At 66.6% G+C, this 84,872-nt stretch carries 52 protein-coding genes and 1 riboswitch (1 of these 53 only partly in view); of the genes, 24 read left to right on the top strand and 28 right to left on the bottom strand.

The genetic code is table 11. The features are described 5' to 3' along the window. On the top strand, window positions 1-525 hold a 525-nt coding region (locus ACFULV_RS17685), incomplete at its 5' end, for a tetratricopeptide repeat protein (protein ID WP_378657859.1). Between the two features lie 306 nt (window positions 526-831). Here the strand turns inward: ACFULV_RS17685 and ACFULV_RS17680 are convergent. The 8 genes from ACFULV_RS17680 to ACFULV_RS17645 form a co-directional block, all read right to left on the bottom strand. After that, window positions 832-1,020 (bottom strand): hypothetical protein, encoded by a 189-nt coding sequence (locus tag ACFULV_RS17680; RefSeq protein WP_378657856.1) that lies wholly within the window; start codon window positions 1,018-1,020, stop codon window positions 832-834. 39 nt (window positions 1,021-1,059) lie between these two features. Next, a complete protein-coding gene (locus ACFULV_RS17675) occupies window positions 1,060-2,454 on the bottom strand; it encodes a lipase family protein (RefSeq protein ID WP_378657854.1) in 1,395 nt (464 codons plus the stop codon). Between the two features lie 130 nt (window positions 2,455-2,584). Then, window positions 2,585-2,806 (bottom strand): hypothetical protein, encoded by a 222-nt coding sequence (locus ACFULV_RS17670; RefSeq protein ID WP_378657852.1) that lies wholly within the window; start codon window positions 2,804-2,806, stop codon window positions 2,585-2,587. Then, a complete protein-coding gene (locus ACFULV_RS17665; RefSeq protein ID WP_378657849.1) occupies window positions 2,803-3,708 on the bottom strand; it encodes an SDR family oxidoreductase in 906 nt (301 codons plus the stop codon). The genes ACFULV_RS17670 and ACFULV_RS17665 overlap by 4 nt, the downstream gene beginning before the upstream one ends. 25 nt (window positions 3,709-3,733) lie before the next feature. After that, window positions 3,734-5,227, bottom strand: coding sequence for a flavin-containing monooxygenase (locus ACFULV_RS17660; protein ID WP_378657848.1), 1,494 nt, complete (start codon window positions 5,225-5,227; stop codon window positions 3,734-3,736). Between the two features lie 38 nt (window positions 5,228-5,265). After that, a complete protein-coding gene (locus ACFULV_RS17655) occupies window positions 5,266-6,918 on the bottom strand; it encodes an AMP-binding protein (RefSeq protein ID WP_378657845.1) in 1,653 nt (550 codons plus the stop codon). Next, window positions 6,908-7,906, bottom strand: coding sequence for an SDR family NAD(P)-dependent oxidoreductase (locus tag ACFULV_RS17650; RefSeq protein ID WP_378657842.1), 999 nt, complete (start codon window positions 7,904-7,906; stop codon window positions 6,908-6,910). The genes ACFULV_RS17655 and ACFULV_RS17650 overlap by 11 nt, the downstream gene beginning before the upstream one ends. A 6-nt stretch (window positions 7,907-7,912) precedes the next feature. Beyond that, window positions 7,913-8,584 (bottom strand): TetR/AcrR family transcriptional regulator, encoded by a 672-nt coding sequence (locus ACFULV_RS17645; protein WP_378657840.1) that lies wholly within the window; start codon window positions 8,582-8,584, stop codon window positions 7,913-7,915. 391 nt (window positions 8,585-8,975) lie between these two features. On the opposite strand from ACFULV_RS17645, the gene ACFULV_RS17640 reads away from it, so the two are divergent. After that, window positions 8,976-10,172, top strand: coding sequence for an alcohol dehydrogenase catalytic domain-containing protein (locus tag ACFULV_RS17640; RefSeq protein WP_378657837.1), 1,197 nt, complete (start codon window positions 8,976-8,978; stop codon window positions 10,170-10,172). Window positions 10,173-10,270: 98 nt separating this feature from the next. On the opposite strand, the gene ACFULV_RS17635 is transcribed toward ACFULV_RS17640, so the two are convergent. Next, entirely contained in the window at window positions 10,271-10,480 is a 210-nt protein-coding gene (locus ACFULV_RS17635) for a hypothetical protein (protein WP_378657835.1), read from the bottom strand. A gap of 150 nt (window positions 10,481-10,630) precedes the next feature. Between ACFULV_RS17635 and ACFULV_RS17630 the strand changes: the two genes are divergently transcribed. Beyond that, a complete protein-coding gene (locus ACFULV_RS17630; protein WP_378657833.1) occupies window positions 10,631-11,245 on the top strand; it encodes a hypothetical protein in 615 nt (204 codons plus the stop codon). Window positions 11,246-11,452: 207 nt separating this feature from the next. Here ACFULV_RS17630 and ACFULV_RS17625 read toward each other — a convergent pair whose 3' ends face one another. After that, window positions 11,453-11,599: a hypothetical protein gene (locus ACFULV_RS17625; protein WP_378657830.1), complete on the bottom strand. Its 147-nt coding sequence runs from the start codon at window positions 11,597-11,599 to the stop codon at window positions 11,453-11,455. 8 nt (window positions 11,600-11,607) lie between these two features. Then, window positions 11,608-11,820: an STAS domain-containing protein gene (locus ACFULV_RS17620; RefSeq protein WP_378657827.1), complete on the bottom strand. Its 213-nt coding sequence runs from the start codon at window positions 11,818-11,820 to the stop codon at window positions 11,608-11,610. Between the two features lie 42 nt (window positions 11,821-11,862). On the opposite strand from ACFULV_RS17620, the gene ACFULV_RS17615 reads away from it, so the two are divergent. The 5 genes from ACFULV_RS17615 (at window position 11,863) to ACFULV_RS17595 (ending at window position 15,992) form a co-directional block, all read left to right on the top strand. Continuing rightward, a complete protein-coding gene (locus ACFULV_RS17615; RefSeq protein ID WP_378657824.1) occupies window positions 11,863-12,405 on the top strand; it encodes a hypothetical protein in 543 nt (180 codons plus the stop codon). A gap of 628 nt (window positions 12,406-13,033) precedes the next feature. After that, entirely contained in the window at window positions 13,034-13,267 is a 234-nt protein-coding gene (locus ACFULV_RS17610; RefSeq protein WP_378657822.1) for a hypothetical protein, read from the top strand. Between the two features lie 73 nt (window positions 13,268-13,340). Then, complete coding sequence (locus tag ACFULV_RS17605; RefSeq protein ID WP_378657821.1) at window positions 13,341-14,327, top strand: hypothetical protein; 987 nt, start codon at window positions 13,341-13,343, stop codon at window positions 14,325-14,327. Window positions 14,328-14,374: 47 nt separating this feature from the next. Further along, window positions 14,375-14,983 (top strand): hypothetical protein, encoded by a 609-nt coding sequence (locus ACFULV_RS17600; RefSeq protein ID WP_378657818.1) that lies wholly within the window; start codon window positions 14,375-14,377, stop codon window positions 14,981-14,983. Window positions 14,984-15,020: 37 nt separating this feature from the next. Next, window positions 15,021-15,992: a hypothetical protein gene (locus ACFULV_RS17595; protein WP_378657817.1), complete on the top strand. Its 972-nt coding sequence runs from the start codon at window positions 15,021-15,023 to the stop codon at window positions 15,990-15,992. Between the two features lie 114 nt (window positions 15,993-16,106). On the opposite strand, the gene ACFULV_RS17590 is transcribed toward ACFULV_RS17595, so the two are convergent. Then, window positions 16,107-17,672 (bottom strand): DUF6777 domain-containing protein, encoded by a 1,566-nt coding sequence (locus tag ACFULV_RS17590; RefSeq protein ID WP_378657814.1) that lies wholly within the window; start codon window positions 17,670-17,672, stop codon window positions 16,107-16,109. A 378-nt stretch (window positions 17,673-18,050) separates the two neighbouring features. Here ACFULV_RS17590 and ACFULV_RS17585 point away from each other — a divergent pair, with 378 nt between their 5' ends. Continuing rightward, complete coding sequence (locus ACFULV_RS17585; RefSeq protein WP_378657812.1) at window positions 18,051-21,593, top strand: NACHT domain-containing protein; 3,543 nt, start codon at window positions 18,051-18,053, stop codon at window positions 21,591-21,593. Between the two features lie 13 nt (window positions 21,594-21,606). Here ACFULV_RS17585 and ACFULV_RS17580 read toward each other — a convergent pair whose 3' ends face one another. Beyond that, window positions 21,607-22,641: a trypsin-like peptidase domain-containing protein gene (locus ACFULV_RS17580; protein ID WP_378657810.1), complete on the bottom strand. Its 1,035-nt coding sequence runs from the start codon at window positions 22,639-22,641 to the stop codon at window positions 21,607-21,609. Between the two features lie 326 nt (window positions 22,642-22,967). Between ACFULV_RS17580 and ACFULV_RS17575 the strand changes: the two genes are divergently transcribed. The 3 genes from ACFULV_RS17575 (at window position 22,968) to ACFULV_RS17565 (ending at window position 28,424) form a co-directional block, all read left to right on the top strand. Then, window positions 22,968-23,450 (top strand): hypothetical protein, encoded by a 483-nt coding sequence (locus tag ACFULV_RS17575; protein WP_378657808.1) that lies wholly within the window; start codon window positions 22,968-22,970, stop codon window positions 23,448-23,450. Window positions 23,451-23,787: 337 nt separating this feature from the next. Further along, on the top strand, window positions 23,788-25,842 hold the full coding sequence (locus tag ACFULV_RS17570) for a DNA/RNA non-specific endonuclease (RefSeq protein ID WP_378657806.1): 2,055 nt from the start codon (window positions 23,788-23,790) through the stop codon (window positions 25,840-25,842). A gap of 206 nt (window positions 25,843-26,048) precedes the next feature. After that, complete coding sequence (locus ACFULV_RS17565; protein ID WP_378657803.1) at window positions 26,049-28,424, top strand: AAA family ATPase; 2,376 nt, start codon at window positions 26,049-26,051, stop codon at window positions 28,422-28,424. 903 nt (window positions 28,425-29,327) lie between these two features. Here ACFULV_RS17565 and ACFULV_RS17560 read toward each other — a convergent pair. Then, a protein-coding gene (locus ACFULV_RS17560; RefSeq protein WP_378657801.1) for an IS5 family transposase occupies window positions 29,328-30,246 on the bottom strand; the annotation gives its coding sequence in 2 pieces (ribosomal slippage) (window positions 29,328-29,861 and window positions 29,863-30,246; 918 coding nt in all). 319 nt (window positions 30,247-30,565) lie between these two features. Between ACFULV_RS17560 and ACFULV_RS17555 the strand changes: the two genes are divergently transcribed. Next, on the top strand, window positions 30,566-31,978 hold the full coding sequence (locus ACFULV_RS17555) for a hypothetical protein (protein WP_378657798.1): 1,413 nt from the start codon (window positions 30,566-30,568) through the stop codon (window positions 31,976-31,978). Window positions 31,979-32,259: 281 nt separating this feature from the next. Here ACFULV_RS17555 and ACFULV_RS17550 read toward each other — a convergent pair whose 3' ends face one another. Beyond that, window positions 32,260-32,700 (bottom strand): hypothetical protein, encoded by a 441-nt coding sequence (locus ACFULV_RS17550; RefSeq protein ID WP_378657797.1) that lies wholly within the window; start codon window positions 32,698-32,700, stop codon window positions 32,260-32,262. An 899-nt stretch (window positions 32,701-33,599) separates the two neighbouring features. Between ACFULV_RS17550 and ACFULV_RS17545 the strand changes: the two genes are divergently transcribed. Beyond that, window positions 33,600-33,710 (top strand): YegP family protein, encoded by a 111-nt coding sequence (locus ACFULV_RS17545; RefSeq protein ID WP_378657911.1) that lies wholly within the window; start codon window positions 33,600-33,602, stop codon window positions 33,708-33,710. Between the two features lie 686 nt (window positions 33,711-34,396). Here ACFULV_RS17545 and ACFULV_RS17540 read toward each other — a convergent pair. Continuing rightward, window positions 34,397-36,574 (bottom strand): malate synthase G, encoded by a 2,178-nt coding sequence (locus ACFULV_RS17540; RefSeq protein WP_378657794.1) that lies wholly within the window; start codon window positions 36,572-36,574, stop codon window positions 34,397-34,399. A gap of 234 nt (window positions 36,575-36,808) precedes the next feature. On the opposite strand from ACFULV_RS17540, the gene ACFULV_RS17535 reads away from it, so the two are divergent. Genes ACFULV_RS17535 through ACFULV_RS17515 form a run of 5 tightly spaced genes read left to right on the top strand, consistent with a single transcriptional unit; the run spans window position 36,809 to window position 44,014 of the window. Further along, complete coding sequence (locus tag ACFULV_RS17535) at window positions 36,809-37,450, top strand: TetR/AcrR family transcriptional regulator (protein WP_378657792.1); 642 nt, start codon at window positions 36,809-36,811, stop codon at window positions 37,448-37,450. A 2-nt stretch (window positions 37,451-37,452) separates the two neighbouring features. After that, complete coding sequence (locus ACFULV_RS17530) at window positions 37,453-38,742, top strand: acyl-CoA dehydrogenase family protein (protein WP_378657790.1); 1,290 nt, start codon at window positions 37,453-37,455, stop codon at window positions 38,740-38,742. A gap of 42 nt (window positions 38,743-38,784) precedes the next feature. Next, on the top strand, window positions 38,785-40,938 hold the full coding sequence (gene betT, locus ACFULV_RS17525; protein WP_378657787.1) for a choline BCCT transporter BetT: 2,154 nt from the start codon (window positions 38,785-38,787) through the stop codon (window positions 40,936-40,938). 11 nt (window positions 40,939-40,949) lie between these two features. Beyond that, a complete protein-coding gene (locus ACFULV_RS17520; RefSeq protein ID WP_378657785.1) occupies window positions 40,950-42,464 on the top strand; it encodes an aldehyde dehydrogenase family protein in 1,515 nt (504 codons plus the stop codon). Next, the gene (locus ACFULV_RS17515; RefSeq protein ID WP_378657782.1) at window positions 42,461-44,014 is read left to right on the top strand and encodes a GMC family oxidoreductase; all 1,554 of its coding nucleotides are present in this window, start codon (window positions 42,461-42,463) and stop codon (window positions 44,012-44,014) included. Before ACFULV_RS17520 ends, ACFULV_RS17515 begins: the two co-directional genes overlap by 4 nt. A gap of 57 nt (window positions 44,015-44,071) precedes the next feature. On the opposite strand, the gene ACFULV_RS17510 is transcribed toward ACFULV_RS17515, so the two are convergent. Further along, window positions 44,072-44,524 carry a winged helix-turn-helix transcriptional regulator gene (locus ACFULV_RS17510; RefSeq protein WP_378657780.1) on the bottom strand — a complete coding sequence of 151 codons (453 nt, stop codon included), beginning with the start codon at window positions 44,522-44,524 and terminating at the stop codon, window positions 44,072-44,074. An 85-nt stretch (window positions 44,525-44,609) separates the two neighbouring features. Here ACFULV_RS17510 and ACFULV_RS17505 point away from each other — a divergent pair, with 85 nt between their 5' ends. The 4 genes from ACFULV_RS17505 (at window position 44,610) to ACFULV_RS17490 (ending at window position 48,747) form a co-directional block, all read left to right on the top strand. Beyond that, the gene (locus ACFULV_RS17505; protein WP_378657778.1) at window positions 44,610-45,836 is read left to right on the top strand and encodes an MFS transporter; all 1,227 of its coding nucleotides are present in this window, start codon (window positions 44,610-44,612) and stop codon (window positions 45,834-45,836) included. A 273-nt stretch (window positions 45,837-46,109) separates the two neighbouring features. Beyond that, window positions 46,110-46,652, top strand: a complete 543-nt coding sequence (locus ACFULV_RS17500) for an HNH endonuclease (protein WP_378657775.1) — start codon at window positions 46,110-46,112, stop codon at window positions 46,650-46,652. Next, window positions 46,649-46,903 carry a WhiB family transcriptional regulator gene (locus tag ACFULV_RS17495; protein ID WP_378631224.1) on the top strand — a complete coding sequence of 85 codons (255 nt, stop codon included), beginning with the start codon at window positions 46,649-46,651 and terminating at the stop codon, window positions 46,901-46,903. The genes ACFULV_RS17500 and ACFULV_RS17495 overlap by 4 nt, the downstream gene beginning before the upstream one ends. Window positions 46,904-47,079: 176 nt before the next feature. After that, window positions 47,080-48,747 carry a VWA domain-containing protein gene (locus ACFULV_RS17490; protein WP_378657773.1) on the top strand — a complete coding sequence of 556 codons (1,668 nt, stop codon included), beginning with the start codon at window positions 47,080-47,082 and terminating at the stop codon, window positions 48,745-48,747. Between the two features lie 19 nt (window positions 48,748-48,766). On the opposite strand, the gene ACFULV_RS17485 is transcribed toward ACFULV_RS17490, so the two are convergent. Both ACFULV_RS17485 and ACFULV_RS17480 read right to left on the bottom strand, forming a co-directional pair. Then, complete coding sequence (locus ACFULV_RS17485) at window positions 48,767-49,612, bottom strand: virginiamycin B lyase (protein ID WP_378657770.1); 846 nt, start codon at window positions 49,610-49,612, stop codon at window positions 48,767-48,769. Further along, entirely contained in the window at window positions 49,605-51,092 is a 1,488-nt protein-coding gene (locus tag ACFULV_RS17480; protein ID WP_378657767.1) for an ABC-F family ATP-binding cassette domain-containing protein, read from the bottom strand. The genes ACFULV_RS17485 and ACFULV_RS17480 overlap by 8 nt, the downstream gene beginning before the upstream one ends. A gap of 60 nt (window positions 51,093-51,152) precedes the next feature. On the opposite strand from ACFULV_RS17480, the gene ACFULV_RS17475 reads away from it, so the two are divergent. After that, the gene (locus ACFULV_RS17475) at window positions 51,153-51,743 is read left to right on the top strand and encodes a TetR/AcrR family transcriptional regulator (RefSeq protein ID WP_378657764.1); all 591 of its coding nucleotides are present in this window, start codon (window positions 51,153-51,155) and stop codon (window positions 51,741-51,743) included. Window positions 51,744-51,774: 31 nt separating this feature from the next. Here the strand turns inward: ACFULV_RS17475 and ACFULV_RS17470 are convergent, their stop codons facing one another. From ACFULV_RS17470 to ACFULV_RS17430, 9 genes are all read right to left on the bottom strand, one after another. Further along, window positions 51,775-52,548, bottom strand: a complete 774-nt coding sequence (locus tag ACFULV_RS17470) for an FkbM family methyltransferase (RefSeq protein ID WP_378657762.1) — start codon at window positions 52,546-52,548, stop codon at window positions 51,775-51,777. Beyond that, on the bottom strand, window positions 52,548-76,922 hold the full coding sequence (locus ACFULV_RS17465; RefSeq protein ID WP_378657759.1) for a non-ribosomal peptide synthase/polyketide synthase: 24,375 nt from the start codon (window positions 76,920-76,922) through the stop codon (window positions 52,548-52,550). Before ACFULV_RS17465 ends, ACFULV_RS17470 begins: the two co-directional genes overlap by 1 nt. 870 nt (window positions 76,923-77,792) lie before the next feature. Further along, window positions 77,793-80,603, bottom strand: a complete 2,811-nt coding sequence (gene gcvP / locus ACFULV_RS17460) for an aminomethyl-transferring glycine dehydrogenase (protein WP_378657756.1) — start codon at window positions 80,601-80,603, stop codon at window positions 77,793-77,795. Window positions 80,604-80,767: 164 nt separating this feature from the next. Further along, window positions 80,768-80,867, bottom strand: a riboswitch (glycine riboswitch). Between the two features lie 75 nt (window positions 80,868-80,942). Then, the gene (locus ACFULV_RS17455) at window positions 80,943-81,500 is read right to left on the bottom strand and encodes a MerR family transcriptional regulator (RefSeq protein WP_131816826.1); all 558 of its coding nucleotides are present in this window, start codon (window positions 81,498-81,500) and stop codon (window positions 80,943-80,945) included. Between the two features lie 158 nt (window positions 81,501-81,658). Next, complete coding sequence (locus tag ACFULV_RS17450; protein WP_067446263.1) at window positions 81,659-82,132, bottom strand: bifunctional nuclease family protein; 474 nt, start codon at window positions 82,130-82,132, stop codon at window positions 81,659-81,661. A 159-nt stretch (window positions 82,133-82,291) separates the two neighbouring features. Next, window positions 82,292-83,080, bottom strand: a complete 789-nt coding sequence (locus tag ACFULV_RS17445; RefSeq protein WP_378657754.1) for a MerR family transcriptional regulator — start codon at window positions 83,078-83,080, stop codon at window positions 82,292-82,294. Between the two features lie 70 nt (window positions 83,081-83,150). Further along, complete coding sequence (locus ACFULV_RS17440) at window positions 83,151-83,636, bottom strand: FHA domain-containing protein (protein ID WP_101462719.1); 486 nt, start codon at window positions 83,634-83,636, stop codon at window positions 83,151-83,153. A gap of 177 nt (window positions 83,637-83,813) precedes the next feature. Continuing rightward, window positions 83,814-84,227, bottom strand: coding sequence for a glycine cleavage system protein GcvH (gcvH, locus tag ACFULV_RS17435; protein WP_378657752.1), 414 nt, complete (start codon window positions 84,225-84,227; stop codon window positions 83,814-83,816). Between the two features lie 27 nt (window positions 84,228-84,254). Further along, window positions 84,255-84,872, bottom strand: partial view of a CDP-alcohol phosphatidyltransferase family protein gene (locus tag ACFULV_RS17430; RefSeq protein WP_378631208.1) — the 3' portion only. It continues 18 nt past the right edge of the window; 618 of the gene's 636 nt are visible here — the last part of the coding sequence; the start codon falls outside the window, past its right edge — the gene reads right to left on this strand; its stop codon occupies window positions 84,255-84,257.

Genomic DNA, 84,872 nt, shown 5'->3' with positions numbered 1-84,872 from the left:
GCCTCGAACCTCGGCGCTGTGCTCGCGCAGCGGGGTGACTGGGCTGCAGCCGAACCCTTACTCCGCAAGGCCGCCGACGCCGGGAACGCCACCGCCGTGTCGACGCTCGGTGCTCTGCTCGCACAGCGGGGCGACTGGGCAGCCGCCGAACCATGGCTGCGCAAAGCCGCCGACGCCGGAGACGTCACCGCAGCGTCGAACCTCGGTGCTGTACTGGCACAGCGGGGCGACTGGAAAGAGGGCGAACCATGGCTGCGCAAAGCCGCTGACGCCGGAGACGCGACCGCGGTGTCGACGCTCGGTGCTCTGCTCGCACAGCGGGGCGACTGGGCAGCCGCCGAACCATGGCTCCGCAAAGCCGCCAACGCAGGCGACGCTATCGCGGCCTCGAACCTCGGCGCTGTGCTCGCGCAGCGGGGTGACTGGGCTGCAGCCGAACCCTTACTCCGCAAGGCCGCCGACGCCGGGAACGCCACCGCTGTGCACAACCTTGACGCCTTGCTCGCCTATCGAAAGATGGAGTAACGCGGTCTCAGGCCAGTGGATCTCGGCTCAGTTTGTTCGGGAATCGAGCTTGGGCTCAAGGCATCACTGCATCACCGCGTGGATGATCATGTCGGCGTGCTGGTTGTTTTGCGTGTCGTGCCGGGGGCGCAACCCTCTACCTGCATTTCAGCAGGTAGAGGGATATTTTTGGCGTCGCAGGTTCGATTCCTTGGGGAGCGGTACCGTCGTACAAGCCCAGCTTTGCCGCGACCGCGCAGGATGCGCTACTTCCGGGCACGAACCGTCGGCAGACAAGAACCCCGGGAAATCGGGTCGACACAGGCGTCAGCACGAATCGATATCCCCACGGTCCTGCGTCCAACTCCACAGCGCGGCCACCGCCTTGGCCTGCGCGGCAGCAATACGTTTACCTTCCGCACCACGAACGTACCGAACATGGTCCGTCCAGGTCGTGCGGGTGTAGTTCATCGACTCGGCGACCGTGAAGATCCCCTGCCCGAGCATGTTCGACACGCAAGTCCGGCGCCTGCTCAGGTTGCGCTGTCGCGGTGATCACGGAAGAGCGGAGCAGTTGCTGGGCGCGGGTGCCCCGGCGAGGCGTTGGGTGAGCCAGTCATGGGCCGCGACGGTGGCGGGCAAGAATTCGAGCAGGTGCCCGATCGCGGTGCTCGGGAACAGTGGCGGCAGCCAGGCTGTCGGTTCGAACTGCACGCTCGCGCCTTGGCCGCACCAGTCGATGGCGAGTTGCCGGACCTGTGGATAGGTCAGGACATCGTCGTTGGTGCCGCCTGCGAGCAACACCGGTGCGACCGGTTTGCGGTTACCGATGCGCTGGTCGTCGACGATCGCGCTCAATTCCGGTGAACTGTTGATGATCTCGGCGGGGGTGCGGCCCCCAGCGGTGTAGAAGGTCACCGGTCGCAGCATGGTGCGGAGCACGGCCTCCGCGATGCAGGTGTTGGCCAACTCGGCCATCATCTGCTTACCCGCGGGGTTGGTTGCGGCATCGACGATCGGCGCGACCTCGGGATTGTTCGCGACGATCCCGTTGAGGACATAGCCCAACAGCCCGCCCGCGAAGCCACCGATCACACCGGGCACGATCCCGTTGACGGCCGGGGCGGTGAGCACCACCGAGCGAAGATCCGCGGGCGGGGCGCCGGTGTAGGTGCCACGCAGGTCCATCTCGGGGGCATATTCGCCTTGCAGCTCGGCGGCAGCGGCGGCAGCGCCGCCGCCCTGGGAGTAACCGAATATCGCACCGGGCCGGGTGATTCCGGTCAGGGCTTGCGCGGCGCGGATCGAATCGAGCACAGCGTGGGCTTCAGCGGCCCGGTTGACGTAGTCGTGGACGGCGGGGGTGCCGAGTCCGTGGTAGTCGGTCATCACCACTGCCATGCCGCGTGCGAGCAGCGAGTAGGCGGTGATGATCTCGTAGCTGACCCACACATCCACGGGGAAGGTGTAGTGGATCAGTTCGCCGAAGCCCTTCGACGGCGCGCATTGATCACCTTGGCCTTGGGTGCCTGGTGCGACCGCGATGAGTGGGCGCTCCCTGGGACCGTTCCAGGCCACCGTCGGCTCGAGGTACATACCCGTCACCGCGGCCGGGGCGCCATGGGTGTCCGCGCTCATGTACATGATGCGGGTGGCGTTGGCGGGAACTTGCCCGTCCTGCCCGGGCAGCGCGAGCGCGAGGGGAAACCGTTCGCTCCGCAGAATCGTGCCGGGCGCTTCCGCCGGCAGCGGTGAGGGCGGCAGGTAGAAATCGTTGGCCTGCGCCGAGCCCGACGCCGACCCGGAATCCGGTGCGGCGGCGACGGGCACAGCGCCGATGACTGTCGCGGTGAGCGCGAGGACCGAGGCACTGAGCACGGCCAGCGCCCGTGTTGTCCGGACGCGATCGCGGTGTGTTCGCCGCGACAGCGTGTTGGTGTCGGTGAGCATCTATTTCCCCTTTTTGAATCTAATTCAATTTGAATCCGATTCAGACTGCTATGCGCGAAAGCAGAGTGTCAACCATCACAATTGAATGCGGCGCACATGGCTCGGTTGGTTACACGAGAGATCACACTGCTCACGCGATGACGGTCTCCGAAGCGGCCGCGACGGTGTCGTGTGCGGTGACGGGCGGTAGCCATACTGGCACCGACCACGCCGCCGACAAGGCTGTTGCCGGCGACACCGCAGGAGCGTCGGACGCACCGAAACTGGCGAGCGGAGTGACCAGTTCGGGTGGCGAAGATTCACGCGCCCCGATCGTGCCGCCGCACCCGATGACGAGGGCGCGGGTGGTCATCGTGAGCCCGCCCTGCGGGTCCGCTTGGGCGCGACAGCGGTCGCGGTCGCGGTGTGTTCGGCGGCGTGGCGTTCGATGCGGTCGAGGTAGGCGCGACGACCGTCGGGATCGATGCCGGTCAACGCGCGACGATCGTCGATGAGCCGGCGCCCGGCGTTCTCGATGAAACTGGGCACGAGCGCTTGCAAAACGGACCAACCCGGTGCCACCCAGCCCGGGACCGACACCGTTTCGGGCCTACGTCGCACGCTGGCGACCACGGCACGGGCGACGTCTTCGGGGTCCACGGTCGGCATGCCTTTGCCCAGCCCGGCGCCCGAGGACAACTCGGTGCGCACGGCCGAGGGCAGCACCGCGGTCACCGTGACGCCGGTGCCCTCGTACTCCCGGCGCGCGGCCAGCGACAACCCGAGCGCGGCGAACTTGGACCCGTTGTAGGTGACCATGCCCGGGATCGGGATCATCCCGGCCATCGAGGCGACGTTGACGATATGGCCGCGCCCGGCCTCGACCATGCCGGGCAGCACCGCGCGCATACCGTTGATTACCCCGCGCACGTTGACGTCGAGGATCAAGTCGGTGGTGGCCTCGGTCTCCTCGGTAAAACTACCGAGCGGCATGACCCCGGCATTGTTGACCAGGACGTCGAGTCGTCTTTCGGTGGAGAGGACCTCGGTGAGGAATTCACGCCAGGACTCGACGCTGGTGACGTCCAAGCGCGCGCTGTGGCAGTGCGGGATCTCCGCGGCGGTGCCCGCGGCGACGTCGGTGTCGATGTCACCGATCCACACCCGGGCGCCCTTGGCGCTGAACGCTTGCGCGGTGGCGGCACCGATACCGCGGCCACCGCCGGTGATCACGACGACAGCGCCGTTGAGGTCGATTCGGGAATCGCGAGACATCGTTGTCCTTGTCCTGGTTCGATTTTCAGACAGTGGTCGGCTCGACCGCAGCGCCGCTGTGTGCCGTCGCGTTGATGAGGAAGTCGCGGTCGTCGGGTTCGGTGAGCATGGTGGTCATCGTCTTGCGGTCGAAGGGCCACAGGTCGATGGTGTTCTGGTCGGTGAAGTACCAGGAGTTGCAGCCGGTGTTCCACACCGTCGGACCCATCGCCTGCGCCACGGCGTCGTTGAACCGGGACGTCGCGGCCTCGGTGACCTCGACGGTGTCGAGCTCGCCGGTGGCGAACCGGTGCAACCACCGGGTGATGTAGCGGGCGGTCAGTTCGGCCGAGTACTGCAGCGAGATCGAGCCGGTCGGTGAGTTCGGGCCGAGCACAGTGAACAGATTCGGGAAACCGGGGATCGCCGTCATCCGGTAGGCGCGTGGGCCTTTCGCCCAGGCCTCGTCGATGTGGAGGCCGTCGCGGCCGCGCAGGTTCATCGGGCGCATGTAGTTGTGCGGGTGGAAACCCGTCGCGAAGACGATGAGGTCGATGTCGTGCTCGCGCCCGTCGGCGGTGCGGATACCTGTCGGGGTGATGTCGGTGATCTCGTCGGTGACCAGCTCGGCGTTGTCGGCCTGGATGGCCTGGTAGTACGTGCCGGAGATGACCTGCCTTTTGCACAACGGCTGGTAGTCCGGCGTCAGTGCCTGCCGCAGGTTCTTGTCGCGGACCTGAGCACGCAGCGACAGCCGCGCGAACCGTTGCAGGGTCCTGCGCCGCCATGTCGGGCGCAACGCGACGTCGGCGAGAATGCCCGACGCCCACAGCGACACCGAGTACACCCGATCGTGCAGCGCCGACGACGACGCCAGAACCTTTGCCACCAGCGAGGACTGGGCCAATCCCATCGGAGCCCACAGCACCCATTGCGGAGTACGGGTGAACTGGGTCAACTTCGCCGCGTCGGGTTGCAGCGCCGAAACAACCTGCACGCCGGTCGAACCGGACCCGATCACCGCGATCCGCTTGCCCGCGGTGACGAGCGAGTCGTCCCAGCGGGCGGTGTGCACCACAGACCCCTCGAAACTGTCGAGCCCGGGCAGGTCGGGGGTGAACGGGTGATGCAGGACCCCGGTCGCGGCGATGACGAAATCGGCCGTCAACTCGGTACCGTCGGCGACGGTGACATTCCAGCTGCGGCCGTCGAAGACCGCGTCGGTGACTTCGCTGTCGAGACGCAGGTGTTCGCGCAACCCGAAGCGGTCAACGACTTCGGCGTGGTAACGCTGGATCTCGGAGCCGGTGGCCCATACCCGGGTCCAGTCGGGTTTGGGCGCGAAGCCGAACTGGTAGAGCTGCGACGGCACATCACAGGTCAACCCCGGGTAGCGGTTCCAGAACCACACCCCACCGACATCGGCCCCCTTCTCCAGGATCACGAAATCGTCGAAACCAGCCTTCTTGAACGTGACCGCCGCGGAGATCCCGGCGACACCAGCGCCGATGATGATGATCTTCGGCGCACGAATTGGCATCGTTGCCATCAGTTTTGGCCTTTCGACAGGGCAACGGTTCAGGAACCGGCTGCAGCGTGGAGTTTGGCGCGCAGGACCTTGCCGCTGGCATTGCGCGGGATCTCGTCGAGGACGATGAACCGCTTGGGCACCTTGTAGCGTTCGAGACCTTCGCGCACATGCTGTTTGAGAAGGTCCTGCCCCGGCATGGCCGCATCCGGTGCGAGCACGACGAACGCGTTGAGGACCTGGCCGAATTCGGCATCGGGCACGCCGATCACGACCGCGTCGGTGATGTCGGGGTGGGCGGCGAGGCGGTCTTCGACCTCGCCAGGGAAGACGTTCTCCCCACCGGAGACGATCATGTCGTCGGCGCGGCCGTCGATGAACAACCGGTGCTCGGCATCGAAATGCCCCATGTCGCCGGTGGAGACATGCCCGTCGATGACCTCTTTGGCCCATACCTTCCCCGACTGGTCGGGGGTGTACCCGGTGTATTCCAGACCGCTGCGCACGAAGATCTCACCGATCTCCCCCGGCGCGGCCTCGGTGCGATCGGCGCGCAGGATCCGCACCGACACCCCCAGCGCTGCCCGCCCGATCGTGTCCGGCGCCGCGACGAGATCGGCGGGAGTGGCGATCGTGACCAGACCGGCCTCGGTCGAGCCGTAACCGTTGACCAGGATCGGACCGAAGGCGTCGATCAGCTTCGAGATCGTGGTCGGCGAGATCGGTGCCGCTCCGGTCACCATGACACGCAATGCTGAACGGGCCGAACGGTTCTCGGTCAGCTCGGGTACCGCCAGCAGCCGTTGCAGCATCACCGGAACCGCCATCACCACGCTGACTTGGTGGCGGGCGATGTCGTCGAGCGCGATCGCGGCGTCGAACCGGCGTCGGCAGATCGCCGTCGCGCCCAAGGCCAGCGGGCCAAGCAGCGACAGCAATCCGAAACCGTGGAACATCGGTGGAGCCACCAAGATCCGATCGGTGGAGCGCAGTTTCAGGATCGACATCGCGGTCAAGGTGAGCAGCACGATCGCGGTCGGCTCGACCGCGCGCGGCACGCCCTTGGCCAACCCTGTCGTGCCCGAGGTCAGCAGCGTGATCTTCACTGCGTGTCGCACCCGCGGCGGCCGCGGGTGGCTTCGCGCGGCCAAGTCGTCCAGCGTCGGTAGTCCGGCGAGGTCGGCGTCCGGTTCGCGCCAGGCCAGCACCCGCAGGCCCGCGAAATTCGCATCCTCCACGGTGACGTCGTATTCGTCGTCGTAGATCAGCACGTCCGGGTTGTGCCTGGCCAGGATCGCGTGCAGCTGGGCGGCGGGCAGTTCGGTGTTGATGAAGATCAACTCCGCGCCCAGCTGCGCACCCGCGGTCATCGCCTCGGCGAACCCACGATGGTTACGGCAGATGATGCCGACCGACCTCGGCGGTGTCGCGCACGCGGCATACAGTGCCGCGGCAATCGCTTCGGCGCGCTGCTGGAGCTGCCGGTAAGTCAACTGTCCGGAATCGTCGATGATCGCGGTCTTGTCCGGGTGACGAATCGCGGTGGCCGCCAACAACATCGCCGGGGTCGGGCCATATTGGTAGAAGCTGCGCGCCAACGCTGCCGCCTTGCGGGGGCCGACCGGAGCCAGCATCCCAGAAGCGAGCACCGCGGGTATCGCCGAACCCCACTGGCGCACACTGTGGGTGAAGTCAGCGGACATCGGTACGCACCTGACCGTTATGGGTGGGATCCACCACCGCCGGTGTCGGAGCGGGGGTCGCGGGGGCGGACCGCTTCAGTCGCGACAGGGAGGCCTCGGTGTCACCGAGATTTCGGAAGATCCGCTCGACGAGCAATTCCAGCGGCCACCGGAACACCGTCACCAGGATCGCCGACGGGAATCCGTAGAGCGGCGTCATCGTGCGCGGCTTCTTCACCACCGCCTTGGCCAGCACCTTCGCCGCGTCGTCGGGAGTCTGACCCGGCAACACCCGCATCCAGCGGCTCGGAGCGCTCATCCGGGTATGCAGCAATCCGCCGTAGAACGTGGTCAGCGTGACGCCGTCGGCGCGCGCTTCCATCCCGACCGCACGCATCCACCAGTCGAACGCCAGCTTCGACGACAGATAGAAGCCCCACTTCGGCGCGTTGGGGAACATGATCCCGACGGTGGAGACGTTGACGATGTGGCCACTGCCACGCGCCCGCATCCCGGGCAACAGGGCGAGGGTGAGCCGCATAGGACCGAGGTAGTTCGCACCGGTGGTGGCAGTGACGTCCTTGGGTCGGTCGTAGGACAGGTGGATCGAGCGGCGCAACGACTTGCCCGCGTTGTGGATCAGCACGTCGACCTCGCCCAGGTCGTAACGCACCGACGCCGCGAACTCGGCGATCGACTGCTCATCGGTCAGATCCAGCCGGTACGGATGCGCCTCGCCACCGGCGGCATTGATCTCCTCGGCCAGCTCGAGCAACCGATCCATCGACCGCGCGGCGAGCACCACCCGGGCACCCGCGGCGGCGAACCGCCGCGCGGTCGCCTCCCCGACACCGAACGAGGAACCGGTGACCACGACCACTTTGCCCTCGACCTCACGACGCAACGCGGCCTGGCTGCGCAACCCCCGCGGGCCGATGGCCCAGGCGACTGCACGCGCGAACGGTGTCTCGACGATCCGCGAGGGACCGGTGGGCAGAACTTCAGACATCAGTAATCACTCCGTCGTCTTCGACATGGTGGACAAGGAACCGAGGAAGGCCACGGCTTGCGGATCCGACAGCGCGGCGTCGATCGCCCGCTGGGTCAGCTCGATATCCGGGTCGGTGCGCAGTGCGGCGAGCATCGTGCCGAACAGGTTGCCGACGACCAGGTCTTTGACCTGCTCGCGGCTGACCTCCCGGGTGTGCATCCAGTGCAGAACCAGGCCCTCGATGAACGACGCGAAGCCGTTGATCGCGGCACGCAACACCGGTGAGGAGTCCGAGCCGGTCACCTCGACGACCAGCGCGTCGATCAGCCGAATTCGGTGCCGGTCGCGGATCTGACGCACTTCGGCGTCCGGCACATCGGCGAACAGCGCCTCGAATGCCCTCGGTTGACGCTCGGCTTCATCCAGCAGCAGATCGATGCCACGGGCCAACCGCTCCAGCGCAGGTCCACGCATCGCAAGCAAACTGCCCCAGAACTCGTCCGCCGCCTGTTCCAGAACGGCCAGGTAGAAGCCCCGCTTCCCACCGAAGTGGTAACTGATCGACCCTGCGGCCACTCCCAGCGAACGCGCCAGGTCGACGATGGACACCTCTTCGTAGCGGTCACTGCTGAACGCGGCCTTGCCCGCCGCCAACAGGGCCGCACGCGAAGCCTCGCCGCGCCGATTGCCGACCATCACACCTCCCAAGTTCTTGAATCAGATTCAGTAACTAGAGAGTAGACGGCATGAGCGAAGGGGGTCAAGAACTTTCTGAACTGCATTCAAATACCGAGGGCCCGCCATGGGCTCAACGGAGATGGGAACGCAGTAGGATCAGCACCGACGAACCAGGATCGCTAGATCGTGTAAGAATCCACGATGACCAGGCGAATCGATGCCCTAGCCAGCTGAATGCTTGGCTCACTCAGCTACACGATTCAGTGGCGGACCCAAACATCTCCGGCCATCGCTTCTGGGACTTCTCCGCTCCTGCGCGCACCCGGATTGGTCCTGCGCAGACCGGGTAGGCGCCACCCATGGAACCGTGCCGACATCGAGCGTTCGCAGACGACCAGGAGAGGCAGTGATGAAGGCAGTCACTTGGCAAGGCAAACGTAAAGTCACCGTGGACACGGTGCCCGATCCCGAGATCGAAGCCCCCACCGACGCCATCATCAAGGTCACCTCTACCGCGATTTGCGGCTCGGATCTGCATCTGTACGAGGTACTCGGCGCCTACATGAGCGAAGGCGACATACTCGGTCACGAACCGATCGGCATCGTCGAAGAAGTCGGGTCGGCGATCACCGACCTCGCTGTTGGCGATCGCATCGTAGTTCCGTTTCAGATCAGTTGTGGTCACTGCTATATGTGCGACCACGGTCTGATGACCCAGTGCGAGACGACGCAGGTGCGAGAACAAGGCAGCGGTGCGGCATTGTTCGGCTACTCCAAGCTCTACGGTCAGATCCCGGGCGGTCAGGCGGAATACCTGCGAGTACCGCACGCGGACTTCACTCATATCGCAGTGCCCTCGGGGCCGGACGACACCCGATTCCTCTACCTGTCCGACGTGCTGCCTACCGCGTGGCAGGCCGTCGAGTACGCCGAGGTGCCCGAGGGCGGCTCGCTCACCGTGCTGGGCCTGGGCCCGATCGGCGATATGGCCTGTCGGATCGCGGCGCAGCGTGGCCTGCAGATCTTCGGGGTCGACCGAGTGCCCGAACGGCTCGCTCGCGCAGCGCGATTCGGAGTCGAGACCATCGACTTGGATGCCGCGGGCGGTAAGGTCGCCGACATCATCCGTGAAGCCACCCGTGGGCGCGGCACCGACGCGGTGATCGATGCGGTCGGTATGGAAGCCCATGGTTCCCCGGTGGCGGCAACCGCACAATGGTCGGCCTCGCTCTTACCGGACGCGGTGGCGGAAAAGCTGATGAACACCGCGGGTGTGGACCGCTTGGCGGCTCTGCAGCTGGCTATCGACATCGTCCGACGGGGCGGCACAATATCTCTGGTCGGTGTCTATGGCGGCATGCTCGACCCACTACCGATGCGAGTCCTGTTCGACAAGCAGATCCAGCTCCGAATGGGGCAGGCCAATGTCAAGCGATGGGCCGAGGACATCATGCCGCTACTGGGCGATGACGACCCGCTCGGGGTGGAAACCTTTGCCACACACCGGCTCCCGCTCGCGTCCGCACCCGATGCGTACGAGATGTTTCAGCACAAGACCGACGGGGCCGTCAAAATAGTTCTCGACCCCACCGTTCAGCCGGACTGAGCGGAGGAAATGGCGTCGGGAGCTGCTCGCCGGATTTTCGGCGGTCAGTTCACCGTCTAAGCAACTCCTTCAGCGACTGGCCTTCCCCTACTCGGCTATCAAGGCCGGACCGGCGCGACTCGTGGTGCGCCTTGGGGATCCCAGAAGGTGGTGGCCAGCAGCTGATGCGATTCCGCCGCGTCCCATTCGTTGAGCGCTCGCAGTGTTTTCGCGACTTGGCTGTTCACGGTGGCTTTGTCCCCGCCCCACCATGCGCACCAGCCGGGGAGTTCACCGACGCGGTCGCTCTCGATCCATGGTTCGGTCACCAAGAGTGCTTCGTGGGCGTGTACGGTCGCCGGTCTCGGCGTGGCAGCGGGCCAGAGGTGACGACTGCCGGTGGCCTGCACAGTCTGTCTTCATGAGTAGAAGGTTCCCGGATGCAGCCGCTCCTGGCACTCTGATGCGACAATGGCCTGATGGTGTGGCCGGATTTTGGGAATTTTTCTGACTCAGACATGCTGGTGTGGCATATACCGATGCAATCCGGTGCTGTGCCGGTACTTGACGCTGAGGGTGTGAGCCCGCCCGGAGCTTGGGTGGAGGCGTTGCATGCCGTTTCGCGGGACATTCGATGCCTGCAGTACGGGAGTCGATTCGACAGCGGTGATTTTGTTTGGGAACTCTCGATCGACGTTAGCTACACCGTTGGGCTGGGGTGGCTGCGCCCCGGTGGGAGCGATTACTGGGTCAAGCGTGAAGGCATATCGATGGATGCATCATTTGCGGTGGCAGCCGTATGGGCGGCTGGTGCGGCTCAGGGTCAACTCGTCATCGGCCGAGAAGTTGTGCAATGGCCCAGTAAGGGCTGGAATCTACTGACCGCACAATTGGTCGATGAGTTGCCTGTGTGGATTGACGCATCTGACGGCTCGGTTATCAGCAATATTGGGATGTTGTGCGAAGCAGGAACCAATTGGTATCTATCCACCCAAGCTAATTGCAGGTTATCTAAGACGGGGGAAACCCGGGAAACTTGTCAACCATACTATAGTGCCGAATACACGCTCAACACCGTCGCCTCGCGACTGTGACGACGATTAAACCAGCCGCAATTCCGACGAACGTGACTGACTGCCGGAATAGCGACGTACAGTGGCACGACTGCTATCCACTGCAGACAAATCCGTGAATACGGCTCCAGTCCCGTTTGCTTCTGCGCTTCGACTATTGATTTCTCTTGTCGTGTCAACCATCGAAAGACCTCGCGAATCTCGCACCAACTTGCCTGTTGCGCCGCACTACCATCTCCGGCAGCCGCCGGGGCGAGGCCGGACTGCGCTCGAGGCCATGGCCTCGACGAGTTCGAGGTAGACCGGTAAGCACTCGGTCAGGCCGGTGACCTCGACGACGCGGCTGGCCACCGCGTACGGTCTCGCGTCGACCACGCTGATCCCTATACCGACCCGCTGGCCCTGCCGGTGAGTTCAGCCAAGGCGAAGATCGCGCCCAACGACACGAGCTCGACCTTGGTCATGTCAACGATCACTTGTCGGCTGCCCTCGATCGCGGTTATGGCGATCGCCGATTCCAGCACCCGCTGCCAGCGGGCGAGCGTGGAGGCGTCGACGACCCCGCGCACATGCAACATGGTGGTCTGAACCGGCATGTCGAAATCTAGCGATCCATCACACGGTCTACTCTCGCCGACATGCGCCGCGATTCCTCGAATCCAACTCCCGAGGCCCAGCCGCTGCCCACTCCGGGCTATTTCGATCCAGGCGGAGTCGTTGCCGCGCTCAGTCGTACTCGCCAGCACCTGGCTACAGTCGCCGAAACTGCCTCGCCAGTCGTGACTCTGGTGTATTGCCGCGACGCGGTCATCGCGATCGCGGCCGCGGCCCAAGCCATCACCGACCACGCCCTGCACGTCCCGCCTGCCTACCCAGCCCTGGCCGCACGCTGCCAGACACTGTCCGCTGATCTCGGCGAGGCGATAGCTGAGGCTGTGCCGACTCACCACCCTGCCGTGATACCCGATCCACTCGCCCTCGCACCGGACCCGACCCTGCCACTACTGGGCCCCAATATCCCGGGTATCGAAGCCCAGCTCCGCCCGCTGGCACGCGACCTACATCGCGTCGCCCGCACCGTTACTGCCAGGCCGACCGCGCCGGCCTCGATCAGCGCTGCGGGCGAATCTGCTGTCGCCCTGGCCGGCCTGATCACCGCGATTACCCCCGGACCCAGCTAGCGCTATCGTCTCGGCGCGACCCGATGGGGCGAGGATTACGTGTGAGCCAAGTCGACACCAGCTTCACCAGTCACTATTGCTCGATCACCTCGACCAAGCTGTTTCCCATGGTGGAGATACGTTCGACGGCGATTTTGCGCGAGCGCAGGAGAGCCAGCCCTGTGACGCAGCGGCTGTCACCGCCGGGTTCTCCTACGTGCTGAGCACGCGCGCGAGTGTTCTGCCGCGACAAGTGTCGATGTCGGATGCATCGTGTCAGCCCGGTCGGTCATCGGTGGGTTCACACCCAGACCGCCTGTGATGGGCTCCCGACGGCGACCCTGGCACTCGCCGGCGTGCCCGCATGATTGAGAACGTCGGCCAGCCCATCCTGAACTGCTTGCAGCACAACGAATCTCAGAGGAACGGCAGAGCGTCGAACAGATCGAGAAGTATGACGTGGGCCACATTCCCTGCGTGAGTTGTTAACTCGTCCAATCGCGGGAACCCGTGCAGCACAGGACAAATGGTGGCGCTACGGCCACACATGTTGAGGGGCGGTACCTTTGGGGTCTTCACAACAACATCCGAACCGGGTCGAGCGCACACAGCGGCGTTCGGTACGAACTGTGTTCGCAGTGGCCGCAGCTTGTGCACTCACAGCAGTGCCGGTCCTTTCCGCAGCCCAGCCAAGCACACCGAACGACTCACCGGCACCGTCGCCGTCTTCTTCCACGACGACGCCACCATCGACCACAGCGCCACAGCCGAGTCCCTCGGCACCCGCACCGCCCAGCCCGACAAAAACCTCGACCGCGCCGCCACCGTCCCCACCATCCTCGACAAGTGCGAGCCCCGCGCCAACGGCACGGGACGGCTGTGAACCGGGCGAGAAGTCACAGCCCGATTCATGGCGGCCAACCGAGGATCCGAAAGCGACCGTCGAACCGGGCAAGATGCGTTCGGACTGCGAGCAGATCCCTGGCGGCTTCACCAAGGAAGAAGCCGATCGAGCAGAGACGATGGAGGCGGCTCTGGTTCCACGCCCTGGCGCGCGATCGGCCCGCGCGGCGGCCGGATGTCAGGTGTATTGGCCGGCACCTTACGAAGTGTGCGGTGCCATCAAGGACAAATACAACGAGCTCGGTGGTCCGAACAGCTTCCTTCTGTGGCCGACCAGCAACGAGCTCACCAACCCTGATGGCGTCGGAAGGCGGAACACCTTCACCAATGGCCCGATCTACTGGTCGCCGTGGGGTGGTGCGCATCCGGTGGTCAATCACTTCTTCGCGGCATGGCAGCGAAACGGGTGGGAGGGAGGGGCTCTCGGGTATCCCACGTCTGATGAGTACGTCAATCCCGATGGAGTCGGCCGACGCCAGGAGTTCCAGCACGCTGGGATCTACTGGCGGTTGAACGAGGCCTACGCGATCGGCGGCGCGCTTCGAGGTCGATGGAACGACACCGGTGCCGAGGCGGGCCCGTTGGGGTACCCGACCAGCGACGAACTGGCGGTCAACCGAGACAGCGGGCGCTACAACAACTTCGAGAACGGGACCATCACCTGGTCAGGACCGATGGGGACACGAATTCTATTCGGCGCGATCCGTGATCGGTGGGCCGAGGTCGGTAGAGAAGACGGCGCTCTGGGCCTGCCACTCACCGACGAACAGGTCGCGGGTGACGGCATCGGTCACTACGTCTTCTTCGAGAATGGAAGCGCTATCTACTACCTCCCGATCGTGGGAGCTTGGAGGATCTCGCCGTTCGTCCTCAATGTCTGGATCGAACTCGGTGGGGAACGTAGCGTGTTGGGATATCCGATCGAGAATCCTCGCACTACCGACCTGGATCCCGGCGTGGTGATGGCTCAAGTATTCCAAAATGGCGGCATCGCCTATACCGATCAGGATATCGCGTACATCGCTGACTACGGAAACTAGTTCAGATCACCATCCCATGCAGGTCACTATGTCACGAGGGAGATGCTGTGAGGATCTTCTCGGCCCCACTGCTTGCCATTGCCATCATTGCTGCCACTTACCTGATCCCGGCTACTGCGCCCGCATATGCGCAAACCACGACCGACTGCTCCAAACGAGAACCCGCGTTTCCAAACCAGAACAGCGCGGAGGTCATGCGCAATGTACCGACGCGGGCCGGGTGGACCGTGCCGGTTCGACGCGGCTTCTATTGCGTACCGGATTCAGCGAAGGGAAATATCGTGGCTGAAGCACGATATGGCTGGGGATTCGGATACGACAAAGTACGTCATCGACACAGCATCTCTTCCCTCAACGCGATTCACTTCGTCTTGACAGCAGAGCGAACATTCACCAATGCCGCCGGTGACACCAACTTTCGTGTCTGGGCGCGCGAGCGCAGATGCCAGGGCGGCAAGAACTGCGTAACCCTGCGAGAGCAGGAAGTACTCGGATCCGCCAGCAAAAAATCGGTCGACCCTTACGATCCCGGCCGCATGCCAGGTGGCGATCCCCTAGGTCTTCTGACCGTCTACTGCGTGTACGGTGACGGGACAAAATTACGATGCGACGATTGGGTCAACAACGCCCTGAAGAACGGCACAAATCCCCGATGAGATCCGTCCTCGCCGTAGCCAACCGAGGAGGTGGACAGTGACGGTGACCCCACAGTCAGTGGCACGCGAGATATGGCGCGACCATCCCGAAATCCTTGCCTCGCAGCGGCGGCGACTCGATCAGGTGACCACACGAGGCATCGCGGATGCCGAACGCGATTGTCCGCGCGGCCTATTCGACACGGTGACACGCGGGTCTGCGATCACCACTAGCGGTGTGGACATCGAAGTTGTCGTCCGTATATTCGACGCCGCGGACCTGGGATCGTTCCCTACCGACGATCCGGTGACTGCGGTCGAAGTAGCGGTGCGCGGGCACGCCACTTCGAAATCAGGAACTCCGCAACCGCGGGTCGAACTGCCTGATGTCGAGGTGCAAGGCTGGGCTTATGCGGTCCTCGGACGCGACTGGTACGAGCCAGGGTATTTCCTGCGCTATCAGAGCGGCGGGGACCGTGCGGCGCGTGTCATGGTGCTCCTCGACCCGGCCGGCTGCCCGATCTGTGCCCCCGCTGATTTCTACTTCGCTGGCACTACGATCGAGAAGGTCGAGCAGATCACGTTTCGCCCCCTAGCGACCACTGACGATCGTGGTCAGCATCCCGATTCCATCGCCGACAACGAGCGACCGGATTCTCTCAAGTGGCAGGTCGGCCTCACAGGAACTGGCGACTCCGACGTACAGGCCGCAGCGCAAGCACTGTTAGAAGCGTTGCGCCCGAAAGGGGCGGTCGCCGCGAACTTCGCGCTCGCCTCTGTGCGGGTCGACGGTCATTCGGCAGTAGTCGGTTTCACATGGCGAGACACCGGTCGTTATGCGGAAGAGCAGATCGAGCTTCCGCGCGACAACGATTTTACGGCGCGTACAGAATTCTATCAGCGAGCCATTCCCCGTGTCGCACAGTCGCATTCCGCACATGAATGGGCAAATCAAGTTCTGACGGCCTACCAGGAAGCGTTCGCAACAGGCTTTCTCGGCTACCAGTATCTCCACCCGGACACCCCATGATCGGGGCACGATCCTGGCACTTCGTACACCAGACATCGACCAAAGCCAACGCCTCGAGTGGTTGACAACCCGAGCTGTTGCCCATGCAGATTGACCGCATCCGTACCCCAGCGACTATCCAGGAAAAAGACTGACCTCGTACTGTCCCAGCGACGGGTAAATGGGTGCGGTAATCACGCCGTCGAATCGGAACATCGAGCGGCCCTGCCAACTGATGGCTGTGAGCGTGCCACTGTAGGTCGAATCCGCACCGAGAGGATCTCCATTCCCCGTCACGGCGTTTCGGCAGCTCATGGTGGCAGCTCCGCCGAGCTTCCCGATCAGCACACAGTCAAGTGCCGCGCGCACAGCGCCTGCGACTTCCTCGTTCCGGAATGCGAACCCCTCCGCCGTGTGACTGACAGCGCCAGCGATGTCGCTGCCCAACGATCGCATTGTCCACGGTCCGGACAGGTCCAGCGGCCGGGTGTCTGCCGAGGTCGTGGCTGTCGGCGTCAATGGCGTAGTCAGCGGGGTCGTGGTCACCACAGGTGAGGTACTCGGTTCGACCGACCCTGCGGTGCGCTCGGTGTCGCGATCACCGATCGAACCGACGGGACGGTCGAAGGCGACACCGGTACCGAGATCAATCAACACCAGCACGGTCAACGGGGTGCCAGTCGGCCGCAGGGCGGCAATTGCCTTCTCGTCGAACCCGTTCCACTTCACACCGAGATACTGCGGCGTCCCGGAAACGTTCTGCATCGCGATCAACGGGGACCCGCCGGCGAGCCGGATTCTAGGCACCCCGAGGCCATCGACGAGGACAGCGGTACCGGACTGCAGGACGGCTTGGCGTGGGACGGCCGTGTGTCCGTCGAGCCCGTGATCGGTAACCCTGATATCGAATCGGAGAACGACCGGAGTCAGCGTGCGCAGATAGGCGCCGAGTCCGGCCACGGTGAGTGCAGCGCTGCGGGTGACTGCCGGGTCCTTGTTGAGCACTTCCACCAGTGCCGCAGCGGTTTCCGGGTGCCCTTCGAGGTGCGCCGCGAGATCATCACGACGCGAGATCGTCACATCACGCTCACCGGCGTACGCCCCCGGCTCGGCGCCGTCGAAAGGCACCGCGCCCGCACCAGAATTGTGCACTGGCAGTGCCGCGCTCGACGGACGTGGAACTGGCTGCGTTGGCTGTGGGCCAGCCGGCATGAACGGCAGTGCGCCGAGGAAGTCATAGCCCTCGAGCACGATCTCGCCGCCCGACTGCTGGTTAGGCGCAAGAATCACCACACCGATCGCCACCAATGCCACCACCGCCAGCACCGCAGTCACCAGGCCAAGGATTCGGGCTGTGTTCTTCTGCGGCCCGACTGCGGGAACCGGCAGCGGCGATCGGGTGCCCGCCTCGACCGGGGTCTGGGCCAGTCGGACGAAGATCTCGTGACCGGCGCTGTTGGGATCGGCAGCGATACCGCTCACCAACGCGCGCAACCTGCCCTGATTGGCGGCGGCGTGGAGTACGCGCGGCCACACGTCGGTCATCGCATCATTGAGTGCGATGTCCTGGAGTCGGATGCCTGCGCGGGAAATCGGTCGTTGCGCTTGTGTCGCAAGCGGATACAGATGCCCTAGCGCGTCGAGTAACGTCTGCGCTTCGGGATCGGCGGGGTCGAACGGGCATCGGTCGAGCAACGACATTCGCGCAAACCTCGTGTTCGTGGAGCCCAGGCTCGGCAAGCATAACCGCCGCCGACGTAATCGAACCAGAATCCGGTGCCCCCTGCAGGTAGTCGCGCCGATCCTCGAAAGAACCTGCCGCTTGGTCACTTTGATCGACCCAGTGCTCGTCGACTTCTGCAAGCCACGAGCCACCGGGGATGCTCGACGTTTGTGCGCGAGCACTTGCGGGAGCACCGATAATCCGAATCGCCGAAGGCGCAGGGATACCCCCGGCGAAGATCCATTGCTCCCAGCCGTTCATCGACGGGATCGAGCGTGCGCGGAACTCAGCGCTCGCGGTAGGTTGGTCTGTGTTGTCCGAGTCGTAGAGGTGCCGAACTCGTGGGGAGTGCGGGGATGTCGCTGCTGGACCGCTTCCCGTTCGATGAGCACGACCCGGGCACGAGAGATCTTCTCGGTGCCCTGTGCGCGGCCTTTCCCAAATCACCGCCGGACCGATTGCTGCAGGCCGCCGGCCTGGCGTTGCACGAGATAGACCTCACGGGTGCAATGGTCGATGTGTGGCCGCGGATCTGTCGAAACGCAGCAGCCACCCAGCGACTGCGGACACTGATCGAGACGATCGCCGCGGACCCCGGCACCGCAGGCTTCACGGTCCTGCAGGATCTCGCCTGGACACCACCGCAGTCACTCGGTGGTACAGGTGTGCCTTGGAGCTCGCAGTTGGTTCGTGCAGCCAAGCGTGAGCGCCTCGAACTCGATCCTGAGGTTCTGCCCAATATGCAACGCGCGCAGCAGCTGACGCGCTCGCTGCACCGCGATGTCACCGAGGTCGACACTCTCGTTCTGATCGGAGAGGGAGGTCTCGGCAAGAGCGTGCTGCTCGGCCAGATCTTCGACGCAGTCATCGGGCGGCCCACGAGGCAAGCGATCCTGGTTCCTTGCAACAGGGTGTCTTCCACCGCGGCGTTGGATACCGTGGCCGACATCGATCGGGCCTTCGGAGCCGCGGCGCTCGACCATCCGGAGGCACCACCGCTGACCGACCTGCTGAGAAACATCGCCTCTGCCGGTGACGTGCACGTCCTCGTCGACACGGTGGACTTGGTGGTGCGCGAACGCAACGCCGACGCCATCGCCGGGCTGCTTAGCAGGATCGCCGGATTCGGGCAGCTGGTGTGGACATGCCGCGACCACGAGTGGACGAACTATCTGCGTACCGCTCGCGGGATCGCCGAATCGCAGTATGTGATGCCGTTGCTCACCGGCGAGGAAATCAGTGCATGGGCTCGAGCCTTCGTCGGCGCGCACGCCGATATCACCGACGACGCCGGCACACATTTCATCGCAAGCCTGGCCGAACCGGGTGCCGCACAAGTCCTGGCCACCCCGCTTCGGCTGGCCATGGCCTGCGATGTGTATGCCGAATCCGGTGCAATCCCTGACGATCTCACCGTCACCGCCCTCTATGACGACTACTGGACCAAGCGGATCGCCGCCGATCGCCACGGCCGAGGCGCACGTAGCGCCAACGCACGACGCCAAGTCGCGGCCGCGAACGCGTTGGCCGAAGAAATGTGGCTCGAGAGCGAACACCGTTTCGCCACCTCGGTGTCTGGGCGGCTCAATACCGACGAGGGTGCCTTTGATCTGCTGCTCAGCGACGGTGCGGTGGTCACCGCCGCTGACCGATTCAGCTTCTTCCATCAGACCTTCGGCGAGTACGCTGTAGCCCGCCACCTGCGCCGGATCGGGACCGCCGCTGATTTCGCACGGCTGCGCACCGGCCTCGACGGCTCACTGGTTCCCGCGTATTGGCCGATCGCGCGGCACTTGCCCATGCTGGCCATGGACGACAACCGCTTTGACGATGTTTGTGCCGCGATCCCCTTGTCCGAAGTCGAAGGAGTCAAAGCCCAACTGGCGGGTGCGTTCGCACGCCGATCGCCGCAGCAGGTTTTGCGCATCGACGCGGGTGTGCCCGCCGATGCCGGCGCTGTCATCGACGCCAATGCCAGCGTGCTGGCCAACGCACCTGCGCCGTGCCACTGCGCCGCTCTCGAAGTGCTGGTCGCCCGGATCGAACACGCACAGGAGCCGCAACTTCCCGGGCTCGCGACCGGAGCAGCCCAACTGATCGCACAGATCGCGGCGCAGGAAAGGCCCGCGGGGATCGGACAGGTTCTCGACGCTCTCTGCCCGCGCACCGACGTTGCCACGGCTGTGCTCTCCTCGACATCGAGGGCGTTCATCGCGGCGGTGGTCGCCGAGGGCGTTGACAGCGCGACCGCGGCGGTGTTGATCGATCGCTACGAGATGCTGCCCCCGTCAGCGCAACGGGTAGTGCTGCGGGCAATCAAAGCGATGGGACCTGACGCGCGCGACATCGACCTGATTGTTGTCGCGACACGTTGTGCCTGCCCGGAAGGTTCGGTCGAGGACCTGACCGCGCTGCTGATCCGGTGCCAGCACCTACCCGGCTTCCGAACCCGCCTCGGCTGGGTCACCTGGCGCGACATCATGACCGCCGAACTGCCGGCCCGGTGGGACTCGTGCCAGGTGCGCCTGGTGGCGCACCTGTGTACCGATCCCGGCACCGCGGGCGAGGTTCTCCGATATGCGACCGCGGGCGAGGTTGCGCGCGTGGCAGGCGACCGCTGCGTCAATGTCGCCAAGTACATCGCCGACACCCACCGGGAACTGGCGCTGCGCACGGTCACCGCTCTCGGGAGCAATCCCACCACGACCGCGGTCGGGGTGGCATGCGCCGTGGTCAACCACACCGCGGATTCGTTCGATCGTGCAGAACGGCTCGCGGTGACACGGGTGCTGTCGCAATGGATCGACACGATGCCACGCAAAGTATGGCCCTCGGCGGTGAAAGCCTGCGGCACCCACAGTGATTTGCTGGCCGATCGTTTGCGTGCCCTTCTCGCGTTCCGTGACCAGGGTGGGGACGCCTCGGCCGTCACCAGTGCGTATGACACCTTCCTCAACATCACCGCCCACACACCGGGGGTACTGGCCGAGCTCGCCGCGGACTTGCGCACCCTGGTGCCCGGTACCGACCCGGCCAGTCGAACCAGTCGGGCTCGCCTCGACGGGCTGGTGTGCGGCTACGACCCCGATACCTGGGCGCGGATCGTGGAGTATGCCCACGATCCGAGCACCAACGTCGCGTCCGCGGCGATGACGGCGGTCGGCACCGCGCTGGCGCACTGGCCGACGGCAACAATCGGCGATGATGCCGCAGCGTGGCTGGTCGGACTTCTGAACTCACCGCACACGAACTCCGTGCGCATCGTCGCGGTCAAACTCCACGACTTGCGCGACCAGATCGTGCTGAACCGGTCACACGCTGAGCAACTGTTCGCCCGCCTCGAGCTCTCGCTCGACGCGGGCGAAGACCCGCAGACCGCCGATGCCCTGCTGACGTTGCTGATCGATATCGATCGCGCCGGGCCTGGCCCTGCCGGAGCGCTCACACCGCAAATGGCCTCAGCGATCCTGTCCGTCTTGCGCGCCACCATCGAACGACTGCTGCCCGAGGCGGTTGCGCAGCGCCTGCGCCGGCACTTGCCCGCGCTGTTCGGCATCTATAAGCAGTCGTTGACAGCACTGGGGTTGGCGCACTTAGGAGTCGGCGCCGTCGAGGACGAGGTAGCCCAACTCCTGATGAACGTCGATGTCGGACGCATCGCCAGCCGATCTCAACGTCTGCTCGCGCACCTTCTCATCGTGCTGGCCCGCGCCGATGCGGAGTTCCTCACTCGCCTCGAGGACCTGTGGCCGACGGTCTCGGACGCGAACCGGGCCGCGATCGCCGAGGCATTCATCACGATCGAGACAGCCACCCCGGGCCTTCGCAGCCTCGCCCTCGCTCGTCGACCCGATTGCCCGCCTGGCGTGGCGGGCAATATTCACCGGCAGTTCGGGTGACCCAGGGCTATCCTCAGACCAGGTCGATACCCGCAGTCTGCAGTCCTGAGATCACACGCCCGATGGTGGTACCGAAATTTTTGCCCCGTGCGAGTTCGGTCGACCCGACACCAGCACGGTGCAGCGCAACGAGATTCCAGTCGTTGTCGAAAACCGGGGCACCGGAGGAACCCGGTTCGGTGTCGGTCCAGTACTGCACGACTCGGTCATCGACATGGCGGACCAGATTGTGATGGATCCCGATCTTCTTCAGCCCGCCACTGGGGTGCTGGATGATGTTGACGCGATCATCTGCCACCACAGACGCTGATGTGGTGAGCCCGATCACGGGGATGTCGTCGGGCAGCGTCGAATCGACACGGATCACGGCCCAGTCATCGCGTTCCTCGCCGACGATTGTTTCGACTCGCCCCTGAAAGATCAGCGGTTCGCGGGGCTGGTTGTCGGCACCGAGCTCATAGTGAAACCACGCCTGCACCTCCCTCGCCGACGGGGCGGAGTCGTATTTGATGTCGTAGAGCACATGATGGTTGGTCAGCAACAGGTCCGCGCCGATGCGGAACGCCGTGCCGTAGTAGCGACCGGATCGCATGGTCACCAGCAGCCGACACACCGCGGCCGCGATGGCCGCTCCTCGCGCCATGAACGCCACGTCCAGCAGGGTCGGTTTGTCGAAGATCTGAGCTTCGAGATATTTGGGGTCGTCTGATCCGTACCAGTGAGGCTGGGAATCGGCTGCAGCCGGAGCTTCGACGATGGGAGCGGGAAGCACGAGCTCGCCGATACGTCCGGCGATAGCCGGGCGGTCCCTGGTCGCCGCGTCGACCAGATCCCGCAGACGGTTCTGGTTGCGTGCCTGGCTGAGCAGGTCGTGCCAGACACCGACCATCGGCTGCGACCAATTCAGGTCAGCGGGCGACATGCCAACCTGGAGCACCAACCGCTCGACCTCGGGGTCTCGGTAGTAACTGCGGGCGAGGATGTCGAGCAGCTCTTGGGCTTCCGGGCGAGTCCAATCGAAGGGCAGGGTGTCGAGCAGATCAGTCACAGGACGTGGCTTTCAGTCGGTGAGCGGAATTGTGCGCGTGAGGTATTCGCAGTGTAGGAGGCTCATGGGCGCACCGTCGTCGATGCCGTACCGCATCGGAATTCGCCGAGGACGCATCTCGGAATTCGCCGACACGACCACACTGCGGGGCTAGGCGCCGCCGAACACTTCACCGACTACACGCCGCGTGAGTGTGGTCACGCGAACACCGCCCGATGACGTCGGTACCCCGGCCTACGATCCCGACTACAGCTCAACTGGTCGCCCCGGTCCAATCTCGACGGCTCCCACTCCCCCACCGCCCAACCACCAAGGACGCATCTGACGTGGCGATCATGGACAACGCCTTCAACAACGACGAGTCCCGGTTCAGCCGACTCCTCAACACCCTCGCGCACCTGATGCTGTACGCGCTCGCAGCAGTTGCGGCAGCGCGTGTCGCCACCTATTTCGGCTACACCAGCACCCCGGTCGAGCTCACGATCCTCTTCGGCAACGCCGCGCTGCTGATCGGACTGATGCACAACGACTTTCGGCGGTTGTGCGTGCAGTGCATGCGGGAGGTCCCCGCCGATGCCGGCCAGCGCGCCGAACGCCAACAATGGTTGCTGTGGCTGCGGCACTGGGTGAGCACTACCCCTCGCGTGCTGCTGGTGGTGGTGATGATCAGCGTGCCAGTGTTCCTTGTCCACTCTGTCGGTCTGCCGCGGGTGGTGTTGTTGCCAGTCGATGCGCTGTGGGCGGCGTTCATGTACTCGGTCTGGTTGCATCACAGGCTGCGTCCGTGGTGCCCGTACTGCCGAGACTGAGACCAGGACGGTTCCCCGGAGCCGTCGCATGACCCGGTGACGAAGGCGGCGTTGTGAGGTCCCCGGCACGAGCAGAAGGACTGCGTAGTCACTGGGCGGCGTCTTCGATGTCCATCAGCGATCTTCGCGACCGCCGGTACGCGGCAGAGTCAGTCGCTGACATGGCGTGTGCACCTCAGACATGGTGTCCGTCGCCGTTCTACATCGACGAGAACGTCGCCTCAGCCCACTGAACACCGCGGATGCGGGCCAGCGGAACCCACTGCAGCGCTTCCCCTTTCCCAGGAAATTTCGCCGAACCGAGCAGGACCACCTACCGTCGTAATACTGTCTCGCTATGGATATTTCTGAGGGTGTCCACGCTCGGCTCGCGCTCCACAACGCCACTATCGAAGACAGCGACGATGAGCTGCGTGCCGAACTAGCCGAGACCCGCGCCGTCACCTCTGAGACCGAACTGGTGGCGGTTCCCGACACCCGCGAAACACTCGACGGCACAACGTCGTCGAGCCCTGCGGAGGAGTTCGGCGGTGCGGGCTTCCACACCGAAACGATCGTCGTGCGCACCGGCCGCCCCGTGCTGACCATCCATCGCGACGCCGCACAACTGAGCTTCACCGATCCCGACAGCGAGGTCTGGCGGACCCGTCTGAGCGCGGCTTCTGACTCCCTGATCCGTGCCGCGCGCGCCGTCGGCAGGATCGAGGTCACCGGCCACGACGCCTCCTGGCTGGGCACCGGGTGGCTACTGGCACCGAACGTGATCGTCACCAACCGCCACGTCGCCCAAGAATTCGGCCGCGCCGCCGGTGCCCAATTCGTGTTCCGCCAGGGCATTCTCGGTCCGATGACCGCTTCCATCGACTTTCTTGAGGAGGCGAACCGGCCCGAAGACCTGACCTTCGCGATGACCGAGATCCTGCACATCGAAGACGACGCCGGTCCCGACATCGCGCTGTTGCGGGTGGATCAAACCGGTCCGGGCACACCCGCGCCGATCCCGATGTCCCAAGACCCGGTGGTGGACGACTTCCTCGCGGTGATCGGATACCCCGCACGTGACAGCCGGATACCCGATCAAGCGCTCATGGAACAGATCTACGGCGACCTCTACGACAAGAAACGCCTGGCACCGGGGCGACTGACCCGCAAACAAGGTCCGGTGATCCTGCACGACTGCACGACACTGGGCGGCAACTCCGGGTCGGTCGTGGTGTCGTTGACCACCGGCGAAGCAGTTGGGCTGCACTTCGCCGGACGCTTCCTCGAAGCCAACTTCGCTGTCGCTGCCCCGGTGGTCCAACAGCGCCTGTCAGCAGTGCTGGGCAGGCGGGGAAGACCGGCGACTCCCGCGGTCACCGTGGACACTGTCGGTGCCGGCACATTCGACACTGCCACACCGACCGCAGGCGGGCCGGCGCGGTTCAGTGCTGTCGTGCCGTTGCGTATCACCGTCGAGATCGGAGACCCCTACACGGACAACCCCTCTGCGGTATCTGCTCCGGCGCCCACGACGGCCTCTCCCCCTACGCCCGGGATCTCGACCGAGGACCTCGTCATCGAGGGAATCGCCGCGGATTACCTCGGCCGCAGCGGATTCTCGCAGACATTCCTGGGCGCGGATGCGGCAGTCACGCTGCCGGTGGTCAACGATCACGACGATGTCCTCGTCTTCGATGACAACGGCCGCGACGGCACTGTGCTGAACTACGAACACTTTTCGGTCGTGATGAGCAGAACACGGCGCATGTGCCTCTACAGCGCGGTCAACATCGACGGCAAGCAACGAGCCAGGGCCGATCGAACGCAGTGGCGGCGCGACCCACGCATCCCGGACCACGCGCAGATCAGCAAGGAGTGCTACGGCCCGGCACCCAAGTTCTCCCGCGGGCACATGACTCGACGTGAAGACCCGGTCTGGGGTCCGGAAACCGTCGCCGCACGCGCCAACAACGACTCCATGCACGTGACCAACGCTGTCCCGCAGATGCAAACCTTCAACGCCGGAGTCTGGCTCGACCTCGAGAACTACGCGCTGCAGAACGCACGACGGGACCAGATGAGGATCTCGGTGATCACCGGCCCCTTCCTCCACGACGACGACCCGATCAAGTTCGACGTGCGAATTCCTGTCGCGTTCTGGAAGGTGATCGTCTTCATCCACGACACCACCGGGGCACTCACCGCGACCGGCTACAGCCTGTCGCAAGGAGAGTTCCTCTCCGAACAGGAGTTCGTCTTCGGTCAGCACAAGACTACCCAGCGCCGGATCGAATGGATCGAGCAGAAGGCAGGGCTGTCGTTCGGAGACATCACCGCGTTGGACCCGTACCGCGAACCGGAAAGTCCGGACACCGAACTCGACAACATTCACCAGATCCAATTCGTCTGAGGCCGGGTCCATCCGCTCCTTCTCCTGGCCGCCTGTCGTCGCTGCTGTCGAACGATGAGGACGGCTGACGGCGGGCACACCGGATCTCCACCACACCGACGAAGCCGTAAGGGATCGTCGTGTTCGAAGCCCGCATTCTGCGGAGGCCGCGATCTGTCGGTGGCCATCCATAGACTCGACAGCGACAGAGTTCTTGGACCGGTCTCATGATGAGCAAGGGAGCGCTCGTGCGGGTACGACAGGTCTGGATCCGGTTCTACAAGTCGTTCAATTTCGACTATGAGCTGAAAGCAATGCCAGGAGCGAAGCCCGTGCCTTGGCAGCAGGTCGACGGTGTCTGGATGCCGCACGTTCGGATCCCGATCGAACCCGACATCACGGCCGTGGTCGGCGCGAACGAATCCGGCAAGACCCACTTGCTCGATGCCATCAGGATCGCGCTCACTGGCACTGGCCTCCGTCAGCGCGACTTCTGCAGGTCGTCGACGCTGTTCTCTGTCGAACACGGATCCCGTCGGTTTCCTGAAGTCGGCCTGACGCTCGAGCTGGACACCGGCGAGGCGGACGCCGTCGACAAGCAGGGCATCCCGCGGCGAAAGAACGGCGAGCTCTTACTGCTCCGCCCAGAGCCAGACGTGGTCGCGGTGGTGAACCGCGACGACGACCGCGTCATCCTCGCTGACGAGCAGGTATCTGCCCTCCAGGGCCTGCTGCCACACCCACACGAACTGAACACCGAGATCGCGCTCCCCGACTCCGTATCGATCGCGAAGCTCGCCAACAACGGCGGCGGTCTCGCCGGGCGTAAGAAGCGATCCGCGCTCCTGGATCTGTTCGCCTCCATCACCACGGCCGAAGATGTTACAAAGAGCGCGCCGAGCGTCCTGGCGCTCGTCAACGGCGACAACTCGTCCGAGTCGGCGCGTTGGCAGCAAGAACAGCAGCTCGGCCTCGATCTTCTTGTGAAAATCGCGCGGATCGAGGAGTCGAGCTTCAGGGAGCTCCAGAGCGCAATTGCCGAGGAACGCGAAGGACTGGTCAACGGACTCATTCAGGAAATGAACAACTCGATCGCTCGTCATCTGAACGTCTCACGGTGGTGGAGCCAGGACTCGGAGTTCCAGCTCCGCGTCTCGCCGAGGGAGCACGAGCTCGTGTTTACCATCCGCGACCGCACCGGCACCGACTATTCGTTCACGGAGCGGAGCCGGGGGCTGCGGTACTTCCTCAGCTACTACGTGCAGCTGCTCGCCCATGAGCGACCGATCGCAAAGCCGGAAGTTCTGCTCATGGACGAGCCGGACGCCTACCCCTCCGCCTCGGGACAACAAGACCTTCTGCGGGTGCTTGAGCACTATGCGCGCCCGGACGACGAGGACCGCGAAGATCAGGTCGTGTATGTAACGCACTCGCCGTTCCTTATCAACCGCAACGCCGGCCACCGGGTACGAGTGGTCGATAAGGGCTCGCGCGACGAGGGCACCCGACATGTCAAGGACGCGACGCGCAACCACTACGAGCCGCTGCGCACGTCTCTCGGCGCGTTCGTCGCCGAGACCGCCTTCATCGGTGGCGACAACCTCTTCGTCGAGGGCATCGCAGATCAGGTCCTTCTCGCTGGCATGAACATGCGGCTGCTGCGCGCAGGTACGGCCCCCAGTCGCTGCCTGGACCTCAACCAGGTGACCATCGTCCCGGGCGGGTCGAACATCCCCTACATGCTCTACCTCGCTCGCGGTCGCGATCGGGTCAAGCCCGCGTGCGTCGTGCTTGTTGACGGCGACTCCGCCGGCGAAACGGCACGCAAGCAGATCAGGAAGGGCGGAGCGCACGGCAGACCGACTGTCGCCGACGACCTCGTCGTCCAGGTGACGGACTGGTCGACCGCCGTCTCTTTGGAAGTTTCTGAAGGCGTCTTCGTCCGCGAACCTGAGGACTTGGTGCCAGCAGCGGTCGCAGTCACAGCCGCGAGACGGTATGCGCGCGCGTTCCTCGGGCTCGACGAGGAGTCGGCGAAGCGGCTCGGCGAGGACGACGTCACAGGCCTGCTTCAGGCCACGGACGGGAGCCTCTGGGACGCATTGGACAAGGCGTTTGAGTCCGTCTTCAACACACGAATCAGCAAGGCGGGGTTCGCGAAAGAGCTTCTGGCATTCCTGGCCGATTCCGAGGGTGACGCGAGCCGCCCACCCGGAGTCCCGGCGCTGGACAAGAACTTCGGCCTACTGATTGAGCATCTCGCTGACAGGCTGAGCTTGGCGCAGGAGCGCGAGTCCGACAGCCGCCGGGACCAGCGTCTGGATCGCATCATCGACACTTTCACCGCCGATCATTCAAGCGGCTGCACGCGAGACCGTGCTCTGACAGTACTCAAGCGCGTCGACGCAGCTGTGGATGACAGCACAGCAGGCGACGTCGTCCGCGCCGAGACGGCAAGGTTGCGACGGGAGTTCAAGCTCGCCTCCGAGCCGCTCAAGAACGTCGACGACTACCCGGACTTCCTTGAGCGGCTCGGCAATGTGCGCCACCTCGAACGCCTCCGCAATCAGGGCGTCCTCGCGGGAGTCAATCGGGATCGGTGAGCCTGGTGGGCACCGACCTCACTGAGACTCTCGAAGCGAAACCCGTCACCAAGGCAGGCGATACACACGCTGCGGCCGACAGAGTGAGCACCACAATATGACCGCGGCGCAAGTCCCTCGTGGATCTAGTGGTGGCTTTGTGGGGAATGAACCAGGCCGGGTTCCGAATCTGCTTCGGAACCCGGCCTCTCCCATAACGTCGGCGGAACCGACAACGGAGGCACCTGCACCGTCAACGGTCGCCCCGACCACCCGGCCCGCGCCGACGAAGGCTGTGCCCGCAGCTGGCATCGCCTGCGACCCGTCCGTTGACAACTGGGCCATCGATTCTGCAGGTGGCCAACTGAACTGCGCTTACGCGGCCGGCCACAGACCCGATAGGTCCTCTAACAAGGGCTTCAAGGCGATCGCGCCGTTAGTGCAGCACCAATGACGTCCGCTGAATCAGACGGTGTGCATAGTGGTCGAATCGCCCTCCGGACACAATTTTTTTTCACCGCATTACCCCTCTGACCAGCACATATGGCCGTGTGCCACTGGGGACAGCCGAGTCGGGTAAGTCGCAAAACCGCAGGCAGGAGCCCGTGGGGGTTCAAGACGGGTCAATCTGAGAGATCCTTAAGAAGCCGACGACATCAGCGGGTCATGGAACCCTCTACCGCGGAGGCCTTGGGCCGATCGAGTCCACCGCAGGCAACCCTGACCAGGCCACCACTGCCGAAGGTGGACCCACTGCAGAAACCAGGCCTGCCCCAGAACCCTTTGCCGACGCGCGCCACTCTCCGAGACGCCAGCACGGAACCGGCAGAGCTCGAAGTCATCGTCCCGACGAATCCGCCCGACCTCACACCAGCCGCGGCTCGCGCATTGATGCATCGCCTCACCAACTTCGCGAACAGGCCACTAGGTCATGTCTCCCAATAGCTTCAGCCATTCGACCGTAAGGGCCATGACGATCCCAACCCGGTAGGTGCAGGCCAGCTTGTCATAGCGAGTCGCGACACCACGCCAGTGTTTGGCCTTGTTGAACGCCCGCTCGACTACGTTTCGACCCTTGTAGGCATCCGAGTCGAACCCGGGCGGGCGTCCACCGGCACGGCCGCGGCGTTTGCGGTTGGCGACCTGGTCGGAACGCTGCGGGATCACCGCCGTGATCCTCTTGCCTCGCAACAGTTCTCGATTGGCCGCCGACGAATACGCCTTGTCGGCCAGGACCCGATCAGGGTTGCGTAGCGGTGCGCCACCGACCAGTCGCGGAACCGCGATCGCGTCGAGCAACACCGGCATCATCGGGCAGTCACCGGCCTGGCCCGCGGTGATCAACACCGCCAACCCGCGTCCGTTGCCGTCGGTGGCCAGATGAGCTTTAGTCGTCAACCCGCCCCGAGACCGGCCGATCCCGTGATCAGCCGGCTCATAACTCACCATCCGGGCCGGCGACCACACCGTCACCGCGACGGGTGTTGGCGCCGTGTTGATGCACCCGCACGATCGTCGAATCGACCGAGACCACCCAATCGAGATTCCCGGTCGCATCCGCCAACGCGGTCAACGCGACCAGCACCCGATCCCAGGTCCCGTCGGCGGCATAACGGCGGTGACGTTTCCATACCGTCTGCCACGGACCGAAGACCTCGGGCAGGTCCCGCCACGGCATCCCGGTCCGCAACCGGAACAACATCCCCTCCACGACCTGGCGGTTGTTGGAGAAGTTACGGCCCACGCGGCCATCGGATTTCGGTAATAGCAGCTCGAGCAGTTCCCACTGGTTGTCCGTCAGAACCTGATGCCGGCCACCGACAGTCGCTGCCACGGCGAACATGATGCCCGACCTGACGGACTACCGGTCGTGAACCGAAAATCCGATTGGGAGACATGACCTAGGCCGACCCGGGGCGGAGGCGGCTGCTGGTTCATTCGTTGACGTCGCGCCGGTAGATTCGCCCGCGGACGCCGGCCTGCAAGCCCCGATCCGCTGAGCCCATGAAACGATCCACCGGCCCATGTCCATGGGTCGGTGTTCATTGTGGTTGCAGGTGGTAGTCAACCCCGAAGAGATGCGAGGTGTCCGAGGACGGTTGCTTGAACGGGACCTTCGTGCCCGGCGCCGGGTGTCGGTGCCGCCAAATATGCTGTTTGCCATGGTTTCGTTTTCCGCGTTCACCACAGACGTTCGCAAGGATTACCCGCTGTCGACGTTCCTTCGTCATCTTCTCGAGCAGCTGGGACTACATCGAGAGCTACAGCAGATCGGTGAGCTCGCCGAACTGGACGACTTCGCGGCCTTGTTACCTGAAAGGCTGTCTGCTGGCCGTCCAACATCGCCGTCTGTCGGCCAGCCTGAGCCGGGCCCGCGGATCGACGATACTGAGCGGCCAACCAGTTCGGACGGGGAGCACAGCGAGACGATCACTCGCCACCGCATCGTTCTCCCGATCCACGGAGACGAGCGGCTCCTCATGCGCTGGCCCGACCGGGACGACACCGGCCTGGTCCCTGTCGACGCCGACGCGTGGGAGCAGTACTACGACACCCTCATCGAGAATCGGCTGCACAACTACCGGTTTCGAGTCGCGTACGAGACCTGGCTCCTCAGCCCGATGACCGAATCCGGTGAGCGCTGGGCCATGTACGGATATCTGGATCTGACACTGGAGCAGGAACAGCAGGTCCACGACGGCATCCTGAGCTTCCGTCTCGAGGTCGATGAGCGGGTGTCGCTCGCACGGCGGTTCGTGGAGGCGATTGCCAAGCAGACGGCCGACTTCTTCGATGTCGAGGCGCCGGAGGAATTTCGGCGCCTCATCCAGGACAAGCGGCGCAGGCTGACCAACCGCGCCGCAGTCACCGCCGACCTTGGGTTCCCCGCGTCATGGAAGGCGCCCGCACTACAGCTGGATGACGTAAACGTTGCTGACAGCCTGGCCGAGCCCGCGGGCATCGAACTCCCACCTGGCCAGGCTGACGGTGCCGTTGTCCTCACTACCCGGCCGCGTCTGGCGCCGGCCTCGTTCGCGGAGGTGTTGCGGACTATCCGGATCTGGGCAAATTCTGTTGAACGCTACGGTAGGTCGTTCTCGGACCTGACCGAGGATCAGATCAGCGATCTACTCGCCGCCACGTTGAACGCTACCTTGCCGGGTGCTCAGCGAGAGGTCTTCACCCACAGCGGCAAGTCCGACATCTTCATTGAGGCCGACAAGCTCGCGGAGGGCAGTGGTCCAGCAAAGATCTTCATCTGCGAATCCAAGTGGGCCCATGACGACACGATCGTGACCAAAGCCCTCGACCCGCAGCTTTTCGGATACCTCATCACCCACGACACTGCTGCCGTGCTTTTGCTGTTGGTGCCGCAGAAGAATTTCCACCAAGCCGTCGGCAAGCGTCTGGCCGCGTTGAGGAAAGTCGAGGGGTACATCCGCGAATCAGAGGACAACAGCGGCTGGCCTGTACTGGAATACCGACGTGACACCCTCACGGCCCGTGTGTGCGTAGCGACCGTCCACCTCGATCGCACCGGCCGCACCTCCGGAGACCCCACAGTCTCCTCCTAGAGACTCCGGTGGGAGCGCGCCATCGAGGGGCTTCAGGGCTGGGTGTTCGACTAGTTCGAAGTCGCGACAACACCGAAAAAGCGGCGCCGAACGGTCAATGCCGGATCGAATGACCACCGATGCCGATCTCCTCAGTGTGTCCGACGCCGGTGACGGGTGGATGTCGACACAGGCTTGGCCGGTGGCGGGGTCCGTCGATGGGCCTTGTTGTCAGTCGCCGGCTACCGACTAATCAGCCGAACTGAGCTGACGAACGCCGTTCGGCAACGCCCACAAAGTGGCTACCGGACGGCGGGACAGAAGATGGTGCGGAGGAATCGGTTCATGTCTGTGGAGTCGGAACGGGTTGCACCGGTGGATATGTCGAGTTCCACTGCTCGCTCCCAGGTCTCCGCGCCGGACGCGATCTCACGGCAACGGTCAACCATCGTCATTCCTACGGCTTGCAAGATGTCCCGCGGGATCGGCGCGTCGCGTTTGAGGCCGTAGTTGGTACTGCTGGCCACGGTATGCAATTGCTGCAGTAGCTCCTCGGTGACGCCCGCTTCGACAAGATCGGGGTCGAGAGTGAGAACAGGCTCCGCGGTGGTCGTTGGCGTCGTCGGATACTGGAGATTAGTAAATTCAGCCGTTCCGCTGTCATCGGGATTCTCTTCCGAACCGCAGGCGCACAACATCGCGGCCATGACCAAGAAAGCGCCAACCACTCCTCCGTTCCGCATGGCCACTCCTGACCTCAAAGACCACTTCCTCTGAGTATCGGAATTCACTGGAGGGGGTTACGCCCCCTCTCTGGCACGGCCTGAGCGTGCGCTGCGCGGGTGTCCTTCCATCATCGGCGAACGCGGACCCCTGACTGCGCCCTCGGGAACGGTCGCTTAGCACGGGCATGTACGCAGAATCTGCACCCGAACTGCGGGGACACATTTACACCGATCGGGTCCAGATTTTCAGCGGCCGACCCGGAACTGCCATACGCGCCACGCATTTGGGCCCGAGGCCTTCCCTGCTCGGCAGCGAATGTATGTAACCAACGATGATTCCTGACGCCGTCAATGCTATATACTTAGATACGCATATCTACGTTAGACAATATGTCTACTCGTTTCAGTCCCACATGATGCCGAACCGCAGCGTCCAGCCACCAACACACTGAACGGACACACATGATTGCCGTGCCACCGATATCCACCAAAGTTCAGCGCACCACAGAGAACAACGTGCGCACGCCTTCTGGGCCCAAGCCAACATAATCATTCACGCCCTACCCCGAAGGTCTCGCTACCTCAGAATGCACACCCTCCTCGCAGCCGTCGCACACCGTGTGCCCCAACGGGACAGCGGCGTCCTTCGGCGACTACCGGACGTCTTGCTTGTTTCAGCCATGTCCCGTGCCCGGCCGGACCGCCGACGACTCCGCGCTTCTGGTTGCCGATGCACCGCCCGCGACGACACAGTTCTAATTGTCACCCGCGCGATGCCTCACCGGACTCGACCTATTCTGCACTGGTAGGCGCGTTTTCCCTTCGGACAAAGCGAGGCCGACCACGACAAAAAAGTTCGAGCTCTTCGACGACGTCGCGGGCAAGATCGGGTGGCGACCTAAGGGGGCAACGGCGAGATCATCGCCCAGTCGCAGGCGTATGAGTCCAAGGAGTCGGCGAAGAAGTACATCGCCTCGGTGCAGGCCAATGCCGCTGGCGCCACCGTCGTCGACCTCACGACGAAATAGCCGCTCGGCGCACAAATCTGCGGTGAGAATTCGGGAGCCGAGCGATCGGGATAGGTCCGGGAGATGGTTCCCGGCCCTATAGCCGTCAAGGGTGGAGAGTGAGGATCTCGCGTAGGTCGCGCATGGCATGACCGGGGTCGCGCAGACCACGAGGCCTCCTATCCGCGCAACGCCGAACGCCCCGAGCTGGCCAGGTAGGGGCGTTCGGGGCGTTCGTGATTGGGTAATCGGCCGCGCACAGGCTTGATGCAAGCTAATGGTTGACGTTTCAGAGTATAGACAGTTAGCTGCCTGGTTGCTAATTGCTGCAATTCCCCCGCGCGTCGTACTCCGACACGCCGACTACCGGGCAACTTCAAGGCGAGCGTCAACCCATGCACTCACCCAAGTATCGGGAACTCGGAAAGTCTGCGAAACGGTCCTGTAGCCGACACCGGGCGGCCACAACCCATGCCGCATTGCCGCAACGTCAGCCCAAAGGAGAGACGCGAACCCACTGGTAGATCACTTCTGCGGACGATGTCAGCGCGTTCTGCCTGTGACCGTTTTGGTGACCGTTTTGAGCGTGACGAGCGGGTATCCGAGGTGATCTCCGGTGACGGCAGAGGCCCCGCCTCGGATGTCTCCGATGCGGGGCCTCGAACGAAAAGAGCTGCTACGAGCTACTTTTCAAGGACTCGACAGCACTACTTCTGCGCAGCCTTGAACTCGCGACGACGCCGGTGCAGGATCGGCTCGGTGTAGCCGTTGGGCTGCGTGCAGCCTTCCAGGACCAGTTCCTTGGCGGCCTGGAACGCGATGTTGTCATCGAAGTTCGGGGCCAGCGGGCGGTAGGTCTTGTCGTTCGCGTTCTGGCGGTCGACGACCGGGGCCATCCGCTCGAGGCTGGCGATCACGTCGGCCTCGGTGACGATGCCGTGGCGCAGCCAGTTGGCGACCAGCTGGCTCGAGATGCGCAGGGTGGCACGGTCTTCCATCAGGCCGATGTCGTTGATGTCGGGCACCTTGGAGCAGCCGACACCGTGATCGATCCAGCGGACCACGTAGCCCAGGATGCCCTGGGAGTTGTTGTCCAGTTCCTGACGCTTCTCCTCGTCGGTCCAGTCGGTGGACTGGGCCAGCGGGATCTCGAGGATCTGGTCGACGGTGGCGCGCGGGCCGCTCTTGGCGATCTGCGACTGCTGCTTGAACACGTCCACCAGGTGGTAGTGGGTGGCGTGCAGGGTGGCAGCGGTCGGCGAGGGCACCCAGGCAGTGTTGGCGCCGGCCTTGGGGTGGCCGATCTTCTGCTCGAGCATGCCCGCCATCAGGTCGGGCATGGCCCACATGCCCTTGCCGATCTGCGCCTTGCCGGGCAGGCCCTTGGCCAGGCCGGTGTCGACGTTCCAGTCCTCGTAGGAGGTGATCCAGGTCTGGGCCTTCATCTCGGCCTTGCGGACCATCGGCCCGGCCACCATGGAGGTGTGGATCTCGTCGCCGGTGCGGTCGAGGAAGCCGGTGTTGATGAACACCACGCGATCCTTGGCGGCCTCGATCGACGCGGCGAGGTTGACCGTGGTGCGGCGCTCCTCGTCCATGATGCCGACCTTGAGGGTGTTGCGGGTCAGGCCCAGGACATCCTCGATCCGGCCGAACAGCTCGTTGGTGAACGCGGCCTCGTCGGGGCCGTGCATCTTCGGCTTCACGATGTAGACCGAACCGGTGCGCGAGTTGAGGCGGGTGTTGTCACCGTTGAGCGAGTGCACGGCGATCAGCGAGGTGATCAGGCCGTCCATGATGCCCTCGGGCACCTCGTTGCCCTGCGCGTCGATGATCGCGTCGGAGGTCATCAGGTGGCCCACGTTGCGCACGAACAGCAGCGAACGACCGTGCAGCACCAGCTCGGAACCGTCGAGCGCGGTGAACACGCGGTCGGGGTTCATGGTGCGGGTGAAGGTCTTGCCGCCCTTGGAGACTTCCTCGGCCAGGTCGCCCTTCATCAGGCCGAGCCAGTTGCGGTAACAGACGACCTTGTCGTCGGCGTCGACCGCGGCGACCGAGTCCTCGAAGTCCATGATCGTGGTGAGCGCGGACTCCAGGACGATGTCCTTGACACCGGCGGTGTCGGTGGAGCCGATCGGCGAGGTGGCGTCGACCTGGATCTCGATGTGCAGCCCGTTGTGCTTGAGCAGGATCGAGGTCGGGGCCTCGGGATCGCCCAGGTAGCCGACGAGCTGTGACGGGTCGGCCAGGCCGATGTCGGTGCCGTCTTCCAGACCGATCTCGAGCTCGCCGTCGACGATCTTGTAGTACGCCGAGCCCAGGTGCGAACCGGTGATCAGGGTGACCGCGTCGTCGAGGAAGTTGCGGCCCCACTCGATGACCTTGTCGCCGCGCACGCGGTTGTAGCCGCTGCCCTTCTCCGCGCCGTTGGCCTCGGGGATGGCGTCGGTGCCGTAGAGCGCGTCGTAGAGCGAACCCCAGCGCGCGTTGGCGGCGTTGATCGCGAAGCGCGCGTTCATCACCGGCACCACGAGCTGCGGGCCCGCGGTGGTGGCGATCTCGGTGTCGACGTTGCCGGTACCGATCTGGAACGGCGCGGGCTCGGGCCGCAGGTAACCGATCTCGGTCAGGAACTGCTTGTAGGCGGCCTTGTCGTAGCCGGTGCCCGGGTTCTCGCCGTGCCAAGCGTCGAGCTTGCCCTGGAACTCGTCGCGCTCAGCGAGCAGAGCGCGGTTACGCGGGGCGAGGTCGTTGATGATCTGCTCGGCACCGGCCCAGAACGCGGCGGAATCTACGCCGGTACCGGGGAGCGCCTCGTTCTCGATGAAATCGTGAAGAACGCTCGCCACCTGGAGCCCGCCGACCTGAATCCGCTCTGTCATCTACTGCCTCACTTTGGTGAAAACCGGGTGGGAAAAGTCGATGTCATGTTACCCGTGGGTAGAGGTGACACCTCGTGTGGGTTCGAACGCCCTGCGGCCTCCGTCCATTCCGCCACGCCGAGCCACCGAGGTCGGAGGCATGGGCGCGGCGGGTCACCCCTTGATTGTAGGTGCGCGGGCAATTAATGTACTGATCGGAACATTAAGTCGCGTGCCGGACCGAACGGAGGCGCCGTGACCACCGAACCGGTATCGCCCGTGCGCCGTCGCGGTCGCCCCCGCGCCACCGAGCGCGCCGATACCCGCGAGCGGATCCACCACGCCGCACTCGAGCTGTTCGCCGAACGCGGATTCCACGCCACCGGCGTGGCCGAGATCGGCGCGAAAGCCGACGTCCAGCGGGGTGCGCTGTACTACCACATCGGATCCAAGGAAGACCTGCTGTGGGCGATCCTGCGCGACTACACCCGGCTGCTGCTCGCCGATGCCGAACGCATCATCGAGGCCGACGCCGACCCCGTCGAGACTCTGCGCCGGCTGATTCGCAGTCACGTCGAGCTGATCGTCACGCATCGGCGCGCGGTGGCCGTGCACCTGCGCGACGCCGACGCGCTCACCCACGAACACGCGGTCGTCCTCCAGCAACTGCGCGACCGGCTGCAGCGCCACTGGCAAGACGTGATCGACGCGGGCCACGCGGCCGGACAACTGCGCACCGCCGACCACATCGTCACCAACGGCATGCTCGGCATGCTCAATTCCCTCGGCTACTGGTACCGCGAGCGCGGCACCCACTCCCCCGCCGAGATCGCCGACATCCTCACCGACACCGTCCTGTCCGGGCTACGCGCCACGGGCGACAACACGAAAGGCTGACCATGGCTTGGGATTTCGAGACCGATCCGGAGTACCAGCGCAAGCTCGACTGGGTAGCGGAGTTCGTTCGCACCGAGGTGGAGCCCCTGGATCTGCTCTACCCCAATCCCTACGACCGGGCCGACCCCGAGATCCGGGCGCTGATGCGGCCGCTGCAGCAGCAGGTCAAGGATCAGGGCCTGTGGGCCTGCCATCTCGGCCCCGAGCTCGGCGGTCCAGGTTTCGGCCAGCTCAAGCTGGCACTGCTCAACGAAGTGCTCGGCACCTCGATGTGGGCGCCGCTCGTCTTCGGTTGTCAGGCACCGGATTCCGGCAACGCCGAGATCCTGGCGCACTTCGGCACCGAGGAGCAGAAGGCGAAGTACCTGCAGCCGTTGCTCGACGGCGAGATCGGCTCCTGCTACGCGATGACCGAGCCCACCGGCGGCTCGGACCCGACCGCGTTCCGCACCACCGCGGTGCGCGACGGTGACGAGTGGGTCATCAACGGCGAGAAGTGGTTCAACTCCGCCGCCGAATTCGCCACCTTCCACATCGTGATGGTCGTGACCGACCCCGAAGCCGAACCGCACCAGCGGTTGTCGATGTTCATCGTGCCCGCCGATGCGCCCGGGCTCGAGCTGGTGCGCAACTTCACCGTGCCGGGGTTCAGCGAACACGAAGGGCATCTGCGATTCACCGATGTCCGGGTGCCCGCCGATCATCTGCTCGGCGCGGAGGGCGCGGGGTTCATCGTCGCGCAGACCCGGCTCGGCGGCGGACGCGTGCACCACGCGATGCGCACGGTCGCGTTGGTGCGCAAGGCCTTCGACATGATGTGCGAGCGCGCGGTGTCGCGCCCGGCCCGCAAAGGTGTCGTCGGCGGCTTCCAGATGACCCAGGAACGCATCGCCGACAGCTGGATCCAGATGGAGCAGTTCCGCCTGCTGGTCCTGCGCACCGCGTGGCGCATCGACCAGGCGCAGGACTACCGCGCCGTCCGCAAGGACATCGCCGCCATCAAGATCGCCATGCCGACCGTCATGAACGACATCGCCCGCCGCGCACTGCATCTACACGGCGCGATGGGCGTGAGCACCGACCTGCCCTTCCTCGACATGACCACCTACGCCGAGGTCATGGCCATCGCCGACGGCCCGACCGAGGTGCACAAGATCACTCTGGCCAAGGAAGTGCTCAAGAACTACGCGCCGGGAGACCCGGTGTATCCGAGTGGCTACCGGCCGGCACTGCGCGAACAAGCCCGCGATCTGGTGGCGCGCAGGCTCGAACACGAGGTCGGCAACCACTGAAGGTCCCCGATCGCGGGGTAGGCACGAACTAGCCTGCCTCGCATGGGTGGTGTCAGCAATCCCGGGGACAACGGCACGCAACGATCACCTGCCGGGACCGAGGACGAAGCGGTCCCGGCACATCCGGTCGCCGGGCGTCGTTCGGTCAACAAGCCGGTGTTCCTCATCGCGGCGGGCACCGTGCTCGCGTTCGGGATCTGGGCACTGGCCTCACCGTCGAGCGCCGAGACCATCGTCGGCGAGGTCAAGACCTTCACCACCACCTGGTTCGGCTGGTGGTACTTCGTGCTCGCCACGGCCATCCTCGGCCTGGTCGTTTTCCTCGGCGCCAGCCGGTACGGCCGCTACCGGCTGGGGCCGGAGGAGTCACGGCCGGAATACAGCCTGTTCTCCTGGACATCGATGCTGTTCGCGGCGGGTATCGGCATCGACCTGATGTTCTTCTCGGTCGCCGAGCCCGTCTACAACTACCTGCATCCCCCGCTCGGCGAGCCGGGCACCAACGAAACGGCCCGCAACGCGGTGGCCTGGACGATCTTCCACTACGGCATCACCGGCTGGGCGATGTACGCGCTGATGGGCGGCGCACTCGCCTATTTCGCGTTCCGGCACAACCTGCCCCTGACGATCCGGGCCGCGCTCTATCCGATCTTCGGCAAGCGCGTACACGGCCGGTGGGGCGACGCGATCGACGTGGCCGCGGTGCTGGGCACCATCTTCGGCATCGCCACCTCGCTCGGCATCGGCATCGTCCAGCTCAACTACGGTCTGCACCAGCTGTTCGGGATCCCGCAGGGCAAAGCCGCCCAGATCGGGCTGATCGCACTGTCGGTCGCCATCACCACGATCTCGGCGACCACCGGTGTCGACAAGGGCATCCGGCGATTGTCCGAACTCAATGTCATCATGGCGATCGCGTTGCTGGTCTACATCCTGGTGACCGGTCACACCGACTTCCTGCTCAACGGTTTGGCCCAGAATGCGGGCGACTACCTCTCGACCTTCCCCGACCGGACCCTCGACACCTTCGCCTGGGAGCGCAATCCCGAGACGGCGAACGCGCCGTCGACCTGGCTGGACAGCTGGACGCTGTTCTTCTGGGCGTGGTGGGTGGCCTGGGCGCCGTTCGTCGGCCTGTTCCTCGCGCGCATCTCGCGCGGACGCACGCTGCGCCAGTTCATCTTCGGCGTGCTGGTCGTGCCGTTCAGCTTCACCCTGATGTGGATCTCGATCTTCGGCAACAGCGCGCTCGAGGTCGCCAGGGACGACCGAGCCTTCGCCGAGAAGACCGCGGACCGAGCCGAACTCGGCTTCTACTCGCTGCTGGAGAAATATCCCGGCGCGACACTGTTGCTCGGCGTCGCGACCATCACCGGGCTGCTCTTCTATGTGACCACCGCCGATTCGGGGTCGCTGGTCATGGGCAATTTCACCTCGAAGCTGCCTGATCCGATGGCCGACTGCGCCACCGGAACCCGCATCTTCTGGTCGGCCGCGATCGGCGTGCTCACCCTGTCGATGCTGTTCGCGGGTGCGGGTGGGTCCATCACGACCCTGCAGAACGCCACCATCATCATGGGGCTGCCGTTCTCGTTCGTGTTGGCGCTGATCGGCATCGCGCTGCTGCGCGCCGTGCACAGCGAGTCGTTCAAACTCGACAGCTACCGCACCTCGCTGCCCAAAGCTTTCGCCGCAGGCCGTGGACCGGCCGAACTCAGCAGTTGGCGTCGCCGGTTGCTCTCGACCGTCAACTACCCGGGTGCCGCGGCCACCCGCAAATTCATCAGCGGCACCGTCGATCCGGCGATGCACGATGTCGCCGCGGAGTTCGAGCACATGGGTATGACGGCGACCATCGACGATTCCCAGTCCAACGAGGGTCTGCCGTCGCCGCGTCTGCTGGTCGATCAGGCCAGTGAGCCCCGGTTCGAGTACGGCATCTGGCCGGTTTCGGCGCCGGCCCCGACCTATGCCGTGCTCGCGCAACGGTCCGGAGACCGCTACTTCCGCTGCGAGGTCTACCTGGCCGAGGGATCGCAGGGCTACTCGCTCAACGGCTACAGCCGCGAGCAGATCATCGGCGACATTCTCGACCAGTACGAACGCCACCTCGGCTATCTGCACCTGCGCCGCGCGGCGAGCGATCACCACGAGCCCGACTCCGGCGACGTCGACAGCACCGACCGCGAACTGTGAAGGGATCCAGCATGAGCGACACTCTCTATATCGACGGTTCCTGGCGACCGTCAGCGTCCGGGCAGACGCGCGAGATCCGCTGCCCGGCAGACGATTCCCTCGTCGGGGTCGTCGCCGAGGCAGGCCGGGACGACACGGTCGCCGCGATCACCGCGGCCCGCCGCGCCTTCGACGAAGGCCCGTGGCGCCGCACCGGCGCCGCCGAGCGCGGCGACCTGCTGCTGCGGGTCGCCGACGCGATCGACGCGCGACGAGACGAGTTCGCGCGCGCCGAAACCCTCGACACCGGCAAGCGCCCCTACGAGTCCGACATCGACATGTCCGACATCGCGAACTGCTTCCGGTATTTCGGCAAACTCGCCGCCGACGACGCGGGCCGGGTCGTCGACGCGGGTTCCCCTGACATCGATTCCCGCATCGTCTATGAACCGGTCGGTGTCTGCGGGTTGATCACGCCGTGGAACTACCCGCTGTTGCAGGCGGCCTGGAAAGTCGCTCCGGCGTTGGCGGCAGGCAATACGTTCGTTCTCAAGCCGGCCGAACTGACTCCCCACACCGCGATTCTGCTGATGTCGGTGCTCGATGACCTCGGCGTGCCTGCCGGGGTGGCCAACCTCGTGCTCGGCGCGGGCGCCACCGCGGGTGCGCCGCTGTCCGAACATCCCGATGTCGACCTGGTCTCGTTCACCGGCGGGCTCGCCACCGGCAAGATCATCGCGCGCGAGGCGGCCGCCACGGTCAAGAAGGTGGCGCTCGAGCTGGGCGGCAAGAACCCGAATGTCGTCTTCGCCGACGCCTGCGACACCGACGAACGGCTGGCCGCGAGCGTCGACAACGCACTGAACGCGGCGTTCCTGCACTCCGGTCAAGTGTGTTCGGCGGGCGCGCGCCTGGTCGTCGAGGAATCGGCACACGACCGTTTCGTCGACGAGCTGGTGCGCCGCGCCGAGCAGATCCGGCTCGGCTTGCCCTTCGCCGAGGGGACCGAAACCGGGCCGCTGATCTCGGCCGCCCACCGCGACAAGGTGAACGCCTATGTCGAGCAGGCCCGCGCCGAGGGTGCCGTCATCCGCACCGGTGGCGCGTTCGCCACCGGTGACCGGGGCTCCGGGAACCTCGACAACGGATGGTTCTACCTGCCGACCGTCATCGACGGCGCCACCCGCGCGATGGCGTGCGTGCACGACGAGGCGTTCGGGCCCACCGTGACCGTGGAGACCTTCACCACCGAAGACGAGGCCGTCGCCATCGCCAACGACACCGAATACGGGCTCGCGGGCGCGGTGTGGTCCGGTGACGCCGCACGCGCCCGCCGCGTCGCCGCCCGGCTGCGGCACGGCACGGTGTGGGTCAACGACTTCGGGCCGTACCTGCCGCAGGCCGAGTGGGGTGGTTTCGGCCGCTCGGGTGTCGGGCGCGAGCTCGGTCCCTCCGGGCTGCACGAGTATCGCGAGGCCAAGCACGTCTACGAGAATCTCCGGCCGGGCGTCACCGGCTGGTTCGCCGATCGGGAGGAACAGCGGTGACCACATACGATTACGTGATCGTCGGCGGCGGTTCCGCGGGAGCGGCCGTCGCGGCACGGCTGTCGGAGGACCCGTCGGTGACGGTCTGCTTGCTCGAGGCGGGCCCCTCCGATGTCGACGACCCGGCCGTCCTGCGACTCGACCGCTGGATGGAACTGCTGGAATCGGGCTACGACTGGGACTACCCGATCGAGCCGCAGGAGAACGGCAATTCGTTCATGCGCCACGCCCGCGCCAAGGTGCTCGGTGGTTGCTCCTCGCACAACAGCTGCATCGCGTTCTGGGCTCCGCGCGAGGACCTGGATTCCTGGGAGCGCGAGCACGGCGCCACCGGGTGGGGTGCGGACTCGGTGTATCGGCTGTATCCGCGGATCGAGACCAACGACGCCCCCGGCGAGCATCACGGCCGCGGCGGCCCGGTGCACATCATGACGGTGCCGCCGAACGATCCGTGCGGTGTGGCCTTGCTCGACGCCTGCGAGGCGGTCGGTATCCCGCGCGCCGAGTTCAACGCGGGACGCACAGTCGTCAACGGGGCCAACTTCTTTCAGATCAACCGGCGCACCGACGGGACGCGCTCGTCGTCGTCGGTCAGCTATCTGCACCCTCATCTCGACCGGCCGAACCTCACCATCCGCACCGGCGCGTGGGCCAAGAAGATCGTGATCGAGAACGGGCGGGCGGTCGGGGTCGACATCACCGACAACGCGTTCGGCCGCACCACCCGGATCACGGCCAACCGTGAGGTGATCGTCTCCGCCGGCGCCATCGACTCACCGAAGCTGCTCATGCTCTCGGGCATCGGGCCGACGGTTCACCTGCGCGAGAACGGCATCGAGGTGATCGTCGACTCGCCCGGTGTCGGCGCGAACCTGCAGGACCACCCGGAGGGCGTGATCGGTTTCGAGACGACGCGACCGATGGTGGACAGCTCCACCCAGTGGTGGGAAGCGGGCATCTTCACCCCGACCGAGGACGGACTCGACCGGCCGGACCTGATGATGCACTACGGCAGCGTGCCGTTCGACATGCACACACTGCGGCAGGGGTATCCGACCGCCGAGAACACCTTCTGTCTGACACCGAACGTCACCCATGCCCGCTCGCGCGGCACGGTGCGATTGCGCTCGCGCGATTTCCGGGACAAGCCGAAGGTGGACCCGCGCTACTTCACCGACCCCGAGGGTCACGATATGCGCGTGATGATCGCCGGTCTGCGCAAGGCGCGCGAGATCGCCGCGACCGCACCGCTGTCGGACTGGGTGGCGCGTGAGCTGTATCCGGGGCCGGACGCGCAGACCGACGCCGAGCTGGCCGACTACGTCCGCCGGACCCACAACACCGTCTATCACCCGGTGGGCACGGTCCGCATGGGCGCGGTCGACGACCCGATGAGTCCCCTCGACCCCGAGCTGCGGGTCAAGGGCGTCGAAGGTCTGCGGGTCGCCGACGCGTCGGTGTTCCCCGCGCACACCACGGTCAACCCGAACATCACGGTGATGCTCGTCGGCGAACGCTGCGCCGAACTCGTCGCCGCCGATCGGGCGTAGGTCAGCCGAGGACCGGGGCCCGCCTCCGCGCAACAGAACGCGTGGACCGGCGGGCTCTCAGTCCACTCGTCGCACGGCCGTGGTCTCGGCCGTGACCTCTGTTCCGGACTGACTGCGGGGGTGTAGCGCGGCGAGGGGTCGGCCGTCGTGGTCCACGAGCGCCGAACGGGGCTCGTGGTCGGTGAAGGCGTGCCTTTCGCCCCATTGACGCAGCGCGACGATGGTCGTGAACAGCTCCTGCCCGGCACCGGTCAGCTCGTAGACGTGCCGTTTGCCGCTCGGAGTGGCGCTGGTGGTGAGGATGCCGTCCTCGACGAGGCGGCGCAGACGGTCGGCGAGGATGTTGCGCGCGATCCCGAGCCGCTGCCGGAACTCGGTGAACGACGCCGGTCCGTCCATGGCGTCTCGCACGATGAGCAGGCTCCACCGGTCCCCGACCAGGTCGACCGTGCGAGCGACCGGGCAGGTCGGGTCGGTCCATGCGCGGTCGGAGCCGGGCGCTGGTGCCATGAGCCACCTCCTGATGGGTTGCAATTCGAAACCATTATTGCCTACGGTGAGAATTGGTTTCATTTTGCTACTCTTTGGAGGTCTGGTGGCGGCAGGAGTCACGCGAGCACAGCGATGGGTGCTGGCGACGGTGTGCGCCGCGGCGGTGTCCACGATCTACGCGATCCAGCCGGTCCTTGCCGTCGCCGGTGCCGAGCTCGGTGTGTCACCGGAGTCGTCGGGCGTGCTGATCGCCGCCGGGCAGATCGGCTACTTCGCCGGGCTGATCCTGCTGGTGCCACTCGGCGATCTGCTGAACCGACGTCGGCTCATCGGCGGGCTGCTGGCACTCACCTCGATCGGGGCCGCGATCACGGCCGCCGCGCCCAGCGGTGGGGTCGCGGTGGCCGGACTCGCATTCGCCGGAGTGTTCGCGGTCGTGGTGCAGGTGACAGTCGCCTATGTCGCCGCTGTTTCCGCGCCCAGTGAGCGTGGCCGCAACATCGGTGCGGTGACTTCGGGTGTCGTGATCGGGATCCTCGGCGTGCGGGTGGTCGCGGGGCTGCTGGGCGACACGCTCGGCTGGCGTGCGGTGTATGCCCTGCTGGCCGTGCTGTGCGCGGGGCTCGCGGTCGTCACCCGAGCAGGTCTGGACCCGGACATCAGAGCCTCGCGTGATCGATACACCCAGATTCTGCGGTCGATGCGACATCTCGTCACCACGGATCGACTGTTCCTGAGCCGGGGCCTGATCGCCTTCTTCGTCTTCGCGTCCTTCGGCTCGCTCTGGAGCGGCCTCGCGCTCCCGCTCGGTGCGCGACCTTGGAACTTCGGCACGACCGAGATCGGACTGTTCGGGCTGGTGGGACTCGCGGGAGCCCTCGGCGCCGGCCGCGCGGGCCGGTGGGCCGATGCCGGTCACGCGCAGCGGATCACCGGGTGGTCGCTGGCGCTGCTCGCTGCGTCCTGGCTACTCATCGCGCAAGCCGGGTCATCCCTGGCGCTGCTCGTCGTCGGTGTCGTGGTGCTCGACTTCGCCGTCCAAGCCGTGCACGTGAGCAGCCAGCATCTACTGACCACCGCATACCCTGACCGCGCCGGCAGCGTCATCGGCGCGTACATGACCTTCTACTCGATGGGCTCGGCTCTCGGCGCGGTCACCACGACCTGGGCGTACATCACGTGGGGATGGGGGGCCGCCAGCTTGTTCGGCGCCCTCTACGCCTCGGCGGGGTTCGCCGTGTGGGGGTCTGCCCGACTCTCGGGCAGCTCACGCGCTGACGTCACCGTGCCGAACTCACGCCGGTCGCCGGTGGGATGCGCCCCGAAATAAATCAGCCGACATTTCGGACACGGTATGCCACCATGATTTCACGCAGGTGATTCGCAGCGGGCGAGGAACCGACGAGCAGCATCGAGAGGAGGAGACGGCCGTGAAACAGCAAGCGCCACAGCGAGAATCGGGCAAGACCTATCGCCGCGCGAATTCGGTCCATCGCGCGATGCGCCTGGATATCGATGGCTCAGGCCGTCTCCTGACCGCGGCCTGACCGGTCCGTGCACCTCCGCTCCTGACGTTCACTCCTCTCGAAACATGGTGATTCCCATGCTGATTCGTCATGCCGTCGACCCGACGGCGCCCGCTTCCGACACCTGGATACACACGAGGGTGCTCGTGCTGAATGCCAGCTACGAGGCTCTCGACGAGATCACCGCCGATCGGGCCGTGACCCTGCTGCTCAGCGGCGCCGCCGAGACCGTGATCGAGCGGGCACCGCGGTTCCCGATCCGCTCGCAGCATCTGGTCATCGCGTTGCCCGAGACGATCCGGCTGGTGCGCTACGTCTACCTGGCGCACCTCACGCCGATCGGTGACGACAGCCGCGCCACCCTGGCCGGGGTGTTGCGTCGCGACAAGCACCGGTGCGGCTACTGCGCGGATTGGGCGCACACCGTCGACCACATCCGCCCCCGCAGCCGGGGCGGACCGAACACCTGGAGCAATCTCGTCGCCTGTTGCGCACCGTGCAATGCAGGCAAGGCCGACCGCACCCCGGAAGAGGCGGGGATGCGGCTGCTGTGGGAGCCCAAGGCTCCCGACCCGCTCGCTCGCAAGCAGCGCCGGATCTGGAAGGAGTACGCGCCGTGACCACCACCGACCTCGCACTGACCGAACTGCTGACCCTGTCCGATTCGGGGCAATGGCACCGCGCCGCCTGCCGTGGTGACCCCAACCACGAGGCGTGGTTTCCCTACCCGTCGCAGGACTTCGACTACGCCCGCAAGATCTGCGCCGGGTGCCCGTTGCTCGCGGGGTGCGCCGAGTACGCGGCACAGACCGGTCAGTCCGGGGTGTGGGGTGGTCGTGAATTCGATCGCGGCCGCGTGATTCGCGCGTGACCGGCCGAGCCGGGTGTCCGCTGTGACACCCGGCTCTGCGCATCCAGCACGCACTGCATGGTTGCACGCACTGCCTCGACCGAGCCCGACCACTCGTGCCGCATGCTGTGACCTGCGGCGATGCGCACCGGTATGCGCTGTGCTGCGGTTGCGCGCGGTGTCCTTAAACTTGCCGCGTGGGTACGCATCGCAACGGGACCAGTTCTCGAAGTATCAGCAAGGGTCCGGTTATCGCGGCATCGGCAATCGTGCTGGTGATCGTCGCCGTCGTCGCCTGGGTCCAGCTCAGTGATCGTGCCGCGACCACCGATGTCGCGGCCGCCGCCGAGTGCGTCGAGGGGGCCTCACAGCTCGACGTCACCGTCGATCCGGCGATCTCGGGCCCGGTGCGTGCCGCGGCCGACCGGTTCAACGCGACCAAGCCTCGGGTGCGTGACCACTGCGCGCAGGTGAAGGTGTCGGCCCGCCCGTCGAGCGCGCTGGTCGCCGGTCTCGCCGACACCACGAAATGGGATCCGGGTCTCGGTCCGCAGCCGGGGCTGTGGATCGCCGATTCGAGCCGGTCGATCGAGCTGGTTCGGGTGCCAGGTCTGATCGAGGGCACGCCCGCCTCGATCGCCACCAGCCCGATCGTGCTCGCCGTGCCCGATGCCCTGCGTCAAGCGCTCGAACAGCACCAGATCTCCTGGGCCGACCTGCCACGACTGCAGCAGGGCTCACTCGACGAGGTCGGTCTGTCCGGCTGGGGTGGGCTGCACATGGCACTGCCCGCCGGTGACGCCACGACCGCCGCCGCCGCGTCCATCGGCGCGGCGATCTCGGGGACCGAACCGTTGACCGAGCAGGCCGCCAAGTCGGGTCAGGTCGTCGCCGCGATCTCCGGGCTCGCCGCCGGCGCGCAGGCACCAGCCGATCTGATGACCGCCATGTCGGAGATCAGCGCGAATCCCCTCGATGACGATGTGCACGCGGTCGCCGCGACCCAGCAGCAGCTCGGCACCGGCGGTCTCACCGCGTTCCGGCCGGTCGGCAGCGCGCCGCTGGCCGATTATCCCGCCGCACTGGTGTCGGGTCCGTGGGTCGACAAGACCCAGAATCTGATCGCGTCACGATTCATCGACTTCCTGCGGGCACCGGAGCAGGCGGGTGCGCTCGCCGCCGAGGGCTTCGGGCCCGCCATCGGGTCGGCACCGGCGATTCCGCCGCGCGCGGCACTGGAGAAGGTGCAGACGACGCTGGCCAACCCGGTGCTCGGGGTGAACGCGACGGTCCTGCTCGACGTATCGTCGTCGATGGGTACCGCCGAGGGCTCGACCACCCGGCTGTCGAACGCGATTGCCGCGGTCGCCTCCACACTGCAGGTGATGCCGCCCGACTTCGGGCTCGGCCTGTGGACGTTCGGCAAGAACCTCGACGGCACCACCCCGTACAAGGTGCAGGCGGCCACCGAGCTGCTCACCGACTCCCAGCGCAACGCGGTCGGCTCGGCGGTCACCGCCGTGAAACCGAGCCAGCTCACCGCGGATCAGGCATACCCGAGCCTGCTCGCCGCCTACCGCGCCGCGGTGGCCGGTTACTCCCCCGGCCGCACGAATTCGATTCTGCTGATCACCGACGGTCCCGACGACGATTCGACGCTGACCGGTACCGCGCTGGTCGACGAGATCACCGCGGCGGCCAAGTCGGGCAAGCCCATTCGCATCGACATCGTCGTGGTCGGCGGCCAGGGCACCCAGACCCTGCAGACCCTCGCCGACCAGACCGGCGGCACCTACACCCGCATGCCGGCGAGCAACGACCTCGGCTTCGGCACCGCGGTCGTCAAGGCGCTGACCACGCCCTAGGTCACCGGCACGGACGCCGTTACAGACAAACCCGCACCAGCGCACCGGATTCCATCGCTACCCAGAGGTCCCCGGCAGCGTCGACGGTGAGTCCGTGTGGTTCGGCGCCCGGTAGGTCGAGATGCGTGATCGTGCCGTCGGTGGTGATCCGGCCGAGACGGCAGCTCGCCCACTCGGTGAACCACAGCGCACCGTCGGGGCCCGCCACGATCGCGTGCGGGCGGGCCTCGGTCGCCGGGAGCGCGAATTCGGCGATGGTGCCGTCGAGGTCGATGCGCCCGATCGCACCCGCGCCGATTTCGGTGAACCACAGTGCGTCGTCGGGGCCCGCGGTGATGCCGACCGGCGCGGCCGCGGCCGTGGGGATCGGGTGGACGCGCAGCGTGAGGTCGGCGTCGACGCGGGCGATCGCGTTGCCCTGGTTCACCGTGAGCCACAGCGCTCCATCGGGCCCGGGTGTGATCATCGAGGGCATGCCGTCGACCTCGACGCGGCTGAGGTGGCCGTCCGCGGTCAGTCGCCCGACCCGCCCCGCCTGTAATTCGGTGAACCAGAGCGCACCGTCCGGCCCGACGCACGCACCGTAGGGACCTTCCATGGACTTGCTCGTCACCGCACCGTCGACGGTGATCCGCCCGAGCCGACCACCTTGGAACTCGGTGAACCACAGGTCATTGTCGGAACCGGCGACGATCACCGTCGGTTGCCCGTCGGACTGCTCGAGCGGATAGGACCGCACGATCCCCTCCGCGCAACGTCCGATCACCCCCTGCGTCACCAGCGTGAACCACAGCGCCCCGTCGGGCCCGACGGTGATCCCGTACGGGGCGCCGGGCACGTCGATCACTTGCACGATCTCAGCCAAAGTCCTCAATTCCCTTCTGTGTTCCGCGGAAACGACGGCGCAGCGCCCGGTCGTGCGACACCACGACCACCGCACCCCGATACTCGCTCAGCGCGCGTTCGACTTCCTCGACCACGGTGAGCGACAGGTGGTTGGTCGGCTCGTCCAACAGCAGCAGGTCGTGTTCACCGGCGAGCACACGGGCCAGCGCGAGCCTGCGCCGCTGACCTTCCGAGAGGGTACCGACCTCACGATCGAGCAGTTCGGGAGCGAACAGCCCGGTCGCGAGCAGTAGTTCGCGCCCGAATCCGTAAGTGTCGGTGACACTTCGGGCCGGATCGAAGCGCTCGTCCTGGCGCAGGTAGCCGACGCGTCCCGGTGCTGTCGCGTGGATCGCGTCGAGCAGTGTCGATTTGCCCGAACCGTTGGGTCCGTGGATCAGCAGCCGCTCGCGCGGGCCGAGCGTCAGGCCGCCGAGGTAGAACTCCACGCCGGTCCCTGCCGTGAATCGGCCGCGGAACCGCAACGGTTCGGGCGGTCGCGGCACCGGATCCTCGCGCAGCCGGCGCAAGCGCTCGGCCGTATTGCGCACCCGCGACGCGACCGAACTCTGCACCCGCCCGGCATTGCGGTCGTAGGCCATCTTGTTGTTGTCGGTCATCGCGCGACCCGGCGCGACCCGCTGGGCAGTGCTCGTGGCGAACTCCTCGAGCCGCCCGATCTCGCTGCGCCACTGCGCATATGCCTGTTCCCAGCGCATGCGCGCGGCCGCCTTCGCCGTCAGGAATCCGGTGTAGCCGCCGCCGAAGCGGGTCAACGCGCCGTCGGCGACCTCGAGCACCGCGGTGACCACCCGATCGAGGAAGATCCGGTCGTGCGAGACCAGCACGACCGTGCCCTGATGGGTGCGCAGGCGGTGTTCCAGCCAGGTCAGCGCGGCGTCGTCGAGGTGGTTGGTCGGTTCGTCGAGCAGGAGCACCTCCGGCGAGGCAGCGAGCAGGCAGGCCAGCCCGAGGCGGGCCCGTTCTCCGCCGGACAGGCTGTCTAGCGGGCGGTCACGGCCGATACCCGCGACTCCGAGTCCGTGCATCGACGCGTCCACCCTGGCGTCGGCGGCGTAGCCGTCGCGCGCCTCGAAACGGGCGAGCAACACGCCGTAGCGGTCCATGTCCTGTGCTTCGGCGGCGGCTTGCATGCCCGCCTCGAGTTCGCGCAGTTCGGCCAGCGCCAGTTCGATGGCCGCACCGACTGTGTCGCCGGGCAGTGTTTGCGCGAGGTGACCGATCCCGCCCTCGGCGGTGACGGTGATCGTGCCCGCGTCGGGTCGGGCGATCCCGGCGAGCAGGTGGAGCAGGGTCGATTTGCCTGCGCCGTTCTCGCCGACGATGCCGACGCGTTCACCGGGCCGGATCGAGGCCGAGACGGTGTCGAGCACGGGCCGGTCCGCATAGGACTTCGATACTCCGCGCAGGGACAGTTGAGTGGTCAAACAATGCTCCAATCGCAACTCGTGTAGCTTTAACCTACAAAACCGCGACAGCTAACGCAACAGGAGTTGTTTTTGGAACCGCAACGACGTCCCGGCGGACGCAGCGCCCGAGTCAGGGAAGCCGTTCTCGACGCGACGACCGACGAACTCGCCGAGCGGGGCTACCAGGGCCTGAGCGTGGAAGCCGTCGCCGCACGAGCCGGGGTACACAAGACCACCGTCTATCGGCGCTGGCGCGGCCCGGAGGGGCTCGTGGCCGACGCGCTCGAACGCGCCTCGCAACAGCCATGGCCGATCCCCGACACGGGCACCCTCACCGGCGATCTCCGCGGCCTGACCGAGTTGCTCCGGCAGGGCTTCACCGAACCCGAATCAGGTTCGGTGGCAACGGCTTTCATCACCGCGGGGATGCAACATCCCGAGGCCGCCGACGCGCTGCGCGACTTCTACGCGGCACGGCACCGCGAGGCGGCGGCGATCGTGGCACGGGCGGTCGCGCGCGGTGAGGTCGCCCCGGAGGTCGACGCCGCCGAGATCATCCGGCTCGCAGTCGCACCGCTGTTCCACCGGCTGTTCATCACCCACGAACCCGTCACCGCCGACCAGGCGCGCCGAGCCGCCGACGTGGCCGCCGCGCTGGCGAGAACACCGATCGGCACCTGAATCAGCCCGCGCGCCAGTACGACCCGTGCCATCAGGCCCGCACGGCATACACCTCGTGCAGTTCGGTGCCGGCCAGCGACGGGTCCTGCCTGGTACGCGAGGTGAGTCCGTGGAGATTGAGGACCTCGCAGAATTCGGCGAGGCGGCCGTCGTGGTCGTGCACCTCGGCGACGACGGCGCGGATGCGGGGCCAGTCGGATTCGGTGATGCCGAGCAGGACATCGAATTCGGCGCGCTCGACGTCGATCTTCAGCACGCCGATCTCGGCGACCGGATCTTCCTGCGCGAGGATCGCCGACACCGTCGTGACCTCGACATCGATCTGCTCGCCGTCGTGCAGGCCGCGGGTGATGAGGCTGATCGCGTCGTCGGGCAGGCCGCTGTTGCGCAGGAAGGTCTTCGTCGCATCGTCGTCGGCTTCACGGTCGGCATACAGACTCGAGTTCGCGGTGGCGCGGGGGTACCAGGTGAACGGCAGCACACCGGGTGCGGCGCCCACTGCGACCTCGAGGGCAACACCGCCCGGCACATGGGCTTCCATATTGCGGTGCAGACAGTCGAACGTGGCGGGAGCGGGTTCGGCGGCGATCACGCGGATACCGGGGCGCGTTTCGGCGAACATCATCGCGCTGAGCCCGATATTGGCGCCGATGTCGACCGCGAGGTCACCGGGACGCAGGGTGGCGGCAGCCTGGCGGTAGTACCCGTCGGCGATCATCTCGTTCCAGAGCATGCGCGCTTCGGCGGGGCTGGTGCAGGTGACGGTACGGCCGTCGTCGAGGCGCAGTTGCTGCTGTGTCGTCATCAGTTCATGAATCCTTCGAGGATCGGGCCGATCACGGCCAGCGCGGACGGGTGGGTCAGCTCGAGATGGCGAGCGTCGAGAACAGTGTTGTGGATACGGCCGGTGACGTGCGGTTGCCACGTCCGCGCGACGGCCTCGGTGTCATCGCGGTCTTTGCCCGCGGTGAAGAAGATCAGGTCGCCGTCGAAGATCCGCGGGTGGTAGTCGTCGGCGAGTTCGCCCGCGGTGGCGAAACTCTCCATCACCCGGTCCACCTGGTCGGCACCGAACAGGCCGGTACCGGTGATCTGATCGCGGATCACCTGCCAGGCCTGCTCGGTGGTGCTCGCGGTGACGGTGTCGCCGAGGTCGAACAGTTCCCGCCAGCCACCGAGCAGATCGGCCATCAGCTCACCCGGCGCGGCATCGGTGTCGGGAGTGATCGGTGGCGCACCGACCGCGCTATCCATCATGGCCAGCAGCGCGACCTGTTCGCCCTGTTCCTGCAGCTGTGTCGCCACCGCGTGGGCGATCTCACCGCCCAGCGACCAACCGAGCAGGTGGTACGGGCCGGTGGCCTGGGTCCGGCGGATCTCGTCGACGTAGCGGTGCGCGAGCTCCTCGATCGACGTGGCCGGGGGCTCGGCGGCGACGACATGCGGGTCCTGCAGGCCGAATACCGGCCGATCACCGCGCAGATGTCCGACGAGTCCGCCGTAGAACCATGCCAGTCCGCCCGCCGGGTGGATCGCGAACAGCGGTGTGGCTTCGCCCGCGGGCCGCAAGGGCAGCAGCACCTGCATGCCCGAACCGCCCTCGGCCTCGTCGACCCTGCGCGCCAGTGCCCGCGGTGTCGCGTCGTCGAACATCCACGGCAGTTCGAGTTGCACGCCGCGGCCCTGCAGTTCGGCCACCGCCATGGTCGCGAGCAGTGAGTTGCCGCCCAGATCGAAGAAGCCGGCACCGGCGCTCACCCTGGCCACGTTCAGGGTGCGTGCGAAGACTTCGGCGATAGCGATCTCGGACGGTGATCGCGGCGCGTCGTATTCGTCCTCGGTTTGGTCGAAGTCGGGTGCGGGCAGGGCTTTTCGGTCGAGCTTGCCGTTGACCGTCACCGGCAGCGCCGAGAGCACCACGACGGCCGAGGGCACCATATAACCGGTGAGCAAGTCGGCAGCGGTGTCACGGACCCGCGCCGGGTCGATTTCCTGCCCGTCGGCGGGGACGACATAACCGATCAGCTGGTCGACGTCCTTGGCGTGGCGATGCACCGCGGCTGCCGCCTGGGCGACACCGGGATGACGGAGCAGCGCCGATTCCACCTCACCCAATTCGATACGGAAACCACGCAATTGGATCTGCGCGTCGGCGCGCCCGAGGTAGTCCAGTTCGAGGCCGTACCCGCCGCGACGCCACCGGCCGACATCGCCGGTCCGGTACAGGCGGCTACCCGGGGTGCCGAACGGATCAGCCACGAACCGGCCCGACGTCAGCGCGCCCGCCCCGTGATAGCCGCGCGAGAGCTGGCCGCCGCCGACGTAGAGGTCACCGGCGACGCCGACCGGAACCGGCCGCAGCCGCTCGTCGAGCACGTACACCGTCAGACCGGGCAAGGCGCGACCGATCCCGCCGCCGCCCGACTGATCGATCTCGGCGTAGCTGACATGCACGGTCGTCTCGGTGATGCCGTACATGTTGACCAGTGTCGGCGTGCCCGCCGGGTGGGCGAGGAACCAGCCGGTCAGCCGGGACGGGTCGAGCGCTTCACCGCCGAACACGATGTAGCGCAACGCGAGGTCGGCGCCGCCCGCCCCACGGTAGCGGCGCTCCGCGTCGACGAATCCGTAGAACGCCGACGGCGTTTGGCTGAGCACGGTGACCTGCTCGCGCGCCACGAGCTCGACGAAGGCGTCGGGCGTGCGCGTGGTGTCGTAGTCGACGATCACCAGGCGACCGCCCGAGAGCAGGGCGCCCCACATCTCCCAGACCGCGAAATCGAAAGCGTAGGAATGGAACAGTGTCCAGACGTCGTCGGGGCCGACGTCGAACTTCTCCGCGGTGTGGGTGAGCAGGGTGACCACATCGCGGTGGGTGACCGCGACACCCTTCGGCCGACCGGTGGAGCCCGAGGTGTAGATCATGTAGGCGACGTTGTCCGGCAGCGCGGCAGATTTCTGCGCACTGTCGACGACGTTGTCGTCATCCACAAGGACTGTCGGCCCGGCGAATTCGGGTGTCTGTGACGCCATCGCCGACGTGGTCAGCATCGCTACCGGTCGTGCGTCGTCGAGCACGAACCGGAGCCGCTCGGCCGGGTACGCCACATCGACGGGCAGATAGCCCGCACCCGACATGACCACAGCCAGCAGCCCGACCGCCAACTCGGCCGAGCGCGGCATCGCGACGGCGACCAGTGTTTCGGGGCCCGCACCGGAGGCGATCAGTCGGGCGGCGACAGACTTCGCGCGCCGATCCAGTTCCGCGTAGGTCAGGACCGTCGTCCCGTCGGTCACCGCGACCGAATCCGGGGCCACAGCCACGCGCCGGGCGAACAATCCACCGATCGTTTCCTCGGGAACGTGCGCGCCCGCCACGCCTGCCGCATCGAGAACCTCGTAGCGCTGCCTCGGTTGCATGAACTCGATGTCACCGATGATCGCCTGCGGATTCGCGGTCACCGCCTCCAGGATGCGCAGATACCACTGCGCGAACCGCTCCATCGACTCTTCGACGAAAAGGTCTGTGGCGTAGGTCAATCGGCCGAGCGTACCCAGTGGGAGACCGTCGGCGGCGAACCGCTCGACCAGCTTCACATTGAGATCCGACTGCGCCTGATCGACATAGTCCTCGACCGGTTCCACCGAGATCCCCGGTAGTTCGAGCACCACCTCGTCGAGATTCTGGTAGTCGATCGTCACCTGGTACAGCGGCAGATGCGCGGTCGAACGCGGCGGATTGAGCGCCTCGACGACCTGCTCGAAGGAAACCTCGGCGTGTGCGAGGGCCGCCAGGTCGGCTGCCCGGACGTCGGCCAGAAGTACGTCGAACGGCTGATCGGCAGAGACCTCGGTGCGCAGGACGACAGTGTTGACGAACATGCCGATCAGGTCGTCGAGTTCACGTTCCCCGCGCCCGGAGACCGGTGTACCGACCGCGATGTCGCGGGTGTTCGCCAGCCGTGCCAGCAGGACAGCCAGCGCGGCGTGAGCCACCATGAACGGCGTCGCGCCCGCGGCCCGCGCGACCGCGGCGATCCGCTCCTGCAGCGGTGCCTCGATGTCGAAGTCGATGGTCCGGCCGCGCATCGACGCGACCGGCGGACGCGGCATGTCGGTCGGCAGTTCGAGGAGTTCGGGCAGCCCGGTGAGGGTAGCGCGCCAGTAGTCCAGCTGACGCGACAGCAGCGACTCCGGATCGTGCTCGTCGCCGAGCAGATCGTGTTGCCACAGCGCGTAGTCCGGATACTGGACCGTGAGCTGCGGCCACGAGGGCACGCTCGCGGTGATCACCGCGTGATAGGCGGCCGCGACGTCGCGGGCCAACGGGATCATCGAGAGCCCGTCCGCGCAGATGTGGTGCACGGCGATCACCAGCACGTGATCATCCGGGCCGAGATCGAACAGTTCGGCCCGCACCGGCGGTGCCTCGGAGAACTGGAAGCTCCTCGACAGCACCGCCGCTGCCGCCTTCGGCAGCACCGATTCCTCGATCGCAATCGGGATCAGGTCAGGCACGACCTCGTCGACGTCGACGATCACCTGCCACGGGATACCGTCGATCACCGGGAATTTCGTGCGCAACGATTCGTGGCGGCCGATCACCATCGCGCAGGCTGTCCGCAACGCGGGGATTTCCAGCTCGCCGGTCAGCCGGATCACCAGCGGCACGTTATAGGCGCCGACGGAGGCGTCGAGTTGGTTGAGGAACCACATCCGCTGCTGGGCGGGGGAGAGCGGGATCGGGCCGGTGTCGGGCCGCCGGGTCAGTGCCGGGCGTTCGACCCGGTCGCGGCCGGTGAGCCGGGCGGCGAGGTCGGCCATGCGCGGGTACTCGAACAGGTCGCGCACCGCCACCCGGATGCCCAGCGTGGAGCTCAGGCGAGCGGTCAGCCTCGTCGCGGTCAGCGAATTGCCACCGAGGTCGAAGAAGTTGTCGCGCATGCCGACTCGGGGCAGGTCCAGCACTTCGGCGCAGATGTCGGCGACGAGGCACTCGGTCGGGTCGCTCGGCGCCAGATATCCGGCAGCGGCGAAACTCGGCATCGGCAGTGCGCCGCGGTCGAGTTTTCCGGTGGTGGTCAGCGGAAGCTGTTCCAGCACAACGCAGATGTCGGGAACCATGTGGGCCGGTAGCCGGTGGCGTGCCGATGCCCGCACGTGCTCGGGGTCGATCGTGTCGCCGATGAGGTAGCCCACGAGCCGGTCCGCGCCGTTGTCGTCGGTGCGCAGCACCGCTACCGCATGGGTGACCGATCGATGTTCGGCGAGGACGGCCTCGATCTCGCCGAGTTCGATCCGCTGGCCACGGATCTTGACCTGATGGTCGGTACGGCCGACGTAGTCGAGTGTGTGGTCGGCGGTCCATCGGACCCGGTCGCCGGTGCGGTACATCCGGGCGCCCGGATCGTAGGGGTTGGCGAGGAACGTGGCGGCGGTCGCGCCGGGACGGCCGAGGTATCCGCGGGCGAGCTGGATGCCGCTGACATACAGTTCGCCGGTCACCCCGATCGGCACGGGCCGCAGGTGCGAGTCCAGCACCACCGCGGATGTTCCGCGAATCGGACCACCCAGGGTGATCGGTTCAGGCGGTGCGAGGGGATCGCTGATGGCGACCATGATCGTGGTCTCGGTGGGTCCGTAGCCGTTGAACAACCGGCGTCGCGGCGCCCAGAGCGCGGCGAGTTCGGCGGGCACAGCCTCGCCGCCGGCGACCAGAACCCTGAGGCTGTCCAGCCCGTCGGGTGACATGGTCGCCAGCACGGTCGGGGTGAGGAAGGCGTGGGTGACCGCGTTGTCGCGGATGAGCCCGGCCAGCTCCGTGCCCGCGTAGGTGTCGGGCGGCGCGATGACCAGCGTCGCGCCGTGCGGATGCGCCATCAGGACTTCGAGCATGACGGCGTCGAATCCTGGTGCCGCACACTGCAGCACCCGTGAATCCGGGCCGACCTGGTACCGGTCCCGTTGCTCGGCGGCGAAGTTCGCCATTCCCGCCTGGGTCACCGCGACACCCTTGGGGGTGCCGGTGGTTCCGGAGGTGTAGATGACATAGGCCAGGTCGGTGTCGCGGACGGTCCGTGTCACCGCACGCGAAGGTCGGCTCGCGATCTCGCGCTCGGCCGCCGGATCGTCGACGGCCAGGCGTGCCCACTCCCCTTCCGGCACTGCATCACTCACCTCCGCGACCGTCAGCACGACACGCGCACCACAGTCGGACAGCATGACCGCGAGCCGCTCTCGCGGGTTGCGGGGGTCGAGTAGCGCACACGCGGCGCCGATCTCGGCGAGCGCCCAGATCGTGGTGATCAACGGGATCGAGCGCGGCATGACCACCCCGACGGTGTCCCCCGTGTCGACACCGTGCTCGACCAGCCACTGCGCCAGCCGATGTGCCCGGGTATCCAGTTCGGTGAAGCTCACCGTCTCGGTCCCGGACAGCACCGCCACGCCCTCGGGATGTCGGGTCACGCCGTGGCGCAACAGATCGGTCAGTGGTTCGGGAACCACTCGTTCCGCCCCCCTGGCCGGGACGAGTGCCGCACGCTCCGCGGCCGAGAGCAGGTCGATATCGCCGACACGCCCGGTCGGGTCGGTGGCGAGGGCACGCAGGACCCGCTCGACACGGTCGGCGAGCCCGGCGGCGGTCACCTTGTCGACGCGAGCCGCCTGATACCGAAGGCGGATGTGCAAGGTGTCGGTGTGGTGGGCCTGCACGGTGATCGGGTAGTGCGCGGCATCGGTGCCTGCCACCTCCGTCACCCGCACTCCATCGATATCGGCGTCACCGAGTCCGCTGCTGTCGACCGGGTAGGACTCGAATGCCACCAGGGTGTCGAACAGCTGTCCGCCGCCGAGCGCGGCCATGATGCCGGACAGTTCGACGTGGTGGTGGTCGAGCAGCCGGGTCTTGTTCGCCTGCAACTGTTCCAGCGCCGCCATGATGGTCCGGTCACCACGCACGAGGACCGGTACCGGCAGCGTGTTGATGAACAGCCCGATCATCGACTCGACGCCGGGCACCTCGGCCGGTCGGCCGGAGACGGTCTCGCCGAACACGATCCGCTCGCGGCCCAGCTGGTTGGCCAGCACCGTCGCCCACGCGAATTGCACGATCGTCGACATCGTGGCACCCGAAGTGCGGGCGAGTGCGGTGAGGGCGGTGGTGATGTCGTCGTCGAGATCGATGCTCAGATCGGTCGGCACCTCGACGGTGGCCTCGCCGACCGTGTCGGCGATCAAGGTGGGTTCGGTGAAACCCGCCATGGTGTCGCGCCAGATCTCGACACCGGCGGTGGTGTCGCGCCGGTCCAGCCAGGCCAGGTAGTCGCCGTAGGACGGCGCGGGAGGCAGCAGGGCGGCGTCCGCGCCTGCCGCGTACAACCCGACCAGGTCGCGCAGCAGCAACGGCAGTGACCAGCCGTCGAGCAGCAGGTGGTGCGCGGTCAGGATCAGCCGGAATTCGGTGGGTGCGACGGCGACGAGGACGAATCGCACCAGCGGCGGATCGGCCGGGTCGAAGGCCGTTTCGCGTTCGGCTGCCAGGATCTGCGACAGTGCTGTCTCGGGGGCCTCGACGCGGCGCCAGTGCACGGCCGAATGCGCCGGAACAACCTGTGCGACACCACCATCGATCGTTCGCGTGAACGCCGCCCGCAGGTTCGGATGCCGATGCAGCAGGTCCGCCGCAGCTCGCCGCAGCCGCGCCTCGTCGACCGGCCCGGTGAGCGTCATCTCCGACTGCGCCGTGTACACATCGAGGTCGCCCGCGGCGAGTTCGGCGTGGAACAGCAGCCCCGCCTGCAACGGCGCCATCGACCACACGGCCTCGATCGGTCCGTAGCGTTCGGTGAAGACGTCGAGGTCCTGTTGGGTCAGGGCGACCAACGGGATGTCGGACGGGGACAGTCCCCAATCTTGCTCTTGTGCCGACGCTTCCGCGATCCGCCCGAGGGCCGCCGTCCACTCGTCGAGAAGTTCCTCGACGTCATCACGATCGAGAAGCCGTGCGGCATAACCGATCTGCACGGCGAGGGTCGACCCGCCGGGGGTGTCGACGGTGTTGATGTCGAGGGTCAGCGCGGCGGACGCGGGCATGTCCGGATCGAACGAGCCCTGGTGGTCGAATTCCTCGTCGGCGGGAATCCAGGCGAGCCCGGACAGTGCCGAGATGTCGACGCCCGCCCGGCCGAGGTTGTTGAAACTGATCTGTGGTGCGGGCAGCGCGGCCAACCGATCGGCGGTCGCCGGGTTCAGGTATCGCAGCATGCCGTAGCCGATGCCCTTGTCGGGCACGGCTCGCAGCTGTTCCTTGACCGCCTTCACCGCGGCACGAGGATCGGTGCCGTCGATGTCGAGGTCCACCGGGTAGGCGCTGGTGAACCAGCCGACGGTGCGGGACAGGTCGGCGCCCGGGGCGAGTTGCTCTTCGCGCCCATGGCTTTCGAGCAGGATGCGCGCACCGGAGTGGTCGACACCGCGCCGGGCACGCCAACGTCCCAGTGCGAGAACGAGGCCCGCGAGCAGGGCGTCATCGGCGGTGGCATGCGCGGCGCGGGGCACCGCATCCGTCAGGGCGGTGGTCAGCTCGACAGGCAGCGTCAGCGTCAGCCGCTCGACCGTGGCGTGCACGTCGACCGTTGGGTCGAGGGGTGCGCGCCCGAGCAGCGGTTCAGGTCGTGACCCCATCCGCTGCCACAGCGCCAGCTCCTCGGCACGGCTGCCCGCAGTGGCGGACACGGCCTCGGCCCACCGGCGCATCGAGGTGCCGACCTCGGGCAGTTCGACCACTCGCCCCGCACCGACCTGCTGCCACGCGGAGACGAAGTCGGGAATCAGGATGCGCCAGGAGACACCGTCGACCACCAGGTGGTGGATCACGATCAGCGCGCGCCCCCGCGACGCCACGCCGGGCTCGGGCAGCAGGCAGATGATCTGCATCATGACGGCATCCACCGGGTTCAGCGCGGCCGAAGCGTCTTCGAGGGCCTCCTCGACCAACGACGTGAAACCCGCACTGCCAGGGGCACTCTCGGCACCGAATGCACGCACCGACACCAGCCGCTCGGCGTCGATCGCTCCGGGCGCCAACACTTCGAGGTGCGCGACACTCATGCGCGCACGCAGCATGTCGTGCCGATCCAGCACCGCTTGGACCGTCGCGATCACGTCGGCCGAGCGCGCGTCGCCGGGCAGCTCGACCAGCAGCGACTGCGCGAACCGATCGCCGGTGGGACGGTCGAGGTACCAGGACACGATCGGCGTTCGCGTCACCTCGCCGATGCCACCGCCGGGCAGCTCCTCGAGACGCACCCGTCCGGCGCCCCCGGCCACGGTGGCCAGCCCACGAACGGTCCGGTGCTCGAAGATGTCCCGTGCGGTTACGACCACGCCCGCGGTCTTCAATCGCGACGCCAGCTGGATCGACATGATCGAGTCACCGCCACGCGCGAAGAACGACTCGTCCGCACCCACCGAGGCCACACCGAGCACCTCGGCGAAGATCCCCGCGATGGTCGCCTCCAACTCGCTCGCGGCGGCGGCCACGGCCGAATCCGGCACTTCGGCACCGGGTTCGGGCAGTGCGCGCCGATTCACCTTGCCCGTCGACGAGACCGGCATCTCGTCGAGCACCATGAGCACAGCGGGCACCATGTGGTCGGGCAGTGCGCCCGAGATCCGGTCGCGGATCGCGGCCGTGTCGATCGTTCGCCCCTCGGCGGCCACCAGGTAGCCGACCAACGTCGGTTGCCCGGCCTGGCCACGCCTGCTCACCGTGACCGCCGAAGCGACGTTCGGGCAGGCGACCAGTGCCGCGTCGATCTCGCCGAGTTCCACCCGCTGACCACGGATCTTGACCTGGAAGTCGGCGCGGCCCACGTATTCGATGGTGTGCTCGGCGCTCCAGCGCACCAGGTCACCGGTGCGGTACATCCGCGTGCCCGGTGCACCGAACGGATCGGCCACGAACGCACCCGCGCTCGCCCCCGGCCGATTCAGGTAGCCGCGGGCCAGCGCGTTGCCCGCCAAGTACAGCTCTCCGACGACACCGACCGGTACCGGCCGCAGCCGGCTGTCGAGCACGACGGCCCACACCCCGCGGATCGGGGCGCCGATGGTGATCGGATCACCGGGCTGCAACGCGGCGCTGACGCACACCGCGATCGTGGTCTCGGTCGGCCCGTACACATTGTGGAAGCGACGGCCCGGCGCCCAGGCCGCGACGAGTTCGGCGGACAGCGCCTCGCCACCGATGGTGAGCATCCGCAGCGCGTCGAGCCCTTCCGGCCGCAAGGTCGCCAGCACGCTGGGTGTCAGGAACGCGTGCGAAACCCGTTGCGCGCGAATCAGTTCGGTCAGTTCCACACCGGCGAACACCTCGGCCGGCGAGACGACAAGGGCAGCGCCTGCCGCGTAGGCCATCAGCGATTCCATCATCACCGCGTCGAACGCGGGCGCGGCGACCTGCAGGACCCGCGATTCTCGATCCACCTGATAGTGCTGGTGCTTCTCGCGCGCGAACGCCGACAACCCCGCGTGCGTGACGACCACGCCCTTCGGCTTGCCCGTCGAGCCGGAGGTGTACACCAGGTACGCGGCATCATCCAGACGTGCTGCCCGGAAGGGGTGATCTGTCGGCGCGGTGGACAGTTCGGTGATCACCTGGTCGTCGTCGAGGCACAGCCACTCGACCGTGTCCGGCAGTGACGAGCGCGCCGCGTCCAGCGTCACACCGAGCGTGACGCCGGAGTCCTGGGCCATGTGCGCCAGCCGGTCCGCGGGGTAACGCAGATCCATCGGCACGAACGCGGCACCGGTCTTCGCGATCGCCCACAGCACCACGTGGTAGACCACCGATCGCGGCACGGCCAAGGCGACATAGGTTCCCGGCATCGCGCCTGCCCGTGCCAGCAGCACGGCGAGCTGACCGGAACGCCGGTCGAGCTCGCCATAGGTCAGCGTCTCGTCGGCACCGATCAGCGCGGTCGCCTCCGGGTCGGCGGCAGCCACGGTGAGCAGGGACGGCAGTGTCTTCGGCACCCCGGCGGACTCGCGCCCGGCAGGGAGCAAGCACGCGGTCTCCTCGGGGCTCAGCAAGTCGATGTCCCCGACCATGGTGTCCGGTCGCGTGGTGATCGTCTCGAGAATCCACAGCAGGCGGTCGGCGAACCGAGCCGCGGTGGCCTCGGTGAACAGGTCGGTGGCGTAGACGATCTCACCGTCGATACCCGCTCCGTCGGCACGTTCGTTCAGCAGCACCGTGAGGTCGGTCTTGGCCTGGGCAACACCGGGATCGAGCACCTCGATGCCGATATCGTCGAGTTCGAACCGAGTGGGGTCGGCATTGCGGAAGCCCAGCATCACCTGATAGAGCGGTGAATACGCGGTCGACCCCGCCCGGTCCAGTATCTCGACCAGACGCTCGAACGGTACGTCCGCGTGAGCCAGCCCTTCCAGATCCGCGCCACGCAGGTCGGCCAAGAACTCACGCAACGACAGTTGCTCGGCGACGCGGGTGCGCAGGACCACCGTGTTGACGAACATGCCGACCAGATCGTCGAGTTCGGGGCGGCCGCGACCGCCGACCGGGGTGCCGATCGAGATATCGTCGCTGTGCGCGGTGCGCGAGAGCAGAATCGCCAGGGCAGCGTGCAGGACCATGAACACCGTGGCACCTTCGCCGTGCGCGAATGCGACGACGGCATCGTGCAGACCCGGCTCGATCGTGAAGGCGACACTGCCACCGTCCATCGACAGCACCGCGGGCCGTGGGCTGTCGGTCGGCAGGGCGAGCAGTTCGGGTGCGTCGGCGAGAATCCGCTGCCAGTAGGCGATCTGGCGCCCGGCCAGCGAAGTGGGGTCGTCCTCGGCGCCGAGCAGTTCGCGCTGCCAGACCGCGTAGTCGGCGTAATCGACGGGCAACGCCGGCCACACCGGTGCCGAGCCCGTGCGGCGAGACCGGTAAGCGGTGAACACATCCCGGGCGAGCGGCGCCATCGACGCACCGTCAGCGGCGATGTGGTGCACCACCAGGACCAATACGTGGTCGTCGGCGCCCGTGCGGTACAGACGGACGCGGACCGGCATGTCGGTGGCAACGTCGAAGCCCGACTCGACTGCCTCGCGCAGCCGGTCTGTCAGCACCGTCGAATCGTCGACGTCGGCCAGTTCGATGTCGGCGGCGCCGACCGTGCTGTCGTGGACGAGCTGCTGCGGTTGCCCGCCCACCGCGGGATAGGTCGTGCGGAGGGTCTCGTGCCGGCTGACCACATCCACCATCGCGGCGCGCAGCGCCGCCACGTCGAGCGGTCCGCTCAGCCTGGCCGCGAAACCGATGTTGTACGCACCGGAGGCGGGGTCGAGCTGATTGAGGATCCAGATACGCCGCTGGGCGGCTGCCAGGGGGATTTCGGACCCGTGCCGGCGGCGGACCAGCGGCACCGATGCGTAGTCATCGCGCGTCGCGATGCGTTCGGCCAGCTCAGCGACGGTCGGGGCATCGAAGACATCGCGGACACCGACTCGCACGTGCAGCGCGGCCTCGGCCCGGGCCGCCACCTGAGCGGCCGACAGCGAGTTCACCCCGAGCTCGAACAGATCGGCAACGACACTGACCTGGTCGGCGCCGACGATCTCGGCGACGATCTTCGCCAGCACCGCCTCACGGTCTGTGCGGGCGACGAACTCGGCCAGCATCGTCGCCCGCGTCGCGGCATTGTCCGCGTCGGAGGCTATGAACCCGTCCGCATCGTCGAAGGCAACGTGCGACAGCGCAGACCTGTCCACCTTGCCGTTGGAGCTGAGCGGCATGGTGTCGAGCACCTGAATTCGTGCCGGCACCAGGTAGGACGGAAGCAGTCGGGTGAGGTGTTTGCGGACCTTCGATCCGGTGAGGGTCGTACCCGGTCTCGGCGACACATACGCCGTGATCCGGTCAGCGGAAACGATCGCGACTGCTCCGGAGATATCGTCGATCGAGCGCAGCGCGGCCTCGATATCCGCGGGCTCGACCCGTTGGCCGTGGAATTTCACCTGGAAGTCACTGCGGCCCACATACTCCAGATCACCGTCCCATGACCAGCGAACGAGATCACCGGTGCGATAGAGGCGGTCCCCCGGCTCGCCGAACGGATGGGCGACGAACCGGCCGCACGTGAGATCCGGCCTGTGGTGGTAGCCACGAGCGAGCTGGGTGCCCGAGACGTACAGGTCGCCGACAACGCCGACTGGGACGGGTCGAAGCCTGGCATTCAGCACGTATGCGGACATTCCGGAAACCGGGTAACCGATCGGGACCGTTCGCCGTGCACGTGAACCCGCCGTGCAGCGGTATGCCGTCACGACTTCCGCCTCGGCGGGGCCGTACCAGTTGACGACCTCGGCCCGGTCGAAGGTCTGCCTGGCGCGTACGGCGGTGCGCTGGGCCAGCGCCTCACCTGCCGGGAACACATAGCGGACCGACGGCAGCCGCGTCGTGCCGGTGTGCTCGAGCAGCACCTCGAGCATCGACGGGACGAAATGCACGGTGCTGACCTGCTCGTCGGCGATGATCGCGACCAGGTAGGCAGGGTCGCGGTGGCCGGCGGGGTCGGCGACGACGATCTGCGCGCCGGTCTGCAACGGCCAGAACAACTCCCACACCGCGATGTCGAAGGTGATCGGGGTCTTGTGCAGCACCACATCCGACGCATCGTGCGGGAATTCTCTTTGCGCCCAGGCCAACTGGTGGGCGGTGGCGGCGTGGGTGAGTGCGACACCCTTCGGTGCACCGGTCGAGCCCGAGGTGAACAGCACGTACGCGGCGTTGTCGGCGCGCAGCGGTGCGCGACGTTCGTCGTCGCCGACCGGCCCGCTGGGGTACGCGCTCAGGTCCAGCTCGTCGAAGCGGACACGCTCGATGGCGACGGGGAGGGAGCTCTCGTCGCTCGATGTGGTGACGATCAGCAGTGGCCGGGCGACCGACAGGACGTGTGCCAGCCGCGCCGTGGGGTGGTCCGGGTCGAGCGGAACGAAGGCGGCACCGGACTTCACGACGGCGTAGACGGCCGTGATCAAGTCGATCGAGCGGTGAATCGCCACGGCCACAGTCGTTTCGGGGCCCGCGCCCAGATCGATGAGGTGACGGGCGAGGCGGTTCACGGTGTCGTCGAACTCGCGGTAGGTCAGAGCGCGGCCGCCGGGGACTCGGACGGCGACGGCGTCCGGGGTGCGCGCTACCTGCTCGTCGAAGGCATCGACCAGCGTGCGGTCCGTGCTCACCCATGGGGCGTCCAGCGGTCGCAGGAGCCGATTGCGGCTCATTTCGTCGGCGAGGTCGATCTCCCCGGCGATGATCTGCTCGTCGGCGCTGACGGCGTCCAGGACACGGATGAGCTGTTCGGTGAACCGGTGCGCGGTGGCGTCGTCGAACAGATCGGTGGCATAGGTCAGGCGCAGGTTCATGCCCGCGAGCTCGTTGTGCGGGCCCCGGTCCTCGGTGATCATGAGCAGCAGATCGCAGATCGCCGCGTCGGCGCCGACATCGATGCCGCCGACCTCGAGCCCCGGTAGCTCGAGCTGGGCGGGCGCCATGTTCTGGTAGGCGAGCATCACCTGGAACAGCGGCGCGTGTGCCGTCGAGCGCGCCGGATTCAGCACCTCCACCAGCTGTTCGAACGGAACGGCGGCATGATCGAACGCTTCGATGTCGGTGCGTCTGGTCATTTCGATCAGGTCGGTGAACCGCTGGTCGGGGCGGACGCGAGTGCGCAGAACCAGAGTGTTGACGAACATGCCGACGAGGCGATCGAGGGCACGGTCGCCGCGACCCGCGTACGGGACGCCGATGGCGATGTCGTCGCTGCCCGACAATTGCGCGAGCAGGACGGCAAGGGCGGTGTGCGCCACCATGAACGGGGTCACGCCGCTGCGCCGCGCCAAGGCCGCCACGGCTTCGGCCACCCGGGAGGGCACCGCGGCGTGGACGGTCGCACCGCGGTGGGACTGCTCGAGCGGGCGCGGACGGTCGGTGGGCAGCGCCAGCACATCCGGGATCCCCGCGAGTTGGGTGCGCCAGTACAGCAGGTCGCGACCCGGCGCGGAGTCGGGTGCGGCCAGCAATTCGCGCTGCCAGATGGCGTAGTCAGCGAATTGCACTGGTAGCGGAGCCCATTCGGGTGCATTGCCGATCCGGCGTGCGCGATAGGCCTCGATGATGTCGGCGGCCAGCGGCGCCACCGAGTAGCCGTCGCAATTGATGTGATGCACCGAAAGCGCCAGTGCGTGCGCGGTGTCGGTGAGCCGGAACAAGGCCACGCGCAGCGGGGCGCCCGCCGAGACGTCGAAGCCGGTGCCGAAGAACTCTGTCAGCCGTGGGAGCAGTTCATCGGCGGACACCGGGCGCACGGCGAGATCGCAGGCCGCGACGACGTCATCGGCGGTCAGAACGACCTGCGCGGGGGTGCCGTCGTGGGCCGGATAGGTGGTGCGCAAGATCTCGTGCCGTTCGATGACATCGCGCAACGCGGCCGTCATGGCCTCGATGTCGAGTTCGCCGTCGAGGCGGATCGACAGTGGCACCACGTAACTCGCCGACTCGGGGTTCAGCTGGTTGAGCAGCCACATCCGGCTCTGCGCGGGCGAGAGCGGGATGCGCTCAGGCCTCGGTTTCGCCACCGGTCCCGCGACATCGCCGACGGCGCGCTGCTGTTCGACCCAGCGGGCCAGTTCCGCCACGGTCGGCGCTTCGAAGATGGCGCGTACGGGAATCGTTACCCCGAGGACTTCGCCGATGCGGCTGAGCACGCGGGTCGCCAGCAGCGAATTGCCACCGAGGGTGAAGAAGTTCTGGTCGGCGCCGACCCAGGGAGTCTGCACCAGTTCGCCGATCACCCCGGCGATGGTCTCCTCCGCGATCCCGCGAGGAGCGCGGTAGCGGGTCGCGGCGGCGCGGGTGTCGGGGGCAGGGAGGGCTCGGTAGTCGATCTTACCGTTGGCCGTGAGCGGGATCGTGTCGATCCGAATCACCTGGACGGGCACCATGTACGCGGGCAGGCGCGACAGCAGGTACGTCCGCAGCGAGTCGGGGTCGATCGCCTCGTCGCTCACGGCATAGGCCACCAGGATCTGCCCCTCGGCAACTGTATACACCCGCACGACCGCGCCATCGATGTGATCGTGGGCGAGGAGCGCGGCCTCGATGTCGCCGAGTTCGACGCGCAGGCCGCGAATCTTCACCTGGGAATCACGGCGGCCGACGTACCGCAGCCGGCCTGCCGTGTCCCAGCGGACCAGGTCGCCGGTGCGGTAGAGGCGCGCCCCCGGCGTCGAGCCGAACGGGTCGGCCACGAACGCGCTCGCCGTCAGGTCCGCGCGGGCATGGTACCCACGGGCGAGCTGGATTCCGCCGAGATACAGCTCGCCCGTCACACCGGCGGGGACGGGCCGCAGCCGTGCGTCGAGCACGTGCGTGACGACATTCGCCTCGGGCGTACCGATCGACACGACAGGTCCGTCGAGCTCGCCGATCTCGTAGGCGGTGACGCTCACGGCCGCTTCCGTCGGGCCGTACAGGTTGTCGATGCGTGCTTCGCTGACGTCGCGGAACCGGCGAACGGTCGCGGAGTCCAGCGCCTCACCGATGCACAGCACCTGGCGGACGGCGGCGAGATCGTCCGGGTTCGCGATGTCGAGGAACGCCGACAGGAGTGAGGGAACGAAGTCGACCACGGTCACGCGGTGACGAGCGATCAGCCGTGCGACGGCGGTCGGGTCGGTGTGATCGTCGCGCCCGGCCACGACCAGCGTGGCACCGGCGGTGGGTGCGGTGAACAATTCCCACACCGACAGGTCGAAGGTCGCGGGCGTGCGCAGAAGCAGCACGTCGTCGCTGCCGATCCCGTAATGCCCAGTGAGCCAACGGAGTTGGTTGACGACTGCCTCGTGGGTGAGTGCCACACCCTTGGGAACACCGGTCGACCCGGAGGTGAAGACGACATACGCCAGATCCTGCGGGCGCAGCGGCCTGATCCGATCGGCGTCGGTGACCGGCGCGGTGCCGGTCGTGGGCGAGGTGAGATCCGACAGACGCCAGACCGGTGCCTGGGTCGGCAGGTCGATGTCGTCGCCGATGAGCACCCCGTCGGGTCGCGCGGTAGCCAGGACCGTGCGCAGCCGGTCGACGGGGTGGTCGGGATCCAGCGGGAGGTAGGCTGCGCCTGCCGCGTGGATGGCGTAGAGCGCGGTGAGCAGCTCGACCGAGCGGTGCACGGCCACGGCCACCACGCTTCCCGGCCCGATACCGCGGCCGATCAGCCCTCGCGCCAGCGCGTTCACCTCGGCGCCGAACGCGGCGTAGGTGAGCACATCCCCGCCCTCGCCGTCGACGACCGCGATATTCTCCGGTGTCGCCGCGACCTGGCTCGCGAACAGATCCGCGATCGTCGCACCGTCCGAGGGAGCATCGGGGCCGGATTCGCGCAGCGCCAGTTCGTCGAGTTCGCGCGGGCTCAGTAGCGGCAGATCACCCACGGGCACACCGGGATCGGCGACGACACCGCGCAGGATGGCGACGAACCGCTCGAAGATCGGCACGATCGTGGCTTCGTCGAAAAGGTCGGTCGCATACCCGAACTCGACCTGCATGTCACCGGGAGCACCGTCCGCGTCGACCGTGTCGACCAGGGTGAGATGCAGGTCGTACTTGGCGACACCTGGTTCGACGAGGTCGGCCGCCACCGTGAGCCCGCCCAGGCGCAGCGTCGGGATATCGATGTTCTGGAACGAGAAACCGACCTGGGTCAGTGGCTCGTGCGCGGTGCTGCGCGGCGGATTGAGGACCTCCACCAGCTGTTCGAACGGAATCGCGGCGTTGTCGAACGCACCGAGATCACATTCGCGGGCGCGCTCGAGTATCTCCGTGAACGGGGCCGCGGGGTCGACCTGGACGCGCAATACCAGCGTGTTGACGAACATGCCGATCAGCGGGTCGAGCGCGGGCTCGCCGCGCCCGGCGACCGGGGTGCCGACCGCGATGTCGCCGGTGCCCGACAGCCTCGCCAGCAAGACCGCGAACGCCGCATGGGTCACCATGAACAGCGTCGAGTCGTGACACCGTGCGAGAGCGATGATGTCGCGGTGCAGGTCGGCGGGAATCGTGGCCGACATGCTCGCTCCGCGGTAGGACTGCTGTGCGGGACGCGGACGGTCGGTCGGCAGGTCCAGCATCTGCGGCAGGTCGGCCAGTGCCGCGATCCAGTACCGGATCTGGCCCGCGGTCACACTGGCCGGGTCTTCCTGCACGCCGAGGTTTCGCCGCTGCCACAGCGTGTAGTCGGCGTACTGGACCGGCAGGGGCGCGAAGGCAGGCGCCTCGCCCGCCGTTCGCGCCCGATAGGCCACGGCCAGGTCGGTGGCCAGCGGCGCGAGCGAGGATCCGTCGATGGCGATGTGGTGCACGGTGAGCACCACGGTCCATTCCTCGGCCGCGGCGCGCAGCAACGTGATCCGGAACGGGACCTCAGTGCTCACATCGAAGCCGAAGGCGGTCTCGCTCGCGATCCGTTCGGCGATCTCGGTCTCGGCGACCTCGACGTACCGCAGCTGCGGTGCCGAAGCCGGGGACAGGATCTCCTGCCACGGTCCGCTGTCACTGTCGGGGTATCGGGTGCGCAGTGTCTCGTGCCTGACGATCACGTCGGCCAGTGCCGACCGGAGCACCTCGACGTCGAGCGGGCCGGAAATCCGCACGACGACGGGCACGTTGTAGACCGCGGCCGAGGTATCGAACTGGTTCAGGAACCACATCCTGGCCTGCGCGGGCGAGAGCGGAATCCGATCCGGACGCGGCTGCGGCACCAGCCGGTGATGCACCGACCCCTGATCGGCCTGCCCATCCACCGAATCCAGCTCGCGAGCGAGCGCGTCGACGGTCGGCGTCTCGAACAGCGCCCGCACCGCGATGCCGGTGCCGAACACCTCGGACAGGCGCGCCGCGGCCTTGGTCGCGGTGAGCGAGTTGCCGCCCAGATCGAAGAAGTTGTCGAGCGCGCTCACGTGCGCTACGCCGAGCACATCGCGGTAGATACCGGCGACGAGTTGTTCGGTGGGCGTGCGCGGTGCGATGTCTTCGACGGCCTGCGGGAACACCGGCTCGGGCAGTACGGCGCGATCGAGTTTGCCGCTGGCGGTCAGCGGGAATCGGTCGAGCACCATGCACACATCGGGCACCATGTGCGCCGGAAGCCGGTCGCGCGCGGCCGCGCGCACCCGCTCCGCGTCCACGCCCGCGCCGACCAGGTAGCCGACGAGCCGGTCGGCCCCCGCGCCGGCGTGGATCACGACGACCGCGTGGGTCACCGCGGGATCCTCGGCGAGTACCGCTTCGATCTCGCCCAGTTCGGTGCGCTGCCCGCGGATCTTCACCTGGTGGTCGGCGCGGCCCAGGTATTCGATGGTCTGCTCCGAGGTCCACCGGACCAGGTCGCCCGTGCGGTACATCCGGGTGCCCGCGCCACGGGGATCGGCGACGAAACTGGTTGCTGTCACCGTGGGTCGGCCGAGGTAGCCGCGCGCCAATTGCACACCGCCGATATAGAGTTCGCCCGCCGTACCGACCGGCACCGGCCGCAGCCGGGAGTCGAGGACCTGCGCGGAGATCCCGCGAATGGGCCCGCCGATGGTGATCGGCCCCTGCGCGGGAATCGGGTCGCTGATCGCGACCATGATCGTGGTCTCGGTGGGTCCGTAGCCGTTGAACAGCCGGCGCCCCGGCGCCCAGGTCGCGGCGAGCTCTGCGGTGAGGGCTTCGCCACCGGAGACCAGCACCCGCAGGCACTCCAGGTTCTCCGGCGACATCGAAGCCAGCACGGTCGGCGTCAGGAAGGCATGGGTAACCCCTTGTGCCCGAATGAGTGCCGCGAGTTCGGTGCCCGCGTAGACATCGGGCGGGGACACGATCAGCGCGGCGCCACCGGGGTGGGCGAGCAGAATCTCGAGCATCACCGCGTCGAATCCCGGACCGGCGGCCTGCAGGACCCGCACGGTGGGCTCGACGTCATAGCGGTCCTGTTGTTCGGCGGCGAAGTTCGCCAGCCCCTGGTTGGTGACCTCGACACCCTTCGGCACGCCGGTCGTTCCGGAGGTGTAGATCACATACGCCACGTCGCCGGGGTGCACGGGCCTGCCACGGTCGGTGTCGGTCACCGGCGCGGACGAGTACCCGGCGGTGACGCTGCGCGAGACCGGGTCCGCGACCACCAGCAACGTCCACGGGCCCTCGGGCGCAGCGCCCTCGACTTCGGCGCTGGTCAAGACCACCCGGGGCGCGCTGTCGGCGAGCATCGAGGCGACCCGATCCCGCGGGTTGCGCGGGTCGATCAGCACCAGGGCGGCACCGGTTTTGGCGACGGCCCATACCGCGACCACGAAATCGACCGAGCGCGGCAGGACCATCGCCACCACCGCACCGGGTCGGGCTCCTTCGTCGAGCAGGCGCCGGGCGAACCGGTTCGACAACGCGTCCAGTTCCGCGAAATACAGGCACTGTGTCCCGGACACGACAGCCGGACCCTCCGGCGAGATCGCGACGCCTCGGGCCAGCAGATCCGACAGCGCCACGCCGGGTACCGCGTCGGCGCCCCGAACCGGAGACAGCACGGCGCGTTCGGCGGCGGACAGCAGTTCCACATCGCCCACCGGCACAGCGGGGTTCGCCACCACCGCGTCCAGGATCCGGCCCAGCCGTGCGGCCATCTGCTCGACAGTGGCGGGATCGAACAGGTCGCTCGCGTAGTTGAGCCGCACCGCGACGTCGCCGGTGCCCGCGGCGTTCGCGCCCACGGTGACGACGAGGTCGACCTTCGCGGGTTCGGCGCCGGGATCGACAACGTCCACCGTGAGGTCGGGCAGGGTCAGGCGGGGCAGTTCGGTGTTGTCGAAGGCCAGATATACCTGGCACACGGGCGCGTAGGCCGCCGAGCGCCGCGGATCGAGCTCTTCCACGACCCGGTCGAAGGGCAGCTCGCCGTGCGCGAAGGCATCGATGTCGATGTCCTTGACGCGTTCGAGCAGGGCGGTGAACGACTCCTCGCCGCGAATCGGGGTGCGCAGCGCCACCGTGTTGACGAACATTCCCACCAGCGGAGCAAGATCAGGCTCGCCGCGTCCGGCCAGCGGGGCGCCGATCACGATGTCGCCGGTTCCCGACAGCCGGGCCAGCAGAACGGCGAGTGCGGCGTGGACCACCATGAACGGGGTGACGTCCGCGGCGCGGGCGAGTCGCTCGATCTCGGCATAGGTCCGGGCGGGCAGCTGCGTGGTGACGGCCTCACCGTGCATCGAACGGCGGGCAGGCCGGGGCCGGTCGGCCGGCAACTCGAGCACTGCGGGCGCATCGGCCAATTGGGTTGTCCAGTACCGCAACTGGTCAGCGGCGAGCGAATCCGGATCCGCTTCGTCGCCGAGCAGACGACGGTGCCAATCGGCGTAGTCGGCATACTGCACCCGAGGTGGGACCTGATCAGGCGCCGTTGCCTGCGAGCGGGCCGCGTAGGCGGCGGCGAAGTCGGCTGCCAGCGGCGCCAACGACGTACCGTCACAGCAGATGTGGTGCAGGACGAGCACCAGCACATGCGTGTCGGGGCCGATCGTGAGCAAGTCCGCGCGCAACGGCGGGCGGGCGCAGACATCGAAGCCATCGGCCGTCAGCTCGCGGATCCGGCCGACGAGCCGGTCTTGCCCGAGTTGTTCCGGGACGCAGTCGAAGTCGGCCAGAGCCGCCTCGGCCGACAGAACCTCCTGCGTCCCGTGGCCGTCACGGGCGGGGTAGCGCGTTCGCAGCGCCTCATGGCGATCGAGGACGTCGCCCAGCGCCATGCGCAGTGCGGCGGGGTCGAGTCGCCCGGTCAACCGCAGGACCAGCGGAATGTTGTAGGCGGCGGACTCGGGGTCGACGCGGTTGATCAACCACATCCGATGTTGCGCGGGAGCCAGCGGCAACAGGCCGTCGCGCGCGATCGGTGTCAGCGTGGGCCGCACCCGGCGCCGTGCCCGGCCCACGCACGCGGCGAAGCCTGCCACCGTCGGATTGCCGAACAGATCACGCACCGACAGTGCGCATTCGGTGGCATCGGCGACCCGGGCGACGGCGCCCGCCGCGGTGAGCGAGTTGCCGCCCACCTCGAAGAAATTCTCGAACGCGCCGACCCGGTCCACCCCGAGCACCTCGGCGAAGACGTGCGCGACGACCTCTTCGGCATCGGAGCGCGGCGCGACATAGCTCGCGGTGCTCCCGGCGGCCGGTTCGGGCAACGCACGCAGATCGAGTTTGCCGTTGACCGTCAGCGGCAGTTCGTCGACGACCAGCACGACATTGGGGATCATGTAGTCCGGCAGCGACGAACCCGCCTGCGCGACAACGGCGTCGACATCGCAGTCGGCGCCTGCCGGTACGACGTATCCCACCAGACGCGCCGCGTCGGTGCCTGCTCGATGCACCACCACCGCGGCCGCGGCCACCGCCGGATGGGCGAGCAGCGCGGCACGGACCTCGTCGAGTTCGATGCGGAACCCGCGCAGCTGTACCTGCTGATCCGCACGCCCACGGTATTCGAGAGCACCGTGGTGATCGCGGCGGGCCACGTCGCCGCTGCGGTACATCCGCTCCCCCGGCGCACCCCACGGGTCGGCGACGAATCGACCCGAACTCAATGCCGCCTGCCCGAGATAGCCGCGAGCCAATTGTGTTCCCGCTACATAGATTTCACCCCACGCGCCCACCGGTGCCGGTCGCAGGCGCCGATCCAGCACGTAGGCGCGCAGGCCGGGCAGCGCCGCGCCGATCACGCTGGGCGCGCCGGGTACCGCCAGATCGGCGCTCATGTCGGTGTGGGTGACGAACACGGTGGTCTCGGTGATGCCGTAGCTGTTGACGACCACCGGCCCGTCCGGGTTGTCCACGTACCAGGGCGCCAACGCCGCCGGATCCAGACCTTCGCCCGACAGCACGACCAGCCGCAGTCCCAGCGCACCCTCGGGCGCACCCGCCGCGAGGTAGCGCCGCTGAGCTGCGGCGAATTGATAGAACGCCGAGGGCGTCTGGCTGAATACGGTGACGCGTTCACGAGCGGTCAGGCGAACCAGCTCATCGGGCGCGCGCGTGGTCGGCGCATCGGCGACCACGACGCGGCCGCCGGTGACGAGCGGGCCGAAAACCTCCCAGATCGAGTAGTCGAAGGCCACCGAGTGCAGCCATGTCCACACATCGTCGGCCCGAACATCCAGAGCGGCACACGCATTCGCCAAGTAGGTGACCACCGAGCGGTGGCTGATCACCACACCCTTGGGCCGCCCCGTGGAACCGGAAGTGAAAATGACGTAGGCGGCGTCATCAGGTCGCAGTGGCGCGGTCCGCTCGTCATCGCTGATCGGGTCCGCGGCACCGTCGAGGTCGTCGTCCTGCCCGAGAACCAGCGTCTGGCCGCGACCTTCCGACAGTCCGGTCTCTTCGACGATGACGACTGCCGGATCCGCTCGGCCGACCACGTATTCCAGCCGCTCCTGCGGATGGGTGATATCCAGCGGCAGATACGCGGCACCGGATTTCAGAACGGCGAGCATCGCGACGATCAGCTGGGTGCCACGCGGCAGCGCGATGGCGACCAGCGTGCCCGGACCCGCGCCACGGGCGATCAAACGCCGGGCGAGCCGGGTGGAGCGCTCATCGAGGTCCCGATACGTGATCGTCTTGCCCCCGGCGGTGACCGCTTCCGCGAGCGGGGTCGAATGAGCCTGTCGCGACAGCGAATCCACCAGCGTCTCGACCGGGGCGACGCCCTCGACACCAGCCGACTCGCCGATGATCGAGAGCTCCTGCGCGGCGGACACCAGCGGCAGTTCCACCACCCGCTCGCCTGCGTCGGCTTCGATGAATCGGTGCAGGAAATCGATGAATCGGTCGGCGTGCGCGTCGATGTCGCGCTGACTGTAGAGGTTACCGTTGCCGTGCAGCTCGATCAGCAGCGGCGCGTCGGCACCGGTCCGATAGAGATTGACCTGCAGATCCTCCAGCGCGCCCGAGGTGAGCGCGTGATAGCGCCCGACGGCGTCGCCGAGACGGATCTCGGAGTCGAAGAACAAGATGTTGACGACGGGCCCGAAAGTGTTGGCGGAGTTGTCGATCGAGGCGGATTCACGACGCAGATCCTCGAAGCGGTAGCGCTGATGACGCAGCGCGGAGACCAGCTCGCTGATCGAGGCCTTGACCAGCTGCGCCACAGTGGTCGCGTCATCGATCGCGAAGCGGATCGGCACCATATTGGCCAGCATCGCCGCGGCGTTGCGCAGCTTCACGGTGACCCTGGCACTCATCGGGACCGAGAGCACCACCTCGTCGGCGCCGGTCATCCGCGTGAAGAAGGCAGCGAACGCCGCGACGACGACCTGCGCGGCCGACGCGTCGAGCTCGGCCGAACGACGATCGAGCAGCGCGCACAGCTGCGCCGGAAGTTCGCGCGCCGCAACCTCGTCCACGGTGCCCGGGCGCGCCGACCGACCGGACAGACCCGCGGGTGCGGGCAGATCGGCGACCTTGTCGAGCCAGTACTGTCGATCGGCCTCGAATCGCGAGCCCTCCCGATAGTCCTGTTCCCCCGCGGCGATCTCGCGCAGGTGAGCGGCCACCAGCCGAGCCGGTGGCCTGCCTTCCGACAGCGCGTTGTAGTGCTCGGCGACCCGGCACAACACGTTGAACGCGCCATAGCCGTCGATCACGAGGTGGTGGGCGCGCGCGTACCACAGGTGCAGGTCATCGCTGATCCTGATCAGCCGCGTGACCGCGAGTTGATCTCGGGTGATGTCGATCTGCCGGGTGTAGTCGCGGCGCATCCATTCCAGCGCCGCGGCCATCGGATCGCTGTGCGTGCCGAAGTCGAGCACGAGTTCGTTGAACGTGATGTCACGGTCGACGACCTGGTAGGGACGACCTTCCACCTCGACTACCCGCACCATGAGCGACTCGGTCTCCTCGGCCGCCTCATGCACCGCCGCGTTGAACAGGGCGACGTCGATCCGCCCCTCGATCTCGACGTATTGCGCGATGTTGGTCGCCGGTCCACTATGCGCACTGTCCGCGAACCACATGCCGTATTGCGCAGAGGAAAGCGGAATAAGCTCCTGATTACCGGCACAGCTCTCGACAGACTCCATGATCAACCGACCCCTCGCATGGCTATCGACCTAGCACAGACTCCGAGTATGCAAATCCGTGCGCTTTCCTACCCCACGTATTCACGTGTACCACAACCGCCGAATGCGGGTCGCTTTACTGCCGAACAGCCATACGAATTCCCCTTGCTGTATTCAGGACCGATACGGATCCGGTAGACACCGATCCGACACCCCGCGAGGTGCGGTACCCAGCCGACTCCTATCCGAAACATCTCCTCGACATTAGCCTGACAGCAAACAGCTGGCATACGATTTTCAGGGAACACCCTAGTAACAATTCAATTCAGGTCGGTCGCGAATTCGGACATTCCGTGCGAAACCAATATTCCGACAACACCGCAGGTCGAAGCGATGGAGCTGCGGATGTCGCGCTGCCGCTCGCGATGCAGACCGGTCACCGACGGTGCGACCTCCGGCCCCGATATGGCATATACCCAGCGTGATCGGCAAATCTTGCCATGACGGCAGTCGAACTCATCGATCGATCGAATCCGCTGATCGCAGTCCTGTCGACATTCGACACTCCATGGAACGCCTAGAGCAGACCACGGCTCCGGATTTTATGGTGGACATACCGATCTCGCGCGTGTCGCGCGCCGAATATACCAAATCGTTTGCCACCGATATTCGGGGCTTGACTTAATAGCGAGACCATTTGACAGCTCGACACATACTGGCCATTCCCTGAATAACTGCAAACAAGACATTCGGTATGTGACACGCCGCCAGTACGGCCGATGAGAATTCACTTTCGGCAACCATGCCGCGACTGCAACGTCACCTGGCGACACACAGACAACAAATGGCCCCGCCGACAAGGTCGGCGGGGCCATTTGTCAGGACTACCGATCAGTCTTCGTAGGCATCCAGCGGCGGGCACGAGCACACCAGATTGCGGTCACCGAACGCACCGTCGATGCGCCGCACAGAAGGCCAGACCTTCGGACGAGCATGGCCGATACCGCGCGGGTACACCGCGGTCTCCCGGCTGTACGGGTGGTTCCACTCGGCGACCAGGCTGGCCGCGGTGTGCGGCGCACCGCGCAGCGGGTTGTCGGTCACCGGCCACACCCCGGCCGCGACCTGGTCGATCTCACCACGGATGGCGATCATGGCGGCGATGAACTCGTCGATCTCCTCGAGGTTCTCGCTCTCGGTGGGTTCCACCATCAGGGTGCCCGCGACCGGGAAGCTCATGGTCGGCGCGTGGAAACCGTAGTCGGCCAGTCGCTTGGCCACATCGTCGACGGTGACGCCGGTCTGCTTGGTGATCTCCCGCAGATCCAGGATGCACTCGTGGGCGACCATGCCGTTCTCGCCGGTGTAGAGCACCGGGAAGTAGGCGTCGAGGCGCCGGGCGATGTAGTTGGCCGACGCGATCGCGGTCAGCGTCGCCGCGCGCAGGCCCTCGGCGCCCATCATCCGGATGTAGGCCCAGGTGATCGGCAGGATCGACGCGGAACCGTAGTTCGCCGCCGACACCGCGTGCGAACCGGCTTCGAGCGGGTCACCGGGCAGGTACTGCGCCAGGTGCGCACCCACCGCGACCGGGCCGACGCCGGGGCCGCCGCCGCCGTGCGGGATGCAGAAGGTCTTGTGCAGGTTCAGGTGGCTCACGTCGCCGCCGAACCGGCCCGGACGGGCAAGCCCGACAAGGGCATTGAGGTTGGCGCCGTCGACGTACACCTGGCCGCCGGCATCGTGCACGAGCGCGCACAACTCGGCGACCTCGTGCTCGTAGACGCCGTGGGTGGACGGGTAGGTGATCATGATGCAGGCCAGCCGATCGGCGTGGTCGGCGATCTTGGCACGCAGGTCGTCGAGGTCGACGTCACCGTTCGCGCGGCACTTGACCACCTCGACGCGCATGCCGACCATGGCCGCCGAGGCGGCGTTGGTACCGTGCGCGCTGGACGGGATGAGGCAGGTGTCGCGGTGATCGTCACCGCGATCGAGGTGGTAGCGGCGGATCGCGAGCAAGCCCGCGTACTCGCCCTGGCTACCGGCATTGGGCTGCAGGCTCACCGCGTCGTAGCCGGTGATCTCGGCCAGCCACCGCTCAAGGTCGGCGATCAGCTTGCGGATGCCGGGGGTGTCCTCGGTCGGCGCGAAGGGGTGCAGGCGGGCGAAGCCGGGCCAGGTGATGGGCTCCATCTCCGCGGTCGCGTTGAGCTTCATCGTGCACGAACCGAGCGGAATCATGCTGCGGTCCAGTGCGATGTCCTTGTCCGAGAGCGCGCGCAGGTAGCGCAACATGGCGGTCTCGGTGTGGTGGCGGGTGAACGCCGGGTGGGTCAGGTAGTCCGAGGTGCGGGTCTCGATCGCGGCGGGCTCGGCGCCCGCGCCCGCGTCGGGAGTCAGTGCGGTGCCGAAGGATTCGACGACGGCCGCGACATGCGCGTCGGTGGTGGCCTCGTCACAGGCGATGGCGACGTGGTCGGCGTCGACCAGGCGCAGGTTGATGCCCTTCGACTTCGCCTTGGCGACAACAGCTTCCGCGCCGCCGGGCACGTGGGCGAGCACGGTGTCGAAGAAGGCACCGTGCACCACGGCGCCACCGAGGCCGCTCGCGACGGCAGCGGCGTGCTGGTGCACCCGGCGCGCGATGGCGCGCAGGCCGTTGGCGCCGTGGTAGCTCGCGTACATCGCGGCGACGATGGCCAGCAGCACCTGGGCGGTACAGATGTTCGAGGTGGCCTTCTCGCGGCGGATGTGCTGCTCACGGGTCTGCAGCGCCAGACGGTAGGCGGGCGCGCCGTCGGCATCGACGGACACGCCGACCAGGCGACCGGGCAACTGACGGGCGAAGGCGGTGCGCACGGCGAGGTAACCGGCATGCGGGCCACCGAAGCCCATCGGCACGCCGAAGCGCTGGGTGGTACCGAAGCACACGTCGGCACCCTGTTCACCGGGCGGGGTGCTCAGCGTCATCGCGAGCAGATCGGCACCGGCGGCGACCAGCGCGCCACGCTCGTGGGCGGCGGCGAACAGCGAGGTCCAGTCGACGATGCGGCCCGACGCGCCCGGAGTCTGCACGATCACGCCGAAGAACTCGCCCTCCGGCAGCTCCCCGGTCGACAGGTCGGCCTCGATGATCTCGATGCCGAGCGGCTCGGCCCTGGTCCCGATGATGGTCTTGGTCTGCGGGAACAGGTCGGCGTCGATCAGCAGCCGATTCGACTTGGACTTGCCCGCGCGGCGCAGCAGCGTCATCGCCTCGGCCGCGGCGGTGGCCTCGTCGAGCATGGAGGCGTTGGCGACGTCCATGCCGGTCAGATCCGACACCATGGTCTGGAAGTTGAGCAGCGCCTCGAGCCTGCCCTGGCTGATCTCGGGCTGGTACGGGGTGTAGGCGGTGTACCAGGCGGGGTTCTCGAGCAGATTGCGCACCAGCACCGGCGGGGTAAGGGTGTCGTAGTAGCCCAGACCGATCATCGAGGTGGCGACGGTGTTCGCCTGCGCCAGCGTGGCCAGTTCCTCGAGCACCTCGTGCTCGGAGGCGGGCGCGGGCAGCGCGCCGAGGCCGGATTCGTCGAGGATCGTGGCGGGCAGCGCCGTGGTCGCGAGTGCGTCGATGGACTCGACGCCGATGGTCGCGAGGATCCGGGCGAGTTCGTCGGAATCGGGTCCGATGTGGCGGTCGGCGAACGAACGGGTCACGGGCAGCTCCAGGTCGGGCGGGTCGACCTCGTGGTCGACGGGTACCAGCCCTCCCCCTCTGTCTGTGCGCCTGAGAGATTCGGAAACCCGGCCCCGAAGATCGGTGACCGTGCCCCTTTCCCCGTGGGCGGGCAGCCGGATGCCACCGCTTTCCAGAGGCGTCGAATCACCGTGCGGTCCCTGTTGCCTGAGAGATTGACGGGGAGGTGCTGCTCCTTCGGCGCCCCGATTCTCGCGAACCGAGGACTCTCCCGCACGGCGGCGACGCACCACTGATTCTAGATGCAGCAAACCCCCGGTCGCGCCACCAGGGGCACGCCGGGGGTGTAGCGCTGGTCACTAACCGGTCTTGCGGTTCTCTCTCACCTTGCGGCGGAAGGAGAGCTCGTCTTCGGGGCGGTCGGTGATGGCGGTGGCTCGTTCTGCCGGGAAGTCCGCGATCGCGCCGGTCAGCTCACGCATGGCGCCACCGACGGCGATGCCGAAGACTCCCTGGCCGCCCTGCAGTAAATCGACGACTTCCTCGGGCGAGGTGCACTCGTACACCGAGGTTCCGTCGGAGAACAGGGTGATCCCGGCCAGATCGCCCACGCCACGACTGCGCAGGTGATCGACGGCGATCCGGATGTTCTGTAAAGAGATGCCCGCGTCCAGCAACCGCTTCACGATCTTGAGGACAAGGATGTCCTTGAACGAGTACAGCCGCTGGCTGCCCGATCCCGCCGCACCACGGATCGACGGCACGACCAGCCCGGTCCGGGCCCAGTAGTCGAGCTGACGGTAGGTGATGCCGGCGACCTGACACGCGCTCGGCACCCGGTAGCCGACCAGATCGTCCGGAACCGAGTCGTCCGGGAACAAGCCAGGCTGTACGACATCCTGCGTTTGTTCTTCCACTGATCGCTCCTTCTGCCGACGTTCTCGGGTCGGAGTCACGACGGATGTTGCCCGACTTTCGAGGTTACTCCTGCCATTGTCGGACCTGCGGTGTTGTCACACCAAGCACCAAACGCCGCGATTCCCTGGACCTCTACTTCAGGTTTAGAAGATCGTGGTCAGCTGTCGGTCGCCTTGAAGTCGTCGGGCGAGACCGACTCCAGGAACTCCTTGAACTTCTCCACCTCGTCCTCGCGTTCGTCGGGCATCACCAAGCCCGCCTCGGCGAGCACCGGTTCTTCGGCGTAGATCGGGCACCCGACGCGCAAGGCGATCGCCACCGAGTCCGACGGCCGCGCCGAGACCCGCAGGTCGCCGTCGAAGACCAGATCCGCGTAGAAGGTGCCCTCCTGCAGATCCACGATCCGCACTTCCTTGAGTGTGTGTCCCAGCTCGGTGATCAGAATCTTGATCAGATCGTGAGTGAGCGGACGGATCGGCGTGACCCCCTCCTGCTCGAGCACGATCGCGGTGGCCTCGGCCTGCCCGATCCAGATCGGCAGATACCGCTCCCCCGAAGCCTCCCGCAGCAGCAGCACGGGCTGGTTCTGTGGCTGCTCGACACGGATGCCGATGACACGCATCTCGCTCATGAGTAAGTCCTGCCTCCCATACTCGGCCGCCGGCCGGCACGACAGCTGCACAGCTCGCCGTATCAACGAGTCTAGGCGAATTCTGGGGCGCGCAAGAAAGACGTTCGCGCCGAAATCGGTGTGTAGCCGGGGCGATACCTGATCACCAGGCCGGGTGTGTCAGCCGCCGAGGGCTGTGCGCACCGCGGCTTTGACCAATGCGGCGTGCAGGTTCAGCGACAGCGCCGCGAGTTCGCGCACGGTCTCCTCGGCGCGAGCGCGCGCATCGGCATCGCGACTCTTCGCGATGGGCGCGGCGATCTGTGCGATCAGCGCGGCCTCGCGGTCGGCGGCGAGTTTGAAGGCGCGCAGATGACGTGCCTCCAGGCCGAATTCGGCCATCGCCTTGGCCGCGTGTGCGAGCGTGACCGCATCGGACTCGAAGAATCCGCCCGCACCGGGGACGATGAGTCCCGCGCGCAGCAGATCGTCGAGGAAACGGTCGTCGATGTCGGCCTTGGCGAGCAGGTCGGACCTGGTGAGCCGCACGCCGACATCGACACGTAATTCCTCGGGCGTGATCGCGCCCGTCACGATACCGAGGCGGCGTGGCGCGGCCGGGCTCTTCGCCTCGGCATCGGCCTCCGCGGAGCCGGACACACTGTGCCCGGCCTCCGCGTCGCCGTGGTGGGAGTGCGCGCGGGCGCGCGCTTCACGCACGCCCAACGTCGCCGCACCACTGTCGATCGCTTCCAACTGCTCCTTGATCACCTTCAACGGCAGGTACTGATCGCGTTGCGCGGTCAGCACGAAACGCAGCCGTTCGTAGTCGGCCACCGAGAACCGCCGGTATCCCGACGGTGTCCGTTCCGGCCGGATCAGGCCCTCGGATTCGAGGAACCGGATCTTGGAGATGGTGATATCAGGAAAATCTGGTCGCAGCAGGTCGAGTACGGAGCCGATCGACATCCCTCCGCGCGCCCACTGCGCCGCCCCTGTCACAGCACTGTGCCCGTCACGGGCACCAGTACCGTTGGGGTCATCGCGACCCCGCGCCCGACGCCGACTCGTTCGCCTGCGTGCGCGGACCGGTCAGGAAGACCAGCCGGAACTTGCCGATCTGGACCTCGTCGCCGTTCTGCAGCTCCGAGGAGTCCACCGGCTCCCGGTTGACGTAGGTGCCGTTGAGGCTGCCCACATCGACGACCTGGAACGAGTCGTCGTCCTGACGGAACTCGGCATGCCGACGGCTGACGGTGACGTCATCCAGAAAAATGTCACTGTCGGGATGACGGCCGGCCGAAGTGGTCGGCTGATCCAGCAGGAAACGCGAGCCCGCGTTCGGGCCACGCTTGACCACCAGGAGGGCCGCACCGGCCGGCAGGCCCTCGACGCCCTGAACCGGCTGTTCGCCGGTCGGCTCTGCGGAGCGCGACGCGTCGACCTCGTTGAGGAAGTCCGCGCGGAAGACCGACGTCGTCTCGGCCGCGGTTTCCCCGTAACCCGGGTCCCTGTTCTCGCTCACCGTTTCTCTCCTCCTCGAACCTGATTATCCATGCAAGCAGGTGCTGTATTCGGCGACACGACCGGCGCGATCACATCGCCAGGAAAAGATCCCGGCGTCGATTCCCCGACGTATCCGCTTGGCTTTGACCGTACCCTGCCGGGGCGTGCCCGTGCAGGGAGAACTGTGAAGGCTGAGTCAGCCCCCGATAACTCCTTGGTAACCCGCTGCATCCAGCAGTTCACCGAGGGCGGAATCGAGGGTTGCCTCGTCGTCGAACGCGAGCTCGAACAGCCATCCCCCGTTGTAGGGATCTTCGTTGAGCGTCTCCGGCGTCTGAACCAGATCCTCGTTCACCGCAACGACTTTGCCGGTGAGCGGAGCGTAGATGTCGGACACGCTCTTGGTCGACTCGACCTCGGCGATGCTGTCGCCGACGGTCACGTCTTTGTCGACGTCGGGCAGCTGGACGAACACGACGTCACCCAGCTGTGACTGGGCGTAATCGGTGATGCCGACACGGACCGCCGTGGGGCTGGTCCGCCGCACCCATTCGTGCTCTTCGGTGTAGCGCAGTTCCTCAGGGGTCCGGGTCACTGGACGTCCTTTCATCGTCGACGTTGCACGCAACAGTATCGACTAGCTCCCGCGGTGCGGCACAGGCGGTATCGATCGCGCGACCGCGACCGCGAGCCCCGCGTAGAGCAGCCCGGTCCAGACGTAGAGTGCCGTGCCCCAGATCAGCAGTGCCCAGCCGAAGGCCCACCCGAAACTCGCCCCCGCCCAGTCCATCTCCCCGGTCAAGATCCACGGCAGCGCCGACATCAGCGCGAAAGTGGCGGCTTTGCCCAGGTAGATCACTTCCGGCGCCGGTAGCTCGCGCCGCTTGTACACCGAAAGGGTCGCGGTGAGTACCAGATCGCGTGCGATCAAGATCACCGCCAGCCACCACGGCAGCAGGCCGCGCACGACGAAGGCCACCAGGGTCGTCACCAGATAGAGCCGATCGACGAGCGGGTCGAGCAGCGCTCCCAGCCGCGAGGACTGATCGAGCAATCGGGCGAGTTTGCCGTCGAGGAAATCGGTGAAGCCGCTGGCGATCAGCAAGGCGAAGGCCCAGCCGTCGGCGTGGCGGACCAGGAGGAGCCAGAGGAAGACGGGGATGCCGATCAACCGCACCACGCTCAGCGCGTTGGGCACGGTCAGGATGCGGTCGCTGAACACGCCACCGGTTTCGGTGTCGTGCGTGCCCGGCGT

Source organism: Nocardia sp. NPDC057272, assembly GCF_042668615.1.
In the GTDB taxonomy this organism is placed as follows: Bacteria; Actinomycetota; Actinomycetes; order Mycobacteriales; family Mycobacteriaceae; genus Nocardia.
The sequence above is the reverse complement of the archived record's forward strand: the minus strand, read 5'-3'. Positions and strand labels throughout refer to the sequence as shown.

What these genes read in the sequence shown, in the direction of transcription:
- ACFULV_RS17675 (WP_378657854.1), bottom strand. Translation starts at nt 2,454, where the DNA reads ATGCTCACCGACACCAACACGCTGTCGCGGCGAACACACCGCGATCGC.
- ACFULV_RS17670 (WP_378657852.1), bottom strand. Translation starts at nt 2,806, where the DNA reads ATGACCACCCGCGCCCTCGTCATCGGGTGCGGCGGCACGATCGGGGCG.
- ACFULV_RS17665 (WP_378657849.1), bottom strand. Translation starts at nt 3,708, where the DNA reads ATGTCTCGCGATTCCCGAATCGACCTCAACGGCGCTGTCGTCGTGATC.
- ACFULV_RS17660 (WP_378657848.1), bottom strand. Translation starts at nt 5,227, where the DNA reads ATGCCAATTCGTGCGCCGAAGATCATCATCATCGGCGCTGGTGTCGCC.
- ACFULV_RS17655 (WP_378657845.1), bottom strand. Translation starts at nt 6,918, where the DNA reads ATGTCCGCTGACTTCACCCACAGTGTGCGCCAGTGGGGTTCGGCGATA.
- ACFULV_RS17650 (WP_378657842.1), bottom strand. Translation starts at nt 7,906, where the DNA reads ATGTCTGAAGTTCTGCCCACCGGTCCCTCGCGGATCGTCGAGACACCG.
- ACFULV_RS17645 (WP_378657840.1), bottom strand. Translation starts at nt 8,584, where the DNA reads ATGGTCGGCAATCGGCGCGGCGAGGCTTCGCGTGCGGCCCTGTTGGCG.
- ACFULV_RS17640 (WP_378657837.1), top strand. Translation starts at nt 8,976, where the DNA reads ATGAAGGCAGTCACTTGGCAAGGCAAACGTAAAGTCACCGTGGACACG.
- ACFULV_RS17630 (WP_378657833.1), top strand. Translation starts at nt 10,631, where the DNA reads ATGGTGTGGCCGGATTTTGGGAATTTTTCTGACTCAGACATGCTGGTG.
- ACFULV_RS17620 (WP_378657827.1), bottom strand. Translation starts at nt 11,820, where the DNA reads ATGCCGGTTCAGACCACCATGTTGCATGTGCGCGGGGTCGTCGACGCC.
- ACFULV_RS17615 (WP_378657824.1), top strand. Translation starts at nt 11,863, where the DNA reads ATGCGCCGCGATTCCTCGAATCCAACTCCCGAGGCCCAGCCGCTGCCC.
- ACFULV_RS17605 (WP_378657821.1), top strand. Translation starts at nt 13,341, where the DNA reads ATGCGTTCGGACTGCGAGCAGATCCCTGGCGGCTTCACCAAGGAAGAA.
- ACFULV_RS17590 (WP_378657814.1), bottom strand. Translation starts at nt 17,672, where the DNA reads ATGTCGTTGCTCGACCGATGCCCGTTCGACCCCGCCGATCCCGAAGCG.
- ACFULV_RS17585 (WP_378657812.1), top strand. Translation starts at nt 18,051, where the DNA reads ATGTCGCTGCTGGACCGCTTCCCGTTCGATGAGCACGACCCGGGCACG.
- ACFULV_RS17570 (WP_378657806.1), top strand. Translation starts at nt 23,788, where the DNA reads ATGGATATTTCTGAGGGTGTCCACGCTCGGCTCGCGCTCCACAACGCC.
- ACFULV_RS17565 (WP_378657803.1), top strand. Translation starts at nt 26,049, where the DNA reads ATGATGAGCAAGGGAGCGCTCGTGCGGGTACGACAGGTCTGGATCCGG.
- ACFULV_RS17555 (WP_378657798.1), top strand. Translation starts at nt 30,566, where the DNA reads ATGGTTTCGTTTTCCGCGTTCACCACAGACGTTCGCAAGGATTACCCG.
- ACFULV_RS17550 (WP_378657797.1), bottom strand. Translation starts at nt 32,700, where the DNA reads ATGCGGAACGGAGGAGTGGTTGGCGCTTTCTTGGTCATGGCCGCGATG.
- ACFULV_RS17540 (WP_378657794.1), bottom strand. Translation starts at nt 36,574, where the DNA reads ATGACAGAGCGGATTCAGGTCGGCGGGCTCCAGGTGGCGAGCGTTCTT.
- ACFULV_RS17530 (WP_378657790.1), top strand. Translation starts at nt 37,453, where the DNA reads ATGGCTTGGGATTTCGAGACCGATCCGGAGTACCAGCGCAAGCTCGAC.
- betT (WP_378657787.1), top strand. Translation starts at nt 38,785, where the DNA reads ATGGGTGGTGTCAGCAATCCCGGGGACAACGGCACGCAACGATCACCT.
- ACFULV_RS17520 (WP_378657785.1), top strand. Translation starts at nt 40,950, where the DNA reads ATGAGCGACACTCTCTATATCGACGGTTCCTGGCGACCGTCAGCGTCC.
- ACFULV_RS17510 (WP_378657780.1), bottom strand. Translation starts at nt 44,524, where the DNA reads ATGGCACCAGCGCCCGGCTCCGACCGCGCATGGACCGACCCGACCTGC.
- ACFULV_RS17500 (WP_378657775.1), top strand. Translation starts at nt 46,110, where the DNA reads ATGCTGATTCGTCATGCCGTCGACCCGACGGCGCCCGCTTCCGACACC.
- ACFULV_RS17470 (WP_378657762.1), bottom strand. Translation starts at nt 52,548, where the DNA reads ATGACGACACAGCAGCAACTGCGCCTCGACGACGGCCGTACCGTCACC.
- ACFULV_RS17465 (WP_378657759.1), bottom strand. Translation starts at nt 76,922, where the DNA reads ATGGAGTCTGTCGAGAGCTGTGCCGGTAATCAGGAGCTTATTCCGCTT.
- ACFULV_RS17450 (WP_067446263.1), bottom strand. Translation starts at nt 82,132, where the DNA reads ATGAGCGAGATGCGTGTCATCGGCATCCGTGTCGAGCAGCCACAGAAC.
- ACFULV_RS17445 (WP_378657754.1), bottom strand. Translation starts at nt 83,080, where the DNA reads ATGTCGATCGGCTCCGTACTCGACCTGCTGCGACCAGATTTTCCTGAT.
- gcvH (WP_378657752.1), bottom strand. Translation starts at nt 84,227, where the DNA reads ATGAAAGGACGTCCAGTGACCCGGACCCCTGAGGAACTGCGCTACACC.